General features: G+C 66.0%; 92 protein-coding genes, 1 tRNA gene and 11 pseudogenes (1 of these 104 only partly in view). 49 read left to right on the top strand and 55 right to left on the bottom strand.

The features are described 5' to 3' along the window. Position 1: 1 nt before the first annotated feature. The 7 genes from AX767_RS04460 to AX767_RS04430 are packed head-to-tail and all read right to left on the bottom strand — an operon-like array spanning position 2 to position 6992. On the bottom strand, positions 2–1438 hold the full coding sequence (locus AX767_RS04460; protein ID WP_068628991.1) for an aldehyde dehydrogenase family protein: 1437 nt from the start codon (positions 1436–1438) through the stop codon (positions 2–4). 10 nt (positions 1439–1448) lie between these two features. Beyond that, the gene (locus AX767_RS04455; protein WP_068628989.1) at positions 1449–2375 is read right to left on the bottom strand and encodes a dihydrodipicolinate synthase family protein; all 927 of its coding nucleotides are present in this window, start codon (positions 2373–2375) and stop codon (positions 1449–1451) included. 43 nt (positions 2376–2418) lie between these two features. After that, the gene (locus AX767_RS04450; protein WP_068628987.1) at positions 2419–3993 is read right to left on the bottom strand and encodes a UxaA family hydrolase; all 1575 of its coding nucleotides are present in this window, start codon (positions 3991–3993) and stop codon (positions 2419–2421) included. A gap of 23 nt (positions 3994–4016) precedes the next feature. After that, a complete protein-coding gene (locus AX767_RS04445) occupies positions 4017–4814 on the bottom strand; it encodes a transporter substrate-binding domain-containing protein (protein ID WP_068628985.1) in 798 nt (265 codons plus the stop codon). A 51-nt stretch (positions 4815–4865) separates the two neighbouring features. Next, the gene (locus AX767_RS04440) at positions 4866–5594 is read right to left on the bottom strand and encodes an amino acid ABC transporter ATP-binding protein (protein ID WP_068628983.1); all 729 of its coding nucleotides are present in this window, start codon (positions 5592–5594) and stop codon (positions 4866–4868) included. 41 nt (positions 5595–5635) lie between these two features. Beyond that, positions 5636–6280 carry an amino acid ABC transporter permease gene (locus AX767_RS04435; RefSeq protein ID WP_068628981.1) on the bottom strand — a complete coding sequence of 215 codons (645 nt, stop codon included), beginning with the start codon at positions 6278–6280 and terminating at the stop codon, positions 5636–5638. 28 nt (positions 6281–6308) lie between these two features. Further along, positions 6309–6992: an amino acid ABC transporter permease gene (locus tag AX767_RS04430; RefSeq protein ID WP_068628979.1), complete on the bottom strand. Its 684-nt coding sequence runs from the start codon at positions 6990–6992 to the stop codon at positions 6309–6311. 137 nt (positions 6993–7129) lie between these two features. On the opposite strand from AX767_RS04430, the gene AX767_RS04425 reads away from it, so the two are divergent. Next, positions 7130–8152, top strand: a complete 1023-nt coding sequence (locus AX767_RS04425; RefSeq protein ID WP_082755121.1) for a GntR family transcriptional regulator — start codon at positions 7130–7132, stop codon at positions 8150–8152. Between the two features lie 24 nt (positions 8153–8176). On the opposite strand, the gene AX767_RS04420 is transcribed toward AX767_RS04425, so the two are convergent. The 3 genes from AX767_RS04420 to AX767_RS04410 all read right to left on the bottom strand — a co-directional run bounded on the left by AX767_RS04420 (position 8177) and on the right by AX767_RS04410 (position 10336). After that, complete coding sequence (locus tag AX767_RS04420) at positions 8177–8680, bottom strand: nucleoside deaminase (RefSeq protein WP_068628975.1); 504 nt, start codon at positions 8678–8680, stop codon at positions 8177–8179. Further along, positions 8677–9705, bottom strand: a complete 1029-nt coding sequence (locus AX767_RS04415; RefSeq protein ID WP_068628973.1) for an ABC transporter substrate-binding protein — start codon at positions 9703–9705, stop codon at positions 8677–8679. The genes AX767_RS04420 and AX767_RS04415 overlap by 4 nt, the downstream gene beginning before the upstream one ends. 169 nt (positions 9706–9874) lie before the next feature. Beyond that, positions 9875–10336: a C40 family peptidase gene (locus AX767_RS04410; RefSeq protein ID WP_335338847.1), complete on the bottom strand. Its 462-nt coding sequence runs from the start codon at positions 10334–10336 to the stop codon at positions 9875–9877. A 199-nt stretch (positions 10337–10535) separates the two neighbouring features. On the opposite strand from AX767_RS04410, the gene AX767_RS04405 reads away from it, so the two are divergent. From AX767_RS04405 to AX767_RS04395, 3 genes are read left to right on the top strand one after another with little or no spacing between them, the layout of a single operon-like run. Continuing rightward, positions 10536–11612 (top strand): aromatic ring-hydroxylating dioxygenase subunit alpha, encoded by a 1077-nt coding sequence (locus AX767_RS04405; protein WP_068628969.1) that lies wholly within the window; start codon positions 10536–10538, stop codon positions 11610–11612. A 33-nt stretch (positions 11613–11645) separates the two neighbouring features. Next, a complete protein-coding gene (locus AX767_RS04400; protein WP_068628967.1) occupies positions 11646–12257 on the top strand; it encodes a sulfite oxidase-like oxidoreductase in 612 nt (203 codons plus the stop codon). After that, positions 12254–13000: an FAD-binding oxidoreductase gene (locus AX767_RS04395; RefSeq protein WP_068628965.1), complete on the top strand. Its 747-nt coding sequence runs from the start codon at positions 12254–12256 to the stop codon at positions 12998–13000. The genes AX767_RS04400 and AX767_RS04395 overlap by 4 nt, the downstream gene beginning before the upstream one ends. 8 nt (positions 13001–13008) lie before the next feature. Here AX767_RS04395 and AX767_RS04390 read toward each other — a convergent pair whose 3' ends face one another. Continuing rightward, positions 13009–14124 (bottom strand): NADH:flavin oxidoreductase/NADH oxidase, encoded by a 1116-nt coding sequence (locus AX767_RS04390; protein ID WP_068628963.1) that lies wholly within the window; start codon positions 14122–14124, stop codon positions 13009–13011. A gap of 80 nt (positions 14125–14204) precedes the next feature. Between AX767_RS04390 and AX767_RS04385 the strand changes: the two genes are divergently transcribed. Together AX767_RS04385 and AX767_RS04380 are read left to right on the top strand one after the other, a co-directional pair. Further along, positions 14205–14918 carry a YebC/PmpR family DNA-binding transcriptional regulator gene (locus AX767_RS04385; protein WP_068628961.1) on the top strand — a complete coding sequence of 238 codons (714 nt, stop codon included), beginning with the start codon at positions 14205–14207 and terminating at the stop codon, positions 14916–14918. A 3-nt stretch (positions 14919–14921) separates the two neighbouring features. After that, a complete protein-coding gene (locus tag AX767_RS04380) occupies positions 14922–15416 on the top strand; it encodes a CinA family protein (protein WP_068628959.1) in 495 nt (164 codons plus the stop codon). Positions 15417–15422: 6 nt separating this feature from the next. Here the strand turns inward: AX767_RS04380 and AX767_RS04375 are convergent, their stop codons facing one another. The 12 genes from AX767_RS04375 to gcl all read right to left on the bottom strand — a co-directional run bounded on the left by AX767_RS04375 (position 15423) and on the right by gcl (position 31761). Beyond that, positions 15423–15905, bottom strand: a complete 483-nt coding sequence (locus AX767_RS04375; protein WP_068628958.1) for a nucleoside deaminase — start codon at positions 15903–15905, stop codon at positions 15423–15425. Continuing rightward, positions 15902–16672 (bottom strand): ABC transporter permease, encoded by a 771-nt coding sequence (locus tag AX767_RS04370; RefSeq protein WP_068633341.1) that lies wholly within the window; start codon positions 16670–16672, stop codon positions 15902–15904. Before AX767_RS04370 ends, AX767_RS04375 begins: the two co-directional genes overlap by 4 nt. A 2-nt stretch (positions 16673–16674) precedes the next feature. After that, positions 16675–17532: an ABC transporter ATP-binding protein gene (locus AX767_RS04365; protein WP_068628957.1), complete on the bottom strand. Its 858-nt coding sequence runs from the start codon at positions 17530–17532 to the stop codon at positions 16675–16677. Continuing rightward, a complete protein-coding gene (locus tag AX767_RS04360) occupies positions 17532–18560 on the bottom strand; it encodes an ABC transporter substrate-binding protein (protein ID WP_068628954.1) in 1029 nt (342 codons plus the stop codon). The genes AX767_RS04365 and AX767_RS04360 overlap by 1 nt, the downstream gene beginning before the upstream one ends. A 1010-nt stretch (positions 18561–19570) precedes the next feature. Then, entirely contained in the window at positions 19571–20311 is a 741-nt protein-coding gene (locus tag AX767_RS04355; protein ID WP_068628952.1) for a hypothetical protein, read from the bottom strand. A 227-nt stretch (positions 20312–20538) separates the two neighbouring features. Then, complete coding sequence (locus AX767_RS04350; protein WP_068628950.1) at positions 20539–21306, bottom strand: hypothetical protein; 768 nt, start codon at positions 21304–21306, stop codon at positions 20539–20541. 88 nt (positions 21307–21394) lie between these two features. Continuing rightward, positions 21395–22840 (bottom strand): DUF2515 family protein, encoded by a 1446-nt coding sequence (locus AX767_RS04345; RefSeq protein ID WP_068628948.1) that lies wholly within the window; start codon positions 22838–22840, stop codon positions 21395–21397. A 5-nt stretch (positions 22841–22845) separates the two neighbouring features. Continuing rightward, entirely contained in the window at positions 22846–25722 is a 2877-nt protein-coding gene (locus tag AX767_RS04340) for a type VI secretion system Vgr family protein (protein WP_082754807.1), read from the bottom strand. A 172-nt stretch (positions 25723–25894) separates the two neighbouring features. Continuing rightward, on the bottom strand, positions 25895–28195 hold the full coding sequence (locus tag AX767_RS04335; protein WP_068628944.1) for an NADP-dependent malic enzyme: 2301 nt from the start codon (positions 28193–28195) through the stop codon (positions 25895–25897). 39 nt (positions 28196–28234) lie between these two features. Further along, on the bottom strand, positions 28235–29158 hold the full coding sequence (locus AX767_RS04330; protein ID WP_068628941.1) for a 2-hydroxy-3-oxopropionate reductase: 924 nt from the start codon (positions 29156–29158) through the stop codon (positions 28235–28237). An 18-nt stretch (positions 29159–29176) separates the two neighbouring features. Further along, positions 29177–29956 (bottom strand): hydroxypyruvate isomerase, encoded by a 780-nt coding sequence (gene hyi, locus AX767_RS04325; protein ID WP_068628939.1) that lies wholly within the window; start codon positions 29954–29956, stop codon positions 29177–29179. 11 nt (positions 29957–29967) lie between these two features. Then, the gene (gene gcl, locus AX767_RS04320; protein ID WP_068628936.1) at positions 29968–31761 is read right to left on the bottom strand and encodes a glyoxylate carboligase; all 1794 of its coding nucleotides are present in this window, start codon (positions 31759–31761) and stop codon (positions 29968–29970) included. Positions 31762–31879: 118 nt separating this feature from the next. Here gcl and AX767_RS04315 point away from each other — a divergent pair, with 118 nt between their 5' ends. After that, the gene (locus tag AX767_RS04315; protein ID WP_068628934.1) at positions 31880–32794 is read left to right on the top strand and encodes a LysR family transcriptional regulator; all 915 of its coding nucleotides are present in this window, start codon (positions 31880–31882) and stop codon (positions 32792–32794) included. 15 nt (positions 32795–32809) lie between these two features. Here AX767_RS04315 and AX767_RS04310 read toward each other — a convergent pair whose 3' ends face one another. From AX767_RS04310 to AX767_RS04295, 4 genes are all read right to left on the bottom strand, one after another. Continuing rightward, positions 32810–33880, bottom strand: a complete 1071-nt coding sequence (locus tag AX767_RS04310; RefSeq protein ID WP_068628932.1) for an AI-2E family transporter — start codon at positions 33878–33880, stop codon at positions 32810–32812. 72 nt (positions 33881–33952) lie between these two features. Next, complete coding sequence (locus AX767_RS04305) at positions 33953–35269, bottom strand: C4-dicarboxylate transporter DctA (protein WP_068628930.1); 1317 nt, start codon at positions 35267–35269, stop codon at positions 33953–33955. A 19-nt stretch (positions 35270–35288) separates the two neighbouring features. Continuing rightward, on the bottom strand, positions 35289–36725 hold the full coding sequence (locus AX767_RS04300; protein WP_237288548.1) for an NCS1 family nucleobase:cation symporter-1: 1437 nt from the start codon (positions 36723–36725) through the stop codon (positions 35289–35291). A gap of 198 nt (positions 36726–36923) precedes the next feature. Continuing rightward, positions 36924–38411 carry a nucleobase:cation symporter-2 family protein gene (locus tag AX767_RS04295; protein ID WP_068628926.1) on the bottom strand — a complete coding sequence of 496 codons (1488 nt, stop codon included), beginning with the start codon at positions 38409–38411 and terminating at the stop codon, positions 36924–36926. A gap of 122 nt (positions 38412–38533) precedes the next feature. Between AX767_RS04295 and AX767_RS04290 the strand changes: the two genes are divergently transcribed. Beyond that, on the top strand, positions 38534–39433 hold the full coding sequence (locus tag AX767_RS04290) for a LysR family transcriptional regulator (RefSeq protein WP_068628924.1): 900 nt from the start codon (positions 38534–38536) through the stop codon (positions 39431–39433). A 28-nt stretch (positions 39434–39461) separates the two neighbouring features. Here AX767_RS04290 and AX767_RS04285 read toward each other — a convergent pair whose 3' ends face one another. From AX767_RS04285 to AX767_RS04270, 4 genes are read right to left on the bottom strand one after another with little or no spacing between them, the layout of a single operon-like run. Next, a complete protein-coding gene (locus AX767_RS04285; RefSeq protein ID WP_068628922.1) occupies positions 39462–40685 on the bottom strand; it encodes a M20 family metallopeptidase in 1224 nt (407 codons plus the stop codon). Next, positions 40682–42457 carry a 2-oxo-4-hydroxy-4-carboxy-5-ureidoimidazoline decarboxylase gene (uraD, locus tag AX767_RS04280; RefSeq protein ID WP_068628921.1) on the bottom strand — a complete coding sequence of 592 codons (1776 nt, stop codon included), beginning with the start codon at positions 42455–42457 and terminating at the stop codon, positions 40682–40684. The genes AX767_RS04285 and uraD overlap by 4 nt, the downstream gene beginning before the upstream one ends. Before the next feature lie 3 nt (positions 42458–42460). Continuing rightward, positions 42461–43375: an allantoinase PuuE gene (gene puuE, locus AX767_RS04275; RefSeq protein ID WP_068628919.1), complete on the bottom strand. Its 915-nt coding sequence runs from the start codon at positions 43373–43375 to the stop codon at positions 42461–42463. Between the two features lie 34 nt (positions 43376–43409). Continuing rightward, on the bottom strand, positions 43410–44075 hold the full coding sequence (locus tag AX767_RS04270) for a GntR family transcriptional regulator (RefSeq protein WP_068628917.1): 666 nt from the start codon (positions 44073–44075) through the stop codon (positions 43410–43412). An 85-nt stretch (positions 44076–44160) separates the two neighbouring features. Here AX767_RS04270 and uraH point away from each other — a divergent pair, with 85 nt between their 5' ends. Next, complete coding sequence (uraH, locus tag AX767_RS04265) at positions 44161–44511, top strand: hydroxyisourate hydrolase (protein WP_068628915.1); 351 nt, start codon at positions 44161–44163, stop codon at positions 44509–44511. Position 44512: 1 nt separating this feature from the next. Here the strand turns inward: uraH and AX767_RS04260 are convergent, their stop codons facing one another. Then, positions 44513–45037: a hypothetical protein gene (locus tag AX767_RS04260; protein WP_068628913.1), complete on the bottom strand. Its 525-nt coding sequence runs from the start codon at positions 45035–45037 to the stop codon at positions 44513–44515. Positions 45038–45090: 53 nt separating this feature from the next. On the opposite strand from AX767_RS04260, the gene xdhC reads away from it, so the two are divergent. Together xdhC and AX767_RS04250 are read left to right on the top strand one after the other, a co-directional pair. Then, entirely contained in the window at positions 45091–45897 is an 807-nt protein-coding gene (gene xdhC, locus AX767_RS04255; RefSeq protein WP_068628911.1) for a xanthine dehydrogenase accessory protein XdhC, read from the top strand. Between the two features lie 184 nt (positions 45898–46081). Beyond that, positions 46082–47287, top strand: coding sequence for a urate hydroxylase PuuD (locus AX767_RS04250; RefSeq protein ID WP_068628909.1), 1206 nt, complete (start codon positions 46082–46084; stop codon positions 47285–47287). A 13-nt stretch (positions 47288–47300) separates the two neighbouring features. On the opposite strand, the pseudogene AX767_RS04245 reads toward AX767_RS04250, so the two are convergent. Further along, positions 47301–48694, bottom strand: a pseudogene (locus AX767_RS04245) (8-oxoguanine deaminase). A gap of 41 nt (positions 48695–48735) precedes the next feature. Here AX767_RS04245 and AX767_RS04240 point away from each other — a divergent pair. Next, a complete protein-coding gene (locus AX767_RS04240) occupies positions 48736–50073 on the top strand; it encodes a glycerate kinase type-2 family protein (RefSeq protein WP_068628907.1) in 1338 nt (445 codons plus the stop codon). On the opposite strand, the gene AX767_RS04235 is transcribed toward AX767_RS04240, so the two are convergent. Beyond that, entirely contained in the window at positions 50074–50847 is a 774-nt protein-coding gene (locus AX767_RS04235) for an SDR family NAD(P)-dependent oxidoreductase (protein ID WP_068628905.1), read from the bottom strand. 166 nt (positions 50848–51013) lie between these two features. On the opposite strand from AX767_RS04235, the pseudogene AX767_RS04230 reads away from it, so the two are divergent. From AX767_RS04230 to AX767_RS22240, 9 genes and pseudogenes are all read left to right on the top strand, one after another. Continuing rightward, positions 51014–52265 (top strand): annotated as a pseudogene (locus tag AX767_RS04230) (NRAMP family divalent metal transporter). Between the two features lie 175 nt (positions 52266–52440). Further along, the gene (xdhA, locus tag AX767_RS04225) at positions 52441–54036 is read left to right on the top strand and encodes a xanthine dehydrogenase small subunit (protein WP_068628903.1); all 1596 of its coding nucleotides are present in this window, start codon (positions 52441–52443) and stop codon (positions 54034–54036) included. 1 nt (position 54037) lies between these two features. Further along, positions 54038–56464, top strand: coding sequence for a xanthine dehydrogenase molybdopterin binding subunit (gene xdhB / locus AX767_RS04220; protein WP_068628901.1), 2427 nt, complete (start codon positions 54038–54040; stop codon positions 56462–56464). A gap of 14 nt (positions 56465–56478) precedes the next feature. Further along, positions 56479–57456, top strand: coding sequence for a LysR family transcriptional regulator (locus AX767_RS04215; protein WP_068628899.1), 978 nt, complete (start codon positions 56479–56481; stop codon positions 57454–57456). Further along, on the top strand, positions 57453–58988 hold the full coding sequence (locus AX767_RS04210) for an ABC transporter ATP-binding protein (RefSeq protein ID WP_068628898.1): 1536 nt from the start codon (positions 57453–57455) through the stop codon (positions 58986–58988). The genes AX767_RS04215 and AX767_RS04210 overlap by 4 nt, the downstream gene beginning before the upstream one ends. Beyond that, the gene (locus AX767_RS04205) at positions 58975–60129 is read left to right on the top strand and encodes an ABC transporter permease (RefSeq protein ID WP_068628896.1); all 1155 of its coding nucleotides are present in this window, start codon (positions 58975–58977) and stop codon (positions 60127–60129) included. The genes AX767_RS04210 and AX767_RS04205 overlap by 14 nt, the downstream gene beginning before the upstream one ends. Next, positions 60129–61049 carry an ABC transporter permease gene (locus AX767_RS04200; RefSeq protein ID WP_068628894.1) on the top strand — a complete coding sequence of 307 codons (921 nt, stop codon included), beginning with the start codon at positions 60129–60131 and terminating at the stop codon, positions 61047–61049. Before AX767_RS04205 ends, AX767_RS04200 begins: the two co-directional genes overlap by 1 nt. Positions 61050–61094: 45 nt before the next feature. Next, on the top strand, positions 61095–62261 hold the full coding sequence (locus AX767_RS04195) for a BMP family ABC transporter substrate-binding protein (RefSeq protein WP_068628892.1): 1167 nt from the start codon (positions 61095–61097) through the stop codon (positions 62259–62261). A 70-nt stretch (positions 62262–62331) separates the two neighbouring features. After that, positions 62332–63515 (top strand): annotated as a pseudogene (locus AX767_RS22240) (MFS transporter). A gap of 79 nt (positions 63516–63594) precedes the next feature. Here AX767_RS22240 and AX767_RS04185 read toward each other — a convergent pair. Beyond that, positions 63595–64653 (bottom strand): YidB family protein, encoded by a 1059-nt coding sequence (locus AX767_RS04185; RefSeq protein WP_068628890.1) that lies wholly within the window; start codon positions 64651–64653, stop codon positions 63595–63597. Positions 64654–64868: 215 nt separating this feature from the next. On the opposite strand from AX767_RS04185, the gene AX767_RS04180 reads away from it, so the two are divergent. The 7 genes from AX767_RS04180 to AX767_RS04150 all read left to right on the top strand — a co-directional run bounded on the left by AX767_RS04180 (position 64869) and on the right by AX767_RS04150 (position 72631). After that, positions 64869–65855, top strand: a complete 987-nt coding sequence (locus AX767_RS04180) for an adenosine deaminase (RefSeq protein ID WP_237288624.1) — start codon at positions 64869–64871, stop codon at positions 65853–65855. Positions 65856–65867: 12 nt separating this feature from the next. Next, positions 65868–67784 carry an acyl-CoA synthetase gene (locus AX767_RS04175; protein WP_068628886.1) on the top strand — a complete coding sequence of 639 codons (1917 nt, stop codon included), beginning with the start codon at positions 65868–65870 and terminating at the stop codon, positions 67782–67784. Between the two features lie 70 nt (positions 67785–67854). After that, on the top strand, positions 67855–69147 hold the full coding sequence (guaD, locus tag AX767_RS04170; protein ID WP_068628884.1) for a guanine deaminase: 1293 nt from the start codon (positions 67855–67857) through the stop codon (positions 69145–69147). 57 nt (positions 69148–69204) lie between these two features. After that, a complete protein-coding gene (gene dcd, locus AX767_RS04165) occupies positions 69205–69777 on the top strand; it encodes a dCTP deaminase (protein ID WP_068628882.1) in 573 nt (190 codons plus the stop codon). Between the two features lie 115 nt (positions 69778–69892). Beyond that, the gene (locus AX767_RS04160; RefSeq protein ID WP_156480955.1) at positions 69893–70141 is read left to right on the top strand and encodes a hypothetical protein; all 249 of its coding nucleotides are present in this window, start codon (positions 69893–69895) and stop codon (positions 70139–70141) included. A gap of 49 nt (positions 70142–70190) precedes the next feature. Then, positions 70191–71072 (top strand): KPN_02809 family neutral zinc metallopeptidase, encoded by an 882-nt coding sequence (gene ypfJ, locus AX767_RS04155; protein ID WP_068628878.1) that lies wholly within the window; start codon positions 70191–70193, stop codon positions 71070–71072. A 77-nt stretch (positions 71073–71149) separates the two neighbouring features. After that, entirely contained in the window at positions 71150–72631 is a 1482-nt protein-coding gene (locus AX767_RS04150) for a DEAD/DEAH box helicase (protein WP_068628876.1), read from the top strand. Between the two features lie 12 nt (positions 72632–72643). On the opposite strand, the pseudogene AX767_RS20905 reads toward AX767_RS04150, so the two are convergent. Together AX767_RS20905 and AX767_RS04145 are read right to left on the bottom strand one after the other, a co-directional pair. Then, positions 72644–72948: pseudogene (locus tag AX767_RS20905) on the bottom strand (rhodanese-related sulfurtransferase); the annotation flags it as partial. Positions 72949–73152: 204 nt separating this feature from the next. Then, positions 73153–73997: pseudogene (locus tag AX767_RS04145) on the bottom strand (symmetrical bis(5'-nucleosyl)-tetraphosphatase). Positions 73998–74019: 22 nt separating this feature from the next. Between AX767_RS04145 and AX767_RS04140 the strand changes: the two are divergent. Further along, positions 74020–75354, top strand: a complete 1335-nt coding sequence (locus tag AX767_RS04140; RefSeq protein ID WP_068628874.1) for a hemolysin family protein — start codon at positions 74020–74022, stop codon at positions 75352–75354. 214 nt (positions 75355–75568) lie between these two features. On the opposite strand, the gene AX767_RS04135 is transcribed toward AX767_RS04140, so the two are convergent. Beyond that, positions 75569–75799 carry a phospholipase D-like domain-containing protein gene (locus AX767_RS04135; protein WP_156480954.1) on the bottom strand — a complete coding sequence of 77 codons (231 nt, stop codon included), beginning with the start codon at positions 75797–75799 and terminating at the stop codon, positions 75569–75571. 32 nt (positions 75800–75831) lie between these two features. Between AX767_RS04135 and AX767_RS04130 the strand changes: the two are divergent. Both AX767_RS04130 and AX767_RS04125 read left to right on the top strand, forming a co-directional pair. Continuing rightward, positions 75832–76464 (top strand): annotated as a pseudogene (locus tag AX767_RS04130) (dihydroxy-acid dehydratase domain-containing protein); the annotation flags it as partial. Between the two features lie 54 nt (positions 76465–76518). Beyond that, positions 76519–77124 (top strand): DUF4124 domain-containing protein, encoded by a 606-nt coding sequence (locus AX767_RS04125; protein ID WP_068628867.1) that lies wholly within the window; start codon positions 76519–76521, stop codon positions 77122–77124. A 13-nt stretch (positions 77125–77137) separates the two neighbouring features. On the opposite strand, the gene AX767_RS04120 is transcribed toward AX767_RS04125, so the two are convergent. From AX767_RS04120 to AX767_RS04110, 3 genes are all read right to left on the bottom strand, one after another. After that, positions 77138–77461 carry a DUF1161 domain-containing protein gene (locus AX767_RS04120; protein ID WP_068628865.1) on the bottom strand — a complete coding sequence of 108 codons (324 nt, stop codon included), beginning with the start codon at positions 77459–77461 and terminating at the stop codon, positions 77138–77140. Positions 77462–77606: 145 nt separating this feature from the next. Continuing rightward, a complete protein-coding gene (locus AX767_RS04115; protein WP_068628864.1) occupies positions 77607–78323 on the bottom strand; it encodes a hypothetical protein in 717 nt (238 codons plus the stop codon). Positions 78324–78356: 33 nt separating this feature from the next. Then, the gene (locus tag AX767_RS04110; RefSeq protein WP_068628862.1) at positions 78357–78566 is read right to left on the bottom strand and encodes a hypothetical protein; all 210 of its coding nucleotides are present in this window, start codon (positions 78564–78566) and stop codon (positions 78357–78359) included. A 26-nt stretch (positions 78567–78592) separates the two neighbouring features. Between AX767_RS04110 and AX767_RS04105 the strand changes: the two are divergent. From AX767_RS04105 to AX767_RS04050, 13 genes and pseudogenes are all read left to right on the top strand, one after another. Next, positions 78593–79108 (top strand): annotated as a pseudogene (locus AX767_RS04105) (MFS transporter); the annotation flags it as partial. A 71-nt stretch (positions 79109–79179) separates the two neighbouring features. Next, positions 79180–79332 (top strand): annotated as a pseudogene (locus tag AX767_RS21240) (FadR family transcriptional regulator); the annotation flags it as partial. A gap of 120 nt (positions 79333–79452) precedes the next feature. Beyond that, positions 79453–80259 (top strand): SDR family NAD(P)-dependent oxidoreductase, encoded by an 807-nt coding sequence (locus tag AX767_RS04100; protein WP_068628860.1) that lies wholly within the window; start codon positions 79453–79455, stop codon positions 80257–80259. Positions 80260–80320: 61 nt separating this feature from the next. Further along, positions 80321–81501, top strand: a pseudogene (locus tag AX767_RS04095) (acyl-CoA dehydrogenase family protein). A 22-nt stretch (positions 81502–81523) separates the two neighbouring features. Then, a complete protein-coding gene (locus AX767_RS04090; RefSeq protein ID WP_068628858.1) occupies positions 81524–82642 on the top strand; it encodes an acyl-CoA dehydrogenase family protein in 1119 nt (372 codons plus the stop codon). A gap of 107 nt (positions 82643–82749) precedes the next feature. Then, the gene (locus AX767_RS04085; RefSeq protein WP_068628856.1) at positions 82750–83715 is read left to right on the top strand and encodes an AAA family ATPase; all 966 of its coding nucleotides are present in this window, start codon (positions 82750–82752) and stop codon (positions 83713–83715) included. Between the two features lie 15 nt (positions 83716–83730). Then, on the top strand, positions 83731–85089 hold the full coding sequence (locus AX767_RS04080; protein WP_068628855.1) for a vWA domain-containing protein: 1359 nt from the start codon (positions 83731–83733) through the stop codon (positions 85087–85089). 39 nt (positions 85090–85128) lie between these two features. Next, positions 85129–86164, top strand: a pseudogene (locus AX767_RS04075) (phosphotransferase family protein); the annotation flags it as partial. A gap of 87 nt (positions 86165–86251) precedes the next feature. Beyond that, positions 86252–87061, top strand: a complete 810-nt coding sequence (locus AX767_RS04070) for a MaoC/PaaZ C-terminal domain-containing protein (protein WP_168164801.1) — start codon at positions 86252–86254, stop codon at positions 87059–87061. Between the two features lie 26 nt (positions 87062–87087). Next, on the top strand, positions 87088–87279 hold the full coding sequence (locus tag AX767_RS21515; protein WP_168164800.1) for a hypothetical protein: 192 nt from the start codon (positions 87088–87090) through the stop codon (positions 87277–87279). 91 nt (positions 87280–87370) lie between these two features. Further along, positions 87371–88789: a class I adenylate-forming enzyme family protein gene (locus tag AX767_RS04060; protein ID WP_068628849.1), complete on the top strand. Its 1419-nt coding sequence runs from the start codon at positions 87371–87373 to the stop codon at positions 88787–88789. Beyond that, entirely contained in the window at positions 88786–90228 is a 1443-nt protein-coding gene (locus tag AX767_RS04055) for an MATE family efflux transporter (protein ID WP_068628847.1), read from the top strand. The genes AX767_RS04060 and AX767_RS04055 overlap by 4 nt, the downstream gene beginning before the upstream one ends. 4 nt (positions 90229–90232) lie before the next feature. Further along, positions 90233–91249, top strand: a complete 1017-nt coding sequence (locus AX767_RS04050) for an amidohydrolase family protein (RefSeq protein WP_068628845.1) — start codon at positions 90233–90235, stop codon at positions 91247–91249. 53 nt (positions 91250–91302) lie between these two features. On the opposite strand, the gene AX767_RS04045 is transcribed toward AX767_RS04050, so the two are convergent. The 3 genes from AX767_RS04045 to AX767_RS04035 form a co-directional block, all read right to left on the bottom strand. Next, positions 91303–93393: a 3-hydroxyacyl-CoA dehydrogenase NAD-binding domain-containing protein gene (locus AX767_RS04045; RefSeq protein ID WP_068628843.1), complete on the bottom strand. Its 2091-nt coding sequence runs from the start codon at positions 93391–93393 to the stop codon at positions 91303–91305. 39 nt (positions 93394–93432) lie between these two features. Beyond that, positions 93433–94614, bottom strand: a complete 1182-nt coding sequence (locus AX767_RS04040) for a TetR/AcrR family transcriptional regulator (RefSeq protein ID WP_068628841.1) — start codon at positions 94612–94614, stop codon at positions 93433–93435. 101 nt (positions 94615–94715) lie between these two features. After that, positions 94716–95876 (bottom strand): acetyl-CoA C-acyltransferase, encoded by a 1161-nt coding sequence (locus AX767_RS04035; RefSeq protein WP_068628839.1) that lies wholly within the window; start codon positions 95874–95876, stop codon positions 94716–94718. Positions 95877–96212: 336 nt separating this feature from the next. Between AX767_RS04035 and AX767_RS04030 the strand changes: the two genes are divergently transcribed. Further along, positions 96213–97466, top strand: coding sequence for an acyl-CoA dehydrogenase family protein (locus AX767_RS04030; RefSeq protein ID WP_210392622.1), 1254 nt, complete (start codon positions 96213–96215; stop codon positions 97464–97466). A gap of 13 nt (positions 97467–97479) precedes the next feature. Then, a complete protein-coding gene (locus AX767_RS04025) occupies positions 97480–98292 on the top strand; it encodes an SDR family oxidoreductase (protein ID WP_068628835.1) in 813 nt (270 codons plus the stop codon). Between the two features lie 457 nt (positions 98293–98749). Here the strand turns inward: AX767_RS04025 and AX767_RS04020 are convergent. The 11 genes and pseudogenes from AX767_RS04020 to AX767_RS03970 form a co-directional block, all read right to left on the bottom strand. After that, positions 98750–98825, bottom strand: a tRNA-Thr gene (locus AX767_RS04020). Positions 98826–98849: 24 nt separating this feature from the next. Further along, positions 98850–99857 (bottom strand): class 1 fructose-bisphosphatase, encoded by a 1008-nt coding sequence (locus tag AX767_RS04015; RefSeq protein ID WP_068628833.1) that lies wholly within the window; start codon positions 99855–99857, stop codon positions 98850–98852. A gap of 15 nt (positions 99858–99872) precedes the next feature. Then, on the bottom strand, positions 99873–102569 hold the full coding sequence (gene pepN / locus AX767_RS04010) for an aminopeptidase N (protein ID WP_068628831.1): 2697 nt from the start codon (positions 102567–102569) through the stop codon (positions 99873–99875). Next, a pseudogene (locus tag AX767_RS04005) lies at positions 102553–103229 on the bottom strand (HAD family hydrolase). Before AX767_RS04005 ends, pepN begins: the two are co-directional and overlap by 17 nt. After that, positions 103229–104333, bottom strand: a protein-coding gene (gene prfB, locus AX767_RS04000; RefSeq protein WP_156480952.1) for a peptide chain release factor 2 whose coding sequence is annotated in 2 segments (ribosomal slippage) — positions 103229–104251 and positions 104253–104333 — 1104 coding nt in all. Because the reading frame shifts where the segments join, the coding sequence is not laid out codon by codon here. Before prfB ends, AX767_RS04005 begins: the two are co-directional and overlap by 1 nt. Positions 104334–104442: 109 nt before the next feature. Next, the gene (locus AX767_RS03995; protein ID WP_082754803.1) at positions 104443–104958 is read right to left on the bottom strand and encodes a hypothetical protein; all 516 of its coding nucleotides are present in this window, start codon (positions 104956–104958) and stop codon (positions 104443–104445) included. Positions 104959–105026: 68 nt separating this feature from the next. Further along, the gene (locus AX767_RS03990) at positions 105027–106226 is read right to left on the bottom strand and encodes a hybrid sensor histidine kinase/response regulator (RefSeq protein ID WP_068628827.1); all 1200 of its coding nucleotides are present in this window, start codon (positions 106224–106226) and stop codon (positions 105027–105029) included. Then, positions 106216–106800 (bottom strand): chemotaxis protein CheB, encoded by a 585-nt coding sequence (locus tag AX767_RS03985; protein ID WP_068628825.1) that lies wholly within the window; start codon positions 106798–106800, stop codon positions 106216–106218. Before AX767_RS03985 ends, AX767_RS03990 begins: the two co-directional genes overlap by 11 nt. Beyond that, positions 106797–107579, bottom strand: a complete 783-nt coding sequence (locus AX767_RS03980; protein ID WP_082755118.1) for a CheR family methyltransferase — start codon at positions 107577–107579, stop codon at positions 106797–106799. The genes AX767_RS03985 and AX767_RS03980 overlap by 4 nt, the downstream gene beginning before the upstream one ends. A gap of 38 nt (positions 107580–107617) precedes the next feature. Further along, positions 107618–111109: a response regulator gene (locus AX767_RS03975; protein ID WP_068628823.1), complete on the bottom strand. Its 3492-nt coding sequence runs from the start codon at positions 111107–111109 to the stop codon at positions 107618–107620. Positions 111110–111203: 94 nt separating this feature from the next. Further along, positions 111204–112106, bottom strand: coding sequence for an alpha/beta fold hydrolase (locus AX767_RS03970; RefSeq protein WP_068633335.1), 903 nt, complete (start codon positions 112104–112106; stop codon positions 111204–111206). Positions 112107–112224: 118 nt separating this feature from the next. Here AX767_RS03970 and AX767_RS03965 point away from each other — a divergent pair, with 118 nt between their 5' ends. The 3 genes in view from AX767_RS03965 to AX767_RS03955 are tightly spaced (at most 29 nt apart) and all read left to right on the top strand, a layout consistent with a single transcriptional unit that may run on beyond the window. Beyond that, the gene (locus tag AX767_RS03965; RefSeq protein WP_068628821.1) at positions 112225–113550 is read left to right on the top strand and encodes an ABC transporter substrate-binding protein; all 1326 of its coding nucleotides are present in this window, start codon (positions 112225–112227) and stop codon (positions 113548–113550) included. A 29-nt stretch (positions 113551–113579) separates the two neighbouring features. Next, on the top strand, positions 113580–115271 hold the full coding sequence (locus AX767_RS03960; protein ID WP_443082775.1) for an ABC transporter permease: 1692 nt from the start codon (positions 113580–113582) through the stop codon (positions 115269–115271). A gap of 14 nt (positions 115272–115285) precedes the next feature. Then, positions 115286–115343, top strand: the start of a protein-coding gene (locus AX767_RS03955) for an ABC transporter ATP-binding protein (RefSeq protein WP_068633333.1). The gene runs 1034 nt beyond the window's last position; only the first 58 of its 1092 coding nucleotides appear in the window; its start codon is at positions 115286–115288; its stop codon lies off the right edge, out of view.

Genomic DNA, 115343 nt, shown 5'->3' with positions numbered 1-115343 from the left:
TTCAGGCCAGCGTGTACGCCGTCTTCACCACCGTGAAGAACTCCTGCGCGTACTTGCCCTGCTCGCGCGGGCCGTAGCTCGAGCCCTTGCGCCCGCCAAAGGGCACGTGGTAGTCCACCCCCGCCGTCGGCAGGTTCACCATCACCATGCCCGCCTGGCTGTGGCGCTTGAAGTGCGTCGCGTACTTCAGGCTGGTCGTCGCGATGCCCGCCGACAGGCCAAACTCCGTGTCGTTAGCCGTGGCCAGCGCCTCTTCGTAGTCCTTCACGCGGATCACGCTGGCCACCGGGCCGAACACCTCTTCGCGGTTGATGCGCGCGGCCTTGTCGGTGTCCACCAGCAGCGCCGGCGACATGTAGAAGCCGTCGGTGTCCAGCTTCAGGCGCTGGCCGCCGATGGCGAGCGTGCCGCCCTCGTCCTGGCCGATCTTCACGTACGCCAGATCCTGGTCGAGCTGGCTCTGGCTGGAGACCGGGCCGATGTCCGTGCCTTGCACCAGGGCATCGCCCACCTTGATCTTCTCCATGCGCGCCTTCATCGCTTCGATGAACTTGGGGTAGATGGCGTTGGTGACGATCAAGCGGCTCGACGCGGTGCAGCGCTGGCCGGTGGAATAGAAGGCGCTCTGCACGCTCAGTTCCACCGCCTGGTTCAGGTCGGCGTCGTCCAGGATCACCTGTGGGTTCTTGCCGCCCATCTCCAGCTGCACTTTCTTCTGGTTGGTCACACACCGGACGCCGATGGCGCGACCCACGCCGACCGAGCCGGTGAAGCTGATGGCGTGGATGCCGGGGTGCTCGACCAGCGCATTGCCGATGACGCTGCCGCGGCCCATCACCAGGTTGAAGACGCCCGCGGGGATGCCCGAGCGGCTGATGATCTCGGCCAGGGCCCAGGCCGAGCCGGGAACGAGGTCGGCGGGCTTGAGCACGACGCAATTGCCGAAGGCCAGGGCCGGCGCGATCTTCCAGGCCGGAATCGCGATGGGGAAGTTCCACGGCGTGATCAGGCCGACGACGCCGACAGGTTCGCGCGTGATCTCCACGCCGATGTTCGGGCGCACCGACGGAATGATCTCGCCGGCCAGGCGCAGGCATTCACCGGCGAAGAACTTGAAGATCTGGCCGGCGCGGGTCGCCTCGCCGATGCCTTCGGCGCGGGTCTTGCCTTCTTCGCGCGCCAGCAGCGTGCCCAGCTCTTCCTTGCGCGCCAGGATCTCGGTGGCGATCTTGTCGAGCGCGTCGGAGCGCATCTGGATGCCGCTGGTGGACCAGGCGGGGAACGCAGCCGTCGCGGCGGCCACGGCCGCATCGACCTGGGCGGCATCGCCCTGCGTGTACTCGGCGATGGTGTCGCCCAGGTTCGACGGGTTCAGGTTCGGGCTGTAGCTCGCGCCCTTCTTCCATTCGCCGCCGATCAGGTTGTCGTGTTGTTGCATGTCGCTTCCTTTATTTGCCCCAGCGCAGCACGAGCGGATCGAGCCGCCTGGCTGTCGCGATCAGTCCCTTGCGCACCTCGGGGTGCATCGCCGGCCACGGATGGCGCGGCGCCTCGCAGGCGATCACGCCACCTTCCTTCATGAGCGCCTTGGCCGCGAGAAAGCCGGCCTGCCGGTTCTCGACGTTGATCAGTGGCAGCCAGCGCTGGTACAGCGCGAAGGCCTGGTCCATGTCGCCGGCGCGGTGCGCCTCGATGATCGGGCGGATGCCGTCGGCGAAGGCGCCGCCCGTCATCGCACCGGTGGCACCCGCGTCCAGGTCGGGCAGCAGCGTGATCGCTTCCTCGCCGTCCCAGGGCCCTTCGATGGCTTCGCCGCCCAGGCGGATCAGCTCGCGCAGCTTGCTGGCCGCACCGGGCGTCTCGATCTTGAAGTAGCTGACCTGCTCGATCTCTTTCGCCATCTTCGCGAGGAAGGCGGCGGAGAGCACCGTGCCGCTGGCCGGCGCGTCCTGCACCATGATCGGGATCGACACCGCATCGGACAGCCGCGCATAGAACTCGAAGGTCTGCGCCTCGGGCACGCGGAAGGTGGCGCCGTGGTAAGGCGGCATCACCATCAGCATGGCCGCGCCCATGCCCTGCGCGCGGCGGCTGCGCTCGGCGCAGACGGTGGTGCCGAAGTGCGTGGTCGTCACGATCACCGGCACGCGGCCGGCGATGTGTTCGAGGGCGGTGCGGGTCAGCACTTCGCGCTCGTCGTCCGACAGCAGGAACTGCTCGGAGAAGTTGGCCAGGATGCAGATGCCGTCGACGCCGGAGTCGATCATGAAGTCGAAGCAGCGCTTCTGGCTCGCGAGATCGAGCGCGCCGGATTCGGTGAAGGTGGTGGGCGCGACCGGGTAGATGCCGCGGTAGCGGGGAGCGGAGAGGGTCATGGGGAAAAACAGTGGTGCGAATGTTGGGAAGGTGGGACTGGATTTAGGTGATCACGCTGATCTGCCACGGGACGAACTCGTTTTGCCCATAGCCATGCAGTTCGCTGCGCGAGGGCTGGCCGGAGGCCGTGGCGAGCAGCATGCGGAACAGCCGCTCGCCCAGCTCGGCGATGCTGCGCGTGCCGTCGAGCACCTCGCCGCAGTTCAGGTCCATGTCGTCGGACTGGCGCTCCCACAGGGCGGTGTTGGTCGCCAGCTTGAACGATGGCGAGGGTGCACAGCCGTAGGCCGATCCGCGCCCTGTGGTGAAGCAGATCAGGTTGGCGCCGCCGGCCACTTGTCCCGTGGCGGAGATCGGGTCGTAGCCGGGCGTGTCCATGAACACCAGCCCGTGCGCGCGCACCGGCTGCGCGTACTCGTAGACATCGACCAGGTTGGTCGAGCCCGCCTTGGCGATACCGCCCAGAGACTTCTCCAGCACGGTGGTCAGGCCGCCAGCCTTGTTGCCGGAGGATGGGTTGTTGTCCATCGCGGCGCCGTTGCGCGCGCAGTAGGCCTCCCACCAGCGGATGCGCGCCACCAGCTTGTGGCCGATGTCGGCGGATTCTGCGCGGCGCGTCAGCAGATGCTCGGCCCCGTAGATCTCCGGCGTCTCGCTCAGGATGGCGGTGCCGCCATGCGCCACGAGCAGGTCCACTGCAGCGCCGAGCACCGGGTTGGCCGAGATGCCGGAGTAACCGTCGGAGCCGCCGCACTGCAGGCCGATCACCAGATGGCTAGCCGGCACGGTCTGCCGCTTCACGTCGTTGGCCTGCGGCAGCATTGCCTTGATCTGCTCGATGCCGTGCGCGATGGTCCGCGTGGTGCCGCCCGTGTCCTGGATCGTGAAGCTGCGCAGGCGTGCGCTGTCGCTGAGGCCCTGCGTGGCGAGCAGCTTCGGAATCTGGTTGGTCTCGCAGCCGAGGCCGATCACCAGCACGCCTGCGAAGTTGGGGTGGCAGGCATAGCCGCCGAGGGTTCGCTGCAGGATGGCCAGGCCTTCGCCCTCGGGGTCGACTGCGCAACCGGCGCCGTGCGTGAGTGCGACCACGCCGTCGACGTTGGGAAAAGCCGCGAGCATCTCGGGATGGATGTCGCGCCGGAAGTGGTCGGCGATGGCGCGCGCCACCGTGGCCGAGCAGTTGACCGAGGTCAGGATGCCGATGTAGTTGCGCGTGGCCACGCGTCCGTCCTCGCGAACGATGCCCTGGAAGGTCGCCGGAGCCTCGGCGCGGGGCGCAGGCCTGGCATCGACCGCATGCGCATAGTCGCGCGTGAAGTCGCCCATGGCGAGGTTGTGCGTGTGCACATGCTGTCCGGCACGGATCGGCTGGCTGGCGAAGCCGATGATCTGGCCGTAGCGGCGCACTGCGGCGCCTGTTTCTACTGCCCGTGTCGCGAGCTTGTGGCCCGGTGGCACCAGACCGGAAACGGTGACGCCTTCGCTCGCGATATGCGTGCCCGAGACCAGCTGGTCGAGCGAGATCACGACATCGTCCTGCGGATGCAGGCGGATCACGCGGGCGTGCGGCCGCAGCGGCGGTTGCGTGATGGGCTTCTCTTCAATGGGAGTCAACATGGGCGCGCTTTCCGTGGTGGCAATTACTTCAACATCTCGGGCGGCAGCGACATGCCGAAGTAGCGGGTGTAGATCTCGTTGAACTTGCCGTTCTTGAGGTTGGCCTTCACCCAGGTGTCAAGCCAGGCCTTGAGGGCGACGTCGTCCTTGCGCAAGCCGATGCCGTAGGGGTAGGACTTCATCGTGAACTTCACGACGATGTCGCGCGACGGGTTGCTCTTCTTCACAGCCGGAATCACGCTGGGCGCGGCTGCCAGATAGTCTTGCTGGCCCGTGGCCAGGGCGGTGTTGGTGGTGGCATCGTCCTCGTAGCGAACGATGGTGACGCCGGCCACTTCCTTGCTGCCGCGTGTCAGCTCCTGGTCGCTGGTGGTGCCGCGTGTCACGGCCACGGTCTTGCCGCTCAGGTCGGCGAAGCTCGCGAGCTTTGCGGCGGCGGGGCCACCGATCACTACGGGGACGACGCCGTAGGGCTCGGAAAAGTCGATGACCTTCTTGCGCTCGTCGGTGATAGAAAACGATGCCATCACCACATCGGCCTTGCGGCTCAATAGGAAAGGAACACGGTTCGGGCCATTCACAGGCACGATCTCCAGTTCCACGCCCAGATCCTTGGCAAGCAGGCGTGCCGCCTCGACATCCGAGCCCGATTGCTGGGCCTGTTGGTCCAGCATGCCGTAGGGCGGAGCGCCGATGTCCACGGCGATCAGGATCTTCTTGCGTTGCTTGATGGTGTCGAGGGTGTCGGCAGACGCGCTGGCGGACACGCCGAGCAGCAGCGCGGAAACCAGCAGGGCGATCTGGCGGCGGTTGAAAATCATGGGTGTGTCTCCGTGGGGTTTTTGATGTGAAAGCGGGAAAGAGAAAAGGCGTCAGAGACCGCTACCGACGAACTGCTGCAGCTCGGGCGTGGCCGGTTGCGTGAGCAGGTCGCCACGGCCGCATTCCCAGACGATGCCCTGGTGCATGAACATGATCTGGTCGGCCACGGAGCGCGCGAACGCCATCTCGTGCGTGACCAGCACCATCGTCATGCCGTCCTCGGCCAGACCTTCGATGACGCGCAGCACCTCACCGGTCAGTTCCGGGTCGAGCGCCGAAGTCACCTCGTCGAACAACATCAGCTTCGGCTGCATCGCCAGTGAGCGGGCGATCGCGGCGCGCTGTTGCTGACCGCCTGAGAGCTGTTCGGGGTAGTAGCCGGCGCGCTCGTGCAGTCCGACCTTGTGCAGGACGTGCATGGCGAGCTCCTCGGCCTCCTTGCGCGGCACGCCCTTGACCTTGCGCGGAGCGAGCGTGATGTTCTGTAGCACCGTGAGGTGCGGGAACAGGTTGTAGCTCTGGAAGACGATGCCGACTTCCTGGCGCAGCGTCAGCAGATCGACGCCGGCGCCGTGCATGGCGCGGCCGCACACGTGCAACTCGCCGCCCTGGATCGTTTCCAGACCGTTGATGCAGCGCAGCGCCGTCGTCTTGCCCGAGCCGCTGCGGCCGATCAACGCGACCACCTCGCCGCGGCCGACCGAGAAGCTCACGCCCTTGAGAATCGGCGTGGGGCCATAGGATTTGCAGACCTTGTCGAACTTGACGATTTCGTCCATCACTTGGGGCTCCGTTGTTTGAGGGTTCGACGGTGAAGCAATCAACGCCGCGCCATTCGCTTTTCGAGTCGGTACGAGAGCGACGACAGCGGATAGCAGATGGCGAAATAGATCAGTGCCGCCACGCTGAACACGAGGAAGGGCTTGAAGGTCGAGTTGTTGACGACCTTCGACGAATAGGTGAGATCGAAGAAGCCGATCACCACCGCGTACGAGGAGTTCTTGACGATCTGCACCAGGAAGCCCACGGTGGGCGCGATCGCGACGCGGGTCGCCTGCGGCAGGATCACGTAGACGATGCGCTGCAGCGGGCGGAGCGCCAGGCATTCGGCCGCTTCCCACTGGGTGCGCGATACGGCCTCGATGCAGCCCTTCCAGATCTCGCCGAGATAGGCGCTCGAATAGGCCGTCATGGCGATGGCCGCGGCCACCAACGCCGGTACTTCGAAGCCCGCGATGCTGATGCCGAAATAGCAGAGGAACATCACGACCGGCAGCGGAATGCCCTGGATCAACTGCACATAAGCCCCTGACAGGAGGCGCAGCACTCGCCCGCCGCGAGCACGGGCCAGCGCCAGGGGCAGGCCCACCAAGGCCCCGCCCGCGAACCCCATGGCCGAGAGCACCAGGGTCCAGCCCGCACCCTTGAAGATGAAGCCGAGTTGACTGATCGAGATGCCGTCCATCTTTTTTTCCTTGGAAAGTCGAGTCGACTCAGAGCGGCGTCTTGAGCCTGCGTCGGCGGGTGAAGGCCAAGGCGGCGACACCGGCCATCGAAAGTCGGAGTAGCCATGACATCAAGAGATAGAGCACGGCGATCACGAGGTAGATCTCGAATCCACGGAAGGTCTCGGACTGGATTGCGTAGCCGGCTGCAGTGAGTTCCTCGGCCGAGATCTGCGACATGATCGACGTCGCCAGCATCATCAGGACGAATTGGCTGATCAGCGCGGGGTACATGCGTTCGACCGCCTGCGGCAGGATCACGAGGCGCAGCATCGTCCAGCGTGACATGCCCAGACACGACGCCGCCTCGAGTTGTCCGCGTGGGATCGATTCGATGCCTGCTCGCACGATTTCCGTGGTGTAGGCCGACACGTTGATCGTCAGCGCGATGACCGCGGCGGCCATTGCCGGCACACGGATCTGCAGTGCGGCAAGACCGAAAAATAGCCAAAAAGCCTGGATCACCAGCGGTGTGTTGCGGATCAGGTCCACGTATCCCGTGACCAAGCGGCTTGCCCATGGCGGCCCTTGCGTGCGGACCACCGCCAATGCGACGCCAGCAAGGAAGCCGAACAGAATCGTCGCGACCGACATGCGCAGCGTCAGCAGCATGCCGTCACGCAGTGCTTGCCAGTGCGTCGACAGAAAGCTGAAGTCGAAGTCGTAATTCATATAAATAATGACCAGTGCGGACGGAAGTCAATGTAAACGACTAATGCCGGCAGTAAGCACTATGGTTTTCCCTGATCGGAGTTGTCGAAGCGGCGGGCCGACTTACCATCGATCGATTGAACAAAGGATTCGACGAAGTGACGCTGGAACCCGAGGAATCAGTCCCCGACGAACGTGCCGACGGCGATCGCCGGCTGCGCTCGCCGATCCACGCACGTGTCAAGAGGGTGTTGAGCGACGCCATCTCGTGCGGCTCCATTCCGCAGGGCGCCGTGCTGCTGGAAGGCCACGTGGCCGACATCCTCGGCGTGACGCGCACGCCCGTGCGCCAGGCACTGCAGGCACTGGATTTCGAGGGGCTGGTGAGCCGGTTCGAGGGACGCGGCATGCTGGCCGGGCCCGCCGGGGTGCTCCCCTCCCGCGTGACGCTGACCGCCGCCATGCTGGGGCATGGCGACAGTGCAGCGCCGGTGCGCAACGCGCCGGGCTGGGAATCGATCTACCAGCAGGTGGAGCAGGACGTCGTGCATTTGTCGGTGTTCGATCGCTGTCGTATCAACGAACTCGAACTGGCGCGGCATTTCAACGTGGGACGGACAGTGGCGCGCGACGTGCTTCTCCGATTGGAGGGGCTCGGGCTGATCGAAAAGGACGAACGCCTGCGCTGGGCTGTCTTGCCGCTGGAGGGCGAGCGCATCCGCCATCTGTACGAACTGCGCTGGCTGCTGGAGCCCGCGGCGCTGCGCGTCGCAGCCCTCGCCGCGCCGAAGGGCGAGGCCGAGGCCATGGTCCACCGCCTGCGCAAGGCCATGAAGGCCTATCCGAAGGTTTCGCGCGCGGAGATGGACAGTCTGGAGCACGATCTGCACGTCGCGTTCCTGGCGCATTGCCGGAACCAGCCGCTGCTCGACAGCCTGCAGCGGACCCGTTGCATCCTGACGCTCAGCAAGCACGTGCTCGGCGGTGCCGCGCCGATGCCGCGGCGCGACCCTTTCATGGCCGAGCACCTTGCCGTGTTCCAGGCGCTGGCGGGGGGTGACATCGGCGCTGCCGAAGCGGCGCTGCGGACGCACCTGGAAAACTCCTGCCTGAAGGTCACTCAGCGTGCCGAGCTCGTGCGCAGCACATTGGCGCGTCCGAACGTTTCGTATATCGGCTGAGAGAAGGCAGGGCGAGCGGCGAACTCAGGTTTTCCAAGCCCCGTCGTGCGCAGCACTCGCTTCGTCGAGCAGCGCAGGCCCGATGCATTCGATCGCATGCGGCGAGGCGCGGAACACGTCGCGGCACGAGAGTTCGGCGTCGCGCTGGTCGCCGCGCTCGCCGCGGTAGACGCGCAGTCTTTCGGCATCGATGCCGAACACCACGCGGCCGATGGCCGACCAGAAGATCGCGCCCGCGCACATCACGCACGGCTCGCCCGATGCATAGATCGTCGCGCCGGCGAGCTGCTCCCGCGTGAGCTTGCGCTCGGCCAGTGCCCGGATCGCGTTCATCTCGGCGTGGCCGGTGCAGTCGGCCGTTTCGGCGGTGCTGTTCCAGGCTTCAGTCAGCACTTCGTTGTCGGCCGACACGATGATGGAGCCGAAGGGTCGGTTGCCGCGGCGACGTGCCGCGTGCGACCAGCCGATGGCCTTGCGCAGGTAGCGCCCGTCGCGTTCGTCGAGTTCGGTTTCTTCAGGGAGGTTCATGCCTTGATCATGCGTTCGCTGCGCGGCGGCAGCATCGAGGTGTTGAACAGCGCATCGGCCGAGGGTTTGGTCTTGAGCCCGAACACCTCGGCCACTTCGTCGACCTGCTGCTCGAGCGTGAACTTCTTGATGTCGCCGAGGCCGTGCGCGCGCGTGTCGGCCGCGCCGACGTACTGCGCGGTGATGGCCCAGCGGTCGAGCTCGATCTTCTCGTCGAGGATCGGTTCGCGCTGGCGCATCGCCGCGATCGACGGGCCGGGGTGCGCGAAAGTCTCGACGATCGCGCGGTTGGTCGCCCGCAGGAAAGCCGCGACCACCTTCGGGCTCTGCGCGATGAGATTACTGCTCGCGAGGACCGCGTTGCCGTAGAGATTGACGCCCGCATCCGCGTACTTCAGCACCGACAACTCCTCGGGCTTCATGCGCGCGAAGAGCGAGATGGCGGAGTCGTGAAAGTAGGTGGCGGCATCGACGTCGCCGCGCACCATGACGTTGTCGCGCGCGCTGAAGTCGGTGGTTTGCCAGGCGAAGGCGTCGGGTTTCATGCCTTGCTTGCGCGCCACCATCGGCCAGGCGCGGCGCGTCGATTCGACCGCGGCCGCTGCGACCTTCTTGCCCTGCAGGCTCTTGAAGTCGCCGGTCACGCCGCGGTCCTTGCGGCCGATGATCACGAACGGTGCGCGGTTGTAGTACTGGTACACCGCCTGCACCACCGGCGTGCCGGGGTTTTGCGCATTGAACTCGACCAGCGAGCTGATGTCGCCCAGGCCCATCTGGTAGACGCCGCTCGCGATGCGGGTGATGGACGCGACCGAGCCGGCGCCGGTGTCCAGCGTCACGTCGAGACCTTCGTCCTTGTAGTAGCCCTTGGCTTGCGCGAGGAAGAACGGCGAGGTCTGGCCGTTGATGCGGAAGTCGAGCGTGAACTTGAGTGGCGTGAGCTTGCCGCTCTGGGCGAACACGGTCGGGAAGGCGAGGGCGCCGGCTGTGGCGGTGCTGGCAATGAGGAAGGAACGGCGTTGCATGGCGTGGGTCACGAATCTTGTGGTCTTGAATTTCCCCTTGCCATCCGACGGGACGGGGCAGGAGGCGCTTCAAGAGCAATTTCCGGGCGGCGCACGTCGGTGGTGCGTGCGCAGCTGAACGCTTCTACTCTTGCGTCGTGTCATGCACGACGCATGCCAGCCACGACCTTCAGGGCCGGCGTACCGCGACCGCTTGCTTCGACCAGTACACGCTGGCGAGACGGTCGAGGCGCACTTCGCCGCCGGTGGAAGGCGCATGCACGAAGCGGCCTTCGCCCACGTAAATGCCGGCATGAAAGGGCCGACCGCCGCCGAAGAGGACGAGGTCGCCGGTGCGCAGCTCGCTCGTGCTCACCGGCTGGCCGAAACCGTCGAGTTGCGCCACAGTGCGTGGGGGTGCGATGCCCGCGCGGCTGCGGTAGACGTAGCCGATGAGGCCGCTGCAGTCGAAGCCGCTGTCCGGCGTGTTGCCGCCGTAACGGTAGGGCGTACCGACGAGGCCGAGCGCGTGGATGGCAATGTCGCTCGACTGCTCGGGCGTGAGCGTCGGGTAAGAAAAAGTTCGGGAAGAAGGTGCGCGCGGCGTGCTGCACGCCACGGCCAGCAGGCAGATGCCGACGAGGGTGAGCATGCGGGCAGTTGCTATCATTTTCAGAGCATACCGCCACGGCACACGAACCCCGCGTTCCGCGGGACAATCGGGCCCGCAATTTGCATCGCAACTTGCCCAGAGTAGAAGCGTTCAGCCCGGCACCTGTCCATCGAACAGGCCGTGGTCGGAAATTGCTCTTTGAGTTCGTCCCCACACGCAACCCCAAGGAGTTCCACGCATGCTCGTCACCCAACAACCCGTCTTCCGCAAGTTCTGGCATGCCGTCATGCCGCTCACCGAACTGGCCAACGGCCCCAAACCTTTCAGGCTGCTCGGCGAAGACATCGTTCTTTTCATGGATGCCGATGGCCAGCCTGCTGCGCTGCGCGATCGCTGCTGCCACCGCACCGCGAAGCTGTCCAAGGGCTGGTGCGTCGACACCGAGGGCAAGCCCTGCGGCAGCGGCGCCATCCAGTGCGGCTACCACGGCTGGACCTACGACCGCAGCGGCCAGGTCATCCGCATTCCGCAGTACGAGCCCGACCGCAAGATCTCGCCCGAGTACAAGACTCCGGCCTACCACTGCAGCGCGCGCTACGGCTACGCGTGGGTCGCGCTCGAAGACCCGATCGCCGACATTCCCGCGTTCCCCGAGTTCGACGATCCGGCCTACCGCACGATCTTCCAGTTCTACGAAAGCTGGAACACGAGCCCGATGCGTGCGCTCGAGAACTCCTTCGACAACTCGCACTTCAGCTTCGTGCACCGCGCGACCTTCGGCGTGGCGGCCAGCCCCAAGCCGAGCCAGTACAACCTGGTCGAGAACGACGGCGGCTTCTACGCAGAGACGGTGATCGACGCGGCCAACCCCGAAAAATTCCACGCGATCAGCGGCGTGAAAGACCCGATCACCACGCGCCACATGCGCAACGCGTATTTCCTGCCGTTCTCGCGGCGGCTCGACATCGAGTACCCGTCGGGCATTCGCCACATCATCATCAACTGCTTCACGCCGATCGACGACGGGCGCATGCAGCTGTGCCAATGGCTGTTCCGCAACGACACCGAGGCCGATTGCGCGGCGCAGATGCTGATCGACTTCGACGACGAGATCACGCGCGAAGACAAGGACATCCTCGAATCCACCGATCCCGATGCGCTGGTCGACACGCGCCGCCGCGGCGTCGAGTACTCGATGGAATCCGACAAGCCCGGCATGCTGATTCGCAAACACCTGATGCAGTTGCTCGCGCGGCATGGCGAGGCGGAGATTCATCGCGGGATGAAGGTGATCCCGCTCGCGCAAGCTGCTTAAACTGGCTGTTGCGCAACTTGCAGGAGCATCGAGATGGTCACGACGCGTGGTTTCAACGGCAGGCGTCTGACCGCCGCCTTCGCCCGGCGCCTTCCGCCGGGCCAGTTCGAGACCGATGACTTTCCGGTGCTCTCCAAAGGCCCGACACCCCGCATCGACCTCGACAGCTGGCGCTTCACCCTGAGCCACGGCGCGAAGCCGCTCGCCAGCTGGACCTGGGTCGAATTCGAAGCGCTGCCGCGCACCGAATGGAAGGGCGACATCCACTGCGTGACCACCTGGTCGAAGTTCGACACCCGCTGGGAAGGCGTGAGCGTCGACGACTTGTTCGCCGCCGCCGGTATCGCACCGCCCTCTGACTTTCTGCTGGCGCTCTCGTTCGACGACTACGACACCAACGTGCCGGTGGCCGACCTGATCGGCGGTCGTGCAATGGTCGCGACGCATTTCGGCGGCGAGCCGCTCACCACCGAACACGGTGGGCCGGCGCGCCTGCTGGTGCCGCACCTGTATTTCTGGAAGAGCGCAAAGTGGCTCAAGGGCCTCAAGTTCACCGCGCGCGACGAGGCCGGGTTCTGGGAGTTGCGCGGCTATCACATGTACGGCGATCCGTGGCGGCAGCAACGCTATTCGGACGATCCGTGAGCAGCCCGGCGCCACATGACGGGCCGTGGCACGAAGCGACCCTCACGCGCATCGTGCCGCGCACGCCGCGCCTCAAGAGCTTCTTCCTGAAAACCTCGCTCGCGTCGCACCGCGCTGGCCAGCACGTCGACGTGAGGCTGACCGCCGAAGACGGCTATGTGGCGCAGCGCAGCTACTCGGTCGCTTCGGCGCCCGGTGCGGGCGAGGTTGAACTGCTGATCGAGCGGCTCGACGACGGCGAGGTCTCGCCGTTCTTTCACGACATCGCGCGAACCGGCGACACGCTGGAGGTGCGCGGCCCGCTCGGTGGCCACTTCGTGTGGCGGCCCGAGGACGGTGGGCCGCTGCTGCTGGTGGCCGGCGGCTCCGGCATCGCGCCGCTGATGGCGATGGTGCGGGCGGGCCTTGCCGCTGCGACCACCGGCGCTGACATTCTCTTGGTGCATTCGGCGCGCAGCGCAGAGGAACTGTGCGGCTACGACGAATTCGTTGCCGCGGAAGCGCGCGGGCCAGGCTTTCGTTTCGTCGCCGTCACGACGCGGGGGGCGCCGCCACGTCCGACCGACCTTGGCCGCCGACTCGACGCCGCGTCGCTGCGGGGCCTGCTCGACCGCTGGGGCCGGACCCCGCGACACGTCTTCGTGTGCGGCGCCAATGGCTTCGTGGAGGCGGTGGCGAACGGCCTGCTCGATGTCGGCATCGGTGCGGCGCGCATCCGCACCGAGCGCTATGGCGGCGTCTGACGCCCGGCTCAGCGCTGCCCGAACGCGGCCGCTTGGAACAGGTTCTTGAACTCTCGCGGCTGCGAGCGCCAGTACTGCGGCGGCGCCTTCACCTGGGCGCCGAGTGTGGCCGCGGCGTGCCATGGCCAGTGCGGGTCGTACAGGATGCCGCGCGCCAGGGACACCGCATCGGCCTCACCGTTCGCGAGGATCGCTTCGGCCTGCTCGGCTTCGGTGATGAAGCCGACCGCGATGGTCGGGATGCCGACTTCGCGCTTGACCTGTGCGGCATAAGGCACCTGGTAGCCCGGCGAAAGCGGGATGGTCTGCTGCGGCGACACGCCGCCGCTCGACACGTGGATGGCCGCGCAGCCGCGCGCTTCGAGCGCCTTCGACAGCGCGAGGGTGCCCTCGATGTCCCAGCCGTCCGGCACCCAGTCGGTGGCCGACAGGCGCACCCACACCGGCACCTCGGCCGGGACGGCGGCGCGCACCGCATCGAACACTTCGAGCGGAAAGCGCATGCGGTTTTCCAGCGAGCCGCCGTATTCGTCGGTGCGCTGGTTCGCGATGGGCGAGAGGAACTGGTGCAGCAGATAGCCGTGCGCTGCATGGATCTCCAGCCCGTCGATGCCCAGGCGCGCCGCGCGGCGTGCGGCCGCCGCGAAGTCGTCGCGCACCTTGGCGAGCCCGGTCGCATCGAGCGCCACCGGCGCGTCGTCGTCGGGGCCGTGCGGCAGGTTCGACGACGACACCGTGGTCCAGCCGCGCGGGTTGGTGGAACGGATCTGCTGGCCGCCGTCCCAAGGCACGTCGCTCGACGCCTTGCGCCCTGCGTGGCCGAGTTGCATGCCGACCTTGATGGGCGAATACTGGCGAATCGCCTTCAGGATGCGCGCGAGGCCGGCTTCGTTTTCGTCGCTGTAGAGGCCGAGGTCGGCGGGCGTGATGCGCGCCTCCGGCGAGACGGCCGTGGCCTCCAGGATCAGCAGGCTCGCGCCCGACAGCGCGAGCTGTCCGAGGTGGATCATGTGCCAGTCGCCAGGCGTGCCCTCGGTGGCCGAGTACTGGCACATGGGTGCGATGAGGATGCGGTTGTCGAGCGGCAAGGCGCCGATGTCAATGGGGGTGAAGAGATGGCTCATGCGGATGATTCTGACCGCGCCGGCCGATCCTCGCTTGTGCCACCATCGGCACAACCATTCCCGACAAAAGGAGCAACGACATGGGCGCGCAGTGGAAAGCAAAACACAAGGACCTGGCGGCGAATGCCAAGGGCCGGCTGTTCGGAAAACTGGCCAAGGAAATCATGGTCGCCGCACGCGGCGGCGCCGATCCGGGCTCGAATTCACGACTGCGCCTGGTGGTCGAACAAGCGCGCAAGGTGTCGATGCCGAAGGAAACGCTCGACCGCGCGATCAAGAAGGGCGCCGGGCTCACTGGCGAAGCAGTGCACTTCGAGCATGTGATTTATGAAGGTTTCGCGCCGCACCAGGTGGCCGTGATGGTCGAGTGCCTGACCGACAACGTGAACCGCACCGCGCCGCAGATGCGCGTGCTGTTTCGCAAGGGGCAGCTCGGCACCTCGGGTTCGGTGTCCTGGGATTTCGACCACGTCGGCATGATCGAAGCCGAGCCCGCGACGGCCGGCGCCGACCCCGAAGTGGCCGCCATCGAAGCGGGCGCGCAGGACTTCGAGCCGGGCGCCGAAGACGGTGTCACGCTGTTCCTGACCGAAGCGACCGACCTCGACCTGGTGAGCCGCGCGCTGCCGGCGCAGGGCTTCAGCGTGCTCTCGGCCAAGCTCGCCTACAAGGCGAAGAACCCGATCGACCCCGCGAACCTGAGCGCCGAACACCTCGAAGAAGTCGAGGCGTTCCTGGCCGAGATCGACGCGAACGACGACGTGCAGAACGTGTACGTCGGGCTGGCGGGCTGACGCATGTCGGCGCTTCCACCGCTCGCCTTTCTGGCCGACCGCGTCGGGGCGGCCTTGCGCCAGCGCGGCGAAACTGTTGCGGTCGGCGAATCGTCGGCCGGCGGACTCGTGTCGGCTGCGCTGCTCGCCATCCCGGGCGCCTCGGCATTCTTTCTGGGCGGTGCGGTGGTCTATTCGCGGCGCGCCGGCAAGGCGTTGCTCGGGCTCACAAAAGACGACATGGTCGGCATGCGCGCCGAAACGGAACCGTATGCGACCTTCATCGCGGGCCGCATGCGCGACAGCCATCGCGCGAGCTGGGGCCTTTGTGAAAGCGGTGCGGCCGGTCCGGCGGGCAGCCCCTACGGCGACGCGCCGGGGCACGTTTGCGTGGCGGTGGTCGGCGCGGTCAGCGCGAGCCGGACCCTCGAAACCGGCCACACCGACCGCCCGCGCAACATGGACCTCTTTGCGCGGGAACTGCTCTCGCTCTTCGACGAAGTTCTGCAAAAGCGCTGAAGCGAATCAGCCGCCGCGCGCTTCCCAGAAGCCGCGGTGCGCGGCGATCATTTCATCGGCCACTTCGGGCACTGGCCCGATCACCTCGACCGCCTTCTGGCCGCGCGCGAACACCTCACGGCACGGCAGGCTCAGCGTCGGGTTCTCGGGATGGTCGCCGGTCAGCGCGAGCAGGGCCGCTTCTTCCGCGCCGTACACGACGCGGCCGATGTTCGCCCAGTAGCTGGTGCCGGCGCACATCGCGCAGGGCTCGAAGGTCGTGACCAGCGTGCACTGCCAGAGGTAGTCGGCCGGCCAGTTGTCCGCCGCGTGGCGGGCCAGCGTGGCCTCGGCGTGGTTCACCGTGTCGATGTTGCCCTGCTCGGCCAGCACCGTGTCGCCATCGGGCGCGATCAGCACGGCGCCGAACGGATGGCGGCCCATCGCCATCGCGCGTTTCGCCACCTCGTTCGCGCGACGCAGCGCCATCGCGATCTGCGCTTCAGTCATTCGCCCTGTGAGCCGCGGTGCGCCCAGCCGGTGGTGTGCTTCTCGATCACGCTGAACAATTCATACATCGCCATCGCCATCGCGCCGACCACCATCAGGCCCGCGAAGGCGAGGCCCATCTGCATGGCAGAGCCGGCGGAGATCAGCAGGTAGCCGATGCCTTCGTTGGCCGCGGTCATCTCGCTGACCGTGGTGCCGACGAAGGCCAGCGTGATCGCGACCTTGAGCGACGCGTAGAAATACGGCATCGAGCGCGGCAGGCCGATCTTCATCAGCACGTCCCAGCGCTTGGCGCCGAGCACGCGCAGCACATCTTCGAGCTCGGGCTCGAGCGTGGCGAGACCCGTCGCGATGTTCACCATGATCGGGAAGAAGCTGATCAGGAACGCGGTGAGGATCGCCGGCCCGACGCCGATGCCGAACCACACCACCAGGATCGGCACGAACGCGGCCTTGGGCAGCGCGTTGAATGCCGTCATGAGCGGGTACATCGCCGCATAGGCGAGGCGCGAACTGCCGACCACGAAGCCCAGCAGCACGCCCACCACGATCGCCAGGCCGAAACCCGCCATCGTCACCCAGAAGGTGCGCCACGCATGGCCTCCGATGATTTCCTTGTATTCCCAGAACTGCGTCCAGATGCGCGAGGGGCTCGGGAAGATGAACTCCGACACACCGAAGCCCCGGCAAATCACCTCCCACAGCACCAGCACGACCACCAGCAGGATCCAGGGCGACCAGGTTTCGATCTGTTTGGAAGTCTTCATCATCATGACGCCACCGCCGCCGAGGTTGCCGCGGCGCGGATGCCGGTGTTGCGGATGGCGCCGATGTGTCCGCGCAGTTCGAGCACGATGTCGGTGAACTCCTTGGTGTAGGTCAGTTCGAGGTCGCGCGGGCGCGGCAGCTCGATGTCGCGCTTGACCACGAAGCGGCCCGGCGACTTGCTCATCACGTAGACCGTGTCGGCCAGGAACACCGACTCGCGCAGGTCGTGCGTGACCAGGATCACGTTGAACTGCTGCTCGGTCCAGAGGTCGCGCAGGATGCACCAGAGCTCTTCGCGGGTGAATGCATCGAGCGCGCCAAAGGGCTCGTCGAGCAGCAGCATCTTGGGCTCGTGGATCAGCGCGCGGCAGATGCTCGCGCGCTGCTGCATGCCGCCCGAGAGCTGCCACGGGAACTTGTCTTCGTAGCCGGCCAGGCCGACCTTCTGCAGCAGCTTGCGCGCGCGCTCGACGTATTCGCGGCGCTTGCTCTTGAAGCTGGAGCGGTAGGGCTCGACGATCTCGAGCGGCAGCAACACGTTGTCCACCGTGGTGCGCCACGGCAGCAACGACGGCGCCTGGAAAGCCATGCCCGAAATCTTGAGCGGGCCGGTGACCGGCTGACCGTCGATGCGGATCTTGCCCATCGACGGCATCTTCAGGCCGGTGGTGAGCTTCATGAAGGTCGACTTGCCGCAACCCGAAGGGCCGACGATGGCGATGAACTCGCCCCGTTTGACCTTCAGGTCGATGGCCTCGACCGCGAAGTGGTTCTGCGCCAGCAGTTCGTCGTTGTAGGCGAGCCAGACGTCCTGGAAATCGACGAAAGGTGCGCTGGCGTCCGCGGGGGAGGGCGCCATCACTTCTTCAGGATCGCGAGTTCGGCAGCCGGTGGCAGCAAGGTGCCGTTCCACACCGCGTCGGGATTGACGCGCGACTTCGTGGCGAAGGCGTCCGACACCTGCGATGCCATGAGCGACATGCGACCGGCGTTGATTGCGCCAAAGCCTTCGGCACGCGCATCGGGGCTGTTGATGACGGTGTCGATCGCGAGCTTGAGGCGGCGCGTTTCGAGTTCGCTGTTGATGATGCCGTCGCGCGCCTTGACCGATTCGATCGCCACGGCCGGATTGGCCAGCACTTCCTTTGCGCCCTTGGCGAAGGCCGAGAGGAACGCCTTCACCGCCGCCGGGTTCTCCTTGATCATCTTCGGCGACGCGATGATGACGTTGCCGTAGAGCTTCACGCCGTAGTCCGGGTAAGGGAGGATCACCACGTCGGCGGCCTTCACGCCACGCGCCTCCAGGTTCAGCAACGAGGTGAAGGTGAAGCCGGTGATCGCATCGATGTCGCCGCGCACCAGCATGGTCTCGCGCAGCGTCGGGTCCATCGCCGTCCAGTTGACCGCGCCGATGTTGTTGGCCTTCGCAAAGATCGGGAACGCGCGGCGGCCGGCGTCGAACACCGGGGCGCCGAGCTTCTTGCCGGCGAGGTCGGCGGGCTTCGTGATGCCGCTCTTCTTGAGCGCCATGACCGAGGCCGGCGTGTTGTTGTAAACCATCATCACCGCGACCGGCTTGTTCGGCGCGTCGGGATTGTTGGCGTGGAATTCCATCAGCGCGGCCAGGTCGGCGAAGCCCATTTCGTAAGCGCCCGAAGCCACGCGCGTCACCGTGCCCCCCGAGCCGTTGCCGGCATCGACCGTCACGTCGAGCCCGGCGTTCTTGAAGTAGCCCTTGGCAGCAGGGTGCAGGAAGAGCGCCGCGGGGCCCTCGAAGCGCCAGTCGAGCTGGAACTTGATCGGCGTCACGGTCTGGGCGTGCGCGGCGAGGCCAAAGCTGAGGGCCGAGGCGGCAAGAAAGGACTGGAGCAGCTGGCGCTTGTTCATTCGGGGTTCCGGATCAGGTGAAGTGGGTGCACCGGATTCAAGCAAAAATGGTGCCTGCACGCAGTTGGTGCGAACCCTCGCGTAGCCGGCGAAGCGCCCCGGAGCGGTGCGGCTGCGGGTGGCTTTTCGCGAACGCAGCCTTTTCCTGGTCATGGCGAGCCGAACTGGAAGTCATTGCCCCTAATCACACGCCTTTTTGCATTCACGAGCGACCATCGGCGACCCACAAGACGGAGGCTGAAGTCACGAATGCAGGCTTCATTCGAAGCAAAGCGAATACGAACGGATCCTCGCGCCGCCGAAGAGGCGCTTGCGCTCCAAGCCTGTCCGCGTGCTAGCAAACTCCCTGGTTCGGCTCGATGAGGAGGTTGTGGCGTTTGGCCGGTCCCTTCGTTGAAAGCCAAAAAGTTCTTAGCAGCACGTCGACCGACGTGCTTTGAAGCACGGCGGTCATTCCGGCACAGCAAGGCATCCGCCAGAAACCATGCATCCAAGGGGCGATCGCGCGCTGTAAGTTTCATCACGGAATTCCGAAGGATTTCTCGTTGCGATGGCGCGCATGTTGGCGAATGCGTTTCACCTTGAATATCGAGGGATCGCAATGGCGACGCAGGCGAACCGGGGTTCGTCAGATAGGAGGCATCGGCGGTTGTCAGCCCACTTGAGATAGTTGCGAGGATCCCGACCAGAAAGATTTTCGCAATGGGTCTGGGTGTCAGGGTCACGAACGGCTACCCAGTTTTGCCACGGCATACCAACGGCGACGCGGGGCTGTCAATGTTGTTAGATGCATCGCCCGGTTATTAATCGTGAGATGCATATGTTTGAGAAGGGCAACCTTACAACTTGGGCGCAGCCTGATCGATTTGCCATTGCCAGAAGGTGGCGCCGTGACTGTGCTGCCATCGACCTCGGAGCCGATGCGCGGCAAGTGGTGTGCGCCCCAGTTGGGGCCGGCGTGAATCAGCGAATGCCCCAAACGTCTCGTTCCGATGGCGTGTCAGTGCACCTCAGTCAGGACGGCTCCAAACCCATTGGACGGACTGGCCGTTGTTCGATGGCATAGCCTCGCCTTGCGTCAATACCGCGCTGACACGCAAATCTGTCATGCACGCCCAAACGCCCGACTTCGGACATGGTTGACCGGTGTCCGCAAAGACCAGTTCATCGCGGTGCATGCTGCGACCTTGTACCTGTGCAGTGCCATCATCCTCGACGGTGAACGCCACGCGGCCAGAAGCAGCACGTTCATTGAATATTCCAAATGCCCCCTGCAAGGCGACGAAGAAATCCCAGTCGGAAAGATCCTGTACTGCCGCCGCCGCGGTGAAGTCCGATTGATAGAACCGCATGAAACGCTCGGAGTTGTATTCCAACTCGGAGACCGTATCGCTTGTCGCATTGATCAATCTCATTTGGCTGAACCCTTGACGCAATCTCCCATCGCCGTAGCGGGAGGGCGTGATCTCGCACGCCAATGCTGGCTCCAGCATCATGATTGAGCCGTCTGGTCGCTTCTGACAAACTTCAAACACAAGCCCCTCATCGGTGCGAAAAACAAATCTCCCGTTGGATGTCCAGTAAGTGAAGTACCGTTTTCCGTCCTCAATCGTGTAGCTGCCTTTGATGGGCAGGTCAGCGAGGACCATCGCGCCCGACGGCTTTTCGGCGTCGTCGACCTGGCGCCAGCGACCAGTGACAGAGTCCAAGTCGATGATGTCGGAGCCCGTGTGATGCAGATAAAGCCACATGGAAATCTAGTTTTTGTCGGGTTGACGATCGCGTCCATTTGATCGGCAGGCCAATGTCTGCTTGCTGGATGACGTGATGGTTTGCCCCTTGGCGTATCTGCTTTTCTCACGCCCGCCATAGTCCAAGTCGACGGAGTTCACTTGCATCGCGTTGGTAGGGCGAGTGGGGCAGGTCATCGTCGCAATCGCACGCGGCCATCTCCCGTGGACGCGCCTCGCGCCGACCTTCAGGGTCGTTTGACCACCGAGTCGCCGCGCTGTATGGCATTTTCTTCGAGGCGCTTGATGCGTGCCGCCGCCTTCTTCTTGTTGGCCTCATGTTCAACGGTGCTATTCCAGCCTTTGGCGTCACCTTCTTTTAGGCGTCGGGCTAGGTCTTCGGCGTCACGGGCATTGGCTATGTCCACCAAGTCGAATTGAAGCCCCAGGCTGTAGTCGAGGCCGCGTTCTTCGGTGCCGTACTCGTTGACCTTCAACTTCGCTATAACACCATCACCAACCCACCGCCAGATCGGCCCTTTCTTGACTACGAGAGGCCAATCCTCCGCGGGAATTTTGTAATCTGGATCAAGAGCCATTAGTTCGTCCGAAAGCCGGCCTTGTTCGTCCAACAGGCTCGAACGACCAGTCAGCAATGTGTACCACTCAAGTTCGGAATAGCGTTGCCACTTGCCCTTGTTGAACTGCGCCAACGTTTGCTCGACGAAGGCTTGAGCCTGTTCGTGGGTTTTGAGGATGCGGCTTAGTTGAAGCGTGACGGTCTCGACCCGCAAGTCGGTCCCGCGGTCTCGATCAGCGTACATTGCAAACGCAAATATCGGACGCCACACGATCTCGTAGCCTGCACGTGTGTAGTGCGCAGGAATCGTGTCCGGCACCGCCGCCACGCTGTAGTCGATCAGTCCAGCCGTTTCGCTCTTCTGGAAAGAGGGCGCGCCCGACGCCTTAGCGGTCTCATGAATGTTGTTGCCCAGATCGAATTTGATTTCTTGCATCTTTTCTCCTTCTGCCCGCCCGCAGGCCGCCAGTCCAGCCAAGCCACTTGTCGACAGGCTTGCAATTCCCGCCAGGAACCGACGCCGTTCAAGCATCGAGCCAGCCTCTTATTGTTTGAAGTTCGTGCTCCATGTAAGCGCGCTTTTTCGACATCAACAAGTTGAACTGTTCAGCAATCTTCGCCACGTACTCCATGCGATCATCCTTGTTTGGCAGGCTCTTCAATGTGCCGCCCAGCGCCCCGTTTGTCCGATCCCAAGGGCTCTTCGGCTCATCGAAAGTGATCTGCAAATCGCGGTCATCGTTTCTCGGCGCCGCACTGAAGTACAGGGTGTAGGTCGGCGACAAGCCCCCGCTCGATGCCCGGCTGATCCAGTGGTTGACGTCCATCGTCTTCACCAGTTGGGGGTCGTCGTAGATCAAAGGTTGAAGAATGTTGATTTGCTCTTGCGCCGCGACGGTTCGTAGCTCCTCTAGCTGCCGTTCAACTCTTGCCTTGTTGTTGGTGGCGCCAATCTCCGCGATCAGCGTTGTGTAGGTCGCCGTCATCTCCTTCGTCGCCCTGAACTGCGCCACCTTCTGCAGCCGAGCAGTCGCCGCACCATCGGCAGCGATGCGACCCATCTCCGTACGCTCTTCCTCCATGACGTAGAAAGCCTCGTCGAACTTCGTCCAGTACTTCGAAGGTGGTGTGCGGTAGCCCGCATCGGCGTCTTTCGCGTGCTGTCGAACGTAGCGGTGTGCCTCTGAAGCGCTCGCCACATGTTGTCCATAGCCGCCGTCCAGGCCGGCCCACGTCGGTGGCGTATCGAAGAGACTGCGGCCCTTGGCATACACCGGATCTGATGCGAGCTTCCCCTTGAGCCGTCCGAGCCAGTTGGCACCGAACGGCAGCTCCCGTACTGCTGTTTTCGACTGGTGCTGGAATTCGGCTGCGTTGCGCTGCGAGACATGGCTGGTAAGCCGCTCGGCATTCATGCTGCCGTCCTTGTTCAATCCGTACTCCAAAACGAACCAGAGCCACGGATAGATGTCCATGAATAGCCACAGGTTGCCCTTCGCCAAAGCAGCGTAAACGCGCAGCGAGTGTTCATACGGTGAGCCTTCTGTTGCCAGTTCGGCAAAGAGTTGGGACGCGCCCGAAGTTCGCGCCGCATTGCGCCAGCCGCCGTTGAGGACGTTGTCGCGCGAATAGCGGTACGCCTCCACGATGTCCTTCACCACGAAAGCAGCCAACGCGGGCCAGTACAGCTGCACTTTGCCACGCGACTTTTCAGCGCTGGCAAAGTACAGGTCGGCGTAGCGCGCAGCGATGCGCTTGGCGCGTCGTTCCGGATCGGTGATCAGGCGCCAGCATTTGTCGGGACCTTGCTCGCTCAACGCCGTCAGTGCCTCTTCCTGTGCATACGACCAGAGGTGCTTCGCGTCCACCTGCTGTATGTGTTGCGAATCCGGGCGCGTGTTGGTCTTGCATGTGCCCAGAACCTCGATCTCATAGCCGTCGCCGTCGCCGTCTGTGTTTGTGGTCGCCATTTTTGTTAGATCTCGAATTTGAATCGGGCGTAGCGCAGAGCTTGTTCCAGTGGCTGCGCTTCGGATGTATCGAGTCGGTTGGTCTCCCCTTGTTCAGGGGAAATGCCTTTGAGAAACTGGTCTTGCTCGGCCTTGTTGCTGACCTTGAAACGCAGCCGCCCTTCAATGGCGCATTGAAGCGCGTCCTTGAAGACCACCTGCTCGTCGTACTTGACGCCGAGCGAGGGGTCTGCGTGTGGCAATGTGATCGCGCCTCTTGGCAACACCGGCAATTCCGCTGGTACCCCCCGCGGCCCCACGAACGTCTTGCTCGCCCCCTTCACATCCAGCAGCCCCGGCATCTTCAGCACGATGTTCGCCCCGTCCAGCGTGATGCTGGTCTGGCCGCCCTTCAACGTGATCTTGTCCTTCGCAAAAATCTCGATCACGTCGCTGCTGCTGGTCACCGTGAAGGCGTCTTGCGACAGCCACTCCAGCGCATCGGTGTGCGCTTGAATCGACACTGGCCCGTCCTGCGCGATCACCTGAATCCCACCCTCGGCGCTGAAGAGGCCGGCGCTTTTCGCTGCGGCCAGGCTGACCGTCTTGCCGGCGGCCAGATGCGCCTGCTGCTGACTGGTCCAGTGAATCGCTTCGCCCGCGTACAGCGTGGTGCTGGCTGGCGTCGCCAGGTTCAGGCTGGTGGCCGCATCGAGCACCATCAAGGGTCGTGCGAATGCGGACACAGGGTGCTTGCCTTCTCGGCTGTCGCCCTCGGGTGACTTCGCCGGCTGGCCGTTGACGCTGTCGGGGTAGTGGCCGTTCTTGCCGGGGTCGATGTCGTCGACGAGCGGCTGCAGCAATGCGTTGGCCTTCAGCGCCAGGCCCTCGGCGCCGCTGGATGCAGCCGACAGCCGTTCGGCAGTCTGCAGCGCGGCGCCCAGCTGCCCTTGCGCACTGACGGTGTCCTGCACCGTGCCCCGGGCCCGGTTCTGGGCGACCGTCGAGAGGAGGAAGCCTTCGCCAGCGCGGGCCACGACCCATGCGTCCGAGCGAAGCTCTGCGCCGGTGCCGCGCCAGGCGCCGCGGTTCGTGGACTCGGGCGGCTGCGCGTTGAGGTGGCCCAGGTTCAGCTGGCTGGCGGCATTCGAGCTCGCCAGCCGGGTGCGCACCTGCGCGGGCGCATCGTCGGTCATCCACTGGTTGAAGCCACCACCGTCGAGGCTCTTGCTGTGCCAGCCCGAGAGCACGCCCGGGTGGTTGGCGCTGCTGTCGACGCCGGCACTCCAGGGCGGCAGGTCTTGCTGGTTGTAGAGCTGGTGACTCACGACCGGCCGGTCGATGTCGCCGTCGATGAAGACGAGGAGCACTTCGGAGCCGACGCGGGGCAAATGGTGGGCGCCCCAGTTGGGGCCCGCCAGCGCGGTGGCGACGCGCAGCCAGACCGAAGCCGCGGCATTGGCGTGCCGTCCGGCCGCCAGCAGGCTGCCTTGTGCGTTGGCGGGCTGGCTCGCGTGCTGGGCGTCGCTGGCGCGTTGGGCCTGCCAGTGGAAGCGCACCTGCACACGGTGATCGCGCTGGGTGTGCACGGCGGTCGGGGGCTGATCGTCATCGACGCCCACGACCAGCGCGACCATCGCCTCTGGGGCGGTGGGCTTGGGGCGCCAGAGGGGTGCGATCTTTGCGTCGGCGGGCTGGGCCTCGAAGCGGTTGCGATAGCTGCCTTTTTCGAGATCGTTGGCGGACAGCACCCGTGCGGCCTGGGCGCCGAGGTTGTTCGCGCCCTCGTGGCGCACGGCCAGCGTGGTGAAGCTTTGCCCATCGCCGTCCTGCCCGTACCGATCGTGCTGGCTCAGCGCAAAGCGCTCGCCCGCAGCCAACTGGCGCACGCTGCTTCCTCCGTGATAACGCTTGATGCGCGATGCATGGGCCAGCCATTGCCGATCTGCAGCCGCCGCCGCAGCGGTACCGGTTGCGTAGCGCTGCGCGCCGGCACCATCGTGTTCTTCGAGCACCGGGACACTGCCCAGGTCGAGGTGGGTGCTGCTCTGGCCCGCGGGCGCTTGCAGCGCGGCTGCGTCCCAGGCGCTGCGCACGACGGACGTGGGCGTGACCTGGCGCCGGGCGCTCCAGTGCGTGATGCTGTCGGTGGTTTCGGTGGCATCGATGCGGTGGAACCGGATCGGCGACAGCGGACATTCGGGCGTGCTGCTGTCGGCGTCGAAGATGACAAGGCGATGGCGCGATGGCGAGACAGCTTCTGCGTCCGACGCGCTGCGGGAGTCGTCTTCCTGCTCGTGGTCGAAGCGAAAACTCAAGCCCTCCTGGGCCAGCAAGCGCTGCACGAAGGCGAGGTCCGACTCGCGGTACTGCACGCAGGTGGGGCGTGTGGGCAGGGTCTGCGTGACATTGAACGCGTAGCTGGCGGCCGGATGGTCGGCGAATACTTCGGACACGATGTCCTGCACGTTCTTGTTGGCGTAGGCGAAGCTGTCGCGGCGCAGGTCGAGTGCGGCCAACCAGGGCTGCAGATGGAGGCGATAGCGCGCGAGGCCGCCGTCGCCGCCCAGTGCATCGGCGCTGACCAGCTGGCCGTGCCAGGCGCGGGTGCGGCCATCGGCCAGCAGCAGTCGGAGCGTGAGCTCTTCGCCGATCAGGCCGAAGGGGTCGAAGCTGCTCGACGTGGCGAGCACGTCGATCTCGAACCGAAAGAGCGCGTTGACCGATTCGAGACCGCTGAAGCGCTCGACCACGACCGCGTCGTTCGAGACCCGGGCGACCTCGGGCGTCTGCAGGGTGATGAGGCGGGCGTTCTGCGAGAGCAGCGCCACGTTCAGGCCGCCGATGTCCCATCCGTTGTCGCCGAGGGCCGGCATGAAGGAAGGCGAGGCTGTATCTGACATGGCTGCCGATGCGTAGATGAGAAAAATCCACGGGCAGCCGCGCTGGTGCTCGAATCGTTGCGAGCGCGCTGTGTTCTACCCTCCCTTTGCCGGCCCGGAGACCGGCGCTCCGATGGTAGCGCAGCGCCGGGTGGGCGTCCTCGAAAAAATCAGCCGCGAACGGTCGTGCGTCTCACTTCGGGATGTTCGCGTCGGCGACGGCCAGCGCCGTCATGTTGACGATCCGGCGCACCGTGGCCGATGCGGTGAGCACATGGGCCGAGTGCGAGGCGCCCAACAGGATCGGACCGACCGTGATGCCGTTCGCGCCCTTCATCTTCAGCACGTTGTAGAGGATGTTGGCCGAGTCGAGGTTCGGGCAGATCAACAAATTCGCCTCGCCGGTCAGCGTCGTGTCGGGCATCGCGGTGCGGCGCACTTCTTCGGAGAGCGCCGCGTCGCCGTGCATTTCGCCGTCGCATTCGATGTCGGGCGCCATGCGCGCGAAGAGGTCGCGTGCGATGCGCATCTTGCGAGCTGAGGCGTGCTCCGAGCTGCCGAAGTTGGAGTGCGACAAGAAGGCGACCTTGGGCGGCAGGCCGAAGCGGCGCACTTCCTCGGCCGCCATCATCGCGATGTCGGCGAGCATCTCGGCGCTCGGGTCTTCGTTGACATGGGTGTCGGCGATGAACACGGTGCCGCTGTCGAGCGTCAGCGCGTTCAGTGCCGCGAAGCCCGGCGAGCCGCGCTTGCTGCCGAGGATCTGGCCCAGGATCTTGAGGTGGCTGTCGAAGCGCCCGACCAGCCCGCACAGCATGGCGTCGGCATCACCCAGATGCACCATCAACGAGGCGATGGTGGTGTTGGAGCGGCGCACCATCGCCTTCGACGCTTCGGGCGTGATGCCGCGGCGGCCCATGAGCTTGTGGTATGCCTCCCAGTAGGTGCGAAAGCGCGGGTCGTTCTCGGGGTCGACGATCTCGACATCGGAGCCGAGCTTCAGGCGCAGGCCGGCCTTCTGCACGCGCATCTCGATGATGGCGGGCCGCCCGATCAGGATCGGCCTGGCCAGTCCCTCGTCGACCGCCAGCTGGGCCGCGCGCAGCACGCGGTCGTCTTCACCCTCGGCATACGCGACGCGCTTGGCGGTGGCGAGCTTGGCCGCGGTGAAGACCGGGCGCATGAACATGCCGGTCTGGTAGACGAAGCGCGTGAGGTGCTGGCGATACGCCTCGAGGTCTTCGATCGGCCGGGCCGCCACGCCCGATGCCGCCGCCGCCTTGGCCACGGCCGGTGCGATGCGCAGGATCAGGCGCGAATCGAAGGGCTTCGGAATGATGTAGTCCGGCCCGAACACCAGCTCTTGCCCGGCGTAAGCGGTAGCGACTTCTTCGCTGATGTCGGCCTTGGTGAGGTCGGCGATCTCGCGCACGCAGGCCAGCTTCATTTCCTCGGTGATCTTGCTGGCGCCGCAGTCGAGCGCGCCGCGAAAGATGTACGGGAAGCACAGCACGTTGTTGACCTGGTTCGGATAGTCCGATCGGCCCGTGGCGATGATGCAGTCGGGCCGCACGGCCTTGGCCAGCTCGGGGCGAATCTCGGGCTCTGGGTTCGCCAGCGCCAGGATGATGGGCTGCGTGCCCATGCTCTTGACCATCTCGGCCGTCAGCACGCCGGGTGCGGAGCAGCCGAGGAACACATCGGCTTGCGAGACCACGTCGGCCAGGGTGCGCAGGCCCGTGTCCTTTTGCGCATAGCGCGATTTCGAGTCGTCGAAGCCGCCGGCGCGGCCCATGTAGATCAGACCCTTGGAATCGACCGCGAAGATGTTCTTCGGCTGGGCGCCGAGGCCGACCATCACGTCGAGACACGCCAGCGCCGCGGCCCCGGCACCCGAGACGGCGATCTTCACGTCCTCGATTTTCTTGCCGACCAGCTCCAGCCCGTTGAGCAGCGCGGCGGCCGAGATGATGGCGGTGCCGTGTTGGTCGTCGTGGAACACCGGAATGTTCATGCGCTCGCGCAGCTTCTTCTCGATGTAGAAGCACTCGGGCGCCTTGATGTCCTCGAGGTTGATGCCGCCGAGCGTCGGCTCGAGCGCGGCGATGATGTCGACCAGCTTGTCGGGATCGTTCTCGGCGAGCTCGATGTCGAACACGTCGATGCCCGCGAATTTCTTGAAGAGGCAGGCCTTGCCTTCCATCACGGGCTTGGAGGCCAGCGGGCCGATGTTGCCGAGGCCGAGCACCGCGGTGCCGTTGGTGACCACACCGACCAGGTTGCCGCGCGAGGTGTACTCGGCCGCGAGCGCCGGGTCGGCCTGGATGTCGAGACACGGATACGCCACGCCGGGCGAGTAGGCCAGCGACAGGTCGCGCTGGTTCATCAGCGGCTTGGTCGGCGTGATCGAAATCTTGCCGCGCACCGGGCTGCGGTGGTATTCGCGTGCGGCTTCGCGAAGGGCTTCTTCTGCCGGGGAAAGAGGGGCGGCCATTGAATTTCTCCTTGGGTTCTCTGGGACGACCGATCGAGGCTACCCCAAAGCGGCGTCGGCTTCTGTAGTGGGAAGTACGCTGTCGGGCCGCACCGGGTGCTGCGCCAGCGCTTCCACTGCCTTGACCAGCGCCGAGTGATCGGCTTGCGCATGCCCCAGCGCCGCGCAGGCGTTCATGAGCTGTGCCGCGCCGGCGGTTTGCGGCAGCGCCACGCCGAGCGAACGCGCGCTCTGCAGCGCAAGGTTCAGGTCCTTCTGGTGCAGGGCGATGCGAAAGCCCGGCGCGAAGGTGCGGTGAATCATGCGTTCGCCGTGCACTTCGAGGATGCGCGACGACGCGAAACCGCCCATCAACGCCTGCCGCACCTTCGCCGGGTCGGCGCCCGCCTTCGACGCGAACACCAGCGCCTCGGACACCGCCGCGATGTTGAGCGCCACGATGATCTGGTTCGCCACCTTGGTGATCTGCCCGGCGCCCGCCGCACCGACCCGCGTGATGTTCTTGCCCATCTTCTCGAAGAGCGGCAGCGCCCGTGCGAAGGCCGCCTCGCTGCCGCCGCACATGATCGTCAGGTTCGCCGCCTTGGCGCCGACCTCGCCGCCCGAGACGGGCGCGTCGACGTAGTCGCAGCCCAGCGCTTCGATCCTCTTCGCGAAGGCCTGCGTCTGGATCGGGTCGATCGAGCTGCAGTCGACCACGAGCTTGCCGCGCGCGAGACCGGCCGCCACGCCGCTCTCGCCGAACAGCACCCCCTCGACATCGGGTGTGTCCGGCAGCATGAGGATGATGACGTCGGACTTTTGCGCGACCGCGGTCGCGCAGGCGCAGACCGTCGCCCTGGAGGCGAAGGGCTCCGGCGCCGCCCTGCGCGTGTGAACGAAAAGCGTGTGACCCGCGGCGAGCAGGTGCCCGGCCATGGGCGCGCCCATGATGCCGAGACCGATGAATCCGATGTTTGCCATCTGCTTTTCTCCTTCCTGTTATTGCGTGAGTGCTTCGCGCCAGCCGAGGCCTTCGGCCGTCGTGGTGCGCGGTTTGTATTCGCAACCGATCCAGCCTTCGTAGCCCAGCGCGTCGATGTGCCTGAACAGCCATGGGTAGTTGATTTCGCCCGTGCCCGGTTCGCCGCGACCCGGGTTGTCGGCCAGCTGGATGTGGCCGATGCGAGGCAGGTGTTTGGCCAGCGTGGCGCCAAGCTCGCCCTCGGTTCGCTGCGCGTGGTAGATGTCGTATTGCACGAACAGGTTCGATGCGCCGACCTCGTCGATCAGGGCGAGCGCCTGGTCGGTCCGCGTGAGAAAGAAGCCCGGAATGTCGAATGGGTTGATCGGCTCGATCAACAGCTGAATGCCGGCGGCCTCCAGCTCGCGCGCTGCGTAGCGCAGGTTGCCGACCAGCGTCGGCTGCACATCCTTCGAGGTGGCGCCCTGCGGCAACTTGCCGACGAGGCAGTTGACACGCGGACAGCCGAGCGCCGTCGCGTAGTCGATGGCACGGGCGACGCCTTCGCGGAATTCGCTGTGTCGGTCCGGGTGGCAGGCGATGCCGCGCTCACCGGCGTCCCAGTTGCCGGCGGGCAGGTTGTGCAGCACCTGGTGCAGCCCGTTGGCGTGCAGGGCAGCCGCGAGTTCCTGTCGGGGATAGGGGTAAGGAAAGAGATATTCAACAGCCTCGAAGCCCGCGCTGGCAGCGGCTTCGAAGCGTTGCATGAAGGGCAGCTCGGTGAAGAGCATCGTGAGGTTGGCGGCGAATTGGGGCATGTCGTCTGCGCTCAGTCCAGCATCGCCATGGCGATCGAGGTGGGCGCGTCTTCCGCACCTTCGGCCAAGGGTTCGAACTCGTTGATCGCGTCGATCTCGGTGCCCATCGCGATGTTGGTCACGCGCTCGAGCATCACCTCGATCACCACCGGCACGCCGAACTCGGCCATCAACGCTTCGGCGTGCGCAATCGCGGGTGTCATCTCTTCCTGCTTGCACACACGGATCGCCTTGCAGCCGAGACCTTCGACCACCTTCATGTGGTCCACGCCATAGCCGGCCTCGATGCCGGCATCGGGTGCGGCGTTGATGTTGTCGAACGCGAGCTGCACGCAGTAGTCCATCTCGAAGCCGCGCTGGCTCTGGCGGATCAGCCCGAGATAACTGTTGTTCACCACGATGTGGATGTAGGGCAGCTTGAACTGCGCACCCACCGCGAGCTCTTCGATCATGAACTGGAAGTCGTAGTCGCCGGAGAGCGCGACGATCTTGCGGGTCGGGTCGGCGGCACGCACGCCGAGTGCGGCCGAGATGGTCCAGCCCAACGGGCCGGCCTGGCCGCAGTTGATCCAGTGGCGCGGGTTGTAGACGTGCAGAAACTGGGCGGCTGCGATCTGAGAGAGACCGATCGTGCTCACGTAGCAGGTGTCGTGGCTGAAGTTGGCGTTCATGCACTGGTACACGCGCTGCGGCTTCATGGGCACGTCGGCGAAGTTCGTCTTGCGCAGCATCGTCTTCTTGCGGTCGCGGCATTCGCCGGCCCACGCTGCCCGGTCCGGCAGCTGGCCCCTGGCTTTCATCTGCTCGGCGACTTCGACGAACTGCACGAGCGCGATCTTGGCGTCCGACACGATGCCGAAGTCGGGCGTAAAGACGCGGCCGATCTGCGTGGGCTCGATATCGACGTGCACGAAGGTGCGGCCCCTGGTGTACACCTCGACCGAGCCCGTGTGGCGGTTCGCCCAGCGGTTGCCGATGCCCAGCACGAAGTCGCTGGCGAGCATCGTCGCGTTGCCGTAGCGGTGGCTGGTCTGCAAGCCGCACATGCCAGCCATCAAAGGGTGGTCGTCGGGGATCGAGCCCCAGGCCATGAGAGTCGGGATCACCGGCACGCCGGTCGCTTCGGCGAAGCGCACCAGCAGGTCGGCTGCGTCGGCGTTGATGACGCCGCCGCCCGCCACGATGAGCGGGCGCTCGGCGGCATTGAGCATCGCGATCGCTTTCTCGATCTGGGCGCGCGTGGCCGCGGGCTTCCAGGGCACCAGCGGCTCGTAGGTGTCGATGTCGAACTCGATCTGTGCCATCTGCACATCGAACGGGAGGTCGATCAGCACGGGGCCGGGGCGGCCCGAGCGCATGAGGTGGAAGGCTTGCTGGAACACCTGCGGCACCTGCCCGGGTTCACGCACCGTGACCGACCACTTGGTCACCGGCTTGCTGATCGATTCGATGTCGACCGCCTGAAAATCTTCCTTGTAGAGCCGCGCGCGCGGCGCCTGGCCGGTGATGCAGAGGATCGGAATCGAATCGGCCCAGGCCGAATAGAGACCCGTGATCATGTCGGTGCCGGCCGGCCCCGAGGTGCCGATGCACACGCCGATGTTGCCTGCCACCGCACGGGTGTAGCCCTCGGCCATGTGCGAGGCGCCCTCGACGTGGCGCGCAAGGATGTGCGCGATGGTGCCTTGCTTGCGCAATGCGGCGTAGAGCGGATTGATGGCGGTGCCCGGCACGCCGAAGGCCTGCGTCACGCCTTCTTTTTCCATCACGAGCACGGCAGCCTGTGCTGCGGTCATCTTGGCCATGGGTTTGTCTCCTTCAGTTCCTGGACGGCTCGACTGTAGGAATCGACGCCCGTTCGCGGAAGGCGGCGCCGGACCATAAAACCTATTCCGCTGGGGAATAACTGGCTACCATCCGCCAATGGACAGACTGTTGGCGATGGAGATGTTCGTGCGCGTGGTCGAGACCGGAAGCTTCTCGAAGGCGGCGCTCGAATTCAACACGACGCAACCCACCGTGACCAAGCAGGTCGCGGCCACAGAGGCGCGGCTGAAGGTGCGGCTGCTCAACCGCAACACGCGGGGCGTGAGCCTCACCGAACCGGGTGCGCTCTACTACGAGAAGTGCAAGACCGTGGTGCGCGACGCCCAGGAGGCCGAGAACATCGTGCAGCTCAAGCACGGCCAGGCGCAGGGGCTGCTGCGCATCGGAACCTCGGTGGCCTTCGGGCGCCGCGTGATCGTGCCGCTGGCGCTGGAGTACATGCGGCGCCATCCGCAGGTGCAGCTCGACCTGAGTTTCGAGGATCGCTACGTCGACCTGATCGCGCAAGGCATTGACGTGGCCATCCGCATGGGGCGCCTCGCCGACTCCTCGCTCGGCGCACGGTTTCTCGGGATGAACCCGTGGGTCATCGTCGCCTCGCCCGCGTACCTGAAGAAGCACGGCGTGCCGAAGCGCGCGCACGACCTCAGCGGGCATGCGGCGCTGATCTACAGCAGCGTGGTGGGCGACGAGGTGTGGCGCATGCACACCCCCAAAGGCGAGGCGGTGAATGTCGCGGTGTCGGGTCGCTTCCGCTCCAACAACCTCTCGGCGGTGCTGGCCGCGGCACGCGATGGCATGGGCGTCGCGTTGATGCCTCGCTACGTGGCGAGCGACTCGCTGCTGCTGGGCAAGGTGCGCGAACTGCTGCCCGACCATGCACTCGCAGAGCAGGAAATCCACGCGGTGTTTCCGTCGCCCAAGCTGGTGCCGGGCAAGGTGTCGGCGCTGATCGCCTTCATGCAGGGCCGGCTGGCCGAAGGCTGGTGGCAGGCGCCGGCCGATCGGTGAGCCGCTGCCGGATGCTCAGATTTCCGGGCCGCCGCCATCCTTCTCGTTGGAGATCGCGAACAGGTCCCACACCGCCATGAACAGCGCAGCGATCACCGGGCCGAGCACGAAGCCATTGATGCCGAAGATCGCCATGCCGCCGATGGTCGACATCAGCACGAGATAGTCGGGCATCTGCGTTTCCTTGCCGACCAGGAGCGGCCGCAGGATGTTGTCGACCAGGCCGATCACGAAAACGCCGACGAAGATCAGCACGCCGGCCTGCCACCAGTGGCTGGTCGCCAGAAAGTAGATCGCCACCGGGCCCCAGATCAGCGCCGCGCCCACGGCAGGCAGCAACGACAGGAAGGCCATCAGCACGGCCCACAGCAGTGCGCCCTGCACGCCGAGGAACCAGAACGCCAGCCCGCCGATCGTGCCCTGCGCGATGGCGACGGCCACGTTGCCCTTGATGGTGGCCCGAACCACGGTGGTGAACTTGTTCAGCAGGTAGTGCGTGTGCGGCTTGGCCAGCGGCAGCGCGTCGCGCACCGTCTTGGAGAGCGTGGCGCCGTCGCGCAGCAGAAAGTAGAGCAGGTACAGCATCACGAAGAAGCTGACGACGAAGTCGAACGTGTTCTGGCCGATCGTGAGCGCCTGGTTCGCGACCACCTGGCCGCCCTGCGCAGCGCCTTCCGAAATGCGCTTCTGCCAGGAGGCGGTGTCGCCGAGATTGAAGCGCTCGAAGAGGCCGACCACCCAGCGCGGCGTCGCGGCCAGGATCTGCTGGAAATAGTTAGCGAAATCGATCTGACCTGTGCGGATTTTCTGGGTGATCAGTGCCGCCTCCTGCACCAGCGAGACGCCGACCATGGCCAGCGGCAGGATGACGACGACCAGGCAGATCGTCAGTGTGGCCAGGGCGGCGATGTTCTTGCGGCCAGGCATCTTTTTCATCAAGCGCTTGTAGAGCGGGGTGAAAAGAATCGCCAATGCCACGCCCCACATCACCGCACCGAAGAACGGCAGCAGCACCCAGATGAAAGCCGCCGTGACGACCGCCAGAAGGGCAAGAAAAACGCCGCGTTGAAGTTGGGGGGAATTCATGGTGCAACGGACTGTAGCCGAGGCCACGTCCGTCCCTTGTCGGCGGCCATGCCGCCGACACTCGCAGCGCGCTCAGTGAGCGGATGCAGCCGGCGAGCCGGCTTCGGCCAGCGGCTCGTCGTCCGGCGAATAGGTGCCGTCGAGGACCGCATGCGCGCGTTCGCGATCGATGTCGCCTTCCCAGGCTGCGATCGCCACGGTGGCGACGCAGTTGCCGATCAGGTTGCCCAGCGCGCGGGCGATGCCCATGAACCAGTCGACCGACAAGACCAGCACGAGGCCGATCGCCGGGATGGCTGGAATCGCGTGCAGCGTGGCGGCCAGCACCACGATCGCCGAGCCCGGCACCCCGTGCGCGCCCTTCGACGTGACCAGCGCGATCGCGAGGATCGTCAGCAGATCGGACATCGAGATCGGCGTGTTGGTGGCCTGTGCGATGAACACCGCGGCGAGCGTGATGTAGATCGAGAACGCATCCAGGTTGAATGAGTAGCCGGTTGGGATCACCAGTCCGACGGTCGAGTCGCGGATGCCCATGCGGCGCAGCTTGGCCATGATCTGCGGCAGCACGCTGTCGGAGGAGGTCGTCGCGAACACGATGGCGAGTTCTTCGCGCAGGTAACGCAGCAGCTTGATGAGGCTGAAGCCCGAGAGGCGCATCACCAGTCCGAGAACGACGAACACGAAGAACAGCACCGCCGCGTAGTACAGCGCCACCAGCATGCCGAGCTGCTTAAGGGACCCGATGCCGTACTTCCCGACCGTGAAGGCAATCGCGCCGAGCACGCCGAACGGCGCCAGCTTGATGATGATCCCCATGATCTTGAAGAGCACCAGCGAGAGCGAGTCGACCACCACGGCGACCGGCTTGCCCAGGTCGCCGAGCAGCGACAGTGCGCAACCGAACAACACCGCGAACAGCAGCACTTGCAACACGTCGCCGGTCGCGAAGGCGGCCACCACCGTGTTCGGGATCAGCTTCATGAGGAACTCGACCGTGCCGCCGCCCGTGAGCTTGGCCGCGTTGTCGACGTAGCCGCTCATCGCACTCGCGTCGAGCAGCTTCGGATCGACGTTCATGCCGACGCCGGGCTTGAAGACGAAAGCGAGGATCAGGCCGAGGATCAGGGCGATGGTCGTCAGCACCTCGAAGTAGATGAGCGCCTTGATGCCGACGCGGCCAACGCGTTTGAGGTCGCCGGCGCCGGCGATGCCGTGCACCACCACACAGAACACCAGCACCGGGATGATCATCTTGATCAGCTTGATGAAGGCATCGCCGAGCGGCTTGAGCTTGACCGCGAAGTCCGGAAAAAAGAGGCCCGCGAGGACACCGAGCACCAGTGCGATGACGACCTGGCCGAAAAGTGATCGGGCGAAACGAGGCATGTGAACTCCCTTATTGTTACTACGTGCGCTTTGCGCCGCGCATCATGACCATGTAGATGACCGCGCCTGAAATCGCGCCGATCACCCAGCCGAAGTTGTTCTCGGGGAGCACCTTGAAGAGCTGCGTGCACATTTCCCAGCCCACCGCGATGAAGCTCGAGATGCCCAACGCGCCGAGGCCGACCTTGTTCCAGCCCCCGTCATAATGGTAGCGCCCGTTCGGTGCCATCGAGTAGAGCTGCTCGACATCGACCACCTGCTTCTTGAGCAGGTAGAAGTCGGCCATCATCACGCCGAACATCGGGGCGAGCACTGCGCCGAACACGCTGACAAAAACAGTGATCGCCTTCGGACTGTCCACGAAGATCCACGGGCACACGCAGACCGCGAGGATCGAGGTGATGAGACCGCCCTTCTTGAAGTCGATGTGCTTGGGGAACAGGTTCGCGATGTCGTAAGCCGGCGAGACGAAGTTCGCCACGATGTTGATGCCCATGGTCGCGATGATGAAGGTCACGCTGCCCAGCACCACGGCCCATTTGTTGTCGATCTTCGAGACGATTTCGATCGGGTCCATGATCATGTGGCCGAACACTTTGGCGCTGCCAGCGGTCACGACCACGACGATGATTGCGAACAGCAGGAAGTTGACCGGCAGGCCCAAAAAGTTGCCGACCTTCATGTCGCGTTCGGTCTTGGCGTAGCGGGAGAAGTCGCCGAAGTTCAGCAGCAACGCCGCGAAGTAACTCACCACCAGCAGGATCGCGCTGCCCATCGCGATGAACGACTCGCCGCCCGTGAGCACCTTGTCCGAGAGCGTCAGGTCCAGCGAATCCCAGCCCGCCTTCCAGATGATCCAGCCCATCAGCATGAACATCACGACATACACGGCCGGGCCGCAGAAGTCGATGAACTTGCGGATCGCTTCCATGCCGCGCTGGAAGATCAGCAGCTGGAAGAACCACATGAAGAGAAAGCAGAACCAGCCCAGCATGTCGAGCCGAAGGAAGCTCGTCGTGTGCAGCGAAGCGGCTTCGGGAAAGAAAACGAGCACCAGTGTGGCGACCGCCTTCGACGCGAAGTAGGTCTGCACGCCATACCAGACGATGCCGACCACGCCGCGGATCACGGCGGCGAAGTTCGCGCCCATCACGCCGAGGCTGATGCGCGCCATCACCGGGAAGGGAATACCGTTCTGCTGGCTCGGCTTGCCGATCCAGTTCATCAGCACGTTGACGATGCCGATGCCCACGATCAGGGCGATCAGTACCTGCCAACCCGAGAGGCCGAGCAGGAAGAGACTGGCTGCGAAGGTGTAGCCGCCGACGCTGTGCACGTCGGACATCCACATCGCGAACACGCTGTAGGAAGACCAGGTCTTGCGTGCGCCGGTGACGGGCGCCAAGTCTTCGTTGATGAGGCGCTCGTCCGCACCAGGAACTCCGTGATCACTCATTTTCATTTCCCCTCAGTTGAACTGTTATGAATCGGGTGGCGCCACAGATCGTGCACTGCAGTGTGCGCCGGACTGTATACAAACCAGTCCGAAACTCGAATAGCGGTTAACCCGGAGATTCCAATAAGCAAACTTCGCGCCAGAAATTGAAAAAGCCCCGCATTGCGGGGCTTTGAAAAGGGCGGATTGCTGTGCTGTTCAGTGCGCTTCCGCCTGTTTGGCCGCCGCGATGATCGCGGCCTCGTCGTGCTTCGCGCCGTTGAGGAAGAGGTTGAGCGCCACGGCCGCGATGGAGGTCAGCAGGATGCCGGACTCGATCAGCGAATGAATGCCGTGCGGCATCCACTGCTTGAAGTTGGGGGCGATCAGCGGAATCATGCCGACGCCGATCGACACGGCGACGATCATCGCGTTCTGCCGGTTGGTCTTGAAGTCCACGCCCGACAGGATGCGGATGCCGGTGGCGGCCACCATGCCGAACATCACCAGTCCAGCGCCGCCGAGCACCACGGTCGGCAGCGACTCGACCAGTGCGGCCATCTTGGGCAACAGGCCCAGCACGATGAGGATCACGCCGCCGGCCACGCAGACGAAACGGCTCTTCACGCCGGTGACCGCCACGAGCCCCACGTTCTGCGAGAAGCTCGTGTAGGGAAAGGTGTTGAAGATCCCGCCGATCAGCGTACCAAGGCCGTCGGTGCGCAGACCGCGCGCGAGGTCTTGCTGGCTGATCTTGCGGTCGGTCATTTCGCCGAGCGCCAGGAACATGCCGGTCGATTCGATCATCACGACGATCATCACCAGCGTCATCGTCAGGATGAGCAGCGGGTCGAACAACGGCATGCCGAAGTGGAAGGGAAGCACCACGTCGATCCATGCGGCCTTGCCCACTTTTTCGAACGTCATGATGCCCATGGCCGTGGCGACGACCGCACCGATCACGATGCCGAGCAATACCGAAATGTTGGCGATGAAGCCCTTGGCGAACTTGACGATCAACAGGATCGACACCAGAACCAGCGCGGCGATGGCCACGCCGGTGAGGTCGGCGTACTTGGGGTTCGGCACGGTCGGCATGATCGCGAAGCCCTTGGGCACGGCGGGCGTCGCGCTGCCGGGCGATGTCACGTCGGCCAGCCACTTCACGTAGGCCGGGTCGACCACGTTGGGTGCCGTCGGGCCGAACGGGTTGCCGAAGATCCAGTTGATGCCCACGCGCATCAGGCTGATGCCGATGACCGCGATGATGGTGCCGGTGACCACCGGCGGAAAGAACCGCAGCATGCGGCTCACCATCGGCGCGATCAGTATCGAAATGATGCCGGCGCCGATGATCGAGCCGAAGAGCAGCTGGGCACCTGCGGCGCCCGGATTCGCGTTCGCGATGGCCACCATCGGCGCGACCGATGCGAACGTCACGCCCATCATGACTGGCAGCTTGACGCCGAACCATTGCGTGGCGCCGAGCGACTGGATCAGGGTCGCGATGCCGCAGCAGAACAGGTCGGCCGAAATCAGCAAGGCGACCTCGTCGGGGCTCAGCTTGAGTGCACGCCCGACGATGAGCGGCACCGCGACGGCGCCCGCATACATCACCAGGACGTGCTGAAGGCCGAGGGCCGCCAGCTTGCCGCCGGGCAAGCGCTGATCGACGGGATCCACGGGGGACGTGACGCTGGAACTCATGGGCGACTCCTGGTTGAGGAAGGGCAAAAGCGGGCACGGTCGTCGTGCGAGGCGACGCAAGAATAGGGCCGGGCGAGAAATCGAAAAAGACGCACAATCCTATAAATCAATCGGAGTTCGCGATGAAAGCATCGTCACTGGCAGAGCTTCGCGTCTTCGTCGCGCTGGCGGAAAGCGGCCATTTCACCCGGGCGGCCGAGCGGCTCGGCATGTCGCAGTCGTCGCTCAGCGCGTCGCTGGTCAAGCTCGAAAAACAACTTGGCACCCGCCTCTTCGATCGCCACACGCGCGCCTGCCGTGTCAACGAGGCCGGCGCGGCGTTGTTGCCGGCGGCGCTCCGGCTCGTGGCCGACTGGGACCATCTGTTCGACGATGCGCGCGACTTTGCACGCTTCTCGCGCGGCCGCGTCACGGTGGCGGCGCCCAACGTCCAGTGCGCGCTGCTGTTGCCGCCGACGATCCGCGCTTTCCGTGAATCGCACCCGGGCGTGCGCGTGGTCCTGCACGACGTGCCCGAGCACGAAGTGCATGCGCTGGTGCGCAGCGGCGCGGCCGACCTGGGCATCGCGACCCAGACCGATGCGCGCACCGACCTGGTGAGCACGGCCATGTCGGCCGACGAGTTCGTGGCGGTGCTGCCACCCGACCATCCGCTGTGTGCGCGCCGCACGCTCGAGTGGTCGCAGGTGGCGCGCGAGCCGGTCATCGGCTACCTGCCGGGCAATCCGGTGCGTCGGGTGCTGGAAGAGAAACTGGCCGAGCGCGGCCTCACGCTGGACTATGCGTTCGAGATCGCGCTGCCGTGGACCATGATGGGTCTCGCCCGCGAAGGCCTCGGCATCGCCGTCGTCACGATGGCGCTGCGGCCGCTGGCGCAGTGGCACGGGCTGGAAGTGCGAGCGGTTGGACGACCGCAGATCGCGCGCACCATGACCTTGCTGCGCGCACCGGGCAATTCGCCATCGCCGGCGGCGGCGGCTTTTAGGGATCTGTTGCTCGGCAACCGGCCACCATCCGCTTGACGGCGGCATCGGTGCGGCGGGCCGACGGTCAGGCCAACAGGTCGGCCAGCGTGCGCGCAATCACCTTTGTCGCACGGCGCAGGTCTTCGAGCACCACGCGTTCATCGTTGCGCTTGGCATGCGATTCGAGCACCGTGCGCGGACCGGCACCATAGATGACGCCGGGGATACCGTCCTCGCCATAGAGGCGCACGTCGGTGTAGAGAGGGGTGCCCATGGCCTTGATCGGCTCGCCGAAGAGTTCGACGCCGTGTTTCTGAATGGCTTCGACCAACGGCTGGTTGCCCGGCAGCGGCTGCATCGCATTGGCCAGCAGCGTGCGCTTGATCTCGACCGTGATGCCGGCACTTTCAGCCGCCGCATCGGCGATCACCCGGCGAATGTTGGCTTCGACTTCGACCGGATTTTCTTCCGGGATCATCCGGCGGTCGAGCTTGAACACCACTTTGCCCGGCACGACGTTGGTGTTGGTGCCGCCTTCGATGCGCCCGACGTTCAGGTAGGGGTGCGTGATGCCCTCGACCTTCGACGTCACCTTTTGATAGAGCGCGTTCTGCGCATACAGCGTGTTCAGGATTTTCGTCGCGCCCTGCAGGGCGTCGACGCCGGTGCTCGGGATGGCGGCGTGTGCCATCTTGCCGTGCACCGTCACTTCCATCTGCAGGCAGCCGTTGTGCGCAGTGACGACTTCGTAGCTGAAGCCGGCCGCGATCATCAGGTCGGGTTGGGTGAGGCCGTTCTTCAGCAGCCAGCCCGGGCCGAGCAGGCCGCCGAACTCTTCGTCGTAAGTGAAGTGCAGTTCGACGCTGCCCTTGACTGGCCTGGCGACCGCTTCGAGCGCGCGCAACGCGAAGGTGAAGCTCGCGAAGTCGCTCTTGCTCACGGCGGCGGCGCGTCCGTACAGGCTGCCGTTGTCGATCTCGCCGCCGTAGGGGTCGTGCGTCCAGCCGTCACCCGGCGGGACCACGTCGCCGTGCGCATTGAGCGCCACGGTTCGGCCTTCGCCGTACTTCCGGCGAACGATCAGGTTGGTGATCGATTCGAGGCCGTAGTCCTTCACCTCCTGGGTCGGCACCGCGTGCTTTTCGGCGTCGAAGCCGAAATCCTTGAGCAGCTCGGCCGTGCGCTCGGCGTGCGGCGCGTTGTTGCCAGGTGGCGTGTCGGTGGGGACTTGCACCAGTTGCTGCAAGAACTTCACTTCCTCGTCGAAATGGGCGTCGATCCAGGCATCGAGCTTGGCGTAATCTGTCATTTGATTTCTTCGGCCAGGTTGTCGAGCAAAAGCTGAAACGCTTGTACCGAAAGCTGGATGTCGTCGTTGGTGCTCGATTCGAGCGGGTTGTGGCTGATGCCGGAATTGATGCCGCGCACGAAAAGCATGGCTTGGGGCATCACTTCGTGCAGCTTCATCGCGTCGTGGCCCGCGCCGCTCGGCATGCGAAAGAGCGGGATGCCGAGCGTGTCGACCGCCTTCTCCCAGCGTTGCTGCCAGTCGGGCGCGCTGGGTGCTGCGGCCGCGCGCATGGTTTCTTCGAGCGTGTAGCGCACGCTGCGGCGCTCGCAGATGTCTTTCAGCGCGGAGACGATGTCGTCGGCCAGGCTGTCGCGCTGGCCGTTGTTCGGCGCGCGGATGTCCAGGCTGAACTTGCAGTGGCCCGGCACCACGTTGATGGAGCCATTGGGCACCTGCAGCATGCCGACCGTCGCGACCGAGTCGCCGTCTGTCGCGGCGCGTTGCTCTGCGAAAAGAATGAGTTCGGCCACGGCCGCTGCAGCGTCCCGGCGGCGGTCCATCGGGGTGGTGCCTGCGTGGCTCGCCATGCCGAATACTTCGCCGACGTAGCGCACGCTGCCATTGATGGACGTGACGATGCCGAGCGGCAGGTCAAGCTCCGTCAACACCGGACCTTGCTCGATGTGCACCTCGACGAAGCCGAGGTATTTCGACGGATCGCGCTGGATTTTCGGGATGTCGGCGAGCGTGAGGCCGGCATGCGCCATGGCATCGCGCATCGTGATGCCGTCGGCGTCCTGCTGGTCGAGCCATGCCGTGTTGAAGTGGCCGATGAGCGCGCCGGAGCCGAGGAAGGTCGCTTTGTAGCGCTGGCCTTCCTCCTCCGCGAAGCCGACCACTTCGAAGGCGAACGGCAGGCGGCGATTCTGCAATTTAAGTTCGCGCACGCACGCCATCGGCACGAAGATGCCGAGGCGACCGTCGTACTTGCCGCCATTGCGCACGGTGTCGTAGTGCGAGCCGGTAAGCAGCGTTTTCGCGCCGGGCGTGGTGCCCTCGTAACGGCCCACCACGTTGCCGACCGCGTCGATCTGCACCGAGTCGAAGCCGCAGTCGCGCATGCCTTGCGCGATCTGCGCGGCACAGGCACGGTGGGCATCGGTGAGGTAGGTCACGGTGAGCTGCCCGAGTTCGGCGTAGCCCGGGTCGGTGTGCACCGACAGCTGCTCCTGCCAATCCCACACTTCGTTGCCGAGCAGAGGCGCCACGCCGAACTTGTCGTTCAGGCGGATCTCCGCGATGCGGTGGATGTTGCGCAGCGCTTCACCGCGTTCGAAGGAAGGATGGTGGTGAATGCGTCGCTCGAAGGTCGCGAGGATTTCCGCTTTCGAGAGGCCCAGGCCGCGTGGTCCGCGCACCGCCAGGATGAACGGAAATCCGAACTTCGCGCCGTAGGTCGTGTTCAGCCGGCGAATTTGCGTGAGTTCCTCCGTCGTGCAATTCGTGAGGCCGGCCTTGCTCTGTTCGTTCGTCGATTCGGCCGTGAGTGTGTGGCCCTCCATCTGCTTGCCTGCCAGCTCCGGGTGCTCACGGATGAGGCTCAGTTGCTGCGCTGCCGTCGCATGGGTCACGGCCTGGGCCATCGCATGCTTCAGGTGCTGGAGCGAGCGGAACGGCCGCGACGCGAGCGCGGCCTCGGCCACCCACGGCGAATGCTCGTAGATGCCGTCGAGCAGCGCCACCGCCTCGGTCGGCGTCGCAGCATTGAGCTGCTGGAGGGTCAGTGTCATTTGTCAGTCTCCCTTTTTTGGTGTGAACGGATGCACCTTCTTCCAGTGCCGGGCAATGTCGATCCGGCGACAGACCCAAACCTTTTCGTGGCTCTGGACGTAGTCGAGAAAGCGCTGGAGCGACCCGATACGACCCGGCTTGCCGAGCAGGCGGCAGTGCATGCCGACGCTCATCATCTTGGGCGCGGTGTCGCCCTCGGCGTAGAGCGCGTCGAAGCTGTCCTTCAGGTAGTTGAAGAAGTGATCGCCGGTGTTGAAGCCTTGCGCCTGGACGAAGCGCATGTCGTTGCAGTCGAGCGAGTAGGGCACCACCAGATGCGGCACCATGTCGCCGTCGCTCTTGGCGACTTCCATCCAGAAGGGCAGGTCGTCGCCGTAGTAGTCGCTGTCGTATTCGTAGCCGCCCTGGTCGACCAGGAGGCGGCGCGTGTTGGGGCTGTCGCGCCCGGTGTACCAGCCGAGCGGCCACTGCCCGCCGGTCATGTCTTTCAGCACATGCGTGGCGAGGCCCATGTGGCGGCGCTCGTTCTGCTCGGGCAGGTTCTGGTAATGAATCCAGCGCAGGCCGTGGTTGGCGATCTCGTAGCCGTTTTTTAGGAAGGTGTCGAGCAGTTCGGGGTAGCGCTGCAGCGCCATGCCGACGGCGAAAACGGTCATCGGCAGGCCGCGCGATTCGAACTCGCGCAGGATGCGCCACACGCCGGCGCGCGAGCCGTATTCGTACATCGACTCCATCGTCATGTGGCGGTTTTCGTAGGCTTGCGCGGTGACGAGTTCCGACAGGAAGGTCTCGGAGGTCGGGTCCCCGTGAAGCGGATTGTTCTCGCCGCCTTCCTCGTAGTTGAGGACGAACTGGACGGCGATCTTCGCGCCGCCGGGCCATTGCGCGTGCGGCACGTCGCGGCCGTAGCCGACCATGTCGCGGGGTAGACGGAAAGTGAGGAGTTGTCGGTCATGACAGGGCGAGAGAGATGTCGTTGGTCGGAATCTTGCGGTCGAAAGTCAGTTGGGCTTCGACGTGCTCGAGGTGTTCGGTCATCAGGCGCACTGCGCGTTCTTCGTCCCTGGCCGCCAGCGCTTTCACGATGTCGGCATGCTCATCATTCGAATGTTCGGCTGCGCTCGCTGTCTGATACATCAGCGTGATGAGCGCGCAGCGCGAAATCAGTTCTCCGAGAATTTGTGCCAAAACGGTGTTGCCCATGAGTTCGGCCATGCGAACGTGAAAGTCGCCCAGCAGTTCGGTGCGATCGGAAATGTCTTCCCCCGCGACCGCTGCCTTTTCCAGCGCCACATGCTCCCTGAGCGATTTGATCTTTCCCGGCGTGACGGTGCGGCAGAACTCGCGGGCCATCGAGGCTTCGAGCATGCGGCGCACCGAAAACACCTGCCTGGCTTCGTCCACGGCGGGGGCCGCGACGAAGGCCCCACGCGCTGGCTCGAGACGGATCAGCCTGTTTTGCGAGAGCTGGAACAAAGCTTGCCTCACCAACGTGCGCGAGACGCCGAAATGATCTGCCAACTTTTGCTCGGCGAGTTTGCTGCCGGGCTGGAGCCGGTGTTCCACAATCGCCTTGGTGAGCGCATCGACGATAGAGCGCGTGGTGGTCGAATCCATTTTTTGATGATAGTCCCAGACAAAAAATCTGTATACACTTTTGTCGACTGAAATATATGATCCCCTCATTCACAGGAGTTGACCGATGGGCCTGAGCACTCACGTACTGGACACGATGCATGGCGGACCGGCCGCCGGCATGGAAGTGGCACTGTTCACGACCCGCGGCGACGAGGCCACGCTGGTCAAGCGTTTCACGCTGAACGCCGATGGCCGGAGCGATGCGCCGCTTTACGACAACCACACGATCAAGGTCGGCACCTATCGCCTGGTTTTCGACGTTGCGGGTTATTTCGGCAAGCTCGGCGTGACCTTGCCGGAGCCGAACTTCCTCGGCAAGGTGTCGCTCGACTTCGGCGTGGCGCGCACCGACCAGCACTACCACGTGCCCCTGCTTGTGAGCCCGTGGAGTTATTCCACCTACCGGGGTTCGTGAGTCAGAGTTGGCCTTCGGTCAGGGTGTCCAGCTGAAAATGTCCGCCCTTGTCCCAGAGCCAGGTGTCGGTCCACGTGACCTTGCCCAACTGCGTCGCTGCAGGGAAGGGCGACGCCGCCAACACGGTGCGCTCGATCTCGGCGATGACTTCCGGCGCGTGTTTGGGCGCACGCATCCAGTGCATCGACAGCACCTTGCCGCTGGCGTCGAGGTTCACCTGCAGCGTGCCGACCGCATAGAGGATCGGCGGCAGTTGGCCGGCGTAGATGCGTGCCTTGTTGGCTTCGTAGATGTGGCGCGCCGCATCGCGACGGTAGTCGCGCGGCGTGGCGGCGGCAGAGGCGCGCGGTGCCTTGCCGGGAATCGCCGCTTGCGGCGTGGCGTCGCTCAGCTGGCCGGGCACCGGCGAAGTGATGGGTGCATGCGGGCCGGTGCTGCCGCAGGCGGCGAGCCACAGTGGGGCGAGCAGGGCGCCGCAGCGGGCGAGGGCAAAAACGGTGCGGCGCGAGCGGGTCGTCAAAGTCATCGGCGGATTTATACAGTGGTGCGCCGACGGGCGGGCAACCGGAAGATTCCGACATGACCGGATTCGTCGACGAGTTGCTGGCCAGATTGCAGCGCGAGGACGCCGTGCTGGTCCGCGTCACCGCGACTCAGGGCTCGGCGCCGCGCGAGGCCGGCACCTGGATGGCGGTGTGGGCCGACGGCCTCACGGCGACCATCGGCGGTGGGCAGCTCGAATTCCAGGCCACGCAGATCGCGCGCGAAATTTTGGGCGGCGAGCGTTCCGTCGACGACGTCATGCGTTACGCGCTTGGGCCCAGTCTCGGCCAGTGCTGCGGCGGCGTGATGTTCCTCGCGTACCAGCGCGTGACGGCGGCGGACCGCGCGGCGCTCCGGGAAGAACTCGTGGCACGGCTGCCGCCGGTCGCGCTGTTCGGCGGCGGGCATGTAGGTGCGGCACTCGCGCGCCTGCTGGCGTCGCTGCCGTTCTCGGTGCGCTGGATCGACAGCCGCGACGGCGTCTTTCCGACGGAGGTGCCGGCCCAGGTCCAGACCGAGCATTCCGAGCCGGTTCAGGACGCGGTGGCGCAGCTCGCGCCCGGCTCGCGCGTGCTGATCATGAGCTTCAGCCATGCCGAGGACCTCGACATCGTCATCGCCTGCCTGAAGCGTTTGCGCGAGACGGGCGACCTGCCGTATGTCGGCCTCATCGGCAGCAAGACGAAGTGGGCGACGTTCCGGCATCGCCTCGAAGCGCGGGGTTTTTCTGAAGACGAAATGGCGCGCATCACCTGCCCGATCGGCGTGCCGGGCATCGGCGGCAAGGAGCCCGAGGTGATCGCTGTGGCGGTGGCGGCACAGTTGTTGCAGGGTTTGCACTGACCACGCTCGAAAATCACCTTCCCACGCAAGCAACGTGTATACACTCCGGTCCACAACAAGCCGCAGCGGAGCCAGGTCATCACGACCTGCGTTCGCGGCACTTTCTCTGCTTACAGCGCCCGCAGTGGTGAGCAGACGCAAAACCTCTCGCGGCGTTTCCACACGTCGCCAAGGCTGAAGGCACATGGAAAGTTACTACCTCGACTGGGCCAATCTGCTGCTGCGCTGGGTCCACGTGATCACCGCGGTGGCCTGGATCGGCGCTTCCTTCTACTTCGTGATGCTGGACAACAGCCTCGAGAGGCCGCTCGACCCCGAATCGCTCGACAAGGGCGTGGGCGGCGAGCAGTGGGCCGTGCACGGCGGCGGCTTCTACAACATGCAGAAGTACTTGCTGGCGCCCAAGAAGGTGCCGGACCACCTGCACTGGTCTTACTGGGAGAGCTACACCACCTGGATCACCGGGTTCTCGCTCTTCACGATGTCGTACCTGTGGAACGCGAGCACGTACCTCATCGACAAGTCCAAGATGGACTGGCAACCGGGTGCCGCCATCGGCGTCGCATTGGCCTTCTTCGTCGTGTTCTGGATGGTCTACGACGGCATCTGCCAGGTCTTCGGAAAGCGCAAGAACGGCGACACCATCGTCGGCGTGCTGATCGCGCTCTTCATCTGCTTCGCGACCTGGCTTGCGTGCCACTGGTTCGCCGGGCGCGCGGCCTTCCTGCTGGTCGGCGCGATGATGGCCACGACCATGAGCGGCAACGTGTTCTTCTGGATCATTCCGGGCCAGCGCAAGAACGTCGCCGCGCTGCGCGAAGGCCGTCCGGTCGACCCGGTGCACGGCCAGCGCGGCAAGCAGCGCAGCGTGCACAACACCTACTTCACGCTGCCGGTGCTCTTCGCGATGCTGAGCAACCACTACAGCTTCACCTACACGCACAAGTACAACTGGATCGTGCTGCTGCTCATCATGCTGGGCGGCGCGGCGATTCGCCAGTTCTTCGTGGTGCGGCATCGCTTCAAGCTGGGCAACGCCAAGCATCCCCTGCCGTATGCGCTGTTCGGCATCGCGGTGCTCGGCTTCACCATCGTCTGGATGAAGCCCGAGCCTGTCGCTGCGCCGGTGGCCGGCGCGGTGGTGCAGAAGGTGGCGTTCGGCGACGTGCAGAAGGTGCTGGAGCAGCGCTGCTACATGTGCCACGGCACGGCGATGCAGATGAAGAACGTGCGCGTCGATTCGCCCGACCAGGTGGCGGCGCATGCGCAAGGCATCTACCAGCAGGTGGTGGTCACGAAGATCATGCCGATGAACAACGCGACGGGGATCACGGACGCCGAACGCGCCTTGATCGGCAAGTGGTTCGAACAAGGCGCCACCACGAAGTGACGCGCCACCGCGCCTAGCGCGTGCCGGCCAGTTGCAGGGCAAGCACGTTGTGCCGCTCCACCAGCGGACCGAGATCGACCGTCGCGAGCCGGCCTTCGCGCACGACCACGCGGCCGTTCACGATCGTCCAGGCTGCCGTCGGGCTCGCGCACAGCAGCAGGCTCGCCACCGGGTCGTGCACCGCGCCACCGCGAACCCGAGCGTTCGCACGTCGAAGAGCGCCATGTCGGCGCAGAGGCCGGGCGCGAGCTGGCCGATGTCCTTGCGGCCAAGGACCTCAGCGCCGCCGCGCGTTGCGATGCGCAGCGCGTCGCGCGCTGTCATTTCCGCCGGTCCGTGATCGCAGCCGAACGGGTCGAGCGAGCGCCGCACGCGCGCCATCAGCAAGGCCTGGCGGGCTTCGCCGAGCATGTGCGAGCCGTCGTTGCTCGCGCTGCCGTCGACGCCCAGGCCGACCGGCACACCGGCGTCGATCATCCGTCGCACCGGCGCCAGGCCGGACGCGAGGCGCATGTTGCTGCATGGGCAGTGCGCCACGCCGGTCCGGCTTTGCGCGAAGAGGCCGATGCCGGGCTCGTCGAGCTTGACGCAGTGCGCGTGCCAGACGTCGTCGCCCAGCCAGCCGAGGTCCTGCGCGTATTCGGCGGGCGTGCAGTTGAATTTCTCGCGGCTGTAGGCGATGTCGTGGTCGTTCTCCGCCAGGTGGGTGTGCAGCCGCACGCCGAGCCCGGTGAACGAGCGCGCGAGCGCGGCCGATTCGCGCATCAGGTCGCGGCTCACGCTGAAGGGCGAGCACGGCGCGACGGCCACGTTGAGCATCGACCCGTGCGAGGCGTCGTGCCAGGTTTCGATGAGCCGTTGTGTGTCTTTCAGGATCGCGTCTTCGCGCTCGACCACGCTGTCGGGCGGCAGGCCGCCGGCCGACGCGCCGACGCTCATGCTGCCGCGCGATGCGACGAAACGCATGCCGATCTCCTGAGCGGCCTCGATGCTGTCGTCGAGCCGCACGCCGTTCGGGTAGATGTAGAGATGGTCGCTGCTGGTGGTGCAGCCGGAGAGCAGCAGTTCGGCCATCGCGATTTGCGTGGACACCTGCACCATCTCCGGCGTGAGGCCGGCCCAGATCGGGTAGAGGCCGCGCAGCCACGAGAACAGCTCGGCGTCCTGCACGGCCGGGATCGCGCGCGTCAGCGTCTGGTACATGTGGTGGTGCGTGTTGACCAGGCCCGGGATCACGACATGACCACGCGCATCGATCACTTCGTCGGCGGTCTGCGGCAGATCGGCAGCGAGGCCGATCGACTCGACCAGGTTGCCGCGCACGAAAATCGACGCGTCCCGCAGTTCGGTGCGTGCGTCGTCGAAGGTGGCGACGCAGTCGGCATGGCGGATCAGCAAGGTGGTCATGACGCGGGACAATCCATGAAAACAGAACGGAGACAGAAACCATGATCGCATCGATTTCCGGGCAGCCGACCCCCGACGCACGCACCGCGCCGCGCGAATTCCTCGAGCACCTCTACCGCGTGGCGGTCGAGCGCGCGCTGCCGCTGGCCAGCATCGGTGTGCACCTGCCGGCCCCGCCCAAAGGCCGCACGCTGGTGCTGGGCGCGGGCAAGGCGGGCGGCTCGATGGCGCAGGCGCTCGAAGCGCTGTGGCCGGCGGACGCGGCGCTGTCGGGGCTCGTCGTCACCCGCTACGGCCACGTGCCGCCGCGGCCCGATGGCCTGAAGCAACGCATCGAAGTGGTCGAGGCGTCGCATCCCGTGCCCGACGAAGCCGGCCTGCGCGCCGCCGAACGCATCCTCGCGCTGACCGAAGGGCTGACAGCGGACGATCTCGTGCTGTGCCTCATTTCCGGTGGCGGCTCGGCGGTGCTCACGCTGCCGGCCGACGGCATGACGCTGGCCGACAAGCAGCGCATCAACCAGCAACTGCTCGAGAGCGGCGCCGGCATCGGCGAGATGAACTGCGTGCGCAAGCACCTGTCGCGCGTCAAGGGCGGGCGCCTCGCCGCAGCCTGCGCGCCGGCGCAGGTCGTCACGCTCACGATCAGCGACGTGCCCGGCGACGACCCGGCCGTGATCGCCAGCGGCCCGACCGTGCCCGACGCCACCACCTGCGCCGACGCGCTCGCCATCCTCGACCGCTACCGCATCGAGGTGCCGGCCACGGTGCGCGCCGACCTCGAAAGCGGCGCGCTCGAAACGCCCAAGCCCGGCGACGCCGTGTTCGCCGGCCACACCACGCATCTGATCGCCACACCTCAGCAATCACTCGAAGCGGCGGCCGCGGTGGCACGGGCGGCCGGCGTTGAGGCGCACATCCTGAGCGACGAGATCGAAGGCGAATCGCGCGAGGTCGGCAAGGTGCATGCGGCGCTCGCGCGCTCGGTGGCGCACCGCGGCACGCCGTTCTCGAAGCCCTGCGTGATCCTTTCGGGCGGGGAGACGACCGTGACGATCCGCCCGCGCCAGCTCGGCCAGCCCAAGGGCCGCGGCGGCCGTGCCGGCGAGTTCTGCCTGGGCCTGGCGGGTGCGCTGATGGGGCAACCCGGCGTCTGGGCGCTGGCCGCCGACACCGACGGCATCGACGGCGTGGAAGACAACGCCGGCGCCTTCGTCACGCCCGACACGCTCCGGCGCGCCGAGGTGAAGGGCTGCAAGCTGGCTGCGCACCTCGACCGCAACGACGCCTATGGCTACTTCGATGCGATCGGCGACCTGCTCGTGACCGGGCCGACGCACACCAACGTCAACGACTTCCGCGCGCTGCTGATCCTCTGATCAACCTTTCGTGAGCCGCATGCCGGCGTCGAGCAGGAGCACTTCGCCGGTCGTCTTGGCAGCGCCGGCACCGAGCCACCAGGCGGCTTCGGCCACGTCGTCGGGCGAGATCACCGCGTCCAGCGTCGCACGCGCCTTGTAGCCTTCGACGGCCTGGGCGTAGCGCTCGGCGCCCATGCCCTCGACCAGCCAGGGTGTCTCGACCAGGCCCGGCGCGATCGCGTTGACGCGGATGTCCGGGCCGAGCGCGCGGGCCAGCCCCGCCGTCATCGCGTTCAGTGCGCCCTTGCTCGCCATGTAGGCGATCGACGAGCCCACGCCCATCATCGACGCGACCGACGAGATGTTCACGATGCCCGCGGCGGCGCCGTCCCGCTTTTTCAACAGCGGCACCAGCGCGCGGCTCATCTGGTAGGCGCCGATCACGTTGACCGCGTAGATGCGCTGGAAGTCCTCGGCCTCCAGTCCGTCGAGGTTTTTCAGCGCGACGAACTTGGTGGTGCCGGCATTGTTGACCAGCGCATCGGCGCGGCCGAAGCGTGCGTCGACCTCGGCCGCGAGGCGGCGGCAATCGGCGTCCGACGACACATCGGCCTTGACGACCAGCGCGTCGGCGCCGAGCGCGCGGCACTCGACGGCGACAGCTTCGGCGGGCGCCGGGTTGCGCGAGTAGTTGACGACCACATCCCAACCGCGTCCGGCATACAGCCGCGCCGTGGAAGCGCCGATGCCCGACGACGAACCTGTCACGACGCAGACCTTGCGTGCACCCATGATGAAAACCTCTTTCTAAGAACAATGCAGAACGCCCGCCGACTCTAGGCAGAAAGTGGTGCTTCGCCCATCGGGGTCGACACCGCGCCGGTCGCCGCCGGGACATTGGCAGCGGCACGCCGCCGCCGGTCATCGTCCGGTCAGGCCGCAAGCGCATGATCCGCGCGTGAAAAAACGCCTTCCTTCCTTCCTGCGCCACGTCGGCCCCGGTGTCGTCACCGGCGCTGCGGACGACGACCCGTCCGGCATTGCGACGTACACGCAGGCCGGGCGCAGTTCGGCACCGGGCTGCTGTGGACGGTGTTCCTGTCGTTGCCGTTCATGTGGCGATCCAGCTGGTGTCGGCACGCATCGGCCGGGTCACCGGCAAGGGCGTGGCGGCGAACCTGCGCGAGCACATGCCGCGCTCGCTGCTGGTGCTGCTGGTCAGCCTGCTGGTGATCGCCAACACGATCAACATCGCCGCCGATGTGGCGGCCATGGGCGGCGCGTTGCAGCTCGTCGTCGGCGGACCGCAGCAACTCCATTCGTTTGCGTTCGGCGTGCTCACGGTGCTGCTGCAGGTCTTCGTGCCGTATCGCAAGCTCGCGCACATCCTGAAGTGGCTGACGCTCACCCTGTTCGCTTACGTGGCGACCGTCTTTGCGGTGCACGTGCCTTGGGGGCTCGTGCTGCACGACCTGGTCGTGCCGAAGCTTCAATGGAGCGGCGAGTACTGGATGATGATCGTCGCGCTGCTCGGCACCACGATCTCGCCCTACCTCTTCTTCTGGCAGGCCTCGCAAGAAGTCGAGGAGCTGCGGCTCAAGGGCGGCCGGCGCGGCACCGACAGGCAGATCCTGCGCGACCTCGGCCGCGTCAAGCTCGACACCTGGGTCGGCATGACCTTCTCGAACCTGATCGCCTTCTTCGTGATGGTCGTCGGCGCGGCGGTGCTGTATGCCGGCGGCGTGCACGACGTGACGTCCGCGGCGCAGGCCGCGGAGGCGCTGCGGCCGCTGGCGGGCAACTTCGCGTTCTGGCTTTTCGCGGGCGGCATCATCGCCACCGGCTTGCTGGCGGTGCCGGTGCTGGCGTCGTCGGCCGCCTACGCGGTGGCCGAGGCGCTGGGCTGGGAAGAGGGTCTCGAGCGGCACTGGCGCGAAGCCAAGGGCTTCTACGGGATCATCGCGCTGGCCACGTTGGCCGGCACGGCGCTGGACTTCACGCCGATCGACCCGATGAAGGCGCTCTACTGGAGCGCCGTCATCAACGGTGTCGTGGCGGTGCCGATCATGGCCGCCATGATGGTGCTCGCCACCCGCACCGAGGTCATGGGGCGTTTCACCTCGGGCCGCAAGACGCGCTGGCTGGGGTGGGGCGGCACGGCACTGATGGGCGTGGCGGCGCTGATGATGGGCTGGGACCTGGTGCGCTGAGCGCGACGTCAGGTTAAAAAGTGGCGGTTCGGCCGCTTTCCTTGTTGAAAATGCAGGCCCGTGACATATTCGCCGGCGGATGTGCGGTATCGCGTGCGGTGTATTTGTAGAGCAGGAAGAACCTTTACCGTCACGGCTGGCGCAGGACGGCGTCTTTCTTGCAAGAACAAACCCCATGAGCATGAGCACCAGCACCCAACCGATCCGTTTTTTCCACAAGGGCCGTATCGTCGAAGTGACCGACGCCTGCCCGACACGCACCGTGCTCGATTGGCTGCGTGAAGACGCCCGGTGTACCGGCACCAAAGAGGGCTGCAACGAAGGCGACTGCGGCGCCTGCACCGTCGTCATCGGCGAACTGGCGGCGCCTGGAGCCGAAGGCGCGGTCGGCGGTCTCCAACTGCAAACGGTCAATGCCTGCATCCAGTTCCTGCCGACGCTGAACGGCAAGGCGCTCTTCACCGTCGAAGACCTGAAGGTGCAGTGCGGCCAGTCGGTCGACCTGACGCGGCACGACAAACGCAAGGTGCGCGAACTGCACCCGGTGCAGCAGGCGATGGTCGAGTGCCACGGCTCGCAGTGTGGCTTCTGCACGCCGGGCTTCGTGATGTCGCTCTGGTCGACCTACGAGCACCATCAGGCAGAAGGCACCCGGCCCTCGCGCCAGCAGCTCGCCGACGACCTGTCGGGCAATCTCTGCCGCTGCACCGGCTACCGCCCTATCCTCGATGCAGGGCAGCGCATGTTCGACCTGCCGGCCGTGCGGCTCGACACCGCGCCAGTGGTCCAGGCGCTCGGCGGTCTCCGGCAAGAGAATGCTTTCGAATACGCCGTGACGTCAGGCGGGCGCACCGACCGATTCCACGCCCCGAAAACGCTGGCCGAACTGGCCGCGCTCCGGATGGAAAAACCCAAGGCGCAGGTGCTGGCCGGCTCGACCGATGTCGGCCTCTGGGTCAACAAGCAGTTCCGCGAGCTGGGGGACATCATTTACGTGGGCGACGTCGCCGAAATGAAGACGGTAGCGGAACGGGATGGCGAGCTCTATATCGGCGCCGGCGCCTCGCTCGAGGACGCGTTCGGTGCGCTGTCCGCGCGCTTCGAAGGCCTCACCGACGTGTGGCTGCGCTTCGCCTCGCCGCCGATCCGCCATGCCGGCACGATGGGCGGCAATGTTGCCAACGGCTCGCCCATCGGCGATTCGCCGCCCGTGCTGATGGCGCTCGACGCAGAGATCGAACTGCGGCGAGGCGAGCGCGTGCGGCGCATGCCGCTCACCGATTTCTACGTCGACTACCTGAAGAACAAGCTGGAGCCGGGCGAATTCGTGCAGGGCCTGGCGGTGCCGATGTCGGTGGCCTCGCGGCGGGTACGGGTCTACAAGATCAGCAAGCGCTTCGACTGCGACATCTCCGCGCTGTGCGCCGGTTTCTCGCTCGCGCTCGACGGCGACACCGTCACGGACATCCGGCTGGCGTTCGGCGGCATGGCCGCCACCGTGAAGCGCGCGGCAGAGGCCGAAGCGATGTTGCTCGGCAAGCCGTGGACCCAGGACAGCGTGAATGCGGCCAAGCTGGCATTGGCGCAGGATTTCCAGCCGCTGTCGGACATGCGGGCTTCGGCCAGTTATCGGCTGCAGGTGGCGCAGAACCTCATTCAGCGCCTGTGGCTCGAAACCCGCACCCGCGATGCGTTGCCGCCGGCCGCAACCAGTGTCTGGAGCGTGATGCCCCATGGAGCCCCTCCGGTTGTCGTGACAGAAGGTGCCTGAGATGAACAAGCCCATCGAAGCCCGCCTGCTGCAACCCGCCGAAGCCTTCGCCGACTATCTGAAGAATGCCGCCGCACGCATCGACGCCGGTGCCGAAGCCCGGGCGCAGGGCGACGGCGCGCGCGTCGGCATCAGCCGGACGCACGAGTCGGCCGAACTGCACGTCGCGGGCGAAGCCACCTACATCGACGACATTCCCGAACTCGCCGGCACGCTGCACTGCGCGCTCGGCCTGTCGCCGGTGGCGAATGGCCGGCTCACCGGCATGGCGCTGGACGTGATCCGCGCGCTGCCCGGCGTGGTGCACGTGTTCTCGGCGGCCGATATTCCGGGCACCAACGATTGCGGATCGATCGTCCACGACGACCCCATCCTCTGCAGCGGCGAGATTCGCCATCTGGGCCAGCCGGTGTTCGCCGTGATCGCCGAGACACGCGACGCGGCGCGCCGTGCCGCGGCTCGCGCGAAGGACGTGCTCATGATCGAGGTCGCGCCACCGGTGCTGACGCCGCGCGAGGCGCACGCCAAAGGCCAGTACGTCTTGCCGCCGATGCACCTCGAACGTGCGACGCACGAAGGTGGGGCAAAGACCGCCATCGCCCACGCGCCGCGCCGTCTCACAGGCAGCTTCGACGTGGGCGGGCAGGAGCAGTTCTACCTGGAAGGGCAAATCAGCTACGCCATTCCGAAGGAGGGCGGTGCGCTGCATGTGCATTGCTCCACGCAACACCCGAGCGAGATGCAGCACCTGGTGGCCCATGCGCTGCACCTTCATGCGAACGAGGTGCACGTCGAGTGCCGGCGCATGGGCGGCGGTTTCGGCGGCAAGGAATCGCAGTCGGGCCTCTTCGCGTGCGTGGCCTCCATCGCGGCGCACAAGCTGCAGCGCCCGGTCAAGCTGCGGCTCGACCGCGACGACGACTTTCTCATCACTGGCCGGCGCCACTGCTTCTGGTACGAGTACGAAGTCGGCTACGACGACGAGGGTCGCATTCTCGGCGCCGAGATTTCGATGGTGTCGCGCGCGGGCCATTCGGCCGATTTGTCCGGCCCCGTGATGACGCGGGCGCTTTGCCACTTCGACAACGCCTACTGGCTGCCCGACGTGTCGATGCACGGCTATTCGGGGCGCACCAACACGCAGAGCAACACCGCGTTCCGTGGCTTCGGCGGACCGCAGGGCGCGATCGCGATCGAGAACATCGTCGACTCGATCGCCAGGGCGCTCGGGCGCGATCCGCTCGACGTGCGCCGCCTCAATTTCTACGGCAAGACCGAGCGCAACGTCACGCCCTACGACCAGGTCGTGACCGACAACATCATCGACGAGCTCGTGACGCAGCTCGAAGACAGCAGCGACTACCGCGCGCGCCGCGACGCCGTGACCGCGTTCAACGCGGCAAACCCGGTGCTCAAGCGCGGCCTCGCGCTGGCGCCGCTGAAGTTCGGCATCTCGTTCAACGTCAAGCACTTCAACCAGGCTGGGGCGCTGGTGCATGTGTACACGGACGGCTCGATCCTGGTGAACCACGGCGGCACCGAAATGGGCCAAGGCCTCAACACCAAGGTGGCGCAGGTCGTGGCGCACGAACTCGGCGTGAGCTTCGAGACGGTGCGCGCCACCGCGACCGACACCACCAAGGTGGCCAACACATCGGCCACCGCGGCCTCGACCGGCGCCGACCTGAACGGCAAGGCCGCACAGGACGCCGCGTGCCAGATCCGCGAACGGCTCGCGGCCTGCGCGGCCGCGCGCCATGGCGGCGAAGCATCGGCGGTGCGCTTCGCCAACGACAAGGTCGAGGTCAACGGTCGCACGCTCGACTTCGCGACCGTGGTCGGCGAGGCCTATCTCGACCGCGTCCAGTTGTGGTCCGACGGCTTCTATGCGACGCCCGGCCTGAGCTGGAACAAGGAGACCCTGAAAGGCCGCCCGTTCTTCTACTTCGCCTATGGCGCGGCGGTGAGCGAAGTGGTGGTCGACACGCTCACCGGCGAGTGGAAGTTGCTGCGCGCCGACATCCTGCACGACGCGGGCCGCTCGCTGAACCCGGCGGTCGATATCGGCCAGATCGAGGGCGCCTTTATCCAGGGCATGGGCTGGCTCACGACCGAAGAGCTGGTGTGGCATCCGCAGTCGGGCAAGCTCACCACGCATGCACCCAGCACCTACAAGATTCCGACGGCCAACGACTGCCCGCCGGTTTTCAACGTGAAGCTGTTCGAAGGCGACAACTTTGAGGACTCGATTCACCGCAGCAAGGCGGTCGGCGAGCCGCCGCTGCTGCTGCCGTTTTCGGTGTTCTATGCGATCCGCGACGCGGTGTCGGCCGTGGCCGGGCACCGGGTCGATCCGCCGTTGCGCGCGCCGGCCACCAGCGAAGCGATCCTGGCCGCCATCACCGCCGTTGTTTCGGCCCCGGCCTGAGCGAACATCGACAGATGCGTGATCAAGCTCTTTTCGACAAGATCGACCTGCATCTGATCCGGGTGCTCTACACCGTGCTGACCGACCGCAGCGTGTCGCGTGCCGCGGTGCGCCTGGGCATGTACCAGCCCGCGGTGTCGGCTGCGCTCAAGCGCCTGCGCGATCTCTCGGGCGACCCGCTGCTGGTGCGCTCGGGCTCGGGCATGGTGCCGACCGACGCGGGGCTTCGCATGATCGAGCCGAGCGCCAGCATCCTGCGCGCGGCCGAGGTGCTCTTCAGCGACGCGCGCGGCTTCGATCCGCAGACCGCCACCAGCACCTTCCGAATCGCCGCGAGCGACTACCTCGACCCGCTCTTCCTGCCGATGCTGATGGCGCAGATCAAGAGCCAGGCGCCGTTGTGCAAGATCGAGATCCACGGCCTCTCGCCCGATTCGAACTACCACGCGCACCTTTCGCTCGGCCACGTGGACCTGGTCATCGGCAACTGGGCCAAGCCGCCCGAAGACCTGCACATGGCGCGGCTTTTCGGCGACGAAGTGGTGTCGCTCGTCAGCGTCGACCACCCGGCCGTGCGGCGGGGCTGGGACGCCGAGACGTGGCTGGCGTCGGAGCACATCGCGCCGACGCCGACCCATCCCGGTGCGCGCGGCATCATCGACCAGATGCTCGACGACCTCGGGCTGCAACGCAACATCACGGCGCGCTGCGCGCACTTCAGCCTGATTCCCGACATGGTGGCCTCCAGCCTGCTGGTGCTGACCACCGGGCGTCAATATTGCGAGCGTTTCCTGCCGCGCTTGCCGGTGCGCATCATCGAGTGCCCGGTCGCATTGCCGCGCCTCATGTACTACCAGCTGTGGCACGAGCGCACGCACTCGTCGAGTTCCGCGCGCTGGCTGCGCGAGCGCATCAAGACCGTGGCCGCCTCGCTGCGACCCACGACACGACCCTCTGAGACAAGAACAGACCCACTCCAGGACCCCGCATGACAGTTTCCCGACTCCAGCTTGCGAACATCACCAAACGCTATCCGGCGGTGGTCGCCAACAGCGACGTATCGCTCATCGTCCAGCCCGGAGAGACCCATGCGGTGCTGGGCGAGAACGGTGCCGGAAAATCGACGTTGATGAAGATCATCTACGGATCGGTCAAGCCCGACGAGGGCACGGTGAGCTTCAACGGGCAGCCGGTGAACATCCGCAATCCGCAGGAGGCGAGGGCACTCGGCATCAGCATGGTGTTCCAGCACTTCAGCCTGTTCGACACACTCACCGTGGCCGAGAACGTCTGGCTCGGCCTCGACAAGAGCCTCGCGCTGGCGGACGTGACGAAGCGCATCACCGCCAAGGCCGGCGAGTACGGGCTCGACATCGACCCGCTGCGCCCGGTGCACACCCTGTCGGTCGGCGAGATGCAGCGCGTCGAGATCATCCGCGCGCTGCTCACCGACCCGAAGCTGCTGATCCTCGACGAGCCGACTTCGGTGCTGACGCCGCAGGCGGTGAAGAAGCTTTTCGTCGTGCTCAACCAGCTGTCGTCCGAGGGCTGCAGCATCCTGTACATCAGCCACAAGCTGCACGAAATTCGCGAGCTCTGCACCGCCTGCACCGTGCTGCGCGGCGGCAAGGTCACCGGCGTGTGCAATCCGCAGAACGAGAGCAACGAGTCGCTCTCTCGCCTGATGATCGGTGCCGAGCCGCCGCCGCTGCAACACCGCGAAGTGAAGACGGGCGCGGTGGCGTTGCGGGTGAACGGGCTCCGGCTGGCGCGCGACGACCAGTTCGGCGTCGACCTCGACGGCCTCTCGATGGAAGTGCGTGCCGGCGAGGTCGTCGGCATCGCGGGCGTGTCGGGCAACGGGCAGAAAGAGCTGCTCTACGCGCTCTCGGGCGAAGACACGCGGGCCGAGGCCCCGATGATCGAAATGTTCGGCCAGCCCGCAGCGCGCCTGCGTCCGCGCAGCCGCCGCAAGCTCGGTGTGCATTTCGTGCCCGAGGAACGGCTGGGCCGCGGCGCGGTGCCGACGCTGAGCCTGGCCCACAACATGCTGCTGACGCGCGACAACGCGATCGGCAAGAGCGGCTGGATTCGCGTCGCCGCGCTGCAGGCGCACGCCGCCTCGGTGATCCAGCGCTTCAACGTGAAGGCCGGCGGACCGGGCGCCGCCGCGCGATCGCTGTCCGGCGGCAACCTGCAGAAGTTCATCGTCGGTCGCGAGATCGATGCGAACCCCAAGCTCTTCATCGTGGCGCAGCCGACCTGGGGCGTCGACGTCGGCGCCGCGGCGCTGATCCGAGGCGAAATCCTCGCGTTGCGCGACGCGGGCTGCGCCGTGCTGGTGGTGAGCGAGGAGCTCGACGAGCTGTTCGAAATCAGTGACCGGCTCTACGTGATCGCCAAGGGGCAGTTGTCGCCCTCGGTCGACCGCGCGGCAGCCACGGTGCCGCAAATCGGTGAATGGATGAGCGGACTCTGGCAAGGCGCCGCAGCCGCACGGGAGGCCGCACATGTTGAAGCTTGAAGCACGTCCGCAACTGTCGAAGTTCTGGAGCTACGGCTCGCCGATCCTGGCGCTGCTGATCACGGTGCTGATCGGCATGGCGCTGTTCGCCGCGCTGGGCAAGGACCCCGTCAAGGGGCTGCTTGTCTTTTTCTGGGAGCCGATCCGCAGCGGCTACGCGCTGGGCGAGCTGATGGTCAAGGCGACGCCGCTGCTGATCATCGCGCTCGGTCTGGCCGTGTGCTTTCGCTCCAACGTGTGGAACATCGGTGCCGAAGGGCAGTTCGTGATCGGCGCCATCGCGGCCGGCTACGTGGCCTTGCTGGCCGACAAGAACACCGGACCCTGGATCGTGCCGGCCATTCTCGCGGCCGGCGTGCTGGGCGGCATGTTCTGGGCAGCCATCGTGGCGCTGCTGCGCGACCGCTTCAACGCCAACGAGATCCTGGTGAGCCTGATGCTGGTGTATGTCGCGGTGCTGGTGCTCGGCTACATGGTGGCCGGCCCGCTGAAAGACCCGATGGGCTTCAACTTTCCGCAGAGCAAGAACTTCGATGCGGTGACGCAGATTCCGCGGCTGATGAAGGGCTCGCGCGTGAGCATCGGCCTGGTCATCGCGCTGGGCGGCGTGGCCGCACTCTGGATCTTCCTGTTTCGTACGCGCGCCGGTTTCGCGCAACAGGTAGGTGGCCTCGCTCCGGCCGCTGCGCGCTACGCCGGTTTTTCGGCGCGGCGCGCGGTGTGGATCGCGCTGCTGGTGTCGGGTGGCGCCGCCGGCCTGGCCGGTGCGCTCGAAGTGGCCGGCCCGATCGGCCAGCTCACGCCCTACGTGCCGGCGGGCTACGGCTTCGCGGCGATCATCGTGGCCTTCGTCGGCCGGCTGCATCCGGTCGGCATGGTGTTCTCGGCGATCCTGATGAGCATGTTCTACATCGGCGGTGAACTGGCGCAATCGCGTCTCGGCCTGCCCAAGTCGCTCACCGGCGTGTTCCAGGGGTTGCTGCTGTTCACGCTGCTGGCCTGCGACACGCTGATCGCTTATCGCGTGCGGCGCAAGCTGGCGCCCCGTCCGGCGCCGCTCGCGCAGGGCACCGCATCGCTGCAAGCCAGCACCCCGCTCACAGCGCCGTCTGTCGTGCGCGCCACGCAAGGAGTCCGCTGATGGACGCGTACGCACTCCTGCTGGGCTCGATGCTCAGTGCCGGCACCGTGCTGGCCATCGCCTCGCTCGGCCTGCTCATCAACGAGAAGGCCGGCATCGTCAACCTCGGTGCCGAGGGCCTGATGCTCTGCGCGGCCATCGCGGGTTTCGCCGTCACCGTGAAAACGGGGAGCAGCTGGCTCGGCTTCGCGGGCGGCATGGTGACCGGTGCGCTGCTGGCCGGCGTGTTCGGCTTGCTGGTGATCTGGCTCAACACCAACCAGTACGCGACCGGTCTTGCGCTCAGCCTGTTCGGCGTGGGCTTCTCGGCGTTCGCGGGCATCAACTACGTGCAGGCCAAGCTGCCCGAAAGCACGCAATACGCGCTGCCGTACCTGTCGGACATTCCGCTCGCGGGCCCGGCGCTGTTCCGGCACCACCCGATCGTGTATTTCGCGGTGTTCCTGACCTTCGCGCTGATCTGGTTCCTGTACCGCACGCGGGCGGGGCTCGTGCTGCGCTCGGTCGGCGAATCGCCCGAATCGGCGCATGCGCTGGGTTATCCGGTGCGGCGCATCCGCTTCATGGCCGTGGTGGTGGGCGGTGCGCTCTGCGGCCTGGCCGGCGCTTATTTGTCGGTGGTGTACACCGGCCTATGGGTCGAGAACATGGTGGCCGGCAAGGGCTGGATCGCGCTGGCACTGACCACCTTCGCCACATGGCGCCCGGCCCGTGTGCTGCTCGGCGCCTATCTGTTCGGCGGCGTCACGATGCTCGGCTTTCACCTGCAAAGCGTGGGGGTCGATACGCCGAGCCAGTTCCTGAACATGATGCCGTACATCGCGACCATCGTGGTGCTCGCGCTGATCTCGCGCAACCCGGCTTTCATTCGCATCAACATGCCGGCGTCGATCGGAAAACCGTTCTACCCCGGCTCATAATCTCCCTGCTTTTTTCGCCAACCTGTCCTTTGAGGATTCCTGACAATGAATGATCTGAACAAGCGTTCCCTTCTCAAGCTCGCAGCCCTGACGGCCGTGGCGTCGGCCGCGCTCGTGGGCTGTGGCAAAAAGGAAGAGGCTGCTGCACCGGCCGCTGCCGCACCGGCTGCTGCGCCGGCCGCCGCGGCTGCCGCACCTGCTGCGCCGCTGAACATCGCCTTCGCGTATGTCGGGCCGGTCGGCGACGGTGGCTGGTCGTTCGCGCACGACAACGGCCGCAAGGCGCTCGAGAAGGAACTCGGCGACAAGATCAAGACCACGTTCGTGGAGAGCGTGCCCGAGTCGGCCGACGCCGAACGCGTGTTCCGCGACATGGCGAGCCAGGGCAACAAGCTGATCTTCGGCACCACCTTCGGCTACATGGAGCCGATGCTCAAGGTCGCGGCCGACAACCCCGAAGTCAAGTTCGAACACGCGACCGGCTACAAGACCGCGCCGAACATGCGCACCTACGACAGCCGCACCTACGAAGGTGCCTACATGGCCGGCATCATCGCGGGCGGCATGACCAAGACCAACCAGCTCGGCGTCGTCGGCTCGGTGCCGATCCCCGAGGTGCTGCGCAACATCAACAGCTTCACGATGGGCGCGCAATCGGTCAATCCGAAGATCACGACCAAGGTCGTGTGGGTCAACGAATGGTTCAGCCCGCCGAAGGAAACCGAAGCGGCCACCGCGCTCATCAACGGCGGCGCCGACGTGCTGTTCCAGAACACCGACTCGCCCGCCGTGCTCAAGACCGCGCAGGAAAAAGGCAAGCGCGCGTTCGGCTGGGACTCCGACATGACGGCCTACGGCCCGAAGGCCCACCTTGCATCGGCTGTCATCAACTGGGGTCCGTACTACATCAAGACCACCAAGGACGCGCTCGAAGGCAAGTGGGCGACCGGCTCGAGTTGGTGGGGCGTGAAGGAAGGCGCGATCGACCTGGTCTCGCTGGCCGATGACATTCCGGCCGACATCAAGACGAAGGTCGAGACCGTGAAGGCCGGCCTGAAGGACGGTTCGTATTCGATCTGGAAAGGTCCGATCGTGGGCCAGGACGGCAAGGAACTCGTGGCCGCCGGCGCGGTCGCCGACGACAAGTTCCTGTCGGGCGTGAACTTCTACGTCAAGGGCGTGGACGGCAAAGTCCCAGGCGACAAGAAGTAAGCTCGTCGCTCGAGCGCTTTCCCCGAAAGGGCTGCCTCCGCAGCCCTTTTTTTCGTCCGGATTTTTTGTTGTGTCTGCCTCCGATTCCACCGACTTCCTGCGCAAAGGCACGCCCGCCTACCGCCGCGCGACCTTCGCGATCTTCTGCGCGGGCCTCTCGACGTTTGCCGCCATCTACTGCGTGCAGCCGCTGCTGCCCATTTTCGCGCGCCACTTTGGCGTGTCGGCGGCCAGCAGCAGCCTGACGCTGTCGCTCACCACCTTTTGTCTCGCGCTGTGCATGCTGGTCGCCGGCTCGCTCGCGGAAACGCTGGGCCGCAAGCCGGTGATGCTGGTCGCGCTCGGGATGTCGGGGGTGCTCGGCCTCGCCTGCGCGTTTGTCGATTCGTGGCCGGTGCTGCTGGTGCTGCGCGCGCTGGTCGGCGTGGCGCTCAGCGGCTTGCCGGCGCTGGCGATGGCGTACGTGGGGAAGAGTTCGACCCGCTGTCGCTTTCGTCGGCGATGGGCCTGTACATCAGCGGCAACGTGCTCGGCGGCCTGGCGGGCCGCCTGTTGTCGGGCGGGCTGGCCGACCTCGGCGGCTGGCGTCTCGCAATGGGCGGCATCGCGATACTGAGCATCGTGTCGCTCGCCTTCTTCGCCTGGCTGCTGCCGCCATCGCGCCACTTCAAGCCGCAGGCGCTGTCGCTGCGCGGGCTCGTCGGCAACTTCGCCATGCACCTCGGGACGCCCGCGCTGCGTGTCGGTTTCGCGCTCGGCTTCCTGTTGATGGGCAGCTTCGTCGCGGTCTTCAACTACGTTGGATTCCGGCTCGCGGCGCCGCCGTTCGGGCTGTCGTCCACGGTCATCGGTTTGCTGTTTTCGGTGTACCTGATCGGCAGCTACACGGCGCGGCAGGCCGGCGCGATGGTCGACCGGCTGGGTGCGCGCCGCGTCGTACAGGTCAGCATCGGCTTGATGCTGCTCGGCGTCGGCGCGCTGGCGACGCCCTGGCTGGCCGGCGTGGTGCTGGGCCTCGCCTTGCTGACCGGCGGGTTCTTCGCGGCGCATGCAGTGGCCAGCGGGCAGGTCGGCCAGCGGGCTCAGGGCGCCAAGGCGCAGGCGGCGGCGCTGTACCTCTGCGCGTACTACCTCGGTTCGGGTGTGCTCGGTTATGCGGGCGGTGCGCTCTGGGAACACGCGGGTTGGCTCGCCTTGCTCGGCGGCGTGGCGGCGTGCCTGCTGCTGGCGGCGGCCGCCGTGCGGCGTTGGTGAGTCGCTGGCGCCGCGGGCAAAACAGACCGCCCGAAGGCGGTCTTTTGCTTGGCGTTGCAGCGCCGCAAGCGCTGTGAATTTACTTCCGCAGCACGACTTCCACGCGGCGCAGTTCGGCGTCGGTGTTGCCGGTGGTCGAGGCTGCTGCCGGCTTTTCCAGAACGATGTTGGCTTCAGCGACACCCGCTGACTTGAGCGCATCGGCCACGGCCTCGGCGCGCTTTTTCGACAACGCGTCGTTGAGCACCGGATCGCCGGTCGTGTCGGTGAACCCGGAGATCACCGCCTTGGTATCGCCGTTGGCCTTGAGGTAGTCGACCAGGGTCTTGGCCCGTTCCGGAAACTCGGTGGAGAGCTCGGTCTTGCCGGTATCGAAGTAGACCTTGAGCGACGGCACGCCATCGATCATCGCGGCGAGGGCGCCGGCGCCGGTCGGGATCGCATCGACGACCGTCTTGGCTGCGTCCGTGACGGCCGCGGCGCCGCTCTTCGCCGCGTCGCCGGCGGCATCGCCCACTTGCTTGACCGCTTCGACGGCCTTGTTGGCGGTCGGGTTCATCTTGCTGCAGTAGCCGAGCAACAGAAGCGCCGCGATGGCGATCAGCAACCACGGCAGCCAGCGCATGAAGCCCGAGCCGGTCGAGCGGCCAGCCTGTGCGGCTGCATGGACCGTGCCGCTCACGGCTGCCGCGCCTGCGCTCGCGCCTCGGGAGAACAGGTCCTTGGTGCCGCCGATGAACTGCGAGATTTCAAGCGGGATCGTTGCCGGGACATTGCCTTGTGGCGTGAGCTTGCCGATCACCGCAGGCAACAGGAACGACAGCACCGACGAGCCGGTCTGGCTGTCGACGCCGAGCCTGGAGCTGAACATGCGCAACAGGCCTGAGGGGCCGCCGAACACTTGCTGGATCTGGTCCGTGGAAACGGCTTGTGCGCCGGCCGGCGAAGCGCTTGCGCCACCGACCCAGGATTGCATGCGTTCGCCGAGGCCGGCGGACATGAGCTTGTCCACGAAGCCGGGCAGGCCGCCCGTGTCTTTGGACGTGATGTACGCGAGAAGCAGTTGCACCAGCGACTGCGATTTTTCGTTGCCGAGCCCGAAGCGGGTGGCGACTTCCTTGATCAATGTGTCGAACATTTTTTACTCCCTGAACCGAAATGCCAGCGAAATTGCCGACCCAGCGCACGATACGCACTGCATCCCGCTCCTTCGCCGAATGCCGGATTCAAAGACGGCAGATTCGGCAATTGCGCACACTCTGGCCAATGGCCGCTTACAGTCATGCGCATGACCCGTTTTTCATCGAAGCAGCCCCCATCTCCATCGACCGCCTGCCCGCGTTGCTGCGCGCCATGCCCAAGGCCGAGTTGCACATGCACATCGAAGGATCGCTCGAGCCCGAGCTGATCTTCGCGCTGGCCCGGCGCAACAGCGTCGAGATTCCCTACGCCGACGTCGAGGCCCTGCGACGCGCCTACGCGTTCACCAACCTGCAGAGTTTTCTCGACATTTATTACGCGGGCGCGAGCGTGCTGCTGACCGAGCAGGACTTCTACGACATGGCGTGGGCCTACCTCGAACGTGCCGCGGCCGACAACGTGTGGCGCACCGAAATGTTCTTCGATCCGCAAACGCACACCGAACGCGGCGTCGACATGCGGACCGTGATCGACGGACTGCACCGTGCCTGCGTCGACGCCGAGGTGAAGCTGGGCGTGAGCGCGGCGCTGATCATGTGTTTCCTGCGTCACCTCAGTGAACAAAAGGCGTTCGAGACACTGGAGCAGGCGCTGCCGTACCGCGACAAGTTCATCGGCGTCGGCCTCGACTCGGGCGAGGTCGGCAATCCGCCGGAGCGCTTCGAGCGCGTGTTCGCGCGCTGTCGCGAACTGGGCCTGCACCTCGTCGCGCACGCGGGGGAGGAGGGCCCGCCCGCCTACGTGTGGAGCGCGCTCGATGTGTTGAAGGTCGAGCGCGTGGACCATGGCGTTCAGAGCGCGAAAGACCCGGCGCTCATGAAGCGGCTGGCGCAGGACCGCATTCCCCTCACCGTGTGCCCGCTCTCGAATCTCAAGCTCTGCGTGTTCCCGGATCTGGGTCAGCACAACCTCGGCGCGCTGCTCGATGCCGGCCTGGTGGCCACCGTGAACTCCGACGATCCCGCCTACTTCGGCGGCTACATGAACGAGAACTTCGTGCAGACCTTCGCCGCCACGGGCCTCACTGCGCAGCAGGCCTGGCAGCTCGCTGCCAACAGCTTCGAGGGCAGCTTCATCGAAGCCGCCGCCAAGGCGCGCTACATCGACCGGCTCAACGAGACGTTCGCCCAATTCGAATAATCAGGAGACTGCATGCGCCCCGTGGCCCCGCCTTTCACCGCTTCCTTCCCGATTCGCTCCCTCGCTGACGTTCGTCGCCTCGAAGCCACGCCGCTCGAAGAAGCGGTCACCGTCCGCAGCACCTACGAGATTTTCCGCAACTCCGCTGCGGCCTATGGTGCGCAAACCGCACTGACGTTCCTGCGCGACGCCGACCCCGAAACCCCGCCGATCCGCTGGACCTACGCGCAGCTGCTGGCCGGCATCCACCAGACGGCCAACCTGCTGCACGCGCTCGGCGTCGGCCCGCAAGACGCGGTCGCCGTGCTGCTGCCCGGATGCCTCGACTACCACCTCGCGCTCTGGGGTGGCGAGGCGGCCGGCATCGTGCAGCCGCTCAATCCGCTGCTGACCGACGAGAAGCTCGTGTCGTTGATGAATGCGGCCGGCGCCAAGGTGTTGATCGCCTACGGATCGGATGCCGAATCCGGCATGTGGTCCAAGGCGATGCGTTTGCGCACGCAGGTGCCGACGCTCGTGAAGGTGCTGCGCGTCGCGCCGCACGACGAGCCGGCCGATGCCGCGATCGACTGGCCCGAAGGCACCGCCGACTTCGCCGCGTTGCGCGCGACGCAGCCCGACGGTCGGCTCGTGAGCGGGCGCGACATCGGCCCCGACGACATCGCCGCGTACTTCCACACCGGCGGCACCACGGGCGCGCCGAAGCTGGCGCGCCACAGCCACCGTGCGCAGGTGTTCACCGCGTGGGCCTGCGTCAAGCTGCAGCAGCTGACGAACACGGACGTGACCATCAACGGCTACCCGCTGTTCCACGTGGCCGGCGTGCTGCCCGCCGCGCTCGCCGCCATGTCGGCCGGTGTCGAAACCATCATGCCGACCACGTCGCAGCTGCGGAACAAGGCGGTGGTCGCGAACTACTGGCGCCTGGTCGAGAAGTTCCGGCCGACGTCCCTGTCGGCCGTGCCGACCATCCTCGCCGCGCTGGCCAACGTGCCGCTGGCCGGCGCCGACATTTCGTCGATCAAGTACTGCCGCACGGGTGCCGCGGTGTTGGCGCCGGAACTCGCTGCGCGCTTCGAACGTCTGTTCGGCCTGCACGTGCACGAGAGCCTGGGCATGACCGAGATGGCCGGCATCTCGACCGTCACCCCGCCCGGCGTGAACGGGCCGGCCGGCTGCGTCGGTTTTCCGTTGCCCTATGCGCAGATGAAGATCGTGGCGCTGGACGAGCAGGGCGGTGCGAGCGACCGCGAACTGCCGCCCGGCGAGCACGGCATGGTGCTGTTCAAGTCGCCGAATGTGTTTTCCGGCTTCCTCGATTCCGCCGACACTGCCAAGGCCTTCACGCCGGATGGCTGGCTGGCGACCGGCGACATCGGCTGGGTTGACGGCGAGGGGCGGCTCCACCTCACGGGCCGCTCGAAAGACCTCATCATTCGCAGCGGCCACAACATCGATCCGAAGACGATCGAAGACGCGCTCGGCGCGCACCCCGCGATTCAGCTCAGTGCGGCCGTCGGCGCGCCTGACGCCTATGCGGGCGAGTTGCCGGTGGTGTTTGCCACGCTGGTGCCCGGCGCCTCGGTCGACGAGGCCGAATTGCTGGCCTTCGCATCGGCGCGCGTCGACGAGGCGCCGGCCCGACCGAAGTGGGTGACGGTGATCGAGCACATGCCGATGACCAACGTCGGCAAGATCTACAAGCCGGAGCTTCGCGCGCTGGCCGCCGCGCAGGTGGCGCGTGCGCTGGTCGCCACGGCGTGCACCGAGGCGGGCCTCGCGCAGGCTGCGTGGCCGCACGTGCAGAGCGACGAGCACCAGGGCGTCACGGTGCGTTTCGGCGGGGCGGTCGAGCCCGCGCTGGCGCAGAAACTGGCGCAGGCATTGGCATCGCTGCCGGTCAAGACACGCGTGCTCGGCGCGGAGTAGACCGCATATAGACCCTATACGGGTGCTGAAATTGCGGCGGCCCCGGTGCTGCATTACGCTGGCGGCCACGATGAAAAAAGCCTACCGCGCCGCATTGCTCCGCTTCGACCCCGAGGGTCGAGCGCTCTACGACGAAGACGGCCTGCTGGTGGTCGGGCCCGATACCGAAGGCCGCCAGCGGGTCATTGATGCCGGCAGCCATGCCGCCGTGGCGCCGCACCACGTCGACGTGGCGGTCACCGATCTGCCCGGCCGCATCCTCGCGCCTGGCTTCATCGACATGCACATCCACTTTCCGCAGACCGACATCATCGGCGCGCCGTCGGAAGGCCTTCTGCCCTGGCTCGAGAACTACACCTTTCCGGCCGAGAGCCGCTTCGCCGATCCAGCGCATTCGGCGGAGGTGGCCGAGGTGTTTTTCGACGAACTGATGCGCAACGGCGTGACCACGTCGCTCACTTTTGCGACCTCGCATCCGGCGTCTGTCACCGCGTTTTTCGAGAGTGCGCAAAAACGGCAGCTGCGGATGATCACGGGCAAGGTGCTGCAGGACCGTCATTCGCCGGACGGCGTGCGCGACAACACCGAGCAGAGCCTGGTCGACACCGAAACCCTGATCCGCCGCTGGCACAACGTCGATCGGCTTGGCTACGCGATCACGCCGCGCTTCGCCCCCACCAGCACCGACGCGCAATTGCAGGGTGCCGGCGAGCTGGCGGCGAAGTATTCCGATACCTGGATTCACTCGCACGTCGCCGAGAACAAGGACGAGGTGGCGTGGGCGCGCGAGCTGTTCCCCCAGGCGCGCTCGTACCTCGACGTTTACACCGGCTTCGGTCTGATGCGGGAGCGCGCCGTCTACGCGCATTGCATCCACTTCGACGACGCCGACCGCCAGCTCATGCGCGAGACGAAAACGGCGTCGGCCGTCAGCCCGACCAGCAACCTGTTCCTGGGCAGCGGCTTCTTCGACTTTGAGGGCGCGGACCGCGTCGACTACCGCTACGGGCTGGCGAGCGATGTGGGCGGCGGCACCAGCTTCAGCCCCTTCGCGACCATGCTCGCCGCCTACTACGTGGGCCGCGAAGGCCAGACCAAGCCGGGTGTCAGCATCGCGCCGTCGCAGCTCTGGTGGCGCCACACGGGCGGCGCCGCGCGCGCGCTGGGGCTTGAAGGCGTCGTCGGCAATCTCCAGCCGGGCTGCGAAGCCGACTTCGTCGTGATCGACCCGAAGGCCACGCCGCTGCTCGCGCGCAAGACGGCGCTGGCGACGAACCTCGAAGAACTGCTGTTCGCAATGATCGTGCTCGGCGACGACCGGCTGATCGAGCGCGCCGTGATTTCGCAGGCGCTGCCGAACTGATCGGAGGTCGCCGGTTCGGCGCTGCCTAAAATGGCGGCCCGAGAAGGACACCCCGACATGAGCATTAAAAGTGACAAGTGGATCCGGCGCATGGCCGAGCAGACCGGCATGATCGAGCCGTTCGAGCCGCGCCAGGTGCGCGAAAGCGATGGTCACAAGATCATCAGCTACGGGACTTCGAGCTACGGCTACGACATCCGCTGTGCGCCTGAATTCAAGGTGTTCACCAACATCCACAGCACGGTGGTCGACCCGAAGAACTTCGACGAGAAAAGTTTCGTCGACATGCACGGTGACTTCTGCATCATTCCGCCCAACAGCTTCGCGCTGGCACGCACCGTCGAGTACTTCCGTATTCCGCGCAACGTGCTGACGATTTGCCTCGGCAAGAGCACGTATGCCCGCTGCGGGATCATCGTCAATGTGACCCCGTTCGAGCCTGAATGGGAAGGCTACGTGACGCTCGAGTTCAGCAACACGACGCCGCTGCCCGCCAAAATCTACGCGGGCGAGGGCTGCGCACAGGTGCTTTTCTTCGAAAGCGACAAGGACGATGTCTGCGAGGTTAGCTACAAGGACCGCGGCGGCAAGTACCAGGGCCAGCAAGGTGTGACGCTGCCGAGGGCCTGACCGACCGCCGCGCCCCGTTCCTACAGGGGATTGCGTTGGGCGCTACCGAGTCGGCTTCTCCGGCACCCGCATGCTTTCGCCTGAACCGCGCACTGGCGCGCTCCAAGGAAATCACATGACCAGCTGGGATCACGGCGGCGACCGGGCCCTCTCCCCCTTTCAAAAATTGCTCCTCGCCGCGCTGGTCTGCGCGGTGATCGCGCTTGCGGCCAGCATGGCGCTCGTCGCGCGATCGCAAGTTCAAAAAGCCGAGCTGCGCGCGGCGGCCGAGGCGACGGCGCAATCGAACGCGGTTCCGGGGTATGCCGGCGCGGCGAATCGTGGCTCCAACGCGATGACGGTCGGTTACACCGCCAGCCGTTGACCCGGTACCATCGCGCGACCGCCGGCTTGCAGCCGGCAAGGAGAGTGGCATGAGATGGGAAGGCAACGAGCAGTCGGACAACGTCGAAGACCGTCGCGACAGCGGTGGCGGGGGGGGTGGCGGCGGCTTCATCGGTGGGCGCAGCATCGGCATCGGAACCGTGGCGGTCGCCCTGATCGCGGGGTGGGTGTTCGGCATCAATCCGCTGACCGTTCTTGGCCTGTTGAGCGGCGGCAGCCCTGCCCCCCAAGTGCAGCAGCAGGGGCCGGCCCATGCGCCCCCACCGAGCGACCGCCAGGCCGCTTTCGTCTCGACGGTCCTGAAGAACACCGAAGTGGTATGGACCGACCTTTTCAGGCAGAACGGTGGTACCTACCACGCGCCGAAGCTCGTGCTGTTCCGCGGCGTGACGCCGACGGCCTGCGGCACAGGCCAGGCGGCCATGGGCCCGTTCTACTGCCCCGGCGACCAGAAGGTCTACATCGACCTGGCGTTCTACGACACGCTGAAGAACCAGCTCGGCGCACCGGGCGAATTCGCGCAGGCTTACGTGATCGCGCACGAGGTCGGCCACCATGTGCAGGACGAACTCGGCATCACCGCCAAGGTCGACGGCATGCGGGGCCGCCTCAGCCAGACGCAGAACAACGCGATCAGCGTGCGGGTCGAGTTGCAGGCCGACTGCTTTGCCGGCGTGTGGGCGAACCATTCGCAGGAATCCAAGAAGTGGCTCGACCCGGGCGACATCGAAGCCGCCATGAATGCCGCGCAGAAGATCGGTGACGACGCGTTGCAGCGTTCGGCGGGCCGCGCGGTGGTGCCTGACAGCTTCACGCATGGCTCCAGCGCCCAGCGCCAGAAGTGGTTCGGAGCGGGTTACCAGAGCGGCAGCATGAGTTCCTGCGACACGTTCAACGCCAAGACCCTCTGAGAAAAAGGCCGCGCGCCGGAGGGTGTCATCCAGCCGTCACTGCCCTTTTTTCCGGCAGTGCGACAATAGAGGGCTTAATGACAAGCTCTTTTTCCAATCTTTCGCTGGCGGAACCGCTGGCGCGCGCCGTAGCCGAAATGGGCTACGAGACCATGACACCCATCCAGGAGCAGGCCATCCCGGTCGTGCTCTCCGGGCAGGACGTGATGGGCGCCGCGCAAACCGGCACCGGCAAGACCGCCGCTTTCGCGCTTCCGCTGCTGCAGCGAATGATGGCGCACGAGAACACCTCCACTTCGCCGGCGCGCCATCCCGTGCGTGCGCTGGTGCTGCTGCCGACCCGCGAATTGGCCGTGCAGGTCGCGCAGCAGGTCGAGCTGTACGCCAAGTACACCAACCTGCGCAGCGCGGTGGTGTTCGGCGGCATGGACATGAGGCCGCAGACCGTCGAGCTCAAAAAGGGCGTCGAAGTGCTCGTCGCCACGCCGGGCCGGCTGCTCGACCACATCGAAGCGAAGAACGCGGTGTTGAACCAGGTCGAGTACGTGGTGCTCGACGAGGCCGACCGGATGCTCGACATCGGCTTTTTGCCCGATCTGCAGCGCATCCTGAGCTACCTGCCGAAGAAGCGCATCACGCTGCTTTTCTCGGCCACGTTCTCGCCTGAAATCAAGCGACTGGCCGGCAGCTACCTGCAGGACCCGGTCACCATCGAAGTGGCGCGGCCGAACGAGACCGCCTCCACTGTCGAACAGCATTTCTACAGCGTGGGCGACGACGACAAGCGGCGCGCACTCAAGCAGATCATCCAGCAGCGCGGCATCACGCAGGCTTTCGTCTTCGTGAACAGCAAGCTGGGTTGTGCCCGGCTGGCACGCTCGCTCGAACGCGAAGGCCTCAAGACCACCGCGCTGCATGGCGACAAGAGCCAGGACGAACGCCTGAAGGCGCTCGACGCGTTCAAGAAGGGCGAGGTCGACTTGCTCGTCTGCACCGACGTCGCGGCGCGCGGCCTGGACATCAAGGACGTGCCGGCGGTCTTCAACTTCGACATTCCGTTCAACGCCGAAGACTACGTGCACCGCATCGGCCGCACTGGCCGTGCCGGTGCCTCGGGTCTGGCGGTGAGCTTCGCGAGCGGCGGCAACGATGCCCGGCTCGTCGCTGACATCGAAAAGCTCATCAAGAAAAAGATCGAGCTGGAAGCCGTCGAGTTCGCAGAAGACATGCCGCGCGGCCGCATCAACGACGGCCGCCGCCATTGGCGCGAAGAAGGCGAAGCCGGTGACGCACGCGATGTGCTCGACCAGCCACGCGAACGGGCCGAGCCACGACCCGTGCGCGGCAGCAGTGCCGGTGGCGGCGGACGGCCGCACCGCGCGCCGTCGGCGCCGCGCGATCCGTTCTTCGACCAGCCCTACGAAGCGGGCCAGCCGAATCCGGAAGCCACGCCGGCCTGGGAAGCGGCCGCCAAGGGCGCACCGGCGCGTGGCATTTCCGCCAACATCAAGACCAAGCGGAAGGTCGCTGCGCTCTTCAAGACCAGCGAATCGAGCTGATCGCCCGCACCGTCAGATGACGGTGCAGTGGTGCGTGCCGTCGCGTGCCAGCTGGTCGACCAGGCTGAACTCCCAATCCAGGTACGCCTGCATCGCCCGCGCGGCGCATCGGTGCCTTCGTACGGTCGGCGATAGCGGTCGCTGCGCGGCGTGGCCAGTCGGGTGTCGATACTTTCTTCCGGAAGGCCGGCGGCAAACCAGACGGCTTTGCCCCCGTTCTCGCAGGTGCGCACGTACCGCTCGGCGCGCGGAACCACATCGAGCGCCTGCGCCAGCTGCGCGCGGACCACGACCCCTGCGCCGGGGATGTGGCGCCTCGCGTCGAGCTCGAGCCGCGAGAGCGGCAGGTTGGCGGCCCACAGCGGATGCGATTGCGCGTACGGATCTTCTTCGCGCAGGTCGATCAGAGCGATCTCGTCGCGTGCCGGCAGGCGTGCGTGCACGTCGGTCCGGGTCGGTGTAGGAAGGGTCATGCGGAGACAGGAAGTTCGATGAGGGCAGCGTGAGGCGCGGCGACGCGATCAGGCGCCGGGCGCCTGTGCCTGCTCGCACTGCACCTCGATGTGCTCGCGATCGTCGAGCGTGGCGCCGATGCGCGCGGCGCTGAGGCAACCGCCCCAGACGCAGCCGGTATCGGTCGAGATCAGATCGGGCCGCGAGAGCCAACCGAGCGTCGACCAGTGGCCGAACGCGACGGTGGCGTCGGCGGTCTGGCGGCCCGGCACGTCGAACCACGGCATGAAGCCCGCGGGCGCCGTGTCGGCGCCTTCCTTCGCATCGAAATCCATCGTGCCGGCGGCATCGCAAAAGCGCAGCCGCGTGAGGGCGTTGACGATCACGCGCAGGCGCGCGGCCCCGTGGAGCGCGTCGTCCCACGCCGCAGGCTCGTTGCCGTACATCGTCAGCAGGAACTCGCCGAGCGCTGGGCCGCGCAGCACCGATTCGACCTCGGACGCGAGCGACAGCACTTCGCCCAGCCCCCACTGCGGCAACACGCCCGCATGCACCATGAGCAGGTCGCGCCCGCCGATACGCCGGTGCAGCGCCATCGACTGGTGGCGCAGCCAGTCGAGCATGGCCTCGCTGTCGGGCGCCGCGAGCAACGGCGCCAGCGTGTCCTTGCGGCCACGTCCGCGCGCGCCGTGCGCCACGCCGAGCAGGTGCAAATCGTGGTTGCCGAGCAGGCTGCGCGCCGCATCGCCGAGCTGGTGCGCGCGGCGCAGCACGGCCGCAGAATCCGGCCCGCGGTTGACCAGGTCGCCGAGCAGCACGAGCTGGTCGCGGCTCGGGAGAAATCGATTTTTTCCAGCAGGCGCCCGAGCGCGGCATCGCAGCCCTGCACGTCGCCGATCAAGTAAAGTGACATTCCCTCATTCTCTGCTTCGTTCATGGACGTTTTTCTGCTGGCCTTGTTGACGACGCTCAACGCGTTGTTCTCCATGTCCGAAATGGCGCTTTCCACCAGCCGTCGTGCACGGCTCGCCGCCATGGCCGAAACGGGGGATGCCGGCGCCGCCGCGGCGCTGAAACTGATGGAAGACCCGACGCAGTTTTTGTCGAGCGTGCAGATCGGCATCACGTCCATCGGCATGCTGAGCGGCATCGTCGGCGAGGCGGCATTCGCGGCACCGCTCGCGGTGTGGATGGAAGAGTCGGGACTTCGCGCCGGCACGGCGAGCATCGCGTCGACGGCGGCGGTGGTCGCCTGCATCACCTTCTTCACGATCATCTTCGGCGAGCTGGTGCCCAAGCGCATCGGGCAGCTGTATCCCGAGCCGGTTGCGCGTTTCGTGGCACGGCCGATGCGCTGGCTGGCCAAGGGGGCCAAGCCGTTCGTGCTGCTGCTGTCGGGCGCGACTGCCGGCATCCTGAAGCTGCTGCGCATCGACACCAACTCGGCGCGCGTGGTGACCGAGGAAGAAATTTCGGCCAGCCTGGAAGAGGGCGTCGATGCCGGCCTCATCGAGCTGCACGAGCACCAGATGGTGCGCAACATTTTTCACCTTGACGACCGTCGGCTGTCGTCTCTGATGATTCCGCGCATCGACATCGAGTGGCTCGAAGCCTCGGGCACGGTGGCGCAGAGTCTGCAGACCGTCACAGCCGCCGGTGCGCTCAATCTCGTGCATTCCTGGTATCCGGTGTGTCGTGGCTCGCTCGACGACGTGGTCGGCGTGATCAGCGTCGCGCATCTGCTGCGCCTCGGCCCGGCACACGACGGCACCATCGAAAGCGCGGCGCAGCCGGCGTCCTTCGTGCCCGAAACGCTCACCGGCATGGAACTGCTCGAGCAGTTCCGAGAACGCGCGGGGCGCCTCGTCTTCGTGGTCGACGAATACGGCGTGGTGCAGGGGCTCATGACGCCGCGCGACCTGCTCGAAGCCATCACCGGCGAGCTGCAGCCCGGCATGCAGACCGACGCCTGGGCGACCCAGCGCGCCGACGGCGCCTGGGAACTCGATGGCCTGATGCCCGTGTCGGAACTGCGCGCGCGACTGGCAATCCGGGAGCTGCCGGAAGAAGAGCGCGGGCGCTACAACACCGTGGCCGGTCTGGTCATGGCGGTGTCGGGCCACATGCCCGAAGCCGGCGACAAGATCGAATGCGCAGGCTGGGAGTTCGAAGTCGTTGCGCTCGAAGGCCGACGCATCGACCGCATCGTCGCCGTGCCGATGGAAGGCACCGCCGGGCATCAGCCCGTGGCTACAGAAGGCTCTCGCTGACGAACGGGAACACGAGCCTGATCCCGAAGTCGACTTCGGGATCGCTCGTGTAGATCTTCTGGGCATCGTTCACCGAGCGCAGGTCCATGTTCATTGAACCCACGAATGTCGTGTCGCGGTCGCGCACGATCAGCTTGGAATGCGAACGGCCAATCGATGTGTGCAGCGCCGCGCTGATGAACGAGTCGTTGCGCAGCTGGCCCGAGTCGATCTCTTACAGATCGACGCCCATCTTCAGCATATCGACGCGATAGCGCCCGTAGGCCGCGCTCGCGTAGGGTTCGTCGTTCGATGCCAGCGAGTTGGTGATGACCTCGATGCGCACGTCGTTGTCGATCGCGGCCCGCAGGCCGTTCATTCCGGGTTTTCCCGGAACGAAGTAGGGCGAGCCGATCACCACCTCGGCCTTCGCGCCGGCGATGGCCGTGCCCACGCGTGCAGTCACCGTGGCAGACGCGCAATGCCTTCCTCACCGACGTCGCCCTGGAAGACTTCGACCGCATCAGCCGCACCGTGCCCGCCATCGCCAACATCCGTCCGAACGGCACCAGCGCCTACCTGATGGAAGATTTCGATTGCGCAGGTGGCTTGCCGGCCTTGATGAAGCGCCTCGAACCGCACCTGCACCTCGACGAGTTGACCGTGAGCGGCCTCACCGTGCGCGGCAATCTCGAAGGCGCGCAGGTCTACAACGACGACGTGATCCGCACCCTCGACAACGCGGTCTCCAACGAAGGCTCGCTGGCGATGCGCAAGGGCAATCTCGCCCCCCGACGGCTGCGTCATCAAGCCCAGCGCGATGAGCGAGAAGTTCCTGCAGCACAGCGGCCCGGCGGTGGTGTTCGACGATTGGCCATCGGCGGCAATCTGGCGCTGGTGAAGACGGGCGACATTGTCGGCGTCGACGTGCCGAACCGCCGTATCCATCTCGATGTGAGTGACGATGAGCTGGCGCGCCGCCGCGCCAAGTGGACGCCGCCTGCGCCGCGCTTCGAGCGCGGCTATGGATGGATGTTCAGCGAACACATCCTGCAGGCCGATCAGGGCTGCGGCATGGACTTCCTGCAGACGCAGTTCGGCGCGACGGCGGGGGAGCCGGACATCTTCTAGAGGCGATGGGTTCGATTGCCGCATTCCGGCGCCTGGCACCACAATGGACGCCTTATGCCCCACATCCTCGCCCTTGCAGTACTCCTCGGCCTGTTCAGCGCGACTGCGGGGGCGCAGGTCATCCGCTGCGTCAACGCAGCGGGCAACGTGAGCTATACCGACCAACAATGCCCGTCAAACGCTCGCGAGTCCCGGCAGGTGCTGGGCGCCGAAGCCACTACGCCGCAGCCGGAGCCCGTGCGCCGCGCCGCTGTGCCAGAGGTTGTGGCGCCGGCCCCCGCTCCGGCGCGCGCAGGCCCCGGCCCGGCCGAACAGCGCGCCGTCGCCGATCGCGCCGATGCGCAGCAACGCGAGTTCGCCCGGCTGCAGGAGGCAGAGCGGGTGCGCGAGACCGAACGGGTGCGTGAAATGGAGCAACTGCGCCGCGCGGAGGACTACACGAGAAACAATCTCGGCGGTTATCCCTACCCGGGCACCATCGCCCCGCGTGCGCCGGCAGGGCTGCAGGACATGCGTCCGCAGATCCGCAACTGCGACGCAGGCGGTTGCAACGACACGCAAGGCAACACCTACAACCGGTCTTCCGGCGCGCTGGACCGCTACCGGAGCATCGACGGCAAGAACTGCCGGCCGGTGGGCACCACGGTGGTCTGTCAGTAGCCGGCGCGGCCGTTTACTTGCGGCAATCGCCGCCGACGGAAACGCTGCCGTCCTTGCACTCGGTCAGCATGGGTTCGCTGCGCGGGCGCGCTGCCCCGGCATCCGCCACAGCGCCGCCTTCGCGCACGTAGACGATCTTCTTGTTGCCGAGCTCGCAACTGCCCACCACCTGCCCGCTGGCCGGCGTGTTGGCGTCGACCGTGGTCACCGTGAAGCGGGTGACACCGGCCGCGCCGATCTTCGCTTCGATGTCGGCGCGCAGGGTCTCACAGGAGGTCGCCGCGCCTGCGGTGCCGGCAGCCAGGAAGGTGAGAGGAATCAACCAGAGTTTCAGCATGGGCGGGCAGTCTAGCCCCGCATGAACCTGATCGTGTTGTGGGATGCAACAGCGCTCAGTTTGCTATTTTTTTTTGATAGCTGGCTGGGCCCGTGGAATAAGCGCTGAGACCACTTTTCTCTTGCATTTTCGCTCGGGCCAACGCTCAGCGCCAATCCGCCAGCGGCACCTCGATCCACACCGCGCGTGCCTGAGCGATCAGGCGGCCATTGCCGCCGTAGACCGCCGAACCGGCCGAGCGCTTGCGACCCTCGTGGCAGAGCGGCCAGCCGGTGACCACGCAGCGCTCGCCGGGTGATGCCGAGCCCTCGATCGACACGCAGAACTCGCCGAGGACCATGCTGAGCCCTTCGGGCAATGGCAGCACCGAGAAGCCGCTGGTGCAATCCAGCGCGGCCCACAGGAACTCGCGTCGCACCACGCCGTCTGCGTCGGCGAGCGATGCATCGGGGAGCCACGGGGCGCCGACCACGCCATCACCGATCGCGCCGGGCAGGATGCGCAGGCCGTCGCCCGCTGCGCGGGCCGGCCCGCAAACAAAGCAGTGTGGGAACGGGTGCTGGCGAGCGCCGAGGAAGCGATGGCTGGCGGCTTCGACTTCTTCGTAGGAGGGGGCAGCGGGCGGCTGCATCGTCAGCGCGGAGCCGTGGGCCTCGCCGATCAGTGTCGCGCCATCGAAGAGCTGTGCGCTGTCGCAGCCGGATTCGAGGCGCAGCGGCGTGTCCAGCGGCGGCGGTGCCCTCAGGCGGACGCTGACGGTGCCCGGCAGGCGGTCTGCAATACGGCCGCAGACATAGCCACCATTGCCCGAGCGTGGCGGGCCCTGGAAGCGGTGCGAAACGGTGAGTGAGTCGATGTGCATGGCTCGCGAATCTGCGTGAGGCGCGAGGGCGGGTCAAGCAGGCAAGCGACTTGACGCCGGCAACACGACGCTCAGAGAAAAAGCAGCAGGTACTGCGATTTCGTCGCAGTTGGGGCCGCTGCCGCCGCGGTCGATCACGACGAAGCTGGCCCGCCTTTGCGTGACGACCAGCGGATGCCGCTCCAGCATCCCGACCCGCAAAGGCAGCGCATAGCGTTGCGTCTCGAAGATGTTGATCAGCACACGGCCATCTGCCGGCCCGAGATCGCATGGGGCAGTACGGACTGACGTTTTGGATGCCCAGCCTGATTCGCCAGTCGGGCGTTTTCGGCGCGTTGAATATCGGCCAGCTGACGGCCGTGCCTTTCGCCGTCGCGATCTGCTCAATGCTGCTGGTGAGCCGCAGTTCCGACCGCATGCGCGAACGCCGCTGGCATCTGATCGTGCCCTTCTGCTGCGGTGCAGTCGGCCTCGCGCTCAGCGCGATCTTCAGCAAAAACGTTTACCGCTCGCTGGCCGCACTGGCGCTCGCTGCAGGCGGAAGCCTTGCCACCTCGCCGCTTTTCTGGAGCCTGCCGACGGCGATCCTGTCGAGCGCGGGTGCCGCGGCAGGTATCGCGTTGATCAACTCGTTTGCCAATCTGGCCGGGTTCGTGAGCCCCTACATGATCGGCCTGATGAAGGACGCAATACAGAGTACCGACATCGCCCTGTTCGTGCTGGCCAGCGTGCTCCTGTTCGGCGCCTTTTTGACCTACACGGTGCCGGCGAAGCGGGTCAACAAGTCGGATGGGCGGGCGCTGCGGGTCGCCATAAGATTTTCCTTTGCCCCGCACAAAGTCCTCGCGCCCGAACGACGTATGACGAGCACGTGAGGATCATCGAAGCGCTGGGCGTCGGCGATCCGTCGCTCGCGCAACAGGCCATGACCCAGCACATCGTTCAGGCAGCTCAGCGCGCGGGCGTGCATTTTCCGACCGGACTGCGCAATTCTTCGCCGAACGCCTGAGCCGGCTTCCGCTGCATCGAGGATCCAGCCGCGGCCCTGCTGGCCGTGTCGCGCAAGTGATGGCGGCTATCGCCCGCCTTTGGCACGCTGGCACGCTCTCAAACCATCAAGGACCCCAGCATGTCGGACCAACTCAGCGGCAAGATCGCCATCATCACGGGCGCCGGCTCGGGCATCGGTCGCGCCGCGGCGCTGCGCTTTGCCGCGGAGGGCGCCAAGCTGGTGCTGGGCGACAAGACCGAAGCGGTGCACGAGACCGCGCGCAGCGTGATCGAGGCGGGCGGCCAGGCGGTCGCGCTGCAAATGGACGCCGGGCTGGAGTCCGATGTGGCCCGCCTGGTGGCCACGGCGCTGGAGCGTTACGGCCAACTGGACGTGGCCTTTGCCAACGCCGGAATCTCCGGCGGCAGGGACGGCATCTTCGACTCGACACCCGAGGCCTGGACCGAGGTACTGCGCGTCAACCTGATCGGCCCGTGGCTGATGGTCAAGCACGCCGGCAAGGTGATGGCCGATGCCGGACGGGGGGGCTCGATCATCTGCACCGCGTCGGTCGCCGGCATCCGTTCGGGCGCGGGCGGGCCGTCCTATTCGGCGTCCAAGGCGGGCGTCATCAATCTGGTGAAGGTCTCGGCCCAGCAACTGTGCGAGACCAATGTGCGCGTCAACGCGATCTGCCCGGGCCTGACCGAAACCGGCATGACCAAGCCCACCTTCGACTACGCCACCGACAAGGGCGTGACCCACAAGATCGGGCGGCTGAATCCGCTGCGTCGCGCCGGGCAGCCCGAAGAGCTGGCGCAGGTGGCACTCTTTCTGGCGTCCGATCAAAGCAGCTATGTCAACGGCCAGGCCATTGCAGTGGACGGCGGACTGTCCAGCTCGCACCCGGTGACGCGGCAGATGCCCGGTCAGACGGCGGTGTGAGCGTCTGCCGCGCCTGACCCTCATCCCGAATCATTGACTCACAACGCATTGGAGACATTCCATGGACCTCAGTTATTCCGCCGAAGAACTGGCATTTCGCGACGAGGTGCGCGGCTGGTTGGACGCCAACCTGCCTGACGACATCCGCGACAAGGTGACGGGCTACAAGGGCCTGTCCAAAGAAGACATCCTGCGCTGGCACAAGATCCTGGCCGCCAAGGGCTGGTCGGTGCCGCATTGGCCCGAAGAATGGGGCGGCACCGGCTGGGACATTACGCAGCGCTACCTGTACGAGGAGCAGTTCGGCCTGGCCGGCGCGCCCACGCTGCCACCGTTCGGCCCCAGCATGTGCGCATCGGTGCTGCTGCGCTTCGGCACGCCCCAGCAAAAAGAGCGCTTCCTGCCGCGCATTCGCGAGGGCGATGACTTCTGGGTGCAGGGCTATTCCGAGCCCGGCGCCGGCTCTGACCTCGCCGCGCTGAAGACGCGCGCTGTGCGCGATGGCGATGTCTACCGTGTCACCGGCCAGAAGATCTGGACCACGCTGGGCCAGTATGGCGACTGGATCTTCTGTCTGGTGCGCACCGATCCCACTGCGGAAAAGCGCCAGGAAGGCATCAGCTTCCTGTTGATCGACATGAAGACGCCCGGCATCACGGTGCGCCCGCTGATCCTGATGGACGGCGGCCACGAGGTGAACGAAATCTTCTTTGATGACGTGGCCGTGCCGGTCGAGAACCTGGTGCACGAAGAGAACAAGGGCTGGACGGTCGCCAAGTACCTGTTGGGCCACGAGCGCATGGGCTCGGGCAGCGTGGGGGCTCGCGGCGTGAGATGGTCACGCTGAAGGCGCTGGCCACGCGCGAGCTGAAGAACGGCAAGCCGCTGATGGCCGACCCGCGTTTTCGCGACAAGCTGTCGCGCGTGGAGATCGAACTCGACGCGCTGGAACTCACGTCGATGCGCTTTCTGGACAAAATGCGCCGCAGCGGCCAGCCGCCGGGCGCCGACGTGTCGATGCTGAAGATCCGCGGCACCGAGGTGCAGCAGATGATCACCGAGCTGATGATGCAGGCCGCCGGGCCCATGGCCCAGCCGTTCAAGGCGGTGGACGACGGCGCCATCGATCACTTCACCTCGCGTCTGTCGCCGCGCTATTTCAACTTCCGCAAGGCCAGCATCTATGCCGGCTCCAACGAGATCCAGCGCAACATCATCGCCAAGATGACGTTGGGCCTGTAAGTCGTCGATCCAAGGACACCCAATGAATTTCGAACTCAGCGACGAGCAGCAGCAACTGGCCGACTCGGTGCGCAAATACCTGACCGCCAACTACGGTTTCGAACAGCGCCAGGCGGTCATCGCCTCGGTCAACGGCCAGAGCGATGCCGTCTGGCGCGCCTTTTCCGAGATGGGCTTGACCGCCATCGCATTGCCCGAGGCCGATGGCGGCTTTGGTGGTGGCGCGATGGACCTGCTGGCCGTGATGGAGGCCTGCGGCGAAGCCCTGGTGGTCGAGCCGCTGCTGGACAACATCGCACTCGGCGGCCGTCTGGTGGCGCGTGCCGGCAACGCAGCACAGCGCGCGGCCGTGCTGCCAGGCCTGATCGACGGTTCGGCCACGCTCGCCTTCGCCTACCTGGAGCCGGGCCGCCGCTACGAACTGGCGCCCGAAACCACCACCGCGCGCAAGAGTGGCGACGGCTGGGTGCTGGACGGCGCCAAGAGCGTGGTCGTCGGCGCGGCGTCGGCGACGCGGCTGATCGTTTCGGCCCGCACCGACGCGGGCGCCAGCCTGTTCATCGTCGATCCGCGCACGGCCGGCGTCTCGCTGAATCCGAGTCGCGCCGTCGACGGCCTGCGCGTGGCCGACGTGACGCTGGTCGGCGTGGCATTGGGTGCCGATGCGCTGCTGGGCACTGTGGGCGGCGCGATGCCGCACGTCGACGAGGCGGTGGACTTTGCTACCGCGCTGCAATGCTCTGACGCCATCGGCGCGATGCGCCATGCCAACGAGGCGACGCTGGAATACACCAAAACGCGCAAGCAGTTCGGCGTTCCCATCGCGTCGTTCCAGGTGCTGCAGCACCGCATGGTCGAGATGCTGATCTGCTTCGAGCAGGCGCGCTCGATGGCGGTGCTGGCGGCGTCCAAGGTCGATGCAGGCGGGGATGCGAACGCGCGCCGCCGCGCGGTCTCGGCCGCCAAGGTCAAGATCGCCGACGCCGCCCGCCAGATCAGCCAGGAATCGGTGCAGTTGCACGGTGGCATGGGCATGACCGAGGAATTGAAGGTGTCGCACACTTTCCGCCGCCTGACGATGATCGGCCAGCGCTTCGGTGACGCAGACCATCACCTGGAGCGCTACGCGACGCTGGACTGATCTGGATTCGGTTGTCCGTACCGATTCTTTGAACTCAAGGAAAACCCTTGGATTCAAGTGTCACCCGGTAGACTGCCAGTGACAAGATGCGCGCACATACTTGATGTATGAATGCAGCGCTTCCTTCGACAACACCCGCCGGTCTGGAGTCCATCGACGCGGTCATCGCGCTACTGGCCGACGTCGGCTACATCGCGACCCGCCAGATCGCCACGGCGGTCTATCTGGCCCACCATCTGCGCAAGCCGGTGCTGATCGAAGGACCGGCAGGAGTCGGCAAGACCGACCTGGCCGTCTCGATCGCCCGCGCCTTGAACCACGAACTGCTGCGCCTGCAGTGCTACGAAGGTCTGGACGACAGCAAGGCGCTGTACGAGTGGAAGTACGGCAAGCAGTTGCTTTACACGCAGATCCTGAAAGAGAAGATCGGCCTGCTGGTCGACGACGCCGACACATTGACGGGCGCCTTCGACAAGCTGGCTGGCTTTCAGGACCTTTTCTTCTCGCGCGATTTCCTGGAGCCGCGCCCGCTGCTGCAGGCCATGGAGCAGCCCGGCGGCAGCGTCTTGCTGATCGACGAGATCGACAAGTCCGAAGAGGCCTTCGAAGCCCTGCTGCTGGAAGTGCTGGCCGACTACCAGGTGACGATTCCCGAGATCGGCACCATCCGCGCGCAGGTACCGCCGCTGGTCGTCCTGACCTCGAACAACACGCGCGAGCTGGGCGATGCGCTCAAGCGCCGCTGTCTGCATTTGCACATCGGCTTTCCCGACGCGGCGCTGGAGCAGCGCGTGTTGCGTGCGCGCGTGCCGCGCATCGAGGAGCAGTTGCTGGCGCAGCTGGTGGCTTTCGTCCAGGCGCTGCGGGCCGACAACATCCGCAAGCCACCGTCCATCGCCGAGTCGGTGGACTGGGCGCGCACGCTGCTGCTGATGCACGCCAACGTGCTGGATGAATCGCTGGTGCGCGACACGCTGGGCGTGCTGCTCAAGCGCGAGACCGATATCCGCGAAGTCGACTCCCGTCTGGGTGCTATGACGCAGGCCGCGCTCGCTGGCGCAGCGGCCCGCTGACGCCCGGCCGCGTCGATGGACAGCATCCTCACCGGCTTTGTGCGCGCGCTGCGCGCCGCAGGGGCCGAGGCGTCCCCGGCCGAAGTCATTGATGCGGCCCGCGCCGTGGCACTGATGGGCTATGCCGATCGCGCCAACCTGAAGGCCACGCTGGGCGTGGTGCTGGCGAAGTCCGAGGAAGAGAAACAGATTCACGATCAGGTGTTCGATCTGTACTTCGGCGCGCCGCGAGCGACAAGCCGCCAGCGTGCCGCGGGCGAGGGCGGCGAGGGCGCCCGCGCGCGCACGGGCGACGCGCAGGTCGATGCCTTGCTGGACCTGGCCACCCTCCAGGCCGATGGCCAACCCGGCGATGCTTTGCGCGTGGCGCTGTCGCGCGCTGCCACCCACGCCGGCGTGGACGAGATTCGCTTTGCCACGCAGTCGGCCTACTTTGCGCGCCAGACGCTGGACGCGTTGGGTGTCGCGCCGCTGGAGGCGCGGCTGGCGCAGCGCATGGTCGAGTCCGGCGCCGATGCGCAGGCGGAGGCACGCCTGCTCACCGGCGCGCGCGACGCCTTGCTGCACCAGGCGCGGGCGCTGGTGCAGCAGCGCTTCGCGTTGTTCGGCCAGCCGGCCACCGAAGCCTTCATGAACGAGGTGGCCGTGACCCGCGTGCTGGGCCGCATGGCGCCGGCCGAGATGGAGCGCATGAAGATCGCGGTGGCGCGCATGGCCCGCAAGCTGGCCGCCCGTCATTCGCGCCAGCAGCGGGTGCAACTGCACGGCCAGCTCGACCTTCGCCGCACGATGCGCGCCAACGCCGGGCATGACGGCGTGCCCGTCACGCTGGCCTGGAAGCACCGCCGCCGCGACAAGCCGCGCATCGTCGTGGTGTGCGACGTGTCGGCCTCGGTGGCGGCACATGTGCGCTTTTTGCTGCTGTTCCTGTACGCGCTGCACGATGCCGTGGGCGACCTGCGCAGCTTTGCCTTTTCCCATCGGCTGCAAGACGTGGCCGCGCCGCTGGCGTCGCTGCCTTTCGACGACGCGATGACGTTGATCCTCAAAGAGGTGGGCAACGGCTCCACCGACTACGGCCAGGCCTGGGTCGATCTGCACGATCGGCACTGGGACGCCATCGACCGCCGCACCACGGTGATCGTGCTGGGCGATGGTCGCAGCAATGGCTCCGATCCGCGCCTGGACCTGTTTGCCGAACTGGCCGGCCGCGCCAAGCGCGTGGTGTGGCTGTGCCCGGAACCGGAGGGCCGCTGGGGCAGCGGCGACAGCGCGATGCTGCGCTACCACCCCTACTGCACCAGCATGTCGTACTGCGCCACTGCCGCCGACCTGGAACGCACGCTGGACGAAGCCCTCGAGGCCTACCACTGACATGACCCAAGCAATCCAGAAAACACCACCGACCACGGCTTTGACCACGCCGTCCTGCACGCCTGGCTCACGCAACATGTGGACGGCTTTGCCGGCCCGATGACGGTCAGCAAGTTTCCGGGTGGCCAGTCCAACCCCACCTACAAAATCGACACACCGGGCCGCAGCTACGTGATGCGCGCCAAGCCCGGCCCGGCCGCCAAATTGCTGCCGAGTGCGCATGCGGTGGAACGGGAGTACACGGTGATGCAGGCGCTGCAGGGCAGCGGCGTGCCGGTGGCACGCATGCTGGCGCTTTGCAGCGACGAGGCCGTCATCGGCCGCGTGTTCTTTGTCATGGAGTACGTCGAAGGTCGCGTGCTGTGGGACCCGGCGCTGCCTGGCATCCCCCGCCGAGCGCACCGCCCACTACCGCGAAATGAACCGCGTCATTGCGACGCTGCACACGGTGCCGGTGGCCGAGCGCGGGCTGACCAGCTTCGGCAAGCCCGGCAACTACCTGGAGCGGCAGATCAGCCGATGGGGCAAGCAGTACCAGGCTTCGATCACGCAGCCCATTCCCGAGATGGACGCCCTGTTGGCCTGGTTGCCCGCGAACATTCCGGCCAGTGGGCGCGGTGAGGCGGCCTGCGTCGTGCATGGTGACTATCGGCTCGACAACATGATCTTTCACCCGACCGAGCCCCGCGTGCGGGCGGTGCTCGATTGGGAGCTGTCCACGTTGGGCCACCCGCTGGCCGACTTCAGCTACCACTGCATGGTGTGGCATGTGGAGCCGACGCAGAACCGCGGGCTGGAGGGACTGGACCTGGCCGCGCTGGGCATTCCCACGCTGGACGAGTACATGGCCATGTACTGCGCCAGCAGCGGCGTAAGCACACCCGACGTGCTGCGCGCCGACTGGTCGTTCTACATGGCCTACAACCTGTTCCGCCTGGCTGCCATTGCGCAGGGCATTGCCAAGCGTGTGGAGGCCGGCACCGCCTCCAGCGCCCAGGCCAAGGCCGCAGGCGCCAGCGCCGCACCGCGCGCCGAGCGTGCCTGGGGATGGGCCCAACAGGCCCATGAAGCCTGACGTCGATTTCCTGCGAAACACACCGATGCCTACCTATCGCCCCGGGCGTTGCTGCCCGACGACCAACCCGGCCCCTGGAGTGAGCCGGTGGCCATCAGCTACACGCAGCGTGACGTGCTGCTGTACGCGGTGGGTATTGGCTGCAGCGATCTGCGCCATGTGTACGAGCGGCAGCCGCAGTTCGCGGTGTTTCCCACCTTCGCGATCCGCTGGGGTGGTGCGGGCCTGACGCTCGATGCCAACGCGTTGCCGCCGTCGCCCGGGCCGTTGTTGCTGGACGCCGAACGCCATCTGGCGTTGCTGGCCCCGCTGCCGCTGGAAGGCACGGTACAGGTCCGTTCACGGCTGCTGTCGGTGCACCCGCGCCCGCGCAATGCCGCGTTTGCCGAGGTCGAGTCGGAAGTCATCGATGGCACCGGCCAGGTCTGTGTGCGCATGGTCAGCGGGTCGTTCCGGCGTGGCGTGGCGGCACTGGGCGACATCGAGCCCTTCGAGGGTGCGGGCATCGGCCGCTCGACCAAGATCGTGGTGCCCGAGCGTGCGCACGAGCTTGACCTGTCGGTCCCTATCGCCGTCAACCAGGCGCACGTCTATCGGCTGTCGGGCGACGACAACCCGCTGCACATCGCGCCCGAGGCGGCGGCGTTCGGCGGCTTTGCCCAGCCCCTCCTGCACGGCCTGTGCACTTACGGCCATTGCGGCCAGCTGCTACTGGCCGCGCTGTGCGGCGGCGATGCGGCGCGCTTTGGTTCATTGACGCTGCGCTTCTCGTCGCCGGTGTACCCGGGCGACACGCTGCGCCTCGTCGGCTGGCACGACGGCGCGGGCCGACTGATCTTCGAAGGCCGCGTCGGCGACAAAACCGTCGTCTCCAATGCCAGCTTCACCTACCACTGAACCTAACCTCTTCACAGGAGCACCTGATGGCTGCACCGATGACTCGCGCCGAGGCCATTTCGGTCCTCACGGCGGCCGATATGCCCTACGCGCTGGAGGATGCCACCGTGGGAGGGCGCCGGGTCAGGGTGTTTGCCAACGCCCCGTCCTCGCTGCGGGCGCTGTACGAGTCCACCGCCAGTGCGCTGCCCTTCTGGTCTACCAGGACGAGCGGCTGAGCTTTGCCGAGGCTTGGGCCGCCGCAGGCCGCATCGGCCATGTGCTGGTGCACGACTGCGGCGTGCGCCGGGGGATCGGGTCGCGATCGCGATGCGCAACTACCCCGAATGGGTTCTGGCCTTCTGCGCCATCACCAGCATCGGTGCGGTGGCCGTGGCCATGAACGGCCACTGGCAGGCCGAAGAGCTGCTCTATGGCCTGCAGGACAGCGGCGCCAATGTGGTGCTGGCCGATGCCGAGCGCGTGACGCGGTTGGTGCAGCCGGCGGTGCGCGCGGCCTTGCCGCAGTTGCAATGCCTGGCGGTGCGCACGACCGAGTTGCCCGCGGGCGTACGGTCGCTGCAGGCGCTCACCGAAGCCGCGGGCGACGTCGCCATGCCAGCGGTCGATATCGGGCCTGACGACTACGCCACCATCCTCTTCACCTCGGGCTCGACCGGACACCCCAAGGGCGTGGTCTCGACGCACCGGAACATCCTGGCCGCGCTGCTGTCCTGGGAACTGGACCGGGAAATCGGCGAGCGTGTCGCCGGGCTGGAGCCGGCGCCCGTCGAGCAGCCCGGCACGCTGCTGGCGGTGCCGTTGTTCCATGTCTCGGGGCTGCACACCTCCTACCTGGCCGGCTACCGCGCCCAGCGGCGCATGGTGTGCATGTACCGCTGGGACCCCGAAGTCGCGGCCGAACTGATCGACCGCGAGCGCCTGACCACGGTGGCGGCACCCGCCGCGATGACCGGCGACCTGGTGCGCGTGGCGCAGCAGAAGAAGTACAGCCTGGACAGCCTGATGTGGGTGGGCGGCGGTGGTGCACCGCGTGCGCCGGAGCAGGTGCGCGAGATCGCCCGGAGTTTCGGCCAGGCCCTGCCCGGCACCGGCTGGGGCATGACCGAGACCAACGCCATCGGCGCCGGCATTGGCGGCGAGGACTACCTGAGTCGTCCGGCCAGTTCGGGCCGCTGCTCGCAGGTGCTGGAACTGAAGGTGATCGACGAACTGGGCAAGGCCCTTCCGGCCGGCGAGCGCGGCGAGCTGTTGGTGCGAGGCACCTCGATGTTTCCCGGCTACTGGAACCGGCCCGAGGCCAACGCGCAGTCCTTCATCGACGGCGACTGGTTCCGCACCGGCGACGTGGCCTACCTGGACGACGAAGGTTTTCTGTTCATCGTCGACCGCATCAAGGACCTGATTATCCGCGGCGGCGAGAACATCGGCTGTGGCCAGGTCGAGGCCGCGCTGCTGATGCATCCCGATGTGCACGAGGCCGCTGTCTATGCGGTGCCTGACGAGCGCATGGGCGAGGAGGTGGGTGCCACGGTGCACGGCTCGCCGAACCTGGATGTCGAGGCACTGCGCGCATTCCTGGTCGCGCACCTGGCGCGCTTCGAGATCCCGCGCTTTATCCACGTTGCCGCGGAGCCGCTGCCGCGCACGCCGTCGGGCAAGATCCTGAAGCGTCAGATCAAACAGACCGCACTGGCGGCACTCCTGGGCAGCGCAGCGGGCATGTGACCGCACCCGTCCACGTCCTGGCCAGTCGCTTCGTCGACGCGCCGATCACGCCGACGCTGCTGCGGTTTGCGCTGCCGCTGCTGGCCACCAATTTCCTGCACGCGGTCTCCGGGACCTGGGCCGCGATGTGGGTGGGTCAGGTGCTGGGGCCCAACGCGCTCACGGCCGTCACCACGGCCAGCGTGCTCATGTTCATGCTCATGGGCGCCGCGATGGGTATCGGCACCGCGGCGGGCGTGGCCATCGCCCAGTCCCTGGGAGCCGGCGACATCGATGCGGTCAAGCGGGTCACCGGTTGCGCACTGGCATTCGTGATGGGCTTCTCGGTCGTCGTTGCGGCGGCCGGCTGGTGGTTGTCTCCGGCCATCATCCACGCCCTCGGCACACCGGCCGAGTCGCGCGACTTTGCCGTGGTGCACCTGCGCTTCACCTCGCTGTCGATGCCGGTCATCTTCACCTACCTGGTGATGGTGATGATGATGCGCGGCGCTGGCGACTCGCGCACACCGTTCAAGTTCACGCTGGTGTGGATCGGGTTGTCAATGGCGCTGGTGCCGGCCCTGCTGACCGGCTTGGGTGGCCTGCTGCCCGGCATGGGCATTGCCGGCGCGGGCGTGGGCAGCCTGCTGGGTGCGGCGGGCGCGCTCGGCGCGCTGACCGCCTATGTGTACCGCCGGCGCCTGCCCATCGCGCTGCATGGCGATGACATCCGTCACCTGCGCCCGGAGCCGGCGCTGCTGATGCTGATGGTGCGGCGCGGCGTGCCCGTGGCGCTGGAGTCCATCGTCACGCAGGGCGCTTACTTCGTGCTGCTGGGCCAGGTCAACACCTATGGCGCCGCTACCGCAGCGGCCTACAGCGGCGCGGCGCAGTTGTGGACTTTTGTGCAGATGCCGAGCAACGCGCTGGCCGCGTCGATGTCGGCGATGGCGGCCATGAACATCGGCGCCGGCCGCTGGCCCCGCGTGGAGCAGATCGCGCTGCGCGGCTGCCTGACCAGTTTGGCCGTCTCCATCGCAGCCACGCTGCTGATCTACGGCTTGGGCGCTGGCTTCGACGACCTGCCGTTGCGCCTATTCATCCCGGCGGGCGGCGAGGTGCTGGCGCAGGCGCGCAACATCAACTTCATTGTGCTGTGGGGCTGGATCGCGTTGTCGATCACGATGGGCCTGTTTGCCGTGGTGCGCGCCAACGGCGCGATGCTGGCGCCGATGCTGATCTTCTTCATCACCATGTGGGGCTGCCGTGTACCTTTTGCGCTGTGGTTGAAGCCCTGGCTGGGCGAGGCCGCCATCTGGTGGAGCTTTCCGTTCGGCAGCATCACCTCGGCGCTGATCGCCTGGGGCTACTACCGCTGGGGCTCGTGGCGGCGGCGGCCGCTGATGCTGACGCCGCTGGCCGCCACCACCGTGGCGGCCAACGCCCACTTGGGAGAGTAAGACGATGACCCACCCTGTCCCCGGATCCACGGCCTGGCTGAACCAGGTGCGCGAGCAGCCGATCGACCCCGAGCGCCCCATCGTCGATCCGCACCACCACCTGTGGGTGTCGCGCGGCGAGTTCGGGCCCTATCTGCTGGGCCAGCTGTGGGCCGACACCGGCGCGGGCCACAACATCCAGAAGACCGTGTTCATCGAGTGCCGCGCGAATTACCGCGAGGAGGGACCGGAGCACCTGCGCAGCGTGGGCGAAGCCGAATTCGTCGCCGGCATCGCCAAGGCTGGGCGCGAAGGTGGGGGCGGTGCCGAGATCGCCGGCTTTGTCGGTCACACCGACCTGCGCCAGCCGGCTGCGGTGTTGCAAGAGGTGCTGGCCGCGCAAATCGACGCGGCGCAAGGCCTCTTTCGTGGCATCCGCCATGCCGGCGCGCGCGACCCGAACCCACAAGCGCTGTCGATCCCCGGCCGCGGTGCCGAAGGCCTGTACGCCGATGCCGACTTTCGTGCCGGCGTGGCGCTGCTGGGGCGTCTGGGATACAGCTACGACACCTGGCACTACCACCATCAGAATCCGGACTTTGCCGCGCTCGCGCGTGCAGTGCCCGGCACGACACTGGTGCTGGATCATTTCGGGACGCCGCTGGGCGTGGGCGGTTATGCCGGCCAGCGCGACACGATCTTCAGCCGCTGGCAGCAGGACATCGCCGACATCGCGCGCTGCCCCAACGTGGTCGCCAAGCTCGGCGGGCTGGCGATGCCCGACAACGGCTTCGGCTGGGACCGGCGCGCGCTGCCCGCCCACTCCGACGAACTGGTCGAGGCCCAGGGCCGCTACTACCGCCACACCATCGAGTGCTTCGGCCCGGAACGCTGCATGTTCGAGAGCAACTTCCCGGTGGATCGGCGCTCCCTGCCCTATGTCAGCTACTGGAATGCGATGAAGAAGATCGCGGCAGCGTACCCCACTGACGAACAGCACGCGATGTTCTATGGCACCGCGCAGCGCGTGTACCGGCTCTGAAAGGCGGCGGGCGCTGCAGGCCAGACAGGCACGCAGCGCCCGAGCCCGCGTGCTCAGCGCGTGAAGGTCTTGCCTTCAGCGGCCAACCGCTCCAGCAGTGGCGACAACGTGAAGCCGGGTCCCATGCGGTCGCCGTATGCCTTGAGCTTGGCTACCACGGTGTCCAGGCCCACGGTGTCAGCGTAGAACATCGGGCCGCCGCGGTAGACCGGCCAGCCATAGCCGTTGATCCACACCACATCGATGTCGCTGGCGCGCACGGCAATGCCTTCTTCCAGGATCTTGGCGCCCTCGTTGACCATGGCGTAGGTGCAGCGTTCGAGGATTTCGTCTTTGCTCACCGCGCGCGCGACCTTGCCTTGCTTGGCCATGAAATCGAGGATGAGCTTGCGCGTCACCTCGCTGGGTTGGGCGGTGCGCGTGCCGTCGACGACCTCGTAGTCGTAGTAGCCGGCGCCGGTCTTCTGGCCGCGCCGGTCCATCTCGCACAACACCTCGCGCACCGTCGCGCTCTTGCTTGTGTCCTTGCTCCAACCAATGTCCAGCCCCGCCAGGTCACTCATCGCAAACGGACCCATGGGCATTCCGAAGTCGTACAGAACCTGGTCGATGTCCCAGGGCATCGCACCTTCCATCACCATCATCTGGGCCTGCGCCCCGCGTGCGGCCAGGATGCGGTTGCCGATGAAGCCGGGGCACACGCCCGACACAGCGGCCACCTTGCCGACCTTCTTGCCGATATGCATCGCGGTGGCCAACGCTGTGTTGCTGGTCTTCGTGCCGCGCACGACCTCGAGCAGCTTCATGACGTTGGCTGGCGAGAAGAAGTGCATGCCCACCACGGCCTCGGGCCGCGACGTGGCGGCGGTCGCGATCTCGTTGACGTCCAGGGCCGAGGTGTTGGTGGCCAGCACGGCGCCGGGTTTGCAGATGCGATCGAGCGTGCCGAAGATCTCTTTCTTGACCGCCATGTTCTCGAACACGGCCTCGATCACGAGGTCGCAATCGGCCAGCGCTTCCATCTCCAGGCTGCCGGTCAGCAGGCCCATGCGCTGTTCGACCTGCTCGGTCGTGAAGCGGCCGCGTTTGGCCGAGTTCTCGTAGTTCTTGCGCACCAAGGCCAGCCCGCGGTCCAGCGCGGCCTGTTGGGTTTCCACCAGGATCACCGGGATGCCGACGTTGGCGAAGTTCATCGCAATGCCGCCACCCATGGTGCCGGCGCCGATGATGCCGACCTTGGCGACTTTCACGATCGGTGTGTCGTCGGGCACGTCCGGAATCTTGGCCGCCTTGCGCTCGGCAAAGAAGGCGTAGCGCTGTGCAATGGACGGCGTGCCGGCCACCAGTTCCATGAACAGCTTGCGCTCGGTGGCGAGGCCCTCGTCGAAGCTGCCGTTGACGGCCGCCTCGATGCACTGGATGTTGGCCTCCGGCGCCGGGAAGCCGCGGAATTTGCGGGCGTTGGCCTTGCGCACCTGGGCGAAGATCTCGGGGTGACCGCGCGCGGCGATGAGCTTGTCGTCGGTGTCGCGCACCTTGCGCAATGGCCGACCCTCTGCCAGCACCTTGCGCGCAAAGGCGATGGCGCCGGCACGCAATTCGCCTTCGGGCACCAGTTCATCGACCAGGCCCATCGCCAGGCATTGCGTGGCAGGAACATGGCTGCCGTTCAGGATCATGTCCAGCGCCTTCTCGACACCGACGATGCGTGGCAGGCGCTGCGTGCCGCCAGCCCCAGGCAACAGGCCCAAAAGTATCTCGGGCAGACCGCATTTGGCGCCGGGCACGGCCACGCGGTAGTGGCAGCAGAGCGCGACCTCCAGGCCACCGCCCAGTGCGGTGCCATGGATGGCGGCGATCACCGGCTTGCCGGCGCCCTCGATCTGATCCTGCGCATCGCGCAGCGACGGCGTCTGGGGCGGCTTGCCGAACTCGGTGATGTCGGCGCCCGCCACGAAGGTGCGGCCCTCGCAGATCAGGACCACCGCCTTGATCGCCGGGTTGGCATTGGCCTCGCGCATGCCTTCGACGATGGCTTCGCGCATCACTTGCGACAGCGCGTTGACGGGCGGGTAGCTGACCGCCAGGATGCCGATCTCACCGTCGATGGTGAGCGTTCGGGCGGGGAGGGTGGGTGTGACCATGTGGGGTAGTGCTCCGGGGAGGTTGAAAAAGAAGATCGGTCAGGCCGGTGGCGGCGTCAGGATGCCGACAAACAGTGGTTCGACGAACAGCGGCATCGCATCGTCCTGGCGAATGCCGGGCACCCACCAGCGCAGCGACGACGCGGCGTTGACCACGCAGGCCACCTGCTGCGCCGCCAGCCCGGCGTTCAGCGGGCGTATCGCGCCTTCGACCATGCCGTCGACGATGAACAGGCCGAAGCGCTCGGTGAGCTGGTTGCCGCGCAGCACGGTGTCCTGGCGCATGCCCTCGGCCAGCGCGGCGCGCGCGGACGAACGCAGCAGCGGCCCCTCGTCCGAAAGTTGGAAGCGCACCAGCGCCCGGGCACTGGCCACCAGCCGCTCCCAGCCTGAGGGGGTCTGTGCCATCGCCTGCAGTTGGGTCTGCCGGATGACGTCGAAACTGCGCTCGAAGCACTGGCCCACCAGGTCGTCCTTGCTGGCGTGGTGGTGATAGAACGAGCCTTTGGTGAGGTTGAGTCGGGCCGAAATGCTGTCCACCGACGCGCCACGGAAGCCCTGCTCGTTGACCAGTTCTGTGGCCGCGCGCAGGAAGGCTTCGCGCACATCCGAAACCTCGTTCGGGGCCGGGGTCGAGCGTGATGCCGACAAGGCCGGTCCGGGCAGCTCATGCCAGCGTTCGGGCGTGGCGGCCAGGCCGTTCAGCAACAGATCGGCCAGGCTGCTTGCGACCAGCGGATAGTCGTCGGGCTCGTAGCGGTCGATCCATGCGCGCATGCCATTGGCCAGCACCAGCAGCAGGTAGGTGCGCGCATTGCGCTGAGTGCGGCTCCAGCCCAATGACGCTGGAAAGCATTGGCGCAGGCTGCGGAACAGGCCGGCATAGGCTTCGAACACCCGGTCCACTTGAGGCGCGGCCAGCGCGCGGATCTCGTTGAACGACACCAGCTCGCCGCGGCGGCCCGTCGCCATGTCGGCCAACAGCGTCGCATGGCCGGCCAGAAAGGCCCGGATCTTCTGCTCGGGCAAGGGTTCGGCCAGGGCGGCCACCGCGATGTCGCGCACCGCAGCGATGGCCTGCAGCATGCAGTCGGCCACCAGGTCTTCCTTGCGACGGTAGTAGTAGTTGACGCTGGCCTTCTGCAGGCCCACGCGGGCGGCCACGCCGGCCAGCGTGACGCCCTTCATGCCATGCTGGTTGAACTCCTGCGCGGCAGCCACCAGGATGGCGTCGCGCTTGACCTGAAAGCGGTCGGTGGTCTTGGCGGCCGCGACGGGCGAGGCCGGTGCACGGCGTGCGCGTGGTCCGCTGGTGGAGTCGATTACAGCACCTCGAACAGGCCCGCACCGCCCATGCCACCGCCGATGCACATCGACACCACCACGTGCTTGGCGCCGCGGCGCTTGCCTTCCATCAGCACATGGCCGGTCAGGCGCGCGCCGGTCATGCCGAAGGGATGGCCGATGGCGATGGAGCCGCCATTGACGTTGTAGATGTCGGGGTTGATGCCCAGCTTGTCGCGGCTGTACAGGCACTGGCTGGCAAAGGCCTCGTTCAGTTCCCACAGGTCGATGTCGGCGATCTTCAGGCCATGGCGCTCCAACAGGCGCGGGATGGCGTACACCGGGCCAATGCCCATTTCGTCGGGCTCACAGCCGGCCACGGCCCAGCCTTTGAAGGCGCCCAGCGGTTGCAGGCCGCGACGCTCGGCTTCCTTGGCTTCCATCATCACCACGGCGGCGGCACCGTCGGCCAGTTGGCTGGCGTTGCCAGCCGTCACGAACTTGCCGGCGCCCTTGACCGGCTGCAAGCCGGCCAGGCCTTCCAGTGTGGTTTCGGGGCGGTTGCACTCGTCGCGATCGACCACGGCATCGACGAAGGACTCGGCCTTGGTGACCTTGTCCACGACCTTCATGCGCGTCTTGACCGAGATGATTTCGTCCTTGAACTTGCCGCCGGCCTGGGCCGCGGCCATCAGCTTTTGCGAGCGCAGCGAGTACTCGTCCTGGTATTCCCGCGACAGCTTGTAGCGCTCGGCCACGATGTCGGCCGTGTCGATCATGGGCATCCAGATCGCGGGATGCTGCTCGGCCAGGCTGGCGTCCACGCCGCCACCGCCACCGCCCTGGAAGCTGACCGAATCGACACCGCCACCGACCATGACGCTGGCGCCGCCTTCGACGATGTGGTGCGCGGCGATCGCGATTGCGTTCAGGCCCGACGAACAGGCGCGGTTCAGTGTCATGCCCGAGGTGGTGACCGGCAAACCGGCCAGCAGCGCGGCCGAGCGGGCCACGTTGCCCGAAGCGGCCACGCAGCCGGCGATCACGTCCTCGATCTCGGCCGGATCGGCGCCAGAGCGCTGCACGGCATGTTGGATGGCGTGGCCCAGCATCGTCATGCTGGGGGTGTTGTTAAAGCCGCCGCGACCGGCTTTTGCCAACCCGGTGCGGGCATAGGAAACGATGACTGCTTGGCGCATGAGGATGTCCGAAGTGAAGTTGATTGGCGAGATACTGAATCGATCACGACCGTACTGAAATTCTGAAAACTGGATTAATCCTAGTGCAAATGCTCCCTGCGCCGCCGGGTGCAAACCCTGCTATTGGCTGTCTCGTACAAGACTGGAGTGTGGCGCAACATATTCCATACTGACAATCTGAAACCACCGGCGCAAGCGGGACGAAACAAAGTCTGCAGCGTCATTTCCGACCACCTGCCATCGCTTGGAGAACGCCACACCATGAGCAAGACACCTCAAAAATCCACCGCTTCCGCATTCGGGTTGAACCCGACCGACGAATTGAACGACCTGCGCATGTCCGACAAGGCGTTGCCGCTGTATGAGCACGTCAAGCGCTTCATTGCTGAAACCGTGGTGCCGATGGCCGCCAAATACGAGGCGCTGGGCAAGGGCCGCGTGGGCGAGGCCCGCTGGCAATACGCGGATGGCCAACTGGACCTGCTCAATGCGGCGAAGGATCAGGCCAAGAAGGAAGGGCTGTGGAATTTTTTCCTGCCCGACGCCGAGACCGGCGAAGGCCTGTCCAACCTGGACTACGCCTACATTGCCGCCGAACTGGGCAAGGTTTCGTTGGCCAGCGAATGCATGAACTGTTCTGCACCCGACACCGGCAACATGGAGGTGTTGGAGCGCGTGGGCACGCCCGAGCAGAAAGAGCGTTGGCTGAAGCCGCTGCTCAATGGTGAGATCCGCTCGGCCTATTCCATGACCGAGGTGCACCACGCCTCGTCGGACGCCAAGAACATCGCCACCACCGCGGTGCTGGAAGGCGACGAATGGGTGATCAATGGCGAGAAGCACTACATCTCGGGCGCCGGCAGCCCGCGTTGCAAGATCCTCATCACAATGGTGCGCACCAGCCCTGACGCGCCGTCGCACCAGCAGCAGTCGATGATCCTGGTGCCCAAGGACACGCCCGGCGTCACGATCGTCGGTGCCATGCATGTGTTTGGCGAAGACCATGCACCGCACGGCCACATGCACATCCTGTACGAAAACGTGCGCGTGCCCAAAGAGAACATGCTGCTTGGCGAAGGTCGCGGTTTCGAGATTTCGCAAGTGCGCCTCGGCCCGGGCCGCATCCACCATTGCATGCGCTCGATCGGCGCGGCCGAGAAGGCGCTGGACCTGATGGTGACGCGCGGCCTGTCGCGCAAAGCCTTCGGCAAGGAACTGGTCTGGCTGGGTGGCAACATCGAAATCATCTCGCGCGCCCGCATCGAGATCGAAAGCATGCGCCTGATGGTGTTGAAGGCGGCCAAGGCCATGGACGTGCTGGGCAACCGCGAAGCGCGCCAGTGGGTGCACATGGTCAAAGCCATGGTGCCCGAGCGTGTCTGCAAGATCATCGACCAGGCCATCCAGATGCACGGTGCACTGGGCGTTTCGCAGCACACGCCGCTGGCGTACATGTATGCCCAGCAACGCACGCTGCGCCTGGCCGACGGCCCCGATGAGGTGCACCACCTGGTGGTGGGCCGCAACGAGGTGCGCATGCATGAGGGCGGCGAGGAAGACGCCGCCATGGCCTCGGCGTTCCGTAACTGAACAGGAGTTCGAGATGACAGCTGAATCCTTTGACGGACTGTTTTCGATCCGCGGCAAGGTCGCGCTGGTCACCGGCGGCTCGCGTGGTATCGGCGAGATGATCGCTGCCGGCTTCCTGGCCCAGGGGGTCAAGGTGTACATCTCGTCGCGCAAGGCCGATGTCTGCGATGCCACGGCCCGGCGTCTGGCCGATACCTATGGCGGCCAGTGCATTTCGCTGCCGGCCGACTTGTCGCGTATGGAAGGCGTCGAGGCGCTGGCCAAGGCCGTGTCGGAACGCGAGCCTCAACTCGACATTCTGGTCAACAACGCCGGCGCCTCCTGGGGTGAACCGATCGACGATTTCCCGGAAGTGGGTTGGGACAAGGTCATGGACACCAACGTCAAGGCGGTGTTTTTCCTGACGCAGAAGCTGATGCCTCTGTTGCGCGCTGCCGCAGCGGGGCCATCGCCGGCGCGCGTGGTCAACATCGGCTCGATCGACGGCCTCAAGGCGTCACGCTTCGATGCGTGGTCGTATGGTGCTTCCAAGGCTGCTGTGCACCACCTGACCCGTTTCATGGCCTCGCGGTTGACCAAGGAGCGCATCCTGTTCAACGCCATCGCGCCCGGACCGTATCCCACCTGGATGCTGTCCACCGGCGTGGGCTTTGGCGGCAAGACCGATGACGTGGACTGGGCCAGCATCGGTGAGCGCAACCCGAGCGGCCGCGTCGGTACGCCGCAAGACATCGCCGGACTGGCCACTTTCCTGTGCTCACGCGCGGGCGAGTACGTCGTTGGTCAGGTCATCGCCAGCGATGGCGGGACGGTGGCTGCAGCCTGAGACACACTGCGTGATGCGGGAGGGCGAATCGCCTTCCCACACGACCAAACGGCCGCTTGATCAACAAGCGGCCGTTTTCGCATGGCTACCCCGTTTCTACAACCCCGAGCAGCTCAAGAATGAAGCGGTGCAGGAAGCCTCAGCATCGTGTGCGCGTGAGGGTAAGAAATATCGGCTGGTTGACATCACACAGCGCCCGCCGCGCCCGTTGGGTGGATGGCCTGAGGCCGAAGTGCTGTTCAAGTGCGAGTGATTTAACAGCGCGACTCCAAGCAAGCCCGGCGCGCAGGATTTTCAAAGGGGAGAGCCAGGGGGTCTCAGGTCTTGACGCACTTGTCGTTTCAAAGGCGCGCTAGGGGAGGGTCCGAAAAGCACAAGTTGCCTACAGATTGCCTACAACCTTCAAAGAGAAAGGCCCCGTGCTATCGAATTAATAGCTGCGGGGCCTTGCTACATATGGTGCCGGAGAGATGAATCGAACACCCGACCTTCTCATTACGAATGAGCTGCTCTACCGACTGAGCTACACCGGCTAAGCCCGCAATTATAGCCAATCCTCAGACAGGGTCGTGGTAGCGGGTGACCCGTTCGACTTCGTTCTTCGATCCGAGCATCACCGAAACGCGTTCGTGCAGCTTGCCGGGCTGCAGATCGAGGATGCGCTCGCGGCCGTTGGTCGCCATGCCACCTGCCTGCTCGACCAGCCAGCTCATCGGGTTCGCCTCGTACATGAGACGCAGCTTGCCGGCCTTTTCGGGCTCGCGCTTGTCCCATGGGTACATGAAAATGCCGCCGCGCATCAGGATGCGATGCACGTCGGTCACCATGCTGGCGATCCAGCGCATATTGAAGTCCTTGTCGCGCGGGCCTTCGGTGCCGGCAAGGCATTCGTCGATGTAGCGCTTCACCGGCGCATCCCAGTGGCGCATGTTGCTCATGTTGATCGAGAATTCTTTGGTGTCCGCCGGGATGCGCAGGTTTTCCTGCGTCAGCACGAAAGAACCCTGTTCGCGATCAAGCGTGAACATCGCAACGCCGTCGCCCACGGTGAGCACCAGTGTGGTCTGCGGTCCGTAGATGCAGTAGCCGGCCGCGACCTGCTTGCTGCCGGCCTGCAGGAAGTCAGATTCCTGCACACCCGGGTGGCCTTCAGGCTTCAGCAGCACGCTGAAGATGGTGCCGATGCTGACGTTCACATCGATGTTGCTGGAGCCGTCGAGCGGGTCGAACAGCAGCAGGTATTCGCCCTGCGGATAGCGGTTCGGGACCACGTAGATGCTGTCCATCTCTTCGCTCGCCATGGCGGCGAGGTGGCCGCCCCATTCGTTGGCTTCGATGAGTACTTCGTTGGCGATGATGTCGAGCTTCTTCTGCACTTCGCCCTGTACGTTCTCGCTGCCGGCGCTGCCGAGCACGCCGCCCAGGTCGCCCTTGTTGACCGCCATGCTGATGCTTTTGCACGCGCGGGCCACCACTTCGAGCAGCAGCCGCAACTGCGAGGGAATCTTGCCGTCGACGCGTTGTTGTTCGACGAGGTAGCGGGTCAGTGAAATGTTTTGTGCCATGGGTGTGTTTTCCGTTCAGGCCGCCAGTGCGCGGGTGACGACTTCATGCGTGTCCTTGCTGAGATCCGGGCGTGAGGCGACGCGGGCGATGGCTTCCTGCGCCGCGCTGCGGTAGGGCTCGGCCAGCTTGCTCCAGCGGTCGAGCGCGCGCGCGAGGCGGGCTGCGACCTGCGGGTTGATCGCGTCGAGTTCGATCACGCGGTCGCTCCACCACACGTAGCCGGACGCGTCCGGGCGGTGGAACGCGCCGGGGTTGGCGCTGCAGTAGCTGAAGATCACGCTGCGCGCGCGATTCGGGTTCTTGATGGAGAAGTCCGGGTGCTTCATCAGCTGCTTGACCAGGGGCAGGATGTCGCCACCGCGGTCGGCTGCGCCGGCCTGCAGCGAGAACCACTTGTCGATGACCAGCGCCTCGTTCTTGAAGAGCGCGTGGAAGCGCGCCAGCGCCGGCGCCGCGAGCGCATGGCCCGACGACACCAGCGCGTGGAGGGCGTTGAAGCGGTCGGTCATGTTGCCCGCGTCCTTGAAGCGCTGCAGCGTCTTGCCGGGCCACACGGTGTCGCCGGAGATGCGCGCGGCCAGGCAGAGGTTGACGAGCGCCATGCCGGCCAGGGCGCGGCGACCCGACGACAACGGGTCGGGGCTGTAGGCGCCGGTGTCCTGATTCGCCTCGTAGGCCTGTTCCCAATCGGCGACGAGTGCCGTGGCGAGCTGCGCGCGCATGGCTTCGCGCACGGTGTGCACGCGCTGCGGATCGACCACGTCGAGCTGTTCGGAGATGTAGGTTTCGGAGGGCAGCGTGAGCACCAGTTCCTTGAAGGCGGCATCGAGCGCCGGATCGCGCAGCACGCTGCGCATCGCTTCCAGGTAGGCATCGTTCAACACCGAAGCGTCGGCAGCACCCGAGGTGGCTGCGATCGCGTGGACCGCCGAGCGCAGCGCCAGGCGCTGGCCGGCTTCCCAGCGGTTGAACGGGTCGATGTCGTTGGCCAGCAGCGTCAGCAGCTGTGCGTCGCTGTAGTCGAAGTCGAGGATCACCGGCGCGCTGAAGCCACGCAGGATCGACGGCACCGGCTCGGCGTCGAGGTTGACGAAAACGATCTGCTCGCTGGCCTCGGTGAGCACCACGGTGCGGGTGCCGCTCGTCGCTTCGCTCTCGCCTTCGCGTTGCAGCGGCAGCGCGCGGCCGTCGGCTGCCAGCAAGCCGAGGTTGACCGGCAAGACGAAGGGTTCCTTGGTGGCCTGGCCCGGCGTGGGCGGGCAGCTCTGGGTGAAGCTCAGCGTGTAGCTGCGCGCCGCCGCGTCGTAGTGGCCCTGCGCGGCAAGGCGCGGCGTGCCGGCCTGGCTGTACCAGCGCTTGAACTGAGGGAGCAGCCGCGCCAAGTCGGAGTCGGGGTTGGCATCGGCGATCGCCTGCGCGAAGTCGTCGCAAGTGACTGCCTGTCCGTCGAAGCGCTCGAAGTAGAGCGTGATGCCGCGCTCGAAGCCTTTGCGGCCGACCAGCGTCTGCATCATGCGGACGACCTCGGAGCCCTTTTCGTAGATGGTGACGGTGTAGAAGTTGCTGATCTCGATGTAGCTGTCGGGCCGCACCGGATGCGCCATCGGGCCGGCGTCTTCGGGGAACTGGGCGGTGCGCAGCACGCGCACGTCCTCGATGCGCTTGACAGCGCGGGCAGACGCATCGGCGCACAGGTCCTGGCTGAATTCCTGGTCGCGGAAGACCGTGAGGCCTTCCTTGAGCGACAGCTGGAACCAGTCGCGGCAGGTGACGCGGTCGCCGCTCCAGTTGTGAAAGTACTCGTGGCCGACCACGCTCTCGATGTTGCTGTAGTCGGCGTCGGTCGCGGTGGCCTGGTTGGCCAGAACGTACTTCGTGTTGAAGATGTTCAGGCCCTTGTTTTCCATCGCGCCCATGTTGAAGTCGCTGGTCGCGACGATCATGAAGCGGTCGAGGTCCAGCGGCAGGCCGAAGCGGGCTTCGTCCCACAGCACCGAATTGACGAGCGAGTTCATCGCGTGCTCGGTCTTGTCGAGGTCGCCGGCGCGCACGTAGACCTGCAGCAGATGCGCCTTGCCGTTGCGCGCCGTGATGCGCTGCTCGCGCGCCACCAGCTTGCCCGCGACCAGCGCGAACAGGTAGGCCGGCTTCTTGAACGGATCCACCCACTTCGCAAAGTGGCGGCCATCGGGCAACTCACCCTGTTCGAGCAGGTTGCCGTTCGACAACAGCACCGGATACGCAGCCTTGCTGGCGCGCAGCGTGACGGTGTACATCGCCATCACGTCGGGCCGGTCGAGGAAGTAGGTGATGCGGCGAAAGCCCTCGGCTTCGCACTGCGTGAAGAAGGTGTCTTCGCTCACGAACAGGCCCATCAGCTTGGTGTTCTTCACCGGGCAGCAGGTCGTGAAGATCTCGAGGTCGAACGCGTCGGGCAGGGCGTCGATCACGAGCTGATCGGCTTCCATGCGAAAGGTGGCGCCCTGGCCGTCGACCAGCACGCGCGCGAGGTTCAGCTCGTCGCCGTCCAGGCGCAGCGGCTGCGTCGGTACGTCGGGGTTGCGGCGCAGGCGCATGCGGTTGAGCACCCGCGTCTTGGCGGGGTCGAGGTCGAACGTCAGGTCGACGGTGTCGATCCAGTACGCCGGCGCGGCATAGTCGTCGCGGCGGATGGCAATGGGTTGCCCTTGGGCGTCACGTTGCAACAGCATCGAGTGTCTCCAGAAAATTTGAATGGGCGAGTTCGTCGTAGTCGCGCACGGCGGCGATCACGTGCGGGCCGCCGAGTTCGGCGGCGGTGTGCGTGCTGCACACGGCGACGGCGCGCATGCCGCCACGGCGTGCGGCTTCGATGCCGAAAGGCGCGTCTTCGAACACGATGCAGCGCTCCGGTGCGACACCGATGCGGCGGGCCGCTTCGAGAAAGATGGCCGGCGTCGGCTTGCCGGTCAAGCCTTCGTCGCCCCCACGATCGCGAGCGGCAACGGGTCCATCTTCAGCCGCGACATCGCGAACTCGATGTTGTGCTTGTCGCCGGCGGTGCCTACGGCGATCTTGAGTCCGCGCGCTACGGCCGCTTTCGCGAACGCGTTGAAGCCCGCGACCTCGCGGAACTCGGCCGAAAAGAGTTCGCGATAGATCAGCTCTTTCTCGTGCGTGATCAACGCGCTCTCCTCTTCCGTCACATCGCGCTGCATCAGTTCCCGAGCGCATTCGATGGCGGTGCGTCCGGTGGTGCGGCGCATGAGGTCGGGCACGTCGAGCGCCATGTCGCGGCGGCGCGCGAACTCGACCCATGCCTTGGCGTGCCACGGCATGGAGTCGATCATGGTGCCGTCCATGTCGAAGATCAGCGCGTCGGTCCGCGCCATCACACGCCCTGCTTCAACGACGCTTCGATGAACACATCCAGGTCGCCGTCGAGCACCTTCTGCGTGGCCGAGACTTCGACGTTGGTGCGCAGGTCCTTGATGCGGCTGTTGTCCAGAACATAGCTGCGGATCTGATGGCCCCAGCCCACGTCGGTCTTGGTGTCTTCCAGCTTCTGCTGCGCCTCCTGTTGCTTGCGCAACTCGAAGTCGTAGAGCCGCGAGCGCAGGCGCTTCCAGGCCACGTCGCGGTTGCTGTGCTGGCTGCGGCCGTCCTGGCACTGCACCACGATGCCGGTCGGAATGTGCGTGAGCCGCACCGCCGAGTCGGTCTTGTTGATGTGCTGGCCGCCCGCGCCGCTGGCGCGGAAGGTGTCGACCCGCACGTCCGACGGGTTGATGTCGATCTCGATCGAATCGTCCACCTCGGGGTACACGAAGATGCTGGCGAAGCTGGTGTGGCGCCCGCCCGACGAGTCGAACGGCGACTTGCGCACCAGCCGGTGCACGCCGGTTTCGGTGCGCAGCAGGCCGAAGGCGTAGTCGCCCTCGACCTTGATGGTCGCGCCCTTGATGCCGGCGGTGTCGCCCGGCGTTTCGTCTTCGATCTGCGTCTTGAAGCCCTTGCGCTCGGCGTACTTCAGGTACTGGCGCAGCAGCATGCTGGCCCAGTCGCACGCCTCGGTGCCGCCGGCGCCGGCCTGGATGTCGACGAAGCAATTGAGCGGATCGGCCGGGTTGCTGAACATCCGGCGGAATTCGAGCTGCTTGATGTCGGATTCGAGCTTGGCCGCGTCGTCAGCGATGGCCTGCAGGCCGTCCATGTCGCCATCGGCCTTCGACATCTCGAAGAGCTCGGTGTTGTCCGACAGGCCGCTGGTGAGCTTGTCGAGCGTGACCACGACGTCGTCGAGCGATTTCTTTTCACGGCCCAGTTCCTGGGCCTTCTTCGGGTCGTTCCAGACCGTCGGATCTTCGAGCGATGCGTTGACCGTCCTCAGACGTTCGGCTTTGGCATCGTAGTCAAAGATACCTCCGTAAATCGACCGTGCGGACGCTCAGGTCTGCAAGGTTGGCGTCGATCTGGTTGATTTGTTCTGCGTCCATGGGGATGTCCTGCGAATGTTCGGGCTCACCGGGAAGTCCGGCGGGCAACCGCGCATTTTCTCACGCGCCCGGATCACCGTTCCGGGCGGGGCACATCCGGCCCGCGCGCTCAGAAGCGGCGGTTGTACGAAAAGGTCACACCGGCCTTGCCGAGGGCGGCCACCTGCACCGCGTCCCGGGGGGTGAGGCGCCACCCGATCGCCGGAATGAGCGCCGGCGAAACCCCGCCGTGGTTGAACGGCACCTTGTCCTTGTACCGGCCCCGGTAGCCGTAGAGGATGCCGCCGGTGAGCTTGGCGTACAGCGAAGGCTGGTCGAAAAGGCCTTCCCAGACATGGCCGTAATAGGCGTACCCGGTGGCCTGGCCGAACGAATTGCGGAACAGCGCGCCGCCCCACAGGGTGCCGTCGGGCTGCGCCCGCTCCAGTCCCAGCAACAGCACGTGCCGGTGCGCTTCGTCCCGATGCCAGTGCAGCGTGTAGGGCGAGACGATCACCTCCCAGTGCGAACCGTCGTCGGCCGGCGCAGTGCGCTGCTGTGCCAAGGCGACCTGCCCGAAGGTGCTGGCGGCGACGAGCACCAGTGCCCCTCGCGTCCGCTGCGAAGTTGTTTCGCGCAGTCTCATCTCCAGCCTCTTTGTTGTTGTCGTATTGACCGGCATTGTCCTCCGGTCGCGCGACGCCACAACCGGGGCTACTGCGCTGGTGGCCGTGGCGGGAGCACCACGACGAAACGGGCGCCCTCGCCGAGGGCGCTCTCCACCACCATGTGGCCACCGTGCGCCTCGACGATCTGCTGCGTGATGTACAGGCCCAGACCCAGCCCCGACACTTTCTTGCGGCTGTTGTCGGTGCGCTCGAACTGGCCAAAGATGCGCACATGGTCTTCCGGCGCGATGCCGATGCCTTCGTCCCGCACCGACAGCCGCGTCTCGTTGGCGGACTGGGCGACCGTCACGGCGATCGGCTTGCCGCCGCCGTAGCGCATCGCATTGGTCAGCAGGTTGGTCACGACCTGCTCGATGCGGAAGCCGTCCCACAGTCCCTCGACCGGCGCGGGCGCGTCGAGGGTGACCACGCAGCCGGCCACTTCCGCCTGCTGCGCGAGATTCTCGATCACGCGTTCTGCAAGGCTCGCGAGGTCGACCGGCGCAGGCTGGATCGATAGGCTGCCGCTGCGCAAGCGCGAGACGTCGAGCATGTCGTCGATCAGCCGCACCATGTTCATGATCTGGCGCTGGTCGCGGTCGATCATTGCGGGCAGCCGATCGGCTTCGAAAGGGGCGGTGTTGCCGCGCGAAAGGTGCATCTTGCGCACCTGCGTCTCCAGGTAGAGCGTGTTGAGCGGCGTGCGCAGTTCGTGCGACACCATCGACATGAAGTCGTCGCGCATGCGCACCGCGCGCTGCAGTTCGGCCTGCGTGGTCTGCAGTTGCGCGACCACCGCCTCCGTCTGCCGATGGGCGGCGGCGAGCGCGTCCATTTCCTGCTTGAGCGCCTTGCGGTGCTGGTAGAGATCGACGAAGACGTTGACCTTGCTCTGCACCACATGGCCGTCCAGCGGCTTCTGCAGGAAGTCGACGGCGCCGCTCTCGTATCCCTTGAACGCGTAGTTCAGTTCGCTGCCTGCCGCGCTCACGAAGATGATCGGGATGTGCCGGGTGCGCTCGGTGCCGCGCATCATTTCGGCCAGCTCGAAGCCGTTCATGCCGGGCATCTGCACATCGAGGATTGCCAGCGCGAACTCGTGTTCGAGCATCAGGGCCAGCGCCGCGTCGGCCGAGTCGGCCTGGAACACGGTGCGGCCCGCGCCGCGCACCAGGGCCTCCAGCGCCAGCAAGTTGTCTGGCAGGTCGTCGACGAGCAGCAGCTTGCTTTCGTGTTCAAGGGGCATGGGCGGCGTCCAGTTGCATCAGCAGTTCGCGCAGTTCGCGCAGGGGAAGTATGTGGTCGGGGCGATGGCGTGCGAGCGCGCCCAGTGGCATCGTGGCCACCTGGGCCTCCTCAGGGTCCTGCACGGCCGTGAGGCCACCGGCCCGATGGATGCGCGCGAGTCCGGCCGCGCCGTCTTCATTGGCGCCTGTCAGCAGCAGCCCGGCGAGCGACGGGCCGTAGGCGTCGGCCGCCGAGTTCATCGTCATGTCGATGGCCGGGCGCGACCAGTGCAGCGGCGGCTCGCAGCTGAGTGAGAACCGTCGGTCGCGCTCGATCGAGAGGTGGTAGCCGGGGGGCGCGAAATAGAGCGTCGCCGGTGCGATGGGCGCCTTGTCTTGTGCCTCGTGCACGGCGATCGGCAGGCGCGCACGAAACACTTCGGCGAGCCGGCTCTCGTGCGATTCGGGCAGATGCAGCACCGCGACCAGTGGCAGCCGCCAGCCGGCCGGCAAGCCGGCGAGCAGCACCATGAGCGCATCCACGCCACCGGCGGAAGCACCAATCACCACCGCATCGACCAGAGGCAAGCTCATGCGCCCTTGCGGTAGAGGCGTTCGGCGCGGGCCAGCGTGTCGAAGCGCCCGGCATAGGCCGAGAAATCGATGCTCTCCTTGCTGCCCAACCCCAGAAAGCCGCGGTGGCACAGCGACTCGTGGAAGAGCCCGAGCGCGCGGTCCTGCAGCTGCCGGTTGAAGTAGATCAGCACGTTGCGGCACGACACCAGATGCGTTTCGGCGAACACGCTGTCGGTCGCCAGGCTGTGGTCCGCGAAGATCACGTTGGCGCACAGCGACGGGTCGAAGCGGGCGGCATCGTAGGCCGCTGTGTAATAGCCGGAAAACGCGTGCTGCCCACCGGCGCGCTGGTAGTTGGCGGTGTAGCCGCGCACCGATTCGAGCGGGAAGATGCCCTGCCGCGCTTTCTCGAGCGAGGCCGGATTGATGTCGGTCGCGTAGATCAGCGAGCGCTCGAGCAGGCCTTCCTCGCGCAGCAGGATCGCCAGCGAATACACCTCTTCGCCCGTGCTGCAACCGGCCACCCAGACCTTGATCGACGCATAGGTGTGAAGCACCGGCACGACCTGGGTTCGCAGCGCCTTGAAGTAGGGCGGGTCGCGGAACATCTCGCTCACCGGAATGGTGAGGAACTGCAGCAGCTGCGCGAACAGCGTCGGCTCGCGCAGCACGCGCTCCTGCAGGGCGGAGATGGTCGGCAGCGCCATCTGCTCGAGCGCATACAGCACGCGCCGCTTTTGCGAGGCACCGGTGTAGTCGCGAAAGTCGTGGTTGTACTTGAGGTAGATCGCCTCCATCAGCAGGCGAAGCTCGATCTCGGTGTCGTCCGGCAGATTCACAGCCGCTCCATCTTCGGCATCCAGACGCGCAGCAGCGAGAACAGGCGATCGAGGTCGACGGGCTTGGCCAGATAGTCGTTCGCACCGGCGGCGAGACACTGCTCCTGATCGTCCTTCATGGCCTTGGCGGTGACGGCGATCACCGGCAGCTTCTGGAAGCGTGCGTCCTGGCGCAGCCGGCGCGTGGCTTCGAGGCCGTCCATCTCCGGCATCATCACGTCCATCAGCACCAGGTCGATGTCGGGCACCTCGTCGAGCTTGGCGAGCGCCTCGATGCCGTTGCGGCCGACCTCGACGACCGCGCCGCGCTGCTCCAGCGCGCTGGTCAGCGCGAAGATGTTGCGCACGTCGTCGTCCACCAGCAAGATGCGGCGGCCTTCGAACACGCGGTCGCGCCCGCGCGCCGTCTTCAGCATGGTCTGGCGTTCGCTCGACAGTTCCGATTCGACCTTGTGCAGGAACAGCGTCACCTCGTCGAGCAGGCGCTCGGGCGAACGCGCGCCCTTGATGATGATCGAGCGCGAGTAGCGCAGCAGCTCGGCCTCTTCGGCGCGCGTGAGGTTGCGGCCGGTGTAGACGATGACGGGCGGGAACGACACGATGTCTTCCAGCGCCATGCGCTGCAGCAACTCGCTGCCCTGCAGGTCGGGCAGCTTCAGGTCGGTGATCATGCAATCGAACACCCGGGTGCGCAGCAGCGCCAGCGCTTCCTCGCCGGTGCCCACGGCGGTGATCGCCACGTCGTCGTCGGCAATCAAGTGGATCACGCTGTCGCGTTGCAGTGCGTCGTCTTCCACCACCAGCACCTGCTTGACCTTTTGCGAGAGCTTCTGTTCGAGCTTGGCGAACACGTCCTTCAACTGGTCGCGCGATGCGGGCTTGAGCGCGTAGCCGATCGCGCCCATGTGCAGCGCCGCCTCGGACTGGTCTTGTGCCGACACGACGTGCACCGGGATATGCCGCGTGTGCGAGTCGTCCTTCAAGTGCTGCAAGACGCCGAGGCCGGGGCTGTCGGGCAACCGCATGTCGAGCAGGATCGCGTCGGGCACGTACTGCCGCGCCAGCGCGAAGCCGTCGGCGGCGCCGTGCGCCACGAGGCAGCGGTAACCGAGCTCGTGCGCCAGGTCGTAGAGGATGTGCGCGAACTGCGGCTCGTCTTCGATGACGAGCACGCGGCGCGACAGGTCGGGCGGCAACGCGCGGTCGTCGGCAAACTGCGGGATGTCGGGCGCGGGCACGAGCGGTGAGGCCGCGGGCTTGGCGGCCGGCATGCCCGTGGCGCGCAGCGGCCTGGGCTGCGGTGCGGTTGCCGCACCGTCACTGCGCTCCGCGGCGGTCAGCGGCTGGGCGATGTCGGCCGGCAGTGCGAGCGTGAAGGTGCTGCCTTGTCCGGGCACGCTGTGCACCTGCAGCTCGCCGCCGAGCAGGCGCGTGAGGTCGCGCGAGATCGACAGGCCGAGGCCGGTGCCGCCATAGCGCCGGCTGGTGGTGCCGTCGGCTTGCCGGAAGGCTTCGAAAATCACGTCCTGCTGGTCGACCGCGATGCCGATGCCGGAATCGCTCACCGCAAACTGCGCACCGCCGCCCGCTCGTGCCGAGACGTGAAGCCGCACGGTACCGCGGTCCGTGAACTTCAGCGCATTCGAGAGCAGGTTCTTCAGGATCTGCTCGACGCGCTGCCGATCGGTGACCAGGCTGACCGGCGCATCGGGCGCGACGTCGAGTTCGAACGCCAGCTTCTTGTCGTTGGCGAGCGGCGTGAACGTCATGCGCAGGCTCTCGGCCACGCTGTTGACGGCCACCACTTCTGGCTGCACTTCGAGCTTGCCGGCCTCGACCTTGGCGATGTCCAGGATGTCGTTGATGAGCACCAGCAGGTCGTTGCCCGACGAGTAGATCGACTCCGCGAACTTCACCTGCTCGGGCGTCAGGTTGCCCTGCGGGTTGTCGCCCAGCAGCTTGGACAAGATGAGCGCGCTGTTGAGCGGCGTGCGCAGCTCGTGTGACATGTTGGCGAGGAACTCCGACTTGTAGCGGCTGGCGCGTTGCAGTTCTTCGGCGCGGTCTTCGAGATCGAGCTGCACGCGCTTCAGGGCGGCATTGCGCTGGTCGAGGGCATCGGTGCGCTCCGACAGCTGGCTGTTGGTCTGCTCCAGTTCGGCCTGCTGGTTTTCCAGCGTTGCCTGCGACTGGCGCAGCACGCGCGACTGCTCTTCGAGTTCTTCATTCGCGGTGCGCAGCTCTTCCTGCTGCACCTGCAGCTCTTCGTTCAGTTGCTGGGTTTCGGCCAGCACGTCCTGCAGCTGTTCGCGATAGCGCGATCCCGCGACCGCACTGCCGATGGTGCCGGCCACGGTGTCGAGCAGCGTGGTCGCGCGCTCGTTGGGCGCGCGCATGAGACCGAGCTCGATCACGCCGTTGACCTGGCCTTCGTGCGTCACCGGCAGCAGCAGCGCCGCACGCGGCGCGGTCTCGCCGAGGCCCGAGTTGACCTTGAGGTAGTCGGCCTCCACCGGCTCGACCAGCACGGTGCGGCGCTCGGTCGCGGCCTGCCCGAGCAAGCCCTGCGTGCCCGAGAAGATCTGCGGACTGGCCTCCGCCGCCGCCGAAAAGCCGTAGGCAGCCGCGCGCCGCAGCTGGCCCTGCGGTTCGCGCAGGTAGAGCGCGCCAACGTTGCTGCCGATGTGGCGGCCGAAGAACGCCAGCGTCTTGCGCCCCAGTTCCTGCACGCTGAGCTGCCCCACGAGCTCGCCCGCCAGTTCGTTTTGTGCGCTGCGCAGCCACGCTTGCTGCTGCAGCACTTCGGAATGGGCGGTCTGCTCCGCGAGTGCAGCTTCGTAGCTGCCCGACAGCTGGGCCAGCTGGCGACGGCCGAAGTAGCCGAGCGCGCCGGTCAGCAACAGGCTGAACAGCACATAGGCGCCCACCACCAGCAGGCTCGTGCGGTTCGCGTCGTTGTTGCGCTGAAAGCGCAGGTTCTGCTCGATGTTGAGAAAGGTGGCGTAATCGGACCGCATCGCGTCGCTCAGCGCCTTGCCGCGACCCGCGTTCACGCTTTGCCGATAGTCCTGGTCGGCGCGGCGCAAGGCGATCAGGTCTGCCGCATACGCGTCCCAGCTCGTTTGGGCAGCGGCAATGCGGTCGACGCGCGCCACCTGGGCCTTGTTGTCGGCCACCAGTGCACGCAAGGCGCCCAACTCGCCGTCGATGCGAGACTGCGCCGACTGGTACGGATCGAGAAAGCGCACGTCGCCGCTGATGAGGTAGCCGCGCATGCTCGACTCCATGTCCACGCTCAGTCGCTGGGCCTCGGTCGCGTTGCGCGTGACCTGGTCGGTGTGCTCGACCCAGCCGATCACCGACAAGAGATAGAAGATGAGCCCGACGAAAACGGCCGCACCGAGCACGCCGGCCACGAGCGGCAACTTGACGTTGCGGCTGAGCACGCGTTGGAAAGCTTGGGGATCAATCGCGGGCTGGCTTTTCATGGTGCGGCTGGAGTGAGCAAAACCTGTCGAGTGTGCCCGAGCGATCCCCGTCGCGCTGTCAGTGAACGCCGCGCCTTGCGGGGCCTGCTTCGACTCAGGCAGCGAAAAAGTTTTCGATCAGCTTCGCGACGTTCGCTGGCTGGTCGTGGTGCAGCATGTGGCCCGCGTCCTCGACCCGCGCGACCCGCGCGTCGGGCACCGACTGCAGGCGCTCGTGGTACTGCGCCAACGTGTAACGGCCCTTCCACCACGTTGTGAGACTGTCATCGGCCGCTTCGACGGCGAGCAGCGGTGCGCTGATGCGCCGGTAGAGCGCGAGCACTTCGTCGAGCCGGTAGATCTGCGCGCTGCTGATCTTGTGGCCGGGCTCACCGAGGATTTCCCAAAGGCCGTCGCCGCGCTGGCGCGCCCAATGGCTTGCAAGCCAGTGGGCTTTGTCAGGGGTGAGGCGCGGGTTGGTCTTCATGAGTCGGCGCGCGACGCCGTCGATGGCGGGGTAGGCTTTCAGGTCGAGCTCGCCGCGGTGCAGGCGCTTGAGCTCGTCGATCCACTTGCCGTAGCGCGCCGGCGCGTCTTCCGGGTCGGCCGCCGGCATGCCGAAGCCTTCGAGGTTGACCAGGCGCCGGATGCGCTGCGGCCGCACGCCGGCGTAGAGCATCGACACGTTGCCGCCCATGCTGTGGCCGACCAGGTCGACCGCCGCGTCGCCGGCGCAGTGGTCGAGCAGGCAGTCGAGGTCGGCGATGTAGTCGCCCATGATGTAGTGGTCGGCGCCGCATTCGGTGAGCCCGAAACCGCGCCAGTCGGGCGCGATCACATGGCGGTCTTCGGCCAGTGCGTCGATCACGAACTGCCATGACGCGGCCACGTCCATCCACCCATGCACCATGACCAGCGGCGCGCGCCCCGGGGTCGGCTCGCCCCACGAGAGCACGTGGTAGCGCAGGCCGCGCAGGGGAATGAATTCGCTCTTGGAAGGTCGGCGGGGCTGGTACATGGGCAGGATCATAAGAAGGCGGCGCGACGGGTTCACCCTAGGGTTATGCAGGAGGCGTTCGCCATAGCGCGCCACTAGAGTCAAGGCCACTCGAACCGCTTTCACAGGGAGACACCGCATGCCACGCACACCCCCACTTCGCCTGCTCGCCGCCAGCCTGTTGCTCGGCTGGTGCACGGCCCAGGCCGGCACGGTGACCGTGGTCACGTCCTTCGCCAAAGACCTGACCGACCCCTACAAGAAAGCGTTCGAGGCGGCCAATCCGGGCATCAAGATCGAGGTGCTGAACAAGAACACCACCGCCTCCATCGCCTACATCAAGGAGCTCGCGGTGGGTCAGCGGCCGGACGTGATGTGGGCTTCGGCGCCCGACGCGTTCGAGGTGCTGGCGCGCGACAAGCTGTTAACGGCCGCGCCCGACGTCAAGAACCCGAAGGTGCCCGAAAAGATCGGCAACTACCCGATCAACGACCCTCAGGGCCTCTACTACGGCCAGGCACTGGCCGGTTACGGGATGATGTGGAACACCCGCTACCTGCAGGCCAACAAGCTGCCGGTGCCCAGCGAATGGAGCGACCTGGCGAAGCCGGAGTATTTCGGGCACGTGGCGATCAGTTCACCCTCACGCTCTGGCACGACGCACCTCACGGTCGAGACGCTGCTGCAGGGCGAGGGTTGGGACAAAGGCTGGACCGAACTGCTGCAGATCATGGGCAACTGTGCGGCAGTGACCGACCGCAGCTTCGGCGTGCCCGACGGCGTGAACAGTGGGCAATACGGCGTGGGCCTGGTCATCGATTTCTTCGGACTGGCGGGCAAGTACTCCGGCTTTCCGGTGGACTTTGCCTACCCGAGCGTGACGGCCGTGGTGCCGGCCAACATCGGTCTGGTCACCGGCGGCAAGAACGCCGAAGAGGCGAAGAAGTTCATTGCCTTCACGCTCTCGAAGGACGGTCAGCAGATCCTGTTCGACCCGAAGATCAGCCGGTTACCGGTATTGCCCTATGCCGACCTCAAGGTGCCCGCCGGCTACCCCGACATCCAGGCGGTGGCGAAGAAGGCGAAGGTGCAGTTCAACTCCGAGCTGTCGGAGGCGCGCTACCAAGTGGTGGTGAGCATGTTCGACCAAATGGTGACCTTCCGCCTGAAAGAGCTGCAAGGCGCGACGAAGGCGATCCACGATGCGGAAAAAAAGCTCAAGGCCAAGCCCAACGCGCAAGCCAGCGAGCTTGTGAAGCAGGCCAGAGCTTTTGCCTACTCGCCGCTGGTCGGACAGGACAACGTGAAGAACGAACAGTTCCTCGAACTGTTCCGCAAGAACCGGCGTGACGTCGCGGTGTCGAAGCAGCTCACGGGGCAAGAAGAACTCTGGGCCTCGAAGGCGAAGACCCATTACGCGAAGGCCACCGAGCTCGCGGACCAGGCCGCGGCGCTCGTCAAGTGACGGCGGCCACAGGGGAGGAGGCGGCACCGATTCGCTTGAGGAAAGCGGGTGCAGGCTGGGGTGCATGGACGGTGGCGGCAGCGGTCGGCGCCTTCTTGCTGGTCTTTTTGTTGATCCCCGTCGGGCTGGTGATCTTCACGGCCTTCGTCGACGAAACCGGCGGCCTGACGCTCGGGCACTTCGCCAACTTCTTCGCGCAGAGCATCTTTCGCGAATCGTTTTTCAACAGCCTGATCGTGTCGCTGGCGAGCGTGTTGTTCGCCTCGCTGATCGCGGTGCCGCTGGCGTACCTCACGGTGCGGTTCGAGTTTCGCGGTGCGCTGCTGATCCAGACGCTCGGCGTGCTGCCTTTGATCATGCCGCCCTTCGTCGGCGCGGTCGCGCTGCAACTGATCTTCGGACGCAACGGGTCGGTCAACCTGCTGCTCGATCAGTACTTCGGTTTCAAGATTCCGATCATGGATGGCCTCGTCGGCGTGGTTTTTGTCGAGAGCATCCATTACTTTCCGTTCATCCTCTTGAACCTGGTGGCCTCGATGCGCAACATCGACGGTGCCATGGAAGAGTCGGCGCTGAACCTCGGCGCCAAGGGCTTCCGGCTGTTCCGTCGCATCATCTTTCCGCTGGCGATGCCGGGCTTTTTGGCCGGCGCGGCGCTGGTGTTCGTCAAGGTGTTCGACGACCTCGGCACGCCGCTGGTGATGGGGGTGACCAATATGCTGGCACCGCAGGCCTACCTTCGCATCACCTCGGTCGGCATCGACGATCCGCTGGGTTATGTCACCAGCGTGCTGATGATCGCGTTCTCGATCCTTGCGCTGTGGATGGCTGCACGTGTGATGAAGGGCAAGGACTACGCGACCCTGCAAAAGGGCGGTGGCTCATTGCAGCGGCGCAAGCTGGGCGGTTGGGAATCGGTGCTGGCCTATGGCTGGATCGCATTGGTGCTGTTCATCGTGCTGGCACCGCACCTGGGCATCCTGCTGATGTCCTTTGCCAAGGTATGGAGCTTTTCGGTGCTGCCCGACGCCTACACGCTGGGCCACTACGCCAACGTGTTCGAGAACTCGCAGCAGATGATCGGCAACACATTGCTCTATTGCGTGCTGGCCGCCAGCCTCGATGTCGTGATCGGCACTGCGATCGCCTGGCTCATCCTGCGCACCACGTTGCCGGCGCGCAAATGGCTCGACTACCTGGCCTCGGTCGCGCTCGCGATCCCGGGACTGGTGCTGGCCATCGGTTATCTGCGCCTGTTCAAGGGGGTGAATTTGCCATTCACCGACACGCCCATCGTCACGAGCTGGGTGTTGATCATGCTGGCCTACGCGGTGCGGCGCCTGCCGTACGCATTGCGGGCCTGCATGGCGGCCCTGCAGCAGGTGCACATGTCGCTGGAAGAAGCGGCGCAAAGCCTTGGTGCCACCCGCTGGCGCACCGTGCGTCGGGTGATGGTGCCGCTCATGGCGGGCGGCATGCTCGCTGGCTTCGTCACCAGTTTCATCACGGCGGCGGTGGAGCTGTCGGCCACCTTGCTGCTCACATCGTCCGAATCGCAGGCGCCGATGAGCTATGGCATCTACCTCTACATGCAGAGCGCGGCCGGCCGCGGACCGGGCGCGGCGCTCGGCGTGCTGGCGGTCGTTGTGGTGGGTCTCGGCACCTGGGCGTCGCATCGCTTTGTCGAGCGCACGCGCACCCCTGAAAGAACAGCGGCATGAGCGAAATGAACAAGATGAAAAAGGTGTCCCTCGAAGCGCGCCACATTTCCCTGAGCTATGGCACGACCGAAG

This window comes from Variovorax sp. PAMC 28711, assembly GCF_001577265.1.
In the GTDB taxonomy this organism is placed as follows: domain Bacteria; phylum Pseudomonadota; class Gammaproteobacteria; order Burkholderiales; family Burkholderiaceae_C; genus Variovorax.
The sequence above is the reverse complement of the archived record's forward strand: the minus strand, read 5'-3'. Positions and strand labels throughout refer to the sequence as shown.

Coding starts and splice junctions, on each gene's coding strand:
- AX767_RS04460 (WP_068628991.1), bottom strand. CDS start 1,438: ATGCAACAACACGACAACCTGATCGGCGGCGAATGGAAGAAGGGCGCG.
- AX767_RS04455 (WP_068628989.1), bottom strand. CDS start 2,375: ATGACCCTCTCCGCTCCCCGCTACCGCGGCATCTACCCGGTCGCGCCC.
- AX767_RS04450 (WP_068628987.1), bottom strand. CDS start 3,993: ATGTTGACTCCCATTGAAGAGAAGCCCATCACGCAACCGCCGCTGCGG.
- AX767_RS04445 (WP_068628985.1), bottom strand. CDS start 4,814: ATGATTTTCAACCGCCGCCAGATCGCCCTGCTGGTTTCCGCGCTGCTG.
- AX767_RS04440 (WP_068628983.1), bottom strand. CDS start 5,594: ATGGACGAAATCGTCAAGTTCGACAAGGTCTGCAAATCCTATGGCCCC.
- AX767_RS04435 (WP_068628981.1), bottom strand. CDS start 6,280: ATGGACGGCATCTCGATCAGTCAACTCGGCTTCATCTTCAAGGGTGCG.
- AX767_RS04430 (WP_068628979.1), bottom strand. CDS start 6,992: ATGAATTACGACTTCGACTTCAGCTTTCTGTCGACGCACTGGCAAGCA.
- AX767_RS04420 (WP_068628975.1), bottom strand. CDS start 8,680: ATGAACCTCCCTGAAGAAACCGAACTCGACGAACGCGACGGGCGCTAC.
- AX767_RS04415 (WP_068628973.1), bottom strand. CDS start 9,705: ATGCAACGCCGTTCCTTCCTCATTGCCAGCACCGCCACAGCCGGCGCC.
- AX767_RS04410 (WP_335338847.1), bottom strand. CDS start 10,336: ATGCTCACCCTCGTCGGCATCTGCCTGCTGGCCGTGGCGTGCAGCACG.
- AX767_RS04405 (WP_068628969.1), top strand. CDS start 10,536: ATGCTCGTCACCCAACAACCCGTCTTCCGCAAGTTCTGGCATGCCGTC.
- AX767_RS04400 (WP_068628967.1), top strand. CDS start 11,646: ATGGTCACGACGCGTGGTTTCAACGGCAGGCGTCTGACCGCCGCCTTC.
- AX767_RS04390 (WP_068628963.1), bottom strand. CDS start 14,124: ATGAGCCATCTCTTCACCCCCATTGACATCGGCGCCTTGCCGCTCGAC.
- AX767_RS04385 (WP_068628961.1), top strand. CDS start 14,205: ATGGGCGCGCAGTGGAAAGCAAAACACAAGGACCTGGCGGCGAATGCC.
- AX767_RS04380 (WP_068628959.1), top strand. CDS start 14,922: ATGTCGGCGCTTCCACCGCTCGCCTTTCTGGCCGACCGCGTCGGGGCG.
- AX767_RS04375 (WP_068628958.1), bottom strand. CDS start 15,905: ATGACTGAAGCGCAGATCGCGATGGCGCTGCGTCGCGCGAACGAGGTG.
- AX767_RS04370 (WP_068633341.1), bottom strand. CDS start 16,672: ATGAAGACTTCCAAACAGATCGAAACCTGGTCGCCCTGGATCCTGCTG.
- AX767_RS04365 (WP_068628957.1), bottom strand. CDS start 17,532: ATGGCGCCCTCCCCCGCGGACGCCAGCGCACCTTTCGTCGATTTCCAG.
- AX767_RS04360 (WP_068628954.1), bottom strand. CDS start 18,560: ATGAACAAGCGCCAGCTGCTCCAGTCCTTTCTTGCCGCCTCGGCCCTC.
- AX767_RS04355 (WP_068628952.1), bottom strand. CDS start 20,311: ATGTGGCTTTATCTGCATCACACGGGCTCCGACATCATCGACTTGGAC.
- AX767_RS04350 (WP_068628950.1), bottom strand. CDS start 21,306: ATGCAAGAAATCAAATTCGATCTGGGCAACAACATTCATGAGACCGCT.
- AX767_RS04345 (WP_068628948.1), bottom strand. CDS start 22,840: ATGGCGACCACAAACACAGACGGCGACGGCGACGGCTATGAGATCGAG.
- AX767_RS04340 (WP_082754807.1), bottom strand. CDS start 25,722: ATGTCAGATACAGCCTCGCCTTCCTTCATGCCGGCCCTCGGCGACAAC.
- AX767_RS04335 (WP_068628944.1), bottom strand. CDS start 28,195: ATGGCCGCCCCTCTTTCCCCGGCAGAAGAAGCCCTTCGCGAAGCCGCA.
- AX767_RS04330 (WP_068628941.1), bottom strand. CDS start 29,158: ATGGCAAACATCGGATTCATCGGTCTCGGCATCATGGGCGCGCCCATG.
- hyi (WP_068628939.1), bottom strand. CDS start 29,956: ATGCCCCAATTCGCCGCCAACCTCACGATGCTCTTCACCGAGCTGCCC.
- gcl (WP_068628936.1), bottom strand. CDS start 31,761: ATGGCCAAGATGACCGCAGCACAGGCTGCCGTGCTCGTGATGGAAAAA.
- AX767_RS04315 (WP_068628934.1), top strand. CDS start 31,880: ATGGACAGACTGTTGGCGATGGAGATGTTCGTGCGCGTGGTCGAGACC.
- AX767_RS04310 (WP_068628932.1), bottom strand. CDS start 33,880: ATGAATTCCCCCCAACTTCAACGCGGCGTTTTTCTTGCCCTTCTGGCG.
- AX767_RS04305 (WP_068628930.1), bottom strand. CDS start 35,269: ATGCCTCGTTTCGCCCGATCACTTTTCGGCCAGGTCGTCATCGCACTG.
- AX767_RS04300 (WP_237288548.1), bottom strand. CDS start 36,725: ATGAGTGATCACGGAGTTCCTGGTGCGGACGAGCGCCTCATCAACGAA.
- AX767_RS04295 (WP_068628926.1), bottom strand. CDS start 38,411: ATGAGTTCCAGCGTCACGTCCCCCGTGGATCCCGTCGATCAGCGCTTG.
- AX767_RS04290 (WP_068628924.1), top strand. CDS start 38,534: ATGAAAGCATCGTCACTGGCAGAGCTTCGCGTCTTCGTCGCGCTGGCG.
- AX767_RS04285 (WP_068628922.1), bottom strand. CDS start 40,685: ATGACAGATTACGCCAAGCTCGATGCCTGGATCGACGCCCATTTCGAC.
- uraD (WP_068628921.1), bottom strand. CDS start 42,457: ATGACACTGACCCTCCAGCAGCTCAATGCTGCGACGCCGACCGAGGCG.
- puuE (WP_068628919.1), bottom strand. CDS start 43,375: ATGGTCGGCTACGGCCGCGACGTGCCGCACGCGCAATGGCCCGGCGGC.
- AX767_RS04270 (WP_068628917.1), bottom strand. CDS start 44,075: ATGGATTCGACCACCACGCGCTCTATCGTCGATGCGCTCACCAAGGCG.
- uraH (WP_068628915.1), top strand. CDS start 44,161: ATGGGCCTGAGCACTCACGTACTGGACACGATGCATGGCGGACCGGCC.
- AX767_RS04260 (WP_068628913.1), bottom strand. CDS start 45,037: ATGACTTTGACGACCCGCTCGCGCCGCACCGTTTTTGCCCTCGCCCGC.
- xdhC (WP_068628911.1), top strand. CDS start 45,091: ATGACCGGATTCGTCGACGAGTTGCTGGCCAGATTGCAGCGCGAGGAC.
- AX767_RS04250 (WP_068628909.1), top strand. CDS start 46,082: ATGGAAAGTTACTACCTCGACTGGGCCAATCTGCTGCTGCGCTGGGTC.
- AX767_RS04240 (WP_068628907.1), top strand. CDS start 48,736: ATGATCGCATCGATTTCCGGGCAGCCGACCCCCGACGCACGCACCGCG.
- AX767_RS04235 (WP_068628905.1), bottom strand. CDS start 50,847: ATGGGTGCACGCAAGGTCTGCGTCGTGACAGGTTCGTCGTCGGGCATC.
- xdhA (WP_068628903.1), top strand. CDS start 52,441: ATGAGCATGAGCACCAGCACCCAACCGATCCGTTTTTTCCACAAGGGC.
- xdhB (WP_068628901.1), top strand. CDS start 54,038: ATGAACAAGCCCATCGAAGCCCGCCTGCTGCAACCCGCCGAAGCCTTC.
- AX767_RS04215 (WP_068628899.1), top strand. CDS start 56,479: ATGCGTGATCAAGCTCTTTTCGACAAGATCGACCTGCATCTGATCCGG.
- AX767_RS04210 (WP_068628898.1), top strand. CDS start 57,453: ATGACAGTTTCCCGACTCCAGCTTGCGAACATCACCAAACGCTATCCG.
- AX767_RS04205 (WP_068628896.1), top strand. CDS start 58,975: ATGTTGAAGCTTGAAGCACGTCCGCAACTGTCGAAGTTCTGGAGCTAC.
- AX767_RS04200 (WP_068628894.1), top strand. CDS start 60,129: ATGGACGCGTACGCACTCCTGCTGGGCTCGATGCTCAGTGCCGGCACC.
- AX767_RS04195 (WP_068628892.1), top strand. CDS start 61,095: ATGAATGATCTGAACAAGCGTTCCCTTCTCAAGCTCGCAGCCCTGACG.
- AX767_RS04185 (WP_068628890.1), bottom strand. CDS start 64,653: ATGTTCGACACATTGATCAAGGAAGTCGCCACCCGCTTCGGGCTCGGC.
- AX767_RS04180 (WP_237288624.1), top strand. CDS start 64,869: ATGCCCAAGGCCGAGTTGCACATGCACATCGAAGGATCGCTCGAGCCC.
- AX767_RS04175 (WP_068628886.1), top strand. CDS start 65,868: ATGCGCCCCGTGGCCCCGCCTTTCACCGCTTCCTTCCCGATTCGCTCC.
- guaD (WP_068628884.1), top strand. CDS start 67,855: ATGAAAAAAGCCTACCGCGCCGCATTGCTCCGCTTCGACCCCGAGGGT.
- dcd (WP_068628882.1), top strand. CDS start 69,205: ATGAGCATTAAAAGTGACAAGTGGATCCGGCGCATGGCCGAGCAGACC.
- AX767_RS04160 (WP_156480955.1), top strand. CDS start 69,893: ATGACCAGCTGGGATCACGGCGGCGACCGGGCCCTCTCCCCCTTTCAA.
- ypfJ (WP_068628878.1), top strand. CDS start 70,191: ATGAGATGGGAAGGCAACGAGCAGTCGGACAACGTCGAAGACCGTCGC.
- AX767_RS04150 (WP_068628876.1), top strand. CDS start 71,150: ATGACAAGCTCTTTTTCCAATCTTTCGCTGGCGGAACCGCTGGCGCGC.
- AX767_RS04140 (WP_068628874.1), top strand. CDS start 74,020: ATGGACGTTTTTCTGCTGGCCTTGTTGACGACGCTCAACGCGTTGTTC.
- AX767_RS04125 (WP_068628867.1), top strand. CDS start 76,519: ATGCCCCACATCCTCGCCCTTGCAGTACTCCTCGGCCTGTTCAGCGCG.
- AX767_RS04120 (WP_068628865.1), bottom strand. CDS start 77,461: ATGCTGAAACTCTGGTTGATTCCTCTCACCTTCCTGGCTGCCGGCACC.
- AX767_RS04115 (WP_068628864.1), bottom strand. CDS start 78,323: ATGCACATCGACTCACTCACCGTTTCGCACCGCTTCCAGGGCCCGCCA.
- AX767_RS04100 (WP_068628860.1), top strand. CDS start 79,453: ATGTCGGACCAACTCAGCGGCAAGATCGCCATCATCACGGGCGCCGGC.
- AX767_RS04090 (WP_068628858.1), top strand. CDS start 81,524: ATGAATTTCGAACTCAGCGACGAGCAGCAGCAACTGGCCGACTCGGTG.
- AX767_RS04085 (WP_068628856.1), top strand. CDS start 82,750: ATGAATGCAGCGCTTCCTTCGACAACACCCGCCGGTCTGGAGTCCATC.
- AX767_RS04080 (WP_068628855.1), top strand. CDS start 83,731: ATGGACAGCATCCTCACCGGCTTTGTGCGCGCGCTGCGCGCCGCAGGG.
- AX767_RS21515 (WP_168164800.1), top strand. CDS start 87,088: ATGGCTGCACCGATGACTCGCGCCGAGGCCATTTCGGTCCTCACGGCG.
- AX767_RS04060 (WP_068628849.1), top strand. CDS start 87,371: ATGCGCAACTACCCCGAATGGGTTCTGGCCTTCTGCGCCATCACCAGC.
- AX767_RS04050 (WP_068628845.1), top strand. CDS start 90,233: ATGACCCACCCTGTCCCCGGATCCACGGCCTGGCTGAACCAGGTGCGC.
- AX767_RS04045 (WP_068628843.1), bottom strand. CDS start 93,393: ATGGTCACACCCACCCTCCCCGCCCGAACGCTCACCATCGACGGTGAG.
- AX767_RS04035 (WP_068628839.1), bottom strand. CDS start 95,876: ATGCGCCAAGCAGTCATCGTTTCCTATGCCCGCACCGGGTTGGCAAAA.
- AX767_RS04030 (WP_210392622.1), top strand. CDS start 96,213: ATGTCCGACAAGGCGTTGCCGCTGTATGAGCACGTCAAGCGCTTCATT.
- AX767_RS04025 (WP_068628835.1), top strand. CDS start 97,480: ATGACAGCTGAATCCTTTGACGGACTGTTTTCGATCCGCGGCAAGGTC.
- AX767_RS04015 (WP_068628833.1), bottom strand. CDS start 99,857: ATGGCACAAAACATTTCACTGACCCGCTACCTCGTCGAACAACAACGC.
- pepN (WP_068628831.1), bottom strand. CDS start 102,569: ATGCTGTTGCAACGTGACGCCCAAGGGCAACCCATTGCCATCCGCCGC.
- AX767_RS03995 (WP_082754803.1), bottom strand. CDS start 104,958: ATGAGACTGCGCGAAACAACTTCGCAGCGGACGCGAGGGGCACTGGTG.
- AX767_RS03990 (WP_068628827.1), bottom strand. CDS start 106,226: ATGCCCCTTGAACACGAAAGCAAGCTGCTGCTCGTCGACGACCTGCCA.
- AX767_RS03985 (WP_068628825.1), bottom strand. CDS start 106,800: ATGAGCTTGCCTCTGGTCGATGCGGTGGTGATTGGTGCTTCCGCCGGT.
- AX767_RS03980 (WP_082755118.1), bottom strand. CDS start 107,579: ATGGAGGCGATCTACCTCAAGTACAACCACGACTTTCGCGACTACACC.
- AX767_RS03975 (WP_068628823.1), bottom strand. CDS start 111,109: ATGAAAAGCCAGCCCGCGATTGATCCCCAAGCTTTCCAACGCGTGCTC.
- AX767_RS03970 (WP_068633335.1), bottom strand. CDS start 112,106: ATGTACCAGCCCCGCCGACCTTCCAAGAGCGAATTCATTCCCCTGCGC.
- AX767_RS03965 (WP_068628821.1), top strand. CDS start 112,225: ATGCCACGCACACCCCCACTTCGCCTGCTCGCCGCCAGCCTGTTGCTC.